Source organism: Streptomyces sp. NPDC048295, from assembly GCF_040652135.1.
Lineage (GTDB): Bacteria > Actinomycetota > Actinomycetes > Streptomycetales > Streptomycetaceae > Streptomyces.
Genome location: NZ_JBEZLL010000009.1, coordinates 227,412 through 317,492, shown reverse-complemented (window position 1 = coordinate 317,492; position 90,081 = coordinate 227,412). Strand labels below are relative to the sequence as shown.

General features: G+C 71.6%; 77 protein-coding genes, 1 pseudogene and 3 riboswitches (1 of these 81 cut by a window edge). Of the genes and pseudogenes, 30 read left to right on the top strand and 48 right to left on the bottom strand.

All coding sequences use genetic code 11. From position 1 onward, the window contains the following. Positions 1 to 232: 232 nt before the first annotated feature. A pseudogene (locus tag AB0D53_RS16795) lies at positions 233 to 469 on the top strand (ABC transporter ATP-binding protein); the annotation flags it as partial. Between the two features lie 99 nt (positions 470 to 568). On the opposite strand, the gene hsaA reads toward AB0D53_RS16795, so the two are convergent. The 4 genes from hsaA to AB0D53_RS16775 all read right to left on the bottom strand — a co-directional run bounded on the left by hsaA (position 569) and on the right by AB0D53_RS16775 (position 5,906). Continuing rightward, positions 569 to 1,735 (bottom strand): 3-hydroxy-9,10-secoandrosta-1,3,5(10)-triene-9,17-dione monooxygenase oxygenase subunit, encoded by a 1,167-nt coding sequence (hsaA, locus tag AB0D53_RS16790; protein ID WP_362446407.1) that lies wholly within the window; start codon positions 1,733 to 1,735, stop codon positions 569 to 571. A 45-nt stretch (positions 1,736 to 1,780) separates the two neighbouring features. Next, positions 1,781 to 3,376, bottom strand: a complete 1,596-nt coding sequence (locus AB0D53_RS16785; RefSeq protein WP_362446404.1) for a FadD3 family acyl-CoA ligase — start codon at positions 3,374 to 3,376, stop codon at positions 1,781 to 1,783. Positions 3,377 to 3,441: 65 nt separating this feature from the next. After that, the gene (locus AB0D53_RS16780; RefSeq protein WP_362446401.1) at positions 3,442 to 4,236 is read right to left on the bottom strand and encodes an SDR family NAD(P)-dependent oxidoreductase; all 795 of its coding nucleotides are present in this window, start codon (positions 4,234 to 4,236) and stop codon (positions 3,442 to 3,444) included. A gap of 107 nt (positions 4,237 to 4,343) precedes the next feature. Continuing rightward, complete coding sequence (locus AB0D53_RS16775; RefSeq protein WP_362446398.1) at positions 4,344 to 5,906, bottom strand: FAD-dependent oxidoreductase; 1,563 nt, start codon at positions 5,904 to 5,906, stop codon at positions 4,344 to 4,346. A gap of 176 nt (positions 5,907 to 6,082) precedes the next feature. On the opposite strand from AB0D53_RS16775, the gene AB0D53_RS16770 reads away from it, so the two are divergent. Beyond that, complete coding sequence (locus tag AB0D53_RS16770; RefSeq protein ID WP_362446395.1) at positions 6,083 to 6,694, top strand: TetR family transcriptional regulator; 612 nt, start codon at positions 6,083 to 6,085, stop codon at positions 6,692 to 6,694. A 40-nt stretch (positions 6,695 to 6,734) separates the two neighbouring features. Here the strand turns inward: AB0D53_RS16770 and AB0D53_RS16765 are convergent, their stop codons facing one another. From AB0D53_RS16765 to AB0D53_RS16695, 15 genes are all read right to left on the bottom strand, one after another. Next, a complete protein-coding gene (locus tag AB0D53_RS16765; RefSeq protein WP_362446392.1) occupies positions 6,735 to 7,676 on the bottom strand; it encodes a 3-oxoacyl-ACP reductase in 942 nt (313 codons plus the stop codon). A gap of 97 nt (positions 7,677 to 7,773) precedes the next feature. Beyond that, positions 7,774 to 8,589 (bottom strand): 2-keto-4-pentenoate hydratase, encoded by an 816-nt coding sequence (locus AB0D53_RS16760; protein WP_362446389.1) that lies wholly within the window; start codon positions 8,587 to 8,589, stop codon positions 7,774 to 7,776. Continuing rightward, entirely contained in the window at positions 8,582 to 9,436 is an 855-nt protein-coding gene (locus AB0D53_RS16755; protein ID WP_362446386.1) for a MaoC/PaaZ C-terminal domain-containing protein, read from the bottom strand. The genes AB0D53_RS16760 and AB0D53_RS16755 overlap by 8 nt, the downstream gene beginning before the upstream one ends. Then, the gene (locus tag AB0D53_RS16750; RefSeq protein ID WP_362446383.1) at positions 9,433 to 10,629 is read right to left on the bottom strand and encodes a lipid-transfer protein; all 1,197 of its coding nucleotides are present in this window, start codon (positions 10,627 to 10,629) and stop codon (positions 9,433 to 9,435) included. The genes AB0D53_RS16755 and AB0D53_RS16750 overlap by 4 nt, the downstream gene beginning before the upstream one ends. After that, on the bottom strand, positions 10,626 to 11,072 hold the full coding sequence (locus AB0D53_RS16745) for a MaoC family dehydratase (RefSeq protein WP_362446380.1): 447 nt from the start codon (positions 11,070 to 11,072) through the stop codon (positions 10,626 to 10,628). Before AB0D53_RS16745 ends, AB0D53_RS16750 begins: the two co-directional genes overlap by 4 nt. Then, the gene (locus AB0D53_RS16740) at positions 11,069 to 12,187 is read right to left on the bottom strand and encodes an acyl-CoA dehydrogenase (protein ID WP_362446377.1); all 1,119 of its coding nucleotides are present in this window, start codon (positions 12,185 to 12,187) and stop codon (positions 11,069 to 11,071) included. The genes AB0D53_RS16745 and AB0D53_RS16740 overlap by 4 nt, the downstream gene beginning before the upstream one ends. Continuing rightward, on the bottom strand, positions 12,187 to 13,185 hold the full coding sequence (locus AB0D53_RS16735) for a MaoC family dehydratase N-terminal domain-containing protein (RefSeq protein WP_362446374.1): 999 nt from the start codon (positions 13,183 to 13,185) through the stop codon (positions 12,187 to 12,189). The genes AB0D53_RS16740 and AB0D53_RS16735 overlap by 1 nt, the downstream gene beginning before the upstream one ends. Then, positions 13,182 to 14,348: an acyl-CoA dehydrogenase family protein gene (locus AB0D53_RS16730; RefSeq protein WP_362446371.1), complete on the bottom strand. Its 1,167-nt coding sequence runs from the start codon at positions 14,346 to 14,348 to the stop codon at positions 13,182 to 13,184. The genes AB0D53_RS16735 and AB0D53_RS16730 overlap by 4 nt, the downstream gene beginning before the upstream one ends. A gap of 60 nt (positions 14,349 to 14,408) precedes the next feature. Beyond that, complete coding sequence (locus tag AB0D53_RS16725; RefSeq protein ID WP_362446368.1) at positions 14,409 to 16,064, bottom strand: AMP-binding protein; 1,656 nt, start codon at positions 16,062 to 16,064, stop codon at positions 14,409 to 14,411. 278 nt (positions 16,065 to 16,342) lie between these two features. Next, the gene (locus AB0D53_RS16720; RefSeq protein WP_362446365.1) at positions 16,343 to 17,107 is read right to left on the bottom strand and encodes an SDR family oxidoreductase; all 765 of its coding nucleotides are present in this window, start codon (positions 17,105 to 17,107) and stop codon (positions 16,343 to 16,345) included. A gap of 14 nt (positions 17,108 to 17,121) precedes the next feature. Then, on the bottom strand, positions 17,122 to 17,769 hold the full coding sequence (locus tag AB0D53_RS16715; RefSeq protein ID WP_362446362.1) for a PaaI family thioesterase: 648 nt from the start codon (positions 17,767 to 17,769) through the stop codon (positions 17,122 to 17,124). Continuing rightward, complete coding sequence (locus AB0D53_RS16710; protein WP_362446359.1) at positions 17,766 to 18,656, bottom strand: MaoC/PaaZ C-terminal domain-containing protein; 891 nt, start codon at positions 18,654 to 18,656, stop codon at positions 17,766 to 17,768. The genes AB0D53_RS16715 and AB0D53_RS16710 overlap by 4 nt, the downstream gene beginning before the upstream one ends. Before the next feature lie 2 nt (positions 18,657 to 18,658). Beyond that, positions 18,659 to 20,845 carry an acyl-CoA dehydrogenase gene (locus tag AB0D53_RS16705; RefSeq protein WP_362446356.1) on the bottom strand — a complete coding sequence of 729 codons (2,187 nt, stop codon included), beginning with the start codon at positions 20,843 to 20,845 and terminating at the stop codon, positions 18,659 to 18,661. Between the two features lie 10 nt (positions 20,846 to 20,855). Then, on the bottom strand, positions 20,856 to 22,016 hold the full coding sequence (locus AB0D53_RS16700; RefSeq protein WP_362446353.1) for a steroid 3-ketoacyl-CoA thiolase: 1,161 nt from the start codon (positions 22,014 to 22,016) through the stop codon (positions 20,856 to 20,858). 131 nt (positions 22,017 to 22,147) lie between these two features. Then, the gene (locus AB0D53_RS16695) at positions 22,148 to 22,894 is read right to left on the bottom strand and encodes an SDR family NAD(P)-dependent oxidoreductase (protein ID WP_362446350.1); all 747 of its coding nucleotides are present in this window, start codon (positions 22,892 to 22,894) and stop codon (positions 22,148 to 22,150) included. Between the two features lie 216 nt (positions 22,895 to 23,110). On the opposite strand from AB0D53_RS16695, the gene AB0D53_RS16690 reads away from it, so the two are divergent. Beyond that, positions 23,111 to 24,271, top strand: coding sequence for a Rieske 2Fe-2S domain-containing protein (locus AB0D53_RS16690; protein ID WP_362446347.1), 1,161 nt, complete (start codon positions 23,111 to 23,113; stop codon positions 24,269 to 24,271). After that, the gene (locus AB0D53_RS16685; protein ID WP_362446344.1) at positions 24,271 to 24,522 is read left to right on the top strand and encodes a ferredoxin; all 252 of its coding nucleotides are present in this window, start codon (positions 24,271 to 24,273) and stop codon (positions 24,520 to 24,522) included. The genes AB0D53_RS16690 and AB0D53_RS16685 overlap by 1 nt, the downstream gene beginning before the upstream one ends. 72 nt (positions 24,523 to 24,594) lie before the next feature. On the opposite strand, the gene AB0D53_RS16680 is transcribed toward AB0D53_RS16685, so the two are convergent. The 8 genes from AB0D53_RS16680 to AB0D53_RS16645 are packed head-to-tail and all read right to left on the bottom strand — an operon-like array spanning position 24,595 to position 33,870. Next, a complete protein-coding gene (locus AB0D53_RS16680; protein WP_362446341.1) occupies positions 24,595 to 26,076 on the bottom strand; it encodes an FAD-dependent oxidoreductase in 1,482 nt (493 codons plus the stop codon). Then, positions 26,073 to 26,990 carry a VOC family protein gene (locus AB0D53_RS16675; RefSeq protein WP_362446338.1) on the bottom strand — a complete coding sequence of 306 codons (918 nt, stop codon included), beginning with the start codon at positions 26,988 to 26,990 and terminating at the stop codon, positions 26,073 to 26,075. Before AB0D53_RS16675 ends, AB0D53_RS16680 begins: the two co-directional genes overlap by 4 nt. A 40-nt stretch (positions 26,991 to 27,030) precedes the next feature. Next, positions 27,031 to 28,215 carry an acyl-CoA dehydrogenase family protein gene (locus AB0D53_RS16670; protein WP_362446335.1) on the bottom strand — a complete coding sequence of 395 codons (1,185 nt, stop codon included), beginning with the start codon at positions 28,213 to 28,215 and terminating at the stop codon, positions 27,031 to 27,033. 8 nt (positions 28,216 to 28,223) lie between these two features. Next, complete coding sequence (gene dmpG / locus AB0D53_RS16665; RefSeq protein WP_362446332.1) at positions 28,224 to 29,279, bottom strand: 4-hydroxy-2-oxovalerate aldolase; 1,056 nt, start codon at positions 29,277 to 29,279, stop codon at positions 28,224 to 28,226. 28 nt (positions 29,280 to 29,307) lie between these two features. Beyond that, positions 29,308 to 30,216, bottom strand: a complete 909-nt coding sequence (locus AB0D53_RS16660; RefSeq protein WP_362446329.1) for an acetaldehyde dehydrogenase (acetylating) — start codon at positions 30,214 to 30,216, stop codon at positions 29,308 to 29,310. 56 nt (positions 30,217 to 30,272) lie between these two features. Next, complete coding sequence (locus AB0D53_RS16655; RefSeq protein ID WP_362446326.1) at positions 30,273 to 31,310, bottom strand: ferredoxin--NADP reductase; 1,038 nt, start codon at positions 31,308 to 31,310, stop codon at positions 30,273 to 30,275. Further along, positions 31,307 to 33,004, bottom strand: coding sequence for an FAD-binding protein (locus AB0D53_RS16650; RefSeq protein WP_362446323.1), 1,698 nt, complete (start codon positions 33,002 to 33,004; stop codon positions 31,307 to 31,309). Before AB0D53_RS16650 ends, AB0D53_RS16655 begins: the two co-directional genes overlap by 4 nt. Beyond that, on the bottom strand, positions 33,001 to 33,870 hold the full coding sequence (locus tag AB0D53_RS16645) for an alpha/beta fold hydrolase (protein WP_362446320.1): 870 nt from the start codon (positions 33,868 to 33,870) through the stop codon (positions 33,001 to 33,003). Before AB0D53_RS16645 ends, AB0D53_RS16650 begins: the two co-directional genes overlap by 4 nt. A gap of 319 nt (positions 33,871 to 34,189) precedes the next feature. On the opposite strand from AB0D53_RS16645, the gene AB0D53_RS16640 reads away from it, so the two are divergent. Next, positions 34,190 to 34,753: a flavin reductase family protein gene (locus tag AB0D53_RS16640; protein ID WP_093894306.1), complete on the top strand. Its 564-nt coding sequence runs from the start codon at positions 34,190 to 34,192 to the stop codon at positions 34,751 to 34,753. A gap of 49 nt (positions 34,754 to 34,802) precedes the next feature. Here AB0D53_RS16640 and AB0D53_RS16635 read toward each other — a convergent pair whose 3' ends face one another. Further along, complete coding sequence (locus AB0D53_RS16635) at positions 34,803 to 35,633, bottom strand: IclR family transcriptional regulator (protein ID WP_218105514.1); 831 nt, start codon at positions 35,631 to 35,633, stop codon at positions 34,803 to 34,805. A gap of 364 nt (positions 35,634 to 35,997) precedes the next feature. Between AB0D53_RS16635 and AB0D53_RS16630 the strand changes: the two genes are divergently transcribed. Then, a complete protein-coding gene (locus AB0D53_RS16630; protein WP_362446316.1) occupies positions 35,998 to 36,156 on the top strand; it encodes a hypothetical protein in 159 nt (52 codons plus the stop codon). A 79-nt stretch (positions 36,157 to 36,235) separates the two neighbouring features. On the opposite strand, the gene AB0D53_RS16625 is transcribed toward AB0D53_RS16630, so the two are convergent. After that, positions 36,236 to 37,159 (bottom strand): EamA family transporter, encoded by a 924-nt coding sequence (locus AB0D53_RS16625; protein WP_362446313.1) that lies wholly within the window; start codon positions 37,157 to 37,159, stop codon positions 36,236 to 36,238. A 512-nt stretch (positions 37,160 to 37,671) separates the two neighbouring features. Here AB0D53_RS16625 and AB0D53_RS16620 point away from each other — a divergent pair. Both AB0D53_RS16620 and AB0D53_RS16615 read left to right on the top strand, forming a co-directional pair. Continuing rightward, entirely contained in the window at positions 37,672 to 38,148 is a 477-nt protein-coding gene (locus tag AB0D53_RS16620) for a hypothetical protein (protein ID WP_362446310.1), read from the top strand. A gap of 796 nt (positions 38,149 to 38,944) precedes the next feature. Beyond that, positions 38,945 to 40,525 carry a hypothetical protein gene (locus AB0D53_RS16615; RefSeq protein WP_362446307.1) on the top strand — a complete coding sequence of 527 codons (1,581 nt, stop codon included), beginning with the start codon at positions 38,945 to 38,947 and terminating at the stop codon, positions 40,523 to 40,525. A 150-nt stretch (positions 40,526 to 40,675) separates the two neighbouring features. On the opposite strand, the gene AB0D53_RS16610 is transcribed toward AB0D53_RS16615, so the two are convergent. After that, on the bottom strand, positions 40,676 to 42,244 hold the full coding sequence (locus tag AB0D53_RS16610; RefSeq protein ID WP_362446304.1) for a PucR family transcriptional regulator: 1,569 nt from the start codon (positions 42,242 to 42,244) through the stop codon (positions 40,676 to 40,678). Between the two features lie 221 nt (positions 42,245 to 42,465). On the opposite strand from AB0D53_RS16610, the gene AB0D53_RS16605 reads away from it, so the two are divergent. Both AB0D53_RS16605 and AB0D53_RS16600 read left to right on the top strand, forming a co-directional pair. Then, the gene (locus tag AB0D53_RS16605) at positions 42,466 to 43,287 is read left to right on the top strand and encodes an FAD binding domain-containing protein (RefSeq protein WP_362446301.1); all 822 of its coding nucleotides are present in this window, start codon (positions 42,466 to 42,468) and stop codon (positions 43,285 to 43,287) included. Next, positions 43,284 to 46,013, top strand: coding sequence for a molybdopterin-dependent oxidoreductase (locus AB0D53_RS16600; RefSeq protein WP_362446298.1), 2,730 nt, complete (start codon positions 43,284 to 43,286; stop codon positions 46,011 to 46,013). The genes AB0D53_RS16605 and AB0D53_RS16600 overlap by 4 nt, the downstream gene beginning before the upstream one ends. Before the next feature lie 320 nt (positions 46,014 to 46,333). Here the strand turns inward: AB0D53_RS16600 and AB0D53_RS16595 are convergent, their stop codons facing one another. From AB0D53_RS16595 to AB0D53_RS16570, 6 genes are all read right to left on the bottom strand, one after another. After that, the gene (locus AB0D53_RS16595) at positions 46,334 to 47,437 is read right to left on the bottom strand and encodes a peptidase C39 family protein (protein WP_362446295.1); all 1,104 of its coding nucleotides are present in this window, start codon (positions 47,435 to 47,437) and stop codon (positions 46,334 to 46,336) included. Positions 47,438 to 47,525: 88 nt separating this feature from the next. After that, positions 47,526 to 49,622, bottom strand: a complete 2,097-nt coding sequence (locus AB0D53_RS16590) for an iron ABC transporter permease (protein WP_362446445.1) — start codon at positions 49,620 to 49,622, stop codon at positions 47,526 to 47,528. 86 nt (positions 49,623 to 49,708) lie between these two features. Beyond that, complete coding sequence (locus tag AB0D53_RS16585; protein ID WP_362446292.1) at positions 49,709 to 50,773, bottom strand: iron-siderophore ABC transporter substrate-binding protein; 1,065 nt, start codon at positions 50,771 to 50,773, stop codon at positions 49,709 to 49,711. 101 nt (positions 50,774 to 50,874) lie between these two features. Further along, the gene (locus tag AB0D53_RS16580) at positions 50,875 to 51,771 is read right to left on the bottom strand and encodes an ABC transporter ATP-binding protein (RefSeq protein WP_362446289.1); all 897 of its coding nucleotides are present in this window, start codon (positions 51,769 to 51,771) and stop codon (positions 50,875 to 50,877) included. Positions 51,772 to 51,935: 164 nt separating this feature from the next. Continuing rightward, the gene (locus AB0D53_RS16575; protein ID WP_362446442.1) at positions 51,936 to 52,775 is read right to left on the bottom strand and encodes an AraC family transcriptional regulator; all 840 of its coding nucleotides are present in this window, start codon (positions 52,773 to 52,775) and stop codon (positions 51,936 to 51,938) included. A gap of 315 nt (positions 52,776 to 53,090) precedes the next feature. Next, the gene (locus AB0D53_RS16570; RefSeq protein WP_362446286.1) at positions 53,091 to 54,137 is read right to left on the bottom strand and encodes a chitinase; all 1,047 of its coding nucleotides are present in this window, start codon (positions 54,135 to 54,137) and stop codon (positions 53,091 to 53,093) included. A 305-nt stretch (positions 54,138 to 54,442) separates the two neighbouring features. Between AB0D53_RS16570 and AB0D53_RS16565 the strand changes: the two genes are divergently transcribed. The 3 genes from AB0D53_RS16565 to AB0D53_RS16555 are packed head-to-tail and all read left to right on the top strand — an operon-like array spanning position 54,443 to position 58,247. Next, complete coding sequence (locus AB0D53_RS16565) at positions 54,443 to 54,856, top strand: hypothetical protein (protein ID WP_362446283.1); 414 nt, start codon at positions 54,443 to 54,445, stop codon at positions 54,854 to 54,856. After that, on the top strand, positions 54,853 to 57,108 hold the full coding sequence (locus AB0D53_RS16560) for a bifunctional polysaccharide deacetylase/glycosyltransferase family 2 protein (RefSeq protein WP_362446280.1): 2,256 nt from the start codon (positions 54,853 to 54,855) through the stop codon (positions 57,106 to 57,108). Before AB0D53_RS16565 ends, AB0D53_RS16560 begins: the two co-directional genes overlap by 4 nt. Next, complete coding sequence (locus AB0D53_RS16555) at positions 57,108 to 58,247, top strand: acyltransferase (protein WP_362446277.1); 1,140 nt, start codon at positions 57,108 to 57,110, stop codon at positions 58,245 to 58,247. Before AB0D53_RS16560 ends, AB0D53_RS16555 begins: the two co-directional genes overlap by 1 nt. 128 nt (positions 58,248 to 58,375) lie before the next feature. Beyond that, a riboswitch (cobalamin riboswitch) is annotated at positions 58,376 to 58,467 on the bottom strand. 26 nt (positions 58,468 to 58,493) lie between these two features. Here AB0D53_RS16555 and AB0D53_RS16550 read toward each other — a convergent pair. Next, the gene (locus AB0D53_RS16550) at positions 58,494 to 59,906 is read right to left on the bottom strand and encodes a hypothetical protein (RefSeq protein WP_362446274.1); all 1,413 of its coding nucleotides are present in this window, start codon (positions 59,904 to 59,906) and stop codon (positions 58,494 to 58,496) included. 132 nt (positions 59,907 to 60,038) lie between these two features. Continuing rightward, positions 60,039 to 60,114: riboswitch (cobalamin riboswitch) on the bottom strand. A gap of 116 nt (positions 60,115 to 60,230) precedes the next feature. Further along, positions 60,231 to 60,370, top strand: a riboswitch (cobalamin riboswitch). 111 nt (positions 60,371 to 60,481) lie between these two features. On the opposite strand from AB0D53_RS16550, the gene AB0D53_RS16545 reads away from it, so the two are divergent. From AB0D53_RS16545 to AB0D53_RS16525, 5 genes are read left to right on the top strand one after another with little or no spacing between them, the layout of a single operon-like run. After that, positions 60,482 to 63,247, top strand: a complete 2,766-nt coding sequence (locus tag AB0D53_RS16545; RefSeq protein ID WP_362446271.1) for a prenyltransferase/squalene oxidase repeat-containing protein — start codon at positions 60,482 to 60,484, stop codon at positions 63,245 to 63,247. Beyond that, positions 63,244 to 64,170, top strand: a complete 927-nt coding sequence (locus AB0D53_RS16540; RefSeq protein WP_362446268.1) for a hypothetical protein — start codon at positions 63,244 to 63,246, stop codon at positions 64,168 to 64,170. Before AB0D53_RS16545 ends, AB0D53_RS16540 begins: the two co-directional genes overlap by 4 nt. 4 nt (positions 64,171 to 64,174) lie before the next feature. Then, positions 64,175 to 65,359 (top strand): energy-coupling factor transporter transmembrane component T, encoded by a 1,185-nt coding sequence (locus tag AB0D53_RS16535; protein WP_362446265.1) that lies wholly within the window; start codon positions 64,175 to 64,177, stop codon positions 65,357 to 65,359. Further along, complete coding sequence (locus tag AB0D53_RS16530; RefSeq protein ID WP_362446262.1) at positions 65,356 to 67,011, top strand: ATP-binding cassette domain-containing protein; 1,656 nt, start codon at positions 65,356 to 65,358, stop codon at positions 67,009 to 67,011. Before AB0D53_RS16535 ends, AB0D53_RS16530 begins: the two co-directional genes overlap by 4 nt. Beyond that, positions 67,008 to 67,832, top strand: a complete 825-nt coding sequence (locus AB0D53_RS16525; RefSeq protein WP_362446259.1) for an ECF transporter S component — start codon at positions 67,008 to 67,010, stop codon at positions 67,830 to 67,832. The genes AB0D53_RS16530 and AB0D53_RS16525 overlap by 4 nt, the downstream gene beginning before the upstream one ends. Before the next feature lie 50 nt (positions 67,833 to 67,882). On the opposite strand, the gene AB0D53_RS16520 is transcribed toward AB0D53_RS16525, so the two are convergent. The 3 genes from AB0D53_RS16520 to AB0D53_RS16510 all read right to left on the bottom strand — a co-directional run bounded on the left by AB0D53_RS16520 (position 67,883) and on the right by AB0D53_RS16510 (position 70,035). Beyond that, positions 67,883 to 68,506, bottom strand: a complete 624-nt coding sequence (locus AB0D53_RS16520; RefSeq protein ID WP_362446256.1) for a GNAT family N-acetyltransferase — start codon at positions 68,504 to 68,506, stop codon at positions 67,883 to 67,885. A 332-nt stretch (positions 68,507 to 68,838) separates the two neighbouring features. Continuing rightward, the gene (locus AB0D53_RS16515) at positions 68,839 to 69,432 is read right to left on the bottom strand and encodes a dienelactone hydrolase family protein (RefSeq protein ID WP_362446253.1); all 594 of its coding nucleotides are present in this window, start codon (positions 69,430 to 69,432) and stop codon (positions 68,839 to 68,841) included. 159 nt (positions 69,433 to 69,591) lie between these two features. Next, complete coding sequence (locus tag AB0D53_RS16510) at positions 69,592 to 70,035, bottom strand: hypothetical protein (protein WP_362446250.1); 444 nt, start codon at positions 70,033 to 70,035, stop codon at positions 69,592 to 69,594. Between the two features lie 303 nt (positions 70,036 to 70,338). Between AB0D53_RS16510 and AB0D53_RS16505 the strand changes: the two genes are divergently transcribed. The 3 genes from AB0D53_RS16505 to AB0D53_RS16495 all read left to right on the top strand — a co-directional run bounded on the left by AB0D53_RS16505 (position 70,339) and on the right by AB0D53_RS16495 (position 74,793). After that, positions 70,339 to 71,253 (top strand): diiron oxygenase, encoded by a 915-nt coding sequence (locus AB0D53_RS16505; RefSeq protein WP_362446247.1) that lies wholly within the window; start codon positions 70,339 to 70,341, stop codon positions 71,251 to 71,253. 28 nt (positions 71,254 to 71,281) lie between these two features. Next, complete coding sequence (locus tag AB0D53_RS16500) at positions 71,282 to 72,955, top strand: FAD-dependent oxidoreductase (protein ID WP_362446244.1); 1,674 nt, start codon at positions 71,282 to 71,284, stop codon at positions 72,953 to 72,955. Positions 72,956 to 73,173: 218 nt separating this feature from the next. Continuing rightward, a complete protein-coding gene (locus AB0D53_RS16495; RefSeq protein ID WP_362446241.1) occupies positions 73,174 to 74,793 on the top strand; it encodes a chitobiase/beta-hexosaminidase C-terminal domain-containing protein in 1,620 nt (539 codons plus the stop codon). 67 nt (positions 74,794 to 74,860) lie between these two features. On the opposite strand, the gene AB0D53_RS16490 is transcribed toward AB0D53_RS16495, so the two are convergent. After that, positions 74,861 to 75,388 (bottom strand): DoxX family membrane protein, encoded by a 528-nt coding sequence (locus AB0D53_RS16490; RefSeq protein WP_362446238.1) that lies wholly within the window; start codon positions 75,386 to 75,388, stop codon positions 74,861 to 74,863. 239 nt (positions 75,389 to 75,627) lie between these two features. Here AB0D53_RS16490 and AB0D53_RS16485 point away from each other — a divergent pair, with 239 nt between their 5' ends. After that, positions 75,628 to 77,643 carry an NADPH-dependent 2,4-dienoyl-CoA reductase gene (locus AB0D53_RS16485; RefSeq protein WP_362446235.1) on the top strand — a complete coding sequence of 672 codons (2,016 nt, stop codon included), beginning with the start codon at positions 75,628 to 75,630 and terminating at the stop codon, positions 77,641 to 77,643. 66 nt (positions 77,644 to 77,709) lie between these two features. After that, positions 77,710 to 78,249 (top strand): PadR family transcriptional regulator, encoded by a 540-nt coding sequence (locus AB0D53_RS16480; RefSeq protein ID WP_362446232.1) that lies wholly within the window; start codon positions 77,710 to 77,712, stop codon positions 78,247 to 78,249. 91 nt (positions 78,250 to 78,340) lie between these two features. Here the strand turns inward: AB0D53_RS16480 and AB0D53_RS16475 are convergent, their stop codons facing one another. Both AB0D53_RS16475 and AB0D53_RS16470 read right to left on the bottom strand, forming a co-directional pair. Further along, positions 78,341 to 79,324 (bottom strand): hypothetical protein, encoded by a 984-nt coding sequence (locus AB0D53_RS16475; protein ID WP_362446229.1) that lies wholly within the window; start codon positions 79,322 to 79,324, stop codon positions 78,341 to 78,343. Next, positions 79,321 to 80,169, bottom strand: coding sequence for a phosphatase PAP2 family protein (locus AB0D53_RS16470; protein WP_362446226.1), 849 nt, complete (start codon positions 80,167 to 80,169; stop codon positions 79,321 to 79,323). Before AB0D53_RS16470 ends, AB0D53_RS16475 begins: the two co-directional genes overlap by 4 nt. A gap of 161 nt (positions 80,170 to 80,330) precedes the next feature. Here AB0D53_RS16470 and AB0D53_RS16465 point away from each other — a divergent pair, with 161 nt between their 5' ends. The 5 genes from AB0D53_RS16465 (at position 80,331) to AB0D53_RS16445 (ending at position 84,335) form a co-directional block, all read left to right on the top strand. Next, positions 80,331 to 80,954, top strand: coding sequence for a TetR/AcrR family transcriptional regulator (locus AB0D53_RS16465; RefSeq protein ID WP_362446223.1), 624 nt, complete (start codon positions 80,331 to 80,333; stop codon positions 80,952 to 80,954). Positions 80,955 to 81,245: 291 nt separating this feature from the next. Further along, complete coding sequence (locus AB0D53_RS16460; RefSeq protein ID WP_329819038.1) at positions 81,246 to 82,259, top strand: SPFH domain-containing protein; 1,014 nt, start codon at positions 81,246 to 81,248, stop codon at positions 82,257 to 82,259. After that, positions 82,256 to 83,155, top strand: a complete 900-nt coding sequence (locus AB0D53_RS16455) for a hypothetical protein (protein WP_362446218.1) — start codon at positions 82,256 to 82,258, stop codon at positions 83,153 to 83,155. Before AB0D53_RS16460 ends, AB0D53_RS16455 begins: the two co-directional genes overlap by 4 nt. 120 nt (positions 83,156 to 83,275) lie before the next feature. Further along, entirely contained in the window at positions 83,276 to 83,785 is a 510-nt protein-coding gene (locus AB0D53_RS16450) for an NUDIX domain-containing protein (RefSeq protein WP_362446215.1), read from the top strand. 55 nt (positions 83,786 to 83,840) lie between these two features. Continuing rightward, positions 83,841 to 84,335, top strand: coding sequence for an FBP domain-containing protein (locus tag AB0D53_RS16445; protein WP_362446212.1), 495 nt, complete (start codon positions 83,841 to 83,843; stop codon positions 84,333 to 84,335). A gap of 25 nt (positions 84,336 to 84,360) precedes the next feature. Here the strand turns inward: AB0D53_RS16445 and AB0D53_RS16440 are convergent, their stop codons facing one another. From AB0D53_RS16440 to AB0D53_RS16425, 4 genes are all read right to left on the bottom strand, one after another. Then, positions 84,361 to 85,587, bottom strand: coding sequence for a cytochrome P450 (locus AB0D53_RS16440; protein WP_362446209.1), 1,227 nt, complete (start codon positions 85,585 to 85,587; stop codon positions 84,361 to 84,363). A gap of 635 nt (positions 85,588 to 86,222) precedes the next feature. Next, positions 86,223 to 86,690, bottom strand: coding sequence for a hypothetical protein (locus tag AB0D53_RS16435; protein WP_362446206.1), 468 nt, complete (start codon positions 86,688 to 86,690; stop codon positions 86,223 to 86,225). Between the two features lie 74 nt (positions 86,691 to 86,764). Next, the gene (locus AB0D53_RS16430; RefSeq protein ID WP_362446203.1) at positions 86,765 to 87,247 is read right to left on the bottom strand and encodes a transposase; all 483 of its coding nucleotides are present in this window, start codon (positions 87,245 to 87,247) and stop codon (positions 86,765 to 86,767) included. Positions 87,248 to 87,321: 74 nt separating this feature from the next. After that, positions 87,322 to 87,432, bottom strand: a complete 111-nt coding sequence (locus AB0D53_RS16425; protein WP_362446200.1) for a hypothetical protein — start codon at positions 87,430 to 87,432, stop codon at positions 87,322 to 87,324. Positions 87,433 to 87,599: 167 nt separating this feature from the next. Here AB0D53_RS16425 and AB0D53_RS16420 point away from each other — a divergent pair, with 167 nt between their 5' ends. Continuing rightward, positions 87,600 to 88,007 carry a hypothetical protein gene (locus AB0D53_RS16420; RefSeq protein ID WP_362446197.1) on the top strand — a complete coding sequence of 136 codons (408 nt, stop codon included), beginning with the start codon at positions 87,600 to 87,602 and terminating at the stop codon, positions 88,005 to 88,007. A gap of 22 nt (positions 88,008 to 88,029) precedes the next feature. On the opposite strand, the gene AB0D53_RS16415 is transcribed toward AB0D53_RS16420, so the two are convergent. Then, a protein-coding gene (locus AB0D53_RS16415) for an IS5 family transposase (protein ID WP_362446195.1) occupies positions 88,030 to 88,891 on the bottom strand; the annotation gives its coding sequence in 2 pieces (ribosomal slippage) (positions 88,030 to 88,659 and positions 88,661 to 88,891; 861 coding nt in all). 142 nt (positions 88,892 to 89,033) lie between these two features. Between AB0D53_RS16415 and AB0D53_RS16410 the strand changes: the two genes are divergently transcribed. Further along, positions 89,034 to 90,081 carry the 5' portion of a hypothetical protein gene (locus AB0D53_RS16410; RefSeq protein WP_362446192.1) on the top strand. Its footprint extends 143 nt past the window's final position, so only the first 1,048 of its 1,191 coding nucleotides appear in the window; it begins with the start codon at positions 89,034 to 89,036; its stop codon lies off the right edge, out of view.

The following is a 90,081-nucleotide window of genomic DNA, read 5'->3' as shown; positions in this document are numbered from 1 at the left end:
AGTACGGGAGGTGATCCAGGCTGTTGTGGTCGACGGTCAGCCCTGCCTCGTACCCGGCCCAGATGCCTACCGAGTCGGTGTACTCGACTCCGGAGTCCCCACCCCGGATCCGCCGGCAGCCGCCGTGGTCCGTCAGCACCGTGATCCGTACGACGCCATCGGCTCGAAGCACCACGTGGGGACGTACGAGGCTGCGCGGCGGTGAAGGAAAGCAGAAGGCGCCCGGCCTGGAGTGCCGGGCGCGTCCGGTCCCGCCGTCGGACTGCGCGGCGTGCGATGGCAGTACGGCCGCGGCGGCGGCGCCGTGCACGCCCGCGCGGGCATCGGCCCGACCCTGCCGCGCGGCACATCCACCGCCGTCATGGGCCGGTCCGGCTCCGGCAGGTCCGCATTCCCGCAGTGCGCCGCCGGCCTCGACCGGGCGCCGGCGGGCAACGTCCGCCTCGGCGGCACGGAGATCACCGGCGTGGGCGGGACCATGCCCCAGGGGCTGTGCCGCTCGCCGTCACCTTCCCGGCGTGGGCGGCGCTCCGCGCCCGTGAGGGCTGCCCCGTCCCGGACGGCGGGGTCAGACGAGGTTGTCCTCGACCGTCAGGCCGAAGGCTCCACGGCCGTACATGGCGAGGGCGCGTTCCACGTCGTTGGCGACGTGGACGCTGCCCGCGTGGGCGTCGCGCCAGGCACGTTCGACGGGGTTGCCGCGACGCAGTGCGTTGCCGCCGGCGGTCTTGAAGAGCAGGTCGATCGCGGCGACGGCCCGTTCGGTGCCCCGGACCTGGTCGCGCCGGGCGCGCAGCCGCAGTTCCATCGGTATCTCCCGCCCGGCGGCGGCGAGTGCGGACAGTTCGCGCAGGTTCCGGTCCATCTGGAGCACGGTCGCGTCGATGTCGGAGGCGGCGCGGGCGATGGCGACCTGGGCGAACGGGTCGTCGGTGAAGCTGCCGCCTCCCAGGCTGAGCCGCACCCTTTCCTTCATCCGCGACACGTACGACGCGTAGCCGCCGGAGACGGCCCCGACCACCGGTGCGGTGACGGCGCTGGTGAAGATCGCGCCGAACGGCAGCCGGTACAGGGGCCCTGGATTGACCTGCTGTCCCGGTACCTTCAGCTGCGCCTGCTCGTAGTTGCGGAGCACTCGGTGGGCGGGCACGAAGGCCGACTCGACGAGGACGTCGTTGCTGGCGGTGCCGCGGAGCCCGACGACGTCCCACATGTCCTCGATGCGGTAGTCGGGCCGGGGCACCAGGACGGTGAGGAAGTCGACCGGCCGCCCCTGCGCCCCGACGACGAGGGCGCCGAGCAGCGCCCACGAGGCGTGCTCGCAGCCCGAGGAGAAGCTCCACCGGCCGGTGAGCCGGTAGCCGCCGTCCACCGGGGTCAGCCGGCCCACCGGGGCGTACGCCGAGGAGATCCGGGTGTCCTGGTCCTCACCCCATACGTCCTCCTGCGCCTGCTTCGGGAACAGACCCAGCTGCCAGGCATGCACACCCAGGACGGATGCCACCCAGCCCGTGGAGCAGCACACCGCGGAGACCTCCCGCACCACCTGGTAGAAGTCGACCGGATCCGCCTCCAGGCCGCCGTACCGGGCGGGCTGCAGCATCCGGAACACTCCCGCCGCGGCCAGCTCTCCGACCGTGGCTTCCGGGATGCGCCGTCGCTCGTCCGTGGCGACGGCCCGCTCCTCGATGGCCGGCAGCAGGGCGCGCACCGACTCCAGAACCTCGTTGCCCATGGTCCGTCCTCCATACGTTCCGTTGTGCGGGGTGAAGCGTGCCGGTCAGGCCGTCCGCAGAACGGCCTTGTCCACCTTGCCGGTGGCGCTGCGCGGAAGGGCCTCCAGCACCACCACCTCGCGGGGGACCTTGAAGTTGGCGAGCCGCTCACGGCAGTGGCCGACGAGATCGTCCGGCCCCGTCCCGGCGCCCGGCCGTACCGTCACGTACGCGCGCCCGACTTCTCCGAGACGGGCGTCCGGGACGCCGACCACGGCGGCCTCGGCGACCGCGTCGTGCGCGGTGAGCACCTGCTCGACCTCGGCCGGATAGACGTTGAAGCCGCCGACCACGAACATGTCCTTGGAGCGTCCGGTGATCACCAGGTTGCCGCGCGGGTCGAAGTGGCCGACGTCTCCGGTGTCCAGCCGCCCTTCGGCGTCGACGGCGGCCGCACTGGCCTCCGGATCGTCCAGGTAGCCGAGCATCACGTGATAGCCGCGCACCAGGATCCTGCCGTCCTGCCCGGCGGGCAGCGGACGCCCGCTGTCGTCGGCCACACGGACCTCGGTTCCGTCGATGGGGCGGCCGGCGGTCAGGGCGACCGTCTCGGCGTCGTCGTCCGCCGAGCAGACGGTGACCGTGCCACAGGTCTCGGTCAGTCCGTAGGCGGTCAGCACCTCGGGGAAGAGCTCGGCCCGCATCCGCCGTACGAGCGCGACGGGCACGACGGCGGCCCCGGTCACCGCGAGTCTGAGCGACGACAGGTCGAACCCGTCCCTGTCCGGGGCGTCCAGCAGTTCGGAGTAGATCGTGGGCGGCCCCGGCAGCACGGTGATGCGCTCGGCCTCGACGGCGCGCATGGCACGGTCCACGTCGAACACCGGTTGCAGCACCATCGTGGCGCCGCGCAGCAGGCACGCCAGCACACCGGCCTTGTAGCCGAAGCAGTGGAACATCGGATTGATGACCAGGTAGCGGTCGTCACCGCTCACCCCGGTCCGCCCGCTCCACGCCCAGTACGTACGGAGGTTCTGCCGGTGCGTCGTCAGGGCGCCCTTGGGGCGGCCGGTCGTGCCCGAGGTGAAGAGCAGGTCGCAGGGTTCGTCCGGGTCCACGGCCCCGGTCCGGGAGGTCACCTCGGTGTCCGGCAGGTGCGCCCCGCGATGCAGGAAGCCGTCCCACGGCAGGATGCCGGGGCGCTCGACGCCGTCCAGAGTCACCACGCTTTCCAGGGCGGGAAGTCCGGGCACCGGCGGGCCGTCCCCGCCGGGCTCCCCGCCCGCGCCCAGCATGGCGAGATAGTCCTTGCCCAGGAAGCCGTTGTCGACGAACAGCAGCCGCACCCCGCCGCGTTCCAGGAGCCAGCGAGCCTCGGCGCCCTTGTAGCGGGTGTTGACGGGGACCAGCACGGCCCCCGCCGAGGTGGCGGCGAGCGCGGCGATCACCCAGCGGTGGCCGTTGGGCGCCCAGACGGCGATCCGGTCGCCGGGCCGGACACCGAGGGCGATCAGCGACTTCACGGCCGCGTGCACCCGCTCGCACAACTGCGCCCAGCTCAGCCTGACATCGCCGTCCACGACGGCCTCCCGGCCGGGGTACCGGCGTGCGGCGAGGTCGAGGGCGCCGGGAATGGTGAGAGGGTGCTCGTTCTCGCTCATCTGTGCTCCGGGAGGGGAGGGCCCGTCCCCGGGATCCCGGGGACGGGCCGGACATCGGCGGTCGGTCAGGACGACGGCGGCAGGAGCCGCCGGGATGCCTCGTGGGCCGCGAGGGCCAGTTCGGCGCGGGGGAAGCCGCTGCGCTTCTCCGCCGCTCCGGCGTTGCCGCCGGCCACGAACACGGGTCCGTCGGCGAGGCGCTCCAGCCCCTCCCGGGCGACGTCGTCCGGCTCGGCGACCCGCAGTCCCGGCAGGTCCAGTCGCAGCCCGGCCCGCTCCATGGCGGGGGTCCTCGTCACACCGAGGACCAGCTCCAGGACGTGCACGCCGTACGGACGCAGTTCCAGCCACAGCCCCTCGGCGAACACCCGGCTGAACGCCTTGGCCGCCGAGTAGACGCTGATCTGCGCCTGGCCCAGGTAGCCGGAGAGCGAGCCGACGAGCATGATGCCGCCCCGGCCCCGGTCCTTCATCAGGGCCCCGAAGTGGTGGGTGAGGGCCAGTTGCGCGGTGATGTTCAGGTCCAGGACGCCCTGGACCCGGGCCAGTTCGCCGGTCACGAACTCGTGGCCGTAGCTGTTGGCTCCCGCGTTGAAGATCAGCAGGCCGACCTCGAGACCGTCGGTGACGGCCCGGACCGAGCCGAGGGCGCCGGGGGCGAGCAGGTCGAGTTCGAGAGTGCGGACCTCGACGCCCTTGGCGCGCACCAGGTCGGCGGTCTCCTTCAGCGGGCCGGGGCTGCGGGCGATCAGGACCAGGTTGATCCCGGCGTCCGCGAGCTGGTGGGCGAACGAGGCGCCGACCCCCTCCGACCCTCCGGCGACGACCGCCCACGGCCCGTACAGATTCTTGTCCAGCATCGGATGCCTCTCCTCGTTCCGGCCGGCGGTGCCGTGACCGTAGAGCGCGCCCCCGGGGCGGCGCCCCGGGGGATCCCACTGGCCGGGATGTCCCGGCCGGGCCGTGGTCAGCCGGCTTCGCCGGACCCCTGTGCCATGTGCCGGACGGCCAGCGAGGCGAAGACCATCGCCGTGCCGAGGGGGACGCCCGGTCCCGGATAGACCCGGCCCGTGAAGGACGCGCTGGTGTTTCCCGCCGCGTACAGGCCGGGCAGCGGGCGCCCCTGTGTGTCGAGGACGCGGGCATGGACGTCGGTGCGGAGTCCGCCCTTGGTGCCGAGGTCCGAGAGGACCAGCCGGGCCGCGTAGTACGGGGGCCGGTCGAGTGGGATCAGGCAGGGGTTGGGCCCCGGGGCGTTCTGGGTGCCGGCGAAGAACAGGTCGTAGGGGTCCTCGCCCCGGTGGTGGTCGATGTCCTCGCCATCGGCGGCGAAGCCGTTGAACCGGGCGACGGTCTCGGTCAGGGTTTCGGCGGGTACCCCTATGAGCGCGGCGAGCTCCGGCAGTGTGTCCGCCCGCACCCACGTGCCGGCCGCCAGGTGGGCCGCCGGATCGGCGGGAGGCACGGTGATGGCCGGCAGGGCGCCGCCCTCGCGGGAGTCGAAGATCAAGTGGACGGACGCATCCGCTCCCCCGGCGGCGGCGATGGCCCGGCCCATGCGGTCGTAGGGCAGTGACTCGTTGGCGAAGCGCCGTCCCGAACCGTCCACGGCGAGGCCGCCGCGCAGACCGAGGGTGAACGCGGCCGAACCGTCGGCCAGTTCGGTGCCGGGGCACCACCACGCCTCGTCCATCAGACCGGTCGCGGCGCCCGCGGCGACGGCGGCCTCCAGGACCTCTCCGGTGTTGGTCCCCCGCGGTGCCATGCTCCAGGCCGCCCTGCCCGGCACCTGGTGTCCGGCACGCAGGGCCTCGTCGCCCTCGAAGCCGCCCGCGGCCAGCAGCACACCGCGTCTGGCCCGCATCCGGACCCTGCCGTGCGGGGTCAGGACCTCGACTCCGGTGATCCGGCCGTCCTCGCTGACCAGCCCGATGACCTGGTGCTCGATGCGGACCAGCGCGTTCCCGGTGCGGGTGAGGGCGAGCAGGAGGCGGCCGATCAAGGCGCGGCCCTGGCTCAGCGGAGCGTCGGGGTGCCCCTTGCCAAGACGGTCCCGGTCGATCGCGGGGCGTACCAGCGGCAGCAGATCGCCGAGGAGCGCCGGTGCCAGTTCCAGCGGAACGAAGGAGCGGCCGGCGTCCATGCGGCCGGGAGCGGCGACGTAGTCGGGGAAGGGGCGCCATTCGAACTCGATGGCCGGGTCCGCCTCCAGCCGGGCCACCAGCTCGGGGGCGTGGCGCAGGAACGCTTCCCGGCGTTCGGCCTCCTCGTCACCGGTCAGGGCCCGCAGGTAGTTCCCGGCCGTGTCGGCGGAGTCGTCGAGGCCGGCGCGTTCCTGAACCTGGGTGCCGGGCAGCCAGACGGCCGCCCCGGAGTAGGCGGAGGTACCGCCGAGCAGCTTCGTCCGTTCCAGCACGACGGTGTCGAGTCCGTCCCCGGCGGCCGCCAGGGCCCCGGTCATCGCTCCCGCTCCCGACCCCACGACGATCACGTCGTGGGTGGCGTCCCAGTCCTGCCGGCCGTCCCGCATGGGGTGCTCCTCCTGCCGCTCGGTGGTGTGTGGTCCCAGCAGACCCCGCGCGGGGCGGCCGCGGCGGGCCCGGTCCCGCTGACCGGTACAGGGGGTGGGTGACGCCTGACGTGCGGCCGGTCCCGGCGTATTGTCTGCAGCAGTTGTCGCCACCATCGAGTTCCGGGAGGGAGCGCGTGCCCAGAATCGCCGAGGCCAGGCCGGGGGCCGAGCCGAGTTCGCCCCGGCAGCGCGCGCGCCGTCAGAGCATCCTGAAGGTTGCCGCGGACGCGGCCGCCGTGGCCGGGCTGGAGCGGGTCCAGATGCAGGAGGTGGCCAAGTCCGCGGGGGTGGCGCTCGGGACGCTGTACCGGTATTTCCCGTCCAAGACCCATCTGTTCACCGCGCTGATGGCCGAACAGATCGAGGAGTTCGCGGCCCGGGTGCCCGAACGCGCGGCGGGCACCTCGCCCGAGGACGCCGTCTTCGAGACCCTGCGGAGCGCCACCCGTAATCTGCTGCGCCGGCCCGCGCTGGCCACCGCGATGATCCACTCGGCGAACACCGCGCGCGCCTCGACCGTGCCGGACCTGGCCCGGATCGATTCGGGTTTCCTGGACCTGCTGCTGCGGGCCTGGGAGGTGGAGCAGCCCACGGAACACCACATCGCCCGGCTGCGGCTGCTGATCCTTCTGTGGTACGGGGTCCTGCAGGCCCGGCTCAACGAGCGGCTCAGCCCGCAGAAGGCCGAGGGCGATCTGCACACGGCCTGCCACTTGCTGCTCGCGCCCGGGCCTGACGCCGGCTGACCCGGCCGGTGTCCGTGCACCGGCCGGGTCAGCAGCCGGTTCAGGGGGTCTGCTGCGTCCCCGTCGTGTCGAGCGCTGCGATGCCGTACGCGGCGTAGGTGCGGTGCGGGTCGCGGCCGCGGAAGTACCCCGTCAGCTGCTCGTCGAGCTCCGCCGGGGTGAAGGTGCCGTCCGCGGCCGTGAACTTCTTCTCCACGGTGGGCGGGGCGAGCAGGGCGACCATGTCGCCGTAGACGACGAAGACCTGCCCGTTGATCTCGTCGGCGGCCGGTGACGCCAGGTGCCCGACCAGGGTGGCGACGCGCTCGGGAGCCATGATGTCGAGGCCGCCCGGCGCGGTCGCGCCCTCGCCGAAGGCGTCGGCGGTCATGGCGGTGCGGGCCCGGGGGCAGATCGCGTTGGCGCGCACTCCGTAGCGGCCCAGGCCCTGCGCGGTGGCCAGGGTCAGCGCGGTGATTCCGGCCTTGGCGGCGGAGTAGTTCGGCTGGCCGGCCGAGCCGAACAGGAAGGCCTCGGAGGAGGTGTTGACGACGCGGCCGTAGACCGGGGCGCCGGTTGCCTTGCTCGTCGCGCGCCAGTGCACGGCCGCGGCGCGGGATACGGCGGCGTGGCCCTTGAGGTGGATCCGGATGACGTCGTCCCAGTCGGACTCCGTGAGGTTGAACAGCATCTTGTCGCGGAGGACGCCCGCGTTGTTGACGACGATGTCCAGGCCGCCGAAGCTCTCCACGGCGGCCCGCACCAGCCTGTCGCCCATGGACCAGTCGCCGACGTCACCGGTCACCGCCAGGGCCCCCGCGCCGAGGGCCTTGATCTCGGCGGCCACGTCGTCGGCCGCCGGGCCGATGTCGTTCACCACCACGTTGGCGCCGAGCGCCGCGAGTGCCAGTGCCTCGGCGCGGCCCAGACCCGCTCCGGCACCGGTGACGACGGCGGTGCGCCCCTCCAGGGTCTTCTCCGAGGGGGTGTGCGTCGCGCTCATGCTGCCTCATTCCGTGTTGCGTCGATCCGCTGGATACGCGGGCGCACCCCGGGAGTTGTCGCCGGGGTGCGCCACGCACACGAAACTAGTATTGATTTCAGTTTTTGGTCGGGTGCTGTCCCGTTGAGTGGACGAAGCCGACGGAGACGGATCCGAGACCCTCGAATTCGGCCCGGTAGGTCTCCCCGGGCCTCACGTCGACGGCCTTGGTGCACGAACCCGGCAGGATCACGTGTCCGGCCTCCAGCCGCACCCCGAAGGACGCGACCTTGCGGGCCAGCCACGCGACGGCCTCGGTGGGGTCGCCTAGCACCGCGCTGGTGTTGCCCCGGGCGATCTCCGCACCGTCCCGGTACAGGACGGCGTCGATGTCGGCCGGGTTCAGCCCACCGGGCCGCACCCGTGCCGAGCCGAGGATCACCCCGGCGGACGACGCGTTGTCGGCGATGGTGTCGGCGAGCCCGATGCGCCAGTCCTTGATCCGGCTGTCGATGAGTTCGAGGCTCGGGACGATGTACTCGGTCGCCGCGAGGACGTCCTCGGTGGTGCACCCCTCCCCCGGCAGGCTCCGGCCGAGTACGTATCCGATCTCGACCTCGATCCGGGGGCAGCAGTAGCGGTCGGCCGCGACGGGTGCCCCCTCGGGCAGCACCATGTCGGAGAGCAGATGGCCGTAGTCCGGCTCGTCGACGCCCATCATCTGCTGCATGACCTTCGAGGAGAGGCCGACCTTGTGTCCGTGGACGGTGCGGCCCTGTGCCAGCTGCCGGCGGATGTTGATCAGCTGGATCTCGTAGGCGTCGTCGGCGTCGACACCCGGCCAGGTCGCGGAGAGCGGCTCCAGCGGACTGCGGTCCTGCTGAGCGGTCCACAGCGCCGCGGCGGCCTCGGCGCGCTGCGCGGGTTCAAGCATCGGTGTTCTCCGTCCGGTCGGGGGTGGTGCGGAATCGGGCCCGGCCTCCGGTGAGCACCGCACGGCCGTCGTCGGCCGATGCCTCGAAGCGCACGGCCGGGTCACCGGGGTTGTCCGGGCCGGGGGCCTCGGTCCAGCCGGCCAGGCCGAGCCGGTCGCCGGGGAACGCCGGTGCGGCGAACCGGGCCTCCAGCTCCACCAGTTCGGCCGGGTGCACACCGAGGGCCCCGGCCAGGGGCAGCAGGCTCGCGGCGAGCGTGCACAGCCCGTGCAGGAAAGGCCGGTCCGTCCCCGCCGCCTTCGCCGCCTCCGGGTCGATGTGCATGGCGTGCCGGTCGCCGAGCAGCCGGTAGAAGGCCGCCTGCCGGGCGTGCGTGGCCACGGTCAGGGCGTGTTCGGCCGGCCGGTCCGGTCGGCGCGGGGCGGACGGGCCGCGTTCGCCGCCGAAGCCTCCGCAGCCCGGCGCGAAGACCGACCAGGTGGCCGTGAAACGGTCGCAGGACACCTCGACGTCGAAGACGGCGGCGGCTCCCTTGTCCCGGACCGCGGAGACCCGTGCCGTGGTGGTCAGCTCACCGCTCGGCTCCAACGGGCTTCGTACGAGCAGGCGTTGGCTTCCGTGAACGGCCGTGGTGATGTCGAAGGCGCCGAGTGCTCCGAGCGCGTCGGGCGCCCACTGGGCCAGGGTCAGTGCGAAGGTGGGCAGTACCCGCAGCCGCTCCTCGTACACGAGGTCGAGCCGGTCGGCCGGGGCGCCGACCGCGAGCGCGTACAGGATCGCGTCCCGCTCGGTCCAGGAGACGGTGCGGGTGCCGAGTTCGCGGCCCTGCCACGGGGACATGGTCATCGGCCGGCTCCCAGGATCAGTCCGCTGGTGGGCACTCCGGTGCCGGCGGTGACGATCACGTGGTCGGCCCTGTCCGGCTGGTTCACCGACGTGCCGCGGACCAGCCGGACCCCCTCGGCGATGCCGTTCATGCCGTGCAGATACGCCTCGCCGAGCTGTCCGCCGTGGGTGTTGAACGGGAGCCGGCCGCCGAGCTCCAGGTGGCCGTCGGCGATGAAGTCCTTCGCCTCGCCGGGCTCGCAGAAGCCCAGTTCCTCCAGTTGCGGAAGGACCAGCGGGGTGAAGTGGTCGTAGAGGACGGCCGCGTCGATGTCGTCGGGGCCGAGACCGCTCTGCTCGTACAACTGCCGTCCGACCAGACCCATTTCGGGGATCCCGGTGATCTTCGGCCGGTAGTAGCTGGTCATCATGTGCTGGTCGGCGCCGAGCCCCTGGGCCGCCGATCGGATCACCGCGGGCGGGTGCGGCAGATCGCGGGCGCGTTCGGCGGAGACGATCACCAGTGCCTGGCCGCCGTCGGTCTCCTGGCAGCAGTCCAGCAGCCGCAGCGGCTCGGCGATCCAGCGGGAGTCGCGGTGGTCCTGGAGCGTGATGGGACGGCCGTGGAACCAGGCGGCCGGATTGTTCGCGGCGTGCTTGCGGTCCACCACGGCGACCCTGCCGAAGTCGTCCGTGGTGGCGCCGTATTCGTGCAGATAGCGTCGGGCGAACATGGCCACCCACTGGGCGGGGGTGCTCAGCCCGAAGGGGGTCATCCAGGCGTACGCCGCCCGGTCGGCGGTGGTGTCCATGGGGCGGGCCGCCTGCCCGAGCCCGTACCGCTCGCCGGAGCGCTCGTTGAACGCCCGGTAGCAGACGACCACGTCGGCGATCCCGGTGGCCACGGCCATGGCCGCCTGCTGCACGGTGGCGCAGCCGGCTCCGCCGCCGTACCCGATACGGGAGAAGAACGTGAGCTCGCCCATTCCGGTGTTGCGGGCCACGTGGATCTCGGCGTTGGTCTCCGCGGTGAAGGTGACCAGCCCGTCGACGTCACAGGGCTTCAGTCCCGCGTCCGCGAGGGCGGCGAGCACGGCCTCGCAGGCGAGCTGGAGTTCGCTGCGCCCGGAGTTCTTGGAGAATTCGGTGGCGCCGATACCGACCACGGCCGCGGCCCCCGACAGCGGTCCGTTTCGCGTGGTCGCCGTACTCATCGGGCCTCCCCGGGCAGTTGTACCGACACGGTCCCGAGGACATGGGTGCCCAGGCCGTTGGTGCCCTTGACGGCGATGTCGACGCGGCGACCGGCGTCGGACTTCGCGGTGACCGTGCCGGTGAGGACCATGGTGTCGCCGGGGTGGTTGGGGGCGCCGAGCCGGATCCGGATGGCCTTGACGACGGATGCGGGTCCGGCCCAGCCGGTGATGTACCGGTCGACGAGGCCGTTGCTGGTCAGGATGTTCATGAAGATGTCCTCGGAGCCGCGTTCCCGGGCCAGTGCGGGGTCGTGGTGCACGTCCTGGTAGTCGCGGCTCGCGAGGGCGGTGGCGACGATCAGGGTGCGGGTGACGGGGATCGGCAACTCGGGAAGTACGTCGCCGACGGCGACCGAGTCGTAGGTGCGGGACGGCGGGAGGGTGCCCCGGTGCGGGGTCATGAGGCCTCCGCCGCACCGGTCAGAAGGGCTCCGAGGCGTTCGAGGTCGGCGCCCGCGCCGCCCAGAGTGGTGGAGATCTGCTTGCCCCACAGGAAGTGGCGGTGCACCGGGTAGTCGGTGTCGACGCCGATGCCGCCGTGCACGTGCTGGACCCGGTGCACGGTGTTCAGGCCTCCTTCGGTCGCCCACCACTTGGCGACCAGCGCGGCCCGGTCGGCGCCCCCCTCGTCGAAGGGCTCCGACAGTGCGTCCACCGCCTGCCACAGCGTGACCCGCATCGCCTCGATGTCGATGTAGCAGTCGGCGAGCTGGTGCTGCACGGCCTGGAAGGTGGCGAGCGGGCGGCCGAACTGCTCGCGCTCGCGCAGGTGCCCCGCCGCGTGGCCCAGCGCCCCGTCGGCCACGCCGGCCTGGACGGCGGCCAGAGCGACAAAGGCGCTCCGCACGAGGTGCGCGGCGGCCCCGTCGCCCGGAGTGCCGACGGGCTCGGCCGGAGCGTCGTGCAGGGTGAGGTGGGCACTCATGTCATGGCTGGTCGTCTCGGCGTACTCCCATGTGACGCCCGTGGCGTCCGAGGCGACCAGGAAGAGGCCGGGCCCGGCACCGGTCGAGGCCGTCACCAGCACGTGGCGCGCACCGGCGGGCGCGGGCACCACGGCCTTGACCCCACCGATGCGCCATCCCGGTCCCTCGGCGACCGCGGCCGCGCGGGGCGTCAGGGGGTCCGCGGGGCCGAACTCCTCCAGGGCGACGGTCAGCCGGCCCGTGCCGTCCATGAGGTCCGGCAGCAGGTGCGCCCGCTGCGCTCCGGTGCCGTACGCGGCGACGGTGAGCGCGCCGGTCAGCGCGGGCCACAGCGGCACCGGGGCCACACGCCGCCCCTGTTCCTCCAGGAGGACGCAGAGCCCGGCCATGCCGAGTCCCGCCCCGCCGTCCTGTTCGGGCAGGACGGCCGCGAGCAGCCCGGCCGCGGCGAGGTCGGCCCACAGCTGTTCGTCGACCCGGCTCTCCGAGGTCTCGACCTCACGCAGTCGCTCCGGCGTGACGCGGTCGGTGAGGATCTCGCGCGCCAGGTCACGGACTGCTTCGAGCTCTTCTCCCAGGGAGAAATCCATCAGGGCGCCTCCGTCGGGGCTGGCCGGAACACCGGCAGGGTCAGATCGGGGTCGGCGTCGAGCCAGTCGAGGACCACGGGCATGCCGATGGTGACCTCGTCGGGGGCGACGCCTGTCAGGTTGGTGATGAGCCGGGTGCCTTCGGCGAGTGCGACAACGGCGACGAGGTAGGGCGAGCCGAAGCCCGGGTGCCGCGGATGGTGGTTCACGGCGAAGCTGTAGACGTGGCCGTGGCCGGCCGCCTCGACGGTGTCCCACTCCAGCGAGCCGCACTCGGGGCAGCACGGGCCCGGGGGGTGACGCAGTACGGAGCAGGCGGCGCAGCGCTGGATGAGCAGCCGGTGCTGCCGCGCGCCCTCGAAGAAGAACGCGTTGTCACGGTTGACCGCGGGGCGCGGTCGCAGAGCGGGGGCGGGGGCCGGTGCCTCTGCGGGCGCGGGCCGGAACCTCAGAGTCCGCCACCGCTGGGTGGCCACGGTCTCGCCGTGCTGGTCGGTGTAGGTCTTGAGAGTGGTGACGAACCGTCCGGTGCCGAGGCCGGTCCTCTTCTCCGCCGAGACCGACTCGACGCTCTCGCGTACGGCGATGTGGTCGCCCGGTTCCAGTTCCCGCAGGAAGGTGAACTCGGAGTCGGTCGCCACCACGGAGGTGTAGCCACCCTCGTCGAGGAGGGCGACCAGTTCGTCGAAGCCGTCCGGGCCACCGGCCCGCGGGGCGACGGTGGCGGCGTAACCGCGCATCGTCCATGCCTGGACCATCGACGCGGGTGCCACCACGGTGCGCCGGCCGGTGGCCCGGGCAGCCTCGGCGTCGGTGTACACCGGGTTGGTGTCCCCCATCGCCTCGGCCCAGTGCCGGATCATCGGCTGGTTGACCGGGTCCTGTGCCGGTGTGGAGGCGCGCAGTTCGCGCCCGGTGAAGGCCCGCAGCCGCTCCTCGTACCCCTCCTGCGGCTGCTCCTCTGCCTCCCGCCGGGACGGCTCGCCCCGCCCGGTCATGCGCCACGCCCCTTGCGCGGCAGCCCGAGCCCCTGGGTGGCGACCATGTCGCGCAGGATCTCGTTGACGCCGCCGCCGAAGGTGTTCACGATGCCCTGGCGGGAGAGCTGTTCGATCTGCCCCGCGAGGGCGGCACCCGGCGACTCGGGCCGGATACGGCCTGCGGCACCGAGGATCTGGGTCAGCCCGCGCTGGACGTCGATGTGGGTCTCGGTGCCGTACGCCTTCGCGGCGCCCGCGTCGGCGCCGGTCAGCGCGTCGCGGGCGACGGCGGATGTCATCTTCCAGTTCATCAGCCGCATCGCCTCCAGCCGGGCGTACGTACGCGCGAACTCCTGCCGCACCCAGGGGATGTCGGCCGTGCCGTTCTCCCGGGCCCGGTCCAGGACTTGTTCCCACAGCTGGATCATCCGGCCGCCGAGGGCGGCGAGTCCGATGCGTTCATGGTTCAGCTGGGCGGTGATCAGCCGCCAGCCGCCGTCCACGTCGCCGACCACGTCGGCGGCCGGAACACGCACTCCGCTGTAGTACGTCGCGGTGACGACCATGCCGCCGACGGTGCGGATGGGGCTCCAGGAGAAGCCGTCGTCGGCGGTGGGCACGATCAGGATGGAGATGCCCTTGTGCTTGGGGGCATCCGGGTCTGTGCGGGCGGCGAGCCACACGTAGTCGGCGGTGTTGGCGCCGCTGGTGAAGATCTTGCTGCCGTCGACGACGTACGTGTCGCCGTCCCGGACCGCGCGGGTGGTCAGCGAGGCGAGGTCGGTGCCGGCTCCGGGCTCCGTGTAGCCGATCGCGAACACGATGTCGCCGGAGAGGATGCCGGGCAGGAACCGCTTCCTGTGTTCCTCGGAGCCGTACGCCATCAAGGTCGGGCCGACGGTGTTGACCGTGACGAACGGGAAGGGCAGGCCGGCCCGTTGGACCTCGTCGAAGAAGACGTACTGGTCCTCGACCGAGCGGCCCTGGCCGCCGTACTCGGTGGGCCAGCCGATGCCCAGCCAGCCGTCGGAGCCCAGCCGTTTGACGACCTCGCGGAAGCGGTCGCCGCCCACGCCCTCCTCGCCGACGCGACGGCGTTCGTCCTCGGGCATCAGGCCCGAGAAGTACGCCCGCAGTTCCCGCCGCAGCTCCTGGTGCGCGGCGCTCTCGCGCAGTTGCATGTGTGGTTCTCCTCGGTTGTCGCCGCGGTGGTCGTCGCAGGGAGTGGTGCTGATGGCCCCTCAGGGAAGAAAACGTCCGCGCCCGTTGGCCAGGAACTCGCCGCGCAGGGCGGCCTTGTCCTCGTCGGTCATCGGCGTGTACGCGGGCCGGCCCCGGCCGGCCCAGCGGTACACCGGGTCGCCGGTGCGCCAGCCGTCGAGTTGCATCTCCTTCTTGCGCAGCTTGTTGGAGCCGGTGGTCGGCAGCGCGTGCGAGACGCGGACGAAGCGGGGGGCTCCCTTGGTGCCCAGGTCCTCCTGGCGGTCCAGGAAGCCGGGCAGGTCCAGGTCCTCGAAGCGGGTCCCGGCGGCGATCTCGACGGCGGCCATGACCTGGTCTCCCGAGCGCGGGTCGGGTACACCGAAGACTCCGGCGGCGACGACCCCGGGGTGCCTGCGCAGGATGCGTTCGGTGAGCAGGGCGGATATGTTCTCGCCGTCGACGCGGATCCAGTCGCCGGAGCGGCCCGCGAAGTAGAAGTAGCCGGCCTCGTCGACGTATCCGAGGTCTCCGGTCCAGTACCAGCCGTGCCGGACGCGTTCGGCGTTCGCCGCCTCGTTGTTGTAGTAGCCCTCGAAGCGGGCGGCGCCCTCGGTGTCGACGATCTCCCCGATGGCCTCCTCCGGGTTGCGCACCCGGCCGTAGGAGTCGAGTACGGCGGGCGGGCAGGTGGTCCGGTCCGTGGGATGCACGATGCGGACGCCGTCGCGGGCCGGCCTGCCGAGCGCGCCCGTGGGTGCGTCGGGGACCCGCTTGAGCATGCCGGCTCCCTCGCTGGAGCCGTATCCCTCGATGAGACGGCAGCCGAAGCGCTCCCGGAACCGGGCCACGTCCTCGGGCGATGCCTCGGTGCCGAAGGCGTGGGTGAGCCGGTTGTCGGCGTCCTGAGCGGTCTCCGGGCGGGCCAGGACATAGCCGATCGCCTTGCCGACGTAGGTGAAGAAGGTGGCCCCGAAGTACCGCACGTCCGGGAGGAATCCGGAGGCGGAGAACGAGGGGGTGAGGGCGATGGTGGCGCCCGCGCTGAGGGCGGGGGCCCACAGCGCCATCAGGGCGTTGCCGTGGAACAGCGGCATCGGGCAGTAGCAGGTGTCCTTGCGGGTGATGTCGTACTTGGCGCTGTTGGAGAAGCCGAGCGCGGCGAGCCGGCCCTGCGAGCAGATCGCCGCCTTCGACGTGCCGGTGGTGCCGGAGGTCAGGAGCAGCAGCATCCGTGTGGCGGCGGTGACGTCGGGGGCGCGCGCGGGAAGACGGTCGTGTGCGGCCAAGCCGGACGCGTACTCCGGAGTGCCGACGACGAGGAAGCGGTCGCGGTCCACCCCCACGTCCAGACCTTCCAGCAGGGTGAGTCCCGCCTCGTCGGTGATGATCAACTGGCAGTCCGTGTGGCGTACTTCGCGCTCCAGTTCGGCGCCGCCGCGGGTCGGGTTGATACCGACGACGGCCGCGCCGGCGAGGGCGGCGGCCCCCAGCCAGAAGACGTATTCGGGTACGTTCTCCAGGAGTACGCCGATGTGGAACGGCCCGTCGGTACGCAGTTTCCCGGCCCAGGCGGCGCGGGCCGCGCTCTCCTCGACCACTTCTCCCCAGGTCCAGGACCTGTCACGGGTCAGCAGGCCCGGGTGGTCGTCCCCGGTCCGGGCGAGCAGCAGGTCGGCAATCGTCTCGTGTGGCAACGTCGGTCCCTCTCACCCGGTGGCCGGGTCTGCCGGTGTCGGTACGGGGGCGGACCGCGCGGCGCTCCCGTGGTGATCGCGGCGCGGTTCATGGTGGTTGCCGCCGCGGTGCGTTTCATGGCGGACGTGACGCCCGCGGGGTCGCGGAGGCGGAAACGGCGGCGCGGCCGGATCCGGTCCGGGCCGCGCCGGTGGCGAGGCTAGCCGCGGGCGGGACGGCCCGGTCCGGACGGTCCCGCTGACCGGGAGGGCTGCCGGGCGGGGGCGGTCCCGCCCGGTCATCCGAAGTTGGCCTGGCCGCCGTCGAGGGGCACCGTGGCGCCCGTCAGGTAACGAGCGTCCGGACCGCACAGCATCACCACTGCGCGGCCGATGTCCTGCTCGCAGTCGCCGACGTATCCGAGGGGGATGGACGCGCAGAATTCGGCGGCCTCCTCCGGATGGGCGGCCTGCCAGCCCGCGTAGGCGGGTGACGCCGCGTGCGGGGCGATCGCGTTGACCCGGATGCCGTCGCGGCCCCATTCGTTGGCCGCGGCCCTGGTCAGCGAGCGCAGGGCGGACTTCGCCGCCGCGTAGGCCCCGTACGTGCTCAGGTCCCAGCGGACCATGGCGGACGTGACGAGGTTGATGACGCACCCGCCGCCGTTGCGCTTCAGGTGCGGATGCGCGGCCTTCATGAAGGCGAACGCGGCGAACGGGCCGCTGTCGAAGCCCCTTCGGAACTGCTCGTCGCTCAGCGAGAGAAGCGGTCCGTAGCATCCGGTGTAGGCGTTGTTGACCAGGATGTCGATGCCACCGAAGCACTCGGCGACATCCTCCACGACGGAGGGGATCCGGTCCGTGTCGAGTACGTCGAGAACGAACGGCTCGGCCTTCACCACGCCCCGTTCGCGCAGCAGCTCGCAGGTCGCTTCCAGCTTCGCTGCGGTCCGCCCGAGTACGGCCACCGAGGCTCCTTCGGAGGCGAGGGCCAGAGCGATGCCCTGGCCGACGCCCTGGCCGGCACCGCTGATCACCGCGACCTTGCCTTCGAGGGTTCCCATCGTTTCGGTCTCCCTCAACTCGGCCTGGGCAGTTGCTTGTCGATGAACAGACCAGCTGCGGTGACGCAGACGTGGCCGCCGGCCCGGATCTCGCCGACCGTACGGATCCGCGAACCGTCCACGGAGATCTGGCGGCCGGTGACCGTCAGCGGCTCGAACAGCGGGGTGGGCCGCAGATAGCGCAGGGTCAGTTCCGCGGTCATGCCCGAGAGGCCGCCCCAGTGGTTGGCCACGCCCAGCGTGTGGTCGAGGAGCAGCGCCGAGATCCCGCCGTGCACATGACCGGGCGGACCCTGGTAGGGCAGGCCGAGCGTGACGACTCCTTCGACGGAGCCGTCCTCCTTGCCGTGCAGGTGCAGCGGCGGTGCGAGGGCGTTCTCCGGGCCGGTGACGGGGTCGTGCCGGGTGATGCCCTCGCCGCGCCACATCTCGGCGAGGCGTGTCTCCATGGAGGACGCCTTCTCGGTGAGTCCGTCGGCGACGGCGTCGAGCCGGGCGGCGATCCCGTTCATGTCGGCGCCGGTGCCGTCGCCGGCGCGCAGCAGGGCGGTGACCACCCGGCGGGCCGCGTCGACCGCCGCGTCGACACCGTCCTTGTGCGGTTCGGCGACCAGGCGGGGGCCGGTGACCGCAGTGGTGCTCTCGTCGCAGGGGATGCTCACGCCGTCACCGTCGCCGTCGCGTGGGTGAGCACGGGCGCGCCCTCGCGCTCGGGGCAGGCCGCGTGCAGCACGAGTTGCTCCGTGCCGTCGGCGGCCGGTCCCGCGCGCCATACGGAGGTGGCGAGGGACTCGCCGGGGAGGAGGAGTCCGGCGAAGCGCACGGTGAGGCCCGTGAGCCGGGTGACGTCGCCGTCGAGGACGCCGTCGACCAGGGCCTTGCAGACGAGGCCGTACGAGGCGAGCCCGTGCAGGATCGGCCGGTCGAAGCCGGCCGCCCGCGCGAAGGCCGGGTCGGCGTGGAGCGGGTTGAGGTCACCGTTGAGCCGGTACCACAGGGCCTGCTGGGGGGTGGTGACGGAGGTGAGCACGGTGTCGGCGGGGCGGTCCGGAGCGGTCCAGTCCTCCGACGGGCCCGGCTCGCCCCCGAAGCCGCCCTCGCCGCGCGCCCAGATGCGGGTGGTGGACGTCCACAGCTGCTCGCCGTCGGGCCCCGTGGCCGTGGACTCCAGGACGATGAGTGCGGCTCTGCCCTTGTCCCACAGCTCGGCGACACGCGAGCTGAGCGTGGCGGTGCCCGATGCCGGCAGGGGGCGGTGGACCTGCAGGCCCTGGCCTGCGTGGAGCACGGCCCGCAGGTCGATGTCGATGCCGGGAAGGTGGAAGCCCGGTGGGCCGGACTCGCCGGCGGAGATGCCGTCACCGGCGACCATGGCGAAGGTCGGCAGCACGCCGAGGCCGTTCTCGTAGGTCAGGTGCAGCTCGGGACCGGTGGTCGCGTCGGCGCCGGCGCCCAGGCTCAGGTGGTAGAGCAGCACGTCGCGGGTGGTCCAGTGGATCTCGCGGACGGACGGGTCCGCGGTCAGGGCCTTGTCGCGGTCGATGGGCATGGTCAGCCTTTCTCGGTGGGCTCGGGGTCGCGGGGCAGGCCGAGCATGCGCTCGCCGATGATGTTGAGCTGGACCTCCGTCGTGCCGCCCGCGATGGAGAGGCAGCGGGCGTTGAGGAACTGCCAGGTGGCGTCGAGGCGTTCGCCCTCGCCGGTGAGTGCGGCGGCGCCCTGCCATTCCATGCAGGTCTCCCAGACCCGCTGCTGGTGTTCGACGCCGAGCAGTTTGGAGACGGACGCCTCGGCGCCGGGCTGCTGTCCGGAGACGGTTCGCAGGGTGGTGCGCAGGGCGAGGACGGCGCCGGTCTGGGCGTCGCAGAGGTGGGCGCCGAGTGTGGTGAGCTGTTCGTCGTCGAGGCCGTCCGACACGGCGGCGATCTCCAGCAGGGCTTCGGCACCGGAGCCGACCGAGTCGTGGGAGAGGGCGACGCGTTCGTTGGCGAGGGTGGTCCGGGCGAGTTTCCAGCCGGAGCCCGGGGAGCCGACGAGCAGGTCGTCGGGGACGAACACCTCGTCGAGGAAGACCTCGTTGAACTCGGCGTCCCCGGTTATCTGCCGCAGCGGACGGATGTCGAGTCCGGGGCTCGTCATGTCGAGGAGGAAGTAGGAGATGCCCTTGTGCTTGGGCACGTCCGCGTCGGTCCGGGCGAGCAGGACGCCCCAGTGGGCGTCGCGGGCCATGGACGTCCACACCTTCTGCCCGGTGATCCGCCAGCCGCCGTCCACCTTCTCGGCGCGGGTGGTGAGCCCGGCGAGGTCGGATCCCGCGTCCGGTTCGCTGAACAGCTGGCACCAGATGATGTCGCCGCGCAGGCTCGGGGTCAGGAAGCGTTCCTGCTGGGCCGGGTCGCCGTGGGCGATGAGTGTGGGCACCACCCAGCCGCCGATGATCATGTCGACAGGGGTGAGGTCCGCGGCCCGCAGCTCCTCGGCGATGACGAGCTGGTCCACCGGGCCGGCGCCCTTGCCCCAGGGGGCCGGCAGGTGCGGTGCGGTGTAGCCGTGGTCGGCGAGGTGGGTGAGCCGTTCCCTGCCGTCCAGGGCGGCGGCCGCACGCAGTTCGGCGCGGATGTCCTCGCGTACGGTCTCGGCCTCCGGCGGCAGCTCCACGCCCAGGGTGCGGCGGGTGCCGTCCAGGGCGAGGCGGGCGACACGGCGGCGCCAGACGGCGGCCGGGCCGAGGGCGATCCGGAGCGTCTGGGCGCGGCGCAGCGCGAGGTGCGCGTCGTGCTCCCAGGTGAAGCCGATGCCGCCGAGTACCTGGATGCAGTCCTTGGCGACGGCGAACGCGGCGTCGACGCCGACCGCTGCGGCGACCGCGGCGGCCAGCGTCGCCTCCTCCGGGTTCCCGGCGCCGTGTGCGCGGGCGGCGTCCCAGGCGCAGGCGCGGGCCTGTTCGGCCTGGGCGAGCATGCGGGCGCAGCGGTGCTTGACGCCCTGGAACTGGCCGATGCGGCGGCCGAACTGCTCGCGCACCCGGGCGTATTGCGCGGCGGTGGTCACACAGCGGTCGGCGAGCCCGGCGGCTTCGGCGGCGAACAGCGTCGCGGCGAGATCCCCGGGCGTCCGCGGGTCGAGGTCCAGCAGATCGGCGGCGGGAACCGGCACCGACCGCACGGTCACCCGGGACGAGCGCCGGGTCAGGTCGTGGCTGCGGACGTCGGTGGTGTCCACGACGGCGCGGGGCAGCACCAGCCAGGTGGTCCGGCCGTTGTCGGACGCGGGCAGCACGAACACGTCGGCGAGGTGACCTCCGATCACGAGTTCCGAGGTGCCGGTGACCGTGACGCCGCCGTCGGCGGCGCGGGCCAGGGCGAGGGTGCCGGGGGCGAGCCCCACCGCACCGAGGGTGGTGCCGGCGGCGAGCGGGGCGAGGTAGGTCCGGTGTCCGGCGGCGTGCAGCACGGCCGAGGCGAGGGTCGTCGGCAGGAAGGGGCCCGGTGCTGTGGCCCGGCCCAGTTCCTCGGTGACGACGGCGAGTTCGACGAGTCCGTACCCGGCGCCGCCGTCCTCCTCCGGCAGGTGCAGTCCGAGGACGCCCTGCTCGGCGAGGCCGCTCCAGTGGGCGGGGAGGGTCTCCTTGTCGGCGTCGGCCGCCGCGCGGAGGGTGTCCTCGGTGATGTGCCGGTTGACGAAGGCGCGTACGGCGTCGCGCAGGTCCAGGTGTTCCTGGGTGAGTCCGATGGTCATGGCTCGCCCCTCAGATGCGTTCGATGACGGTGGCGGTCGCGTGCGCCCCGCCGGCGCACATGGTGATCAGCGCGGTGGACCTGCCCGTGCGTTCCAACTCGTACAGGGCCTGGGTGATGAGCCGGGCACCGGTGGAGCCGACGGCGTGACCGAGCGCGATGGCGCCGCCGTTGACGTTGACCTTGTCCATGTCGGCCTTGTGGACCTGCGCCCAGGACAGGACGACGGAGGCGAAGGCCTCGTTGATCTCGACGAGGTCGATGTCGGCGAGGGTCATCCCGGCGGTGCGCAGAACCCGTTCGGTCGCGGCGACCGGTCCGTCGAGGTGGTAGTACGGGTCGGAGCCGACCATGGCGGAGGCCACGATCCGGGCCCGGGGGCGCAGCCCTTCGCGGGCGGCGCGCTCCCGGCTCATGAGCAGGACGGCGGCGGCGCCGTCGCTGATCTGGGAGGAGTTGCCGGCGGTGTGGATGCCTTCGGGAAGTACGGGCCGCAGTGCGGCCAGTGCCTCGGGGGTGGTGTCGCGCAGTCCCTGGTCGCGGCTGACGAGGGCGGTCTCACCGGTGGGCCCCTCGGGGCCGAGAACGGGGGCCCGGACGTCGATGATCTGCCCGTCGAACCGGCCCTCGGCCCAGGCGCGGGCGGCCCTCTGCTGGGAGACGAGGCCGAGGGCGTCCGCGTCGGCCCTGGTGATGCCCCGGTTGCGGGCGATGCGTTCGGCGGCGGTGAACTGGTCGGGCATGTCCAGTTCCCAGCTGTCCGGCGCCGGGGAGCCGTTGTCGGGGGTGAGCGCGGCTCCGAGGAAGACGCGGCTCATGGACTCGACGCCGCAGCCGATGCCGGTCTCGATGGCACCGGCGGCGATCAGCCCCGCGACCAGGTGCACGGCCTGCTGGGACGATCCGCAGGCGCAGTCGATGGTGGTGCACGCGGTGGTGCAGGGCAGTCCCGCGTGCAACCAGGAGTTGCGGGTCACGTTGTTGGACTGCTCACCGGCCTGGGTGACACAGCCCCCGATGACCTGCTCCACGCTGTCGGGGGCCATGCCGGCCCGGGCCAGCAGGCCCTTCTGGGCGAGCCCGAGGAGTTCTGCCGGGTGGAGCCCCGACAGGACGCCACGGCGCCGGCCGACCGGTGTGCGCGCGGCTTCGACGATGACGGCCTCGGTCATGGCTCTCCATAAGGGTGTGAGGGGCCCGTTGGGCCGGGACACTGATGGATCGAAAATTAGAATTCATTCTCGAAACAAGCAAGAGCCAGTCCCGCTCAGTGGCCCGGCGCTTCCATGGGCCGGTCGCTGCGTCAGATGTGGGATCCGCCGTCGACCCGGAGCTCCGCCCCGGTGAGGTGGCCCGCGTCCCGGGACGCCGCGAAGGCGATCACCCCGGCGATCTGCTCGGGCTGCGCGGTGCCGAACGGTGCGCGGATCCGCGCGTAGTACGAGGCGTCGAGATCCGGCGGCAGCACGTGCGGTCCCACCAGCGGGGTGGCGACGGAGCCGGGCGACACGGGCACGACCCGGATGCCGCGGTGCGCGACCTCGGCGGCCAGGGACAGCGAGAAGCCGAGGACCGCCCCCTTGGAGGCGGCGTACGCGGTCATGTACGGGTTCCCGTGGGCCGCGGCCGACGACGCGACGTTGACGATGACGCCCGAACCGTCCGGCAGATGGGGCAGCGTCTCCCGGCAGAACAGGGCCGTGCCCACCGTGTTGACCGCGAAGAGCCGCTCCATGTCGGCCGCGGTCAGCCGGTCGATCGGAGTCGTCCGGTGGATTCCCGCCACATTGACCAGGACGTCGAGGCCGCCGAGGCTCTCGGCCGCGGCCCGGACGCTCGCCACCACGGCGTCCTCGTCGGCGACATCGGCGACCCGGGTCACGATCCGCCCCGGCCCGTCAGCCGCCGCGGCGGTGTCCGCCAGGCCCCCGTGCGCGAGATCCACGGCGAACACGGCCGCCCCCTCGGACACGAGGCGCAGCGCGGTCGCCCGCCCGATCCCCGATCCCGCCCCGGTGAGCAGGACCTTCACGCCGTCGAACCGGTTCATCACGGGCTCCTTCGCAGTGGCTGTCGGTGGACAGGGCGGGGCACGGTACTCGCGGCCGACGGCGCCGCGAAGCCCCGGTCCCACCGACCGGGACGGGCCCTCGACCGGCCCCTGAGGGCCGGTTCCGGTCAGTGGGACTCCCCCGGCCAGGCACCGGCGCGCGGGCCTACCGTCCGGGAACCTGGAAACCACGCGTCCTTAAGGGGATGAGAGAACGTGAGCGCAGTCGAGTCAGCACCCGACGAGGTCAGGGCCATCGAAGCCGCAGCGGCACCCACGCGTTTCGCGCGCGGCTGGCACTGCCTGGGGCTCGCGGAGAAGTACCGGGACGGGAAGCCGCACTCGGTCCGGGCGTTCGGCCAGAAGCTCGTGGTGTTCCAGGCGGGCGACGGCACCCTCAGCGTCCTGGACGCCTACTGCCGCCACATGGGCGGTGACCTCTCGCAAGGAACCGTCAAGGGCAATGAGGTCGCCTGCCCGTTCCACGACTGGCGCTGGGGCGGTGACGGCCGCTGCAAGCAGATCCCGTACTCCAAGCGGGTACCGCTGCGGGCCCGCACGGCGTCCTGGACGACGCTGGACCAGGACGGCCTGCTCTTCGTCTGGAACGACCCGGAGGGCAATCCTCCGCCCGCCGACGTGGCCATCCCCAGGATCGAGGGCGCGACGAGCGACGAGTGGACCGACTGGCTCTGGTACGAGACCACCATCGACGCCAACTGCCGCGAAGTCGTGGACAACGTCGTGGACATGGCCCACTTCTTCTATGTCCACTACTCCTTCCCGACGTTCTTCAAGAACGTCTTCGAGGGCCACACCGCCACCCAGCACATGCGCGCGACCGGCCGTCCCGACGCCCGCCCCCAGGAGCAGGGCGACAAGCCGAAGACCACCGGCAGCAACTCGCTGGCCTCCTACCACGGCCCGTCCTTCATGATCGACGACCTCACCTACCACTTCGACACCGGTGATCAGCATTCTGTCCTGATCAACTGTCACTACCCCGTCGATGCCGACAGGTTCGTGCTCCAGTACGGCATCATCGTCAAGCGGTCGCCGTCGATGTCGGGCGGCGAGGCCGACGAACTCGCGGCGGGAATGGCCCAGTTCATCAAGCTCGGCTTCGAGCAGGACGTCCAGATCTGGCAGAACAAGGCCCGCATCGACAACCCCCTGCTCTGCGAAGAGGACGGGCCCGTCTACCAACTGCGGCGCTGGTACGAGCAGTTCTACGTGGACGTGGCCGATGTGAAACCGGAGATGACGGACCGCTTCGAGTTCGAGCTGGACACCACACGCCCCGTCGAGGCATGGCAGAAGGAGGTCGAGGCGAACCTCGCCCGCAGGGCCGCCGTCGCCGAGGGCCGGCCGGCCTGATGCGGGTCGACAACCGGCTCACCGACGGAGCGCCGATGCGGCCGCTGGCGTGCGAACGCTGCACCGCTCAGGTGCTGGTACGCAAGAGCAGCTGGCAGCAGACGAGTGTGCAGTGGAACGGCAGTGCGGTGGCTCTCTGCGCCGAGCGCGAGGGAGCCGGTGCGGACTTCGAGGGCTGCGGATCCCTGCGTGACACGATCCGCGAGGCCGCGCTGCGGGGCACGATCGCACTCGTGGACGGCGGCGCCTGACCTCGGCACGCAGCGACGCACGGCGGAGGCCGGGTACGCCCCAGGGCGCGTACCCGGCCTCCGCCGTGCGGTTCAGGCGCCGCCTGCCGCGGCGACACCCGCGCGGCGGCCGAAGAACGTCCCGTCCCCGAGGGACGTGCCGCTGACATATCCCTCGCCGTGGATGCCGGACGAGGCCCGCCCCGCGGCGAACAGTCCGGGGACGGGACGGCCGGACACGTCGAGCACCGCACCGTCCACGGTGGTGTGCAGCCCGCCCAGAGTGAACCCGGCGGCCCCCGTTCCGGCTCCCGCACCGGGACGGCCGCCCCGGTGGAAGCCGGCCCGGGGATCGACCGCCGCGAACGGCCCCGTCAACGGCCTGAGCCAGCGCGGGTCCTTGTGGAAGTACGGATCCTGGCCCCTCGCCGCATGCGTGTTGTAGGTGCCGACCGTGGACTCCAGGGCGCCCTGCGGCATCCCGAGTCCGGTCTCCAGCTCCGCCAGGGTCTCCGTGACGAACCGGGGAACCACGCCCCAGCGTTCCCGCTCGGGGATCGACTCGTATCCCTCTTCGTCGATGATCACCCAGTAGGGGGCGGGCTGGGTCAGCACGGCGGCCACGCTGAACAGGCCGGGATAGACGTCCTCGTTGATGAAGCGCATGCCGTGGGCGTTGACCAGCATGCCCCGGGTGACCATCGCGGGCAGCGCGGTCAGCGCCAGCTCGACCACACCCATCCGCCGGGTGGCGGCACCGACTGCGGCCGCCATGCGAATGCCGCTGCCGTCGTCCAGTCCGTCGCTGACCTTGTCGTGGCCGATGAGGTGCGGGGCGTGATCGGCGAGCATCTCCTCGTTGTCGACGAACCCGCCGGTGGTCAGCACGACCCCCTTGCGGGCCCGGTAGAAGAGGTCCTGGCCATGACGGCGGGCGCCGACCCCGACGACCCGTCCGCCGTCGTCCACGACGAGCGCCGTGGCCCGGGTGTCGACGTGCACGGCGGCTCCGGCGCCCTCCGCGGCGGCGATCAGCTTCTCCATCACCAGCCAGCCTCCGAACGAGTCGGTCGCGCAGCGGTGGCCGCGCGGCGCGGGGCGGGCGATCTCGTTGTACGGCCAGGCGTTCTCGCCCAGCCACATCAGTCCGTCCTTGGTGGTCGGCATCCAGGTCGGCGCGTCCCACAGGGTCGGCTCGAAGGTCAGCCCGCGGTCCACGAACCACTGGAAGTGCTCGGTGCTGCCGTCGCAGTACAGGCGCAGCTTCTCCTGGTCGGCGTGCGGCCCGAGCGCGGCGTCGAGATAGGCGAACATGTCGTCCGCGCCGTCCTCGAAGCCGCAGGCGCGCTGCACCGGGGTCCCGCCGCCGAGATACAGTTCGCCGCCGGACAGGGCGGAGGACCCGCCGGGGCCGCCGGCCCGCTCCAGGACGAGGACGTCGGCGCCCGCCGCGGCGGCCTCGTACGCGGCGGCCGCTCCGGCGCATCCGAAGCCGACGACCAGCACATCGGCTTCCCCGTCGTAGTGGCCGACGGTCCCGGCGGGGACCGGTGTCACCGGCCGGGCCGCTCTCATGTGGCCGTCCCGGGCGGGGTGAAGGCGGCGAGGGGTTCGGAGCCGGACCAGTCGTGACCCCAGTAGCTGTCGGCGGTGATCTCCTCCGCGGTGTAGTGCGCCTCGTCGACGCGCATTCCGTCGTAGCCGTACTCGATGTCCCAGCCGCCGGGTGCGCGGACGTAGAACGACACCATCTTGTCGTTGGTGTGCCGCCCCAGGGTGGAGGAGAGCGAGAAGCCCTGCTCGGCCACGTTGTCGAGGGCGCGGCCGACCGCGTCCAGGCTGTCCACCTCGACCATCAGGTGCACGAGGCCGGGCGCTTCCCCGTGCGGGGCGGGGCACACGGCGAGGCTGTGGTGGCGTTCGTTGACGCCCATGAAGCGCACCCTGCGCGGCGACCCGCCGCCGAGCCGCATCGAGCCGCGCGGCAGGAAGCCGAGCACCTCGGTGTAGAAGGCGATCGTCTCGTCGGGGCTGGTGGTGGGCAGGACGATGTGTCCCATCCCCTGGCCGCCGGTGACAAACCGCTGGCCGAGCTTGGTCAGTACGGGACTGTGGTCGAGGATCGGGGCGAAGAACACCTCGACGGACACTCCGGCCGGATCCTCGAACGTGATGCCCTGCTCGACCCCCCGGTCGTCGGCCTCCTGCCGGCCGAGCGGTTTCACCGCCGTACCGGATGCCTCCACGGCGCGGCAGACGGCCGCGAGTGCGAACTGGTCCCGCACCTCCCAGCCGATCGACAGCACCCGGTCGCTGTCTCCGGGCAGGACGACGAGCCGGGCTCGGCGCTCGTCCATACGCAGGTACAGGCCGTCCGGGTCCGGCCCGGAGCCCTCGGCGAAACCGAGTGCGTCCACGGTGAGTTCGCGCCAGCGGGCGACGTCACGGGTCTGGACCCGGAGATATCCGAGTCCGCGGATCTGCGTCATGGGAATTCCTTTCTGTACCAACCTGCTCCGGACGAAAGCCTCAGATCATCGAGCGCATCGGGCCCTGCGGCGGCTCGACACCGATCTCGGTGAGGGCCGAGGCGTGGAAGACGGATCCCGGCACATGAATGGCGTGCGTGAGGCCCACGTGCGCGTCGCGCCAGAAGCGCTGGATCGGGTTGTCCAGCCGCATCGCGTTGCCGCCGGAGCGGGCGACGACCTCGTCGACCGCGCGGACGGCCCGCCAGGCGGCGGCGGCCTGGGTGCGCCGGCCGACGGCCCGCCGCTCGAAGCTGATCTCCTCGCCGGCGGCGACCGCGTCGTACATCCGGCAGATGTTGTCCAACAGCGCCGCGCGGGAGGCCGCGATCTCGGCCGCCGCGTCGCTGATGGCGTACAGCACGTACGGGTCGTCCTTCACGGCCTGGCCGGTGATCTGCACCCGGGTGCGCTGGTAGTCGAGGTGGTGAGCGAGTGCGCCCTCGCAGATGCCGATGACGGCGGCGGTGATGCCGAGCGGGAAGGCGGCCGAGAACGGCAGCCGGTAGGCGGGGCCGGCCGGCCCGGACTCCGCGGCCAGGGAACCGTCCACCACCTTGTTGTACTCGATGACGCGGTAGTCCGGCACGAAGGCGTCCTCGACGATGACGTCCTTGCTGCCGGTGCCGCGCAGCCCGACCACGTCCCACGAGTCGTCGACGATCTCGTAGTCGGCGCGCGGCAGGATGACGTGAACGGACTGCGGCGGGTTGAGCCGGTTGCCGTCGGCGTCGGCGAGGAAGCCGCCGAGGAAGATCCAGCGGCAGTGGTCGGTGCCGGAGGAGAACTGCCAGCGGCCGTTGAAGACGTAGCCGCCTTCGACGGGTCTCAGCAGGCCCATCGGAGCGTACGGGGAGGCGATCCAGGTGTCGGGGTCCTCGCCCCAGATCTCCTCCTGGACCCGGGGGTCGGCCATCGCCATCTCCCACGGGTGGACGCCGACGACGCCGGTGACCCAGCCGCTGGCCCCGTCCAGGGCCGCGATCCTCATGACGGTCTCGGCGAACTCGCGCGGATGCAGTTCGAGGCCGCCGTACGTCTTCGGCTGGAGCATGCGCATCGCCCCGACGTCCCGCAGGATCTGCGCAGCCCGGTCGTCGAGCCGGCCGAGCGCCTCGTTGGCGGGGCCGAGCGCACGGATCTCGTCGGCGCGTGCCTCGACGGTTTCGAGCACGGGATTGGACATGGCTGTTCTCACTTCCCCGAGGAGTGCTGGGCGTTCTCGGAACGGTTCTTCGCCGCGAGGGCGACCGCGATCTCGATGAGCTGGTCCTCCTGGCCGCCGACGAGCTTGCGGCGGCCGGCCTCCATGAGGATCTCGGCCCCGGAGACCTGGTAGGTGGCGGCCTGACGGGCGGCGTGCTTCAGGAAGCTGGAGTAGACACCGGCGTAGCCCATCGTCAGCGACAGCCGGTCGAGCAGGCACTCGCCGTCCATGACGGGCCGCACGACGTCCTCGGCCGCGTCGATGATCTTCAGTACGTCGATGCCGGTACGGATGCCCAGCTTCTCGGCGACGGCGGCGAACCCCTCGACGGGCGTGTTGCCGGCGCCCGCGCCGAAGCGGCGGGTGGATCCGTCGATCTGCGTGGCTCCGGCGCGTACCGCGAGGACCGAGTTGGCGACGCCGAGGCCGAGGTTCTCGTGGCCGTGGAAACCGACCTGGGCGTCTTCGCCGAGCTCGGCGACCAGGGCGGCGATCCGGTCGCCGGTCTGCTCCATCACGAGGGCGCCTGCGGAGTCGACGACGTACACGCACTGGCAGCCGGCGTCGGCCATGATGCGGGCCTGCCGGGCCAGTACCTCGGGCGGCTGACTGTGCGACATCATGAGGAACCCGACGGTCTCCAGGCCGAGTTCGCGGGCCAGTCCGAAGTGCTGGACGGAGATGTCCGCCTCCGTGCAGTGGGTGGCGATCCGGCAGATCGCGGCGCCGTTGCCGGCCGCCTCACGGATGTCGTCCTGGAGGCCGAGGCCGGGCAGCATCAGGAAGGCGATCTTCGCCCGGCGGGCGGTCTTCACCGCGGCCTTGATCAGCTCCTGCTCGGGGGTGTGGCTGAAGCCGTAGTTGAAGGACGATCCGCCGAGGCCGTCGCCGTGCGTGACCTCGATGACGGGCACGCCGGCGTCGTCGAGGGCGGCGACGACGGAGGTGACGTGGGCGACGGTGAACTGGTGCTGCTTGGCATGCGATCCGTCCCTGAGGGACGAATCGGTGACCCGGATGTCCAGGTCTGAGCTGTAGGGCATGGCTCGTGCACTCCTCGGTGAGCGGCGGTCAGGCGCCGGCGCGGCGGGCGGTGATCCGCTGGGCGAAGCCCTCGCCGACCCTGGTGGCGGCGGCGGTCATGATGTCGAGGTTTCCGGAATACGGCGGCAGGAAGTCGCCGGCGCCCTCCACCTCGATGAAGACCGCGACGCGGGCGAGCCCGCCGCTGACCGCGGTCGGCCGGTCGAACTGCGGCTCGGTGCGTAGCCGGTAGCCGGGTACGTACGTGGCGACCCGGTCGACGGTCTCGTGGATGGACGCGGTGACGGCGTCCCGGTCGGCGTCGGCGGGGATCGCGCAGAAGACGGTGTCCTGCATCAGCATCGGCGGCTCGGCCGGGTTGAGGATGATGATGGCCTTGCCCCTGGCGGCGCCTCCGATCGTCTCGATGCCCCGGCTGGTGGTGAGCGTGAACTCGTCGATGTTGGCCCGGGTGCCGGGCCCTGCGGACGGCGAGGCGACGCTGGCGACGATCTCCGCGTACGCCACCTCGGTGACCCGGGAGACGGCGTGCACGACGGGGATGGTGGCCTGGCCGCCGCAGGTGATCAGGGAGACGTTCGGTGCGTCGAGGTGGTCGCCCAGGTTGACGGCGGGCACGACCGCGGGGCCGATCGCGGCGGGGGTCAGGTCGATGGCCTGGATGCCGAGTTCGGCGTACTTGGGGGCGTTGGCCCGATGGACGTACGCGGACGTGGCCTCGAAGACCAGGTCCGGCCGCTCCTGGCCGGCCAGCAGGGCGTCGACACCGTCGGCGCTCGTGTGCAGGCCGTGGTCCGCGGCGCGCTTGAGGCCGGGGCTCTGCTCGTCGACACCGATCATCCAGCGCGGCTCGATGTCCGGTGAGCGCAGAAGTTTGTACATCAGGTCGGTGCCGATATTGCCGGATCCGACGATCGCGGCGGTCGCCTTGGTCACGGTTCGAACCTCATCCGGGTCGAGTGGGAACGGAGAACAGGTGCGGGAGGGGCGGGTCAGCCGTCGTAGGTGGCCTTCAGCCGGTCGCTGAGCGGGCGTGCCTGGCAGGCGAGGATCAGACCGTCGGCGAGGTCGGCCGCGTCGAGGACCTCGTTGTGTTCCATGGCCACCTCGCCCTCGGTGAGGACGCAGGCGCAGGCGCTGCAGCTGCCCTCCCGGCAGGAGTACGGCGCGTCCAGTCCGGCGGCGAGCAGCACGTCGAGCAGGGGCGTGTTCCGCGGCCAGTCGATGGTGTGGCGCACCCCGTCCAGCTCCACCTCGGCCGTGCTGACGGGCGCTGCTCGGTCCGGCTCCGGGGCGGGCTCGCGTTCCGCGAACGGGTCGCCGGTCAGTGAGGTGAAGCGCTCCACCGTGATCCGGTCCGGCGGTACGCCGAGCCCGGCGAGCGCTCCGGTCATCAGGTCCATGAAGGGACCGGGGCCGCAGACGAACGCCGGGCGACCCGCATAGGCCGCGGTGAGGGTGCGCAGGCCGGATGCGGTGGGCCGGCCCTGGACGGACTCCAGCCAGTGCAGGACGGTGAGCCGTTCTCCGTATTCCTGTGCCAGGGCGATCAGTTCGTCGCGGAAGATGACGGACTGTTCGTCACGATTGGCGTAGAGGAGGGTCACCGCGCCGGTCCCCGCGTGCAGGGCGGAGACAAGGATCGACATCACCGGCGTGATGCCGCTGCCCGCGGCGCACAGCAGGAAGTCGCCGTCGAGCGAGTCCGGGGTGAAGGTGCCCGCGGGCCGCAGCACCTCCAGGGTGTCGCCCTCGGTGATGTGGTCGCAGATCCAGTGGGAGGCGTACCCCCCGGCCGTGCGCTTGACGGTCACCTTCAGGTGCTCGTCGCGCGCCGGGGAGCTGCACAGCGAATAGCAGCGGGCCGCCCCGCCGGGGCGCTCGGAGGGCACCCGGACGGTGAGGAACTGGCCGGGCCGGTAGGTGAACCGGGCCCGGTCCCCGTCCGCCGGCGCCAGGACGAGCGAGTGCGCGTCGGCGGTCTCCCGGATCACCTCGACGACGCGTACGGTCAGCGGCGCCGGGCTCATGGTGCGCCTCCGGCGGCCCCGGTCCCGGCGCGGGTGGCAGCGGCCGCGTGCCGGGCCGCGACATAGCCGAACACGATGGACGGGCCGATGGTGGCCCCCGGTCCCGCGTACTCGTTGCCCATCACGGCCGCGGAGGTGTTGCCGGTGGCGTACAGTCCCGCGATGACCGAGCCGTCCTCGCGCAGCACCTGGCTGTGCTCGTCGCAGACGAGGCCGCCCTTGGTCCCGAGGTCGCCGACCTCGATGCGGATCGCGTAGTAGGGGGCCTTGACGAGCTCGTCGAGGTTGGGGTTCTTCATCGTGGGGTCGCCGTAGTACCGGTCGTAGGCGCTGTCGCCGCGCCCGAAGTCGGTGTCCCGGCCGGTCCGGGCGAAGCCGTTGAACCGTTCGACGGTCTCGGTGAGCGTGTCCGCCGGGACGCCGATGCTCCGGGCGAGTTCCGCGATGCTGTTCGCGCGGTGCACCGTGCCGTTCTCGTAGAACGCCTTGGGAAACGGCATGCCGGGCAGGATCTGGGCGAACGGGTAGCGGGCGCGGGCCTTGGCGTCCATGACGAACCAGGCGGTGGTGTGCCCGCCCTCGATCTGGTCGTGTACGAAGTTCACGTACGGCGACGACTCGTTGGTGAAGCGCCTGCCGTCGCCGGAGACAATCACCGATGGTGGGATACACCGTTCGGAGACCAGCGGAATGGTGGCGCCGGACGGATGGTGCACGGACGGCATCCACCAGGCGTCGTCCATGAAGTCGAGGGCAGCGCCGAGTGCCTGACCGGCGACGATGCCGTCACCGACATTCTCGACGACTCCGGCGCTGTGGTCGTCGCGACTGCCCTCGGGCAGGTACTTCTCGCGCATCTCCCGGTTGTGGTCGAACCCGCCGGTGGCGAGGAGCACACCGCGCCGGGCGCCGATCCGCACGGCCCTGCCCTCCCGTTCCACGACGATGCCGGTGACCTTGCCGCTCGCGTCGGTGACGAGTTCGGTCATCGGGCTCCGCAGCCGGACGGGGATGCCCGCGTCCTTCAGCGCCATGCGCATCCGCGCGACCAGCGCCCGGCCGCCGGTCGCCATGTGGCGTCGGCGGATCATGTTGGACGAGACCCGCCAGGCGGCGGTCAGGGAGGCCCGGCGTCCGCGCCAGGTCCGCTTGACCATGGCGAGGTCCCGGTAGTCCTTCGAGGTGATCCACAGCCCGAGCGGACCCTTGAGGCTGTTGGGCCGCTGGTACTTCTCGTCCTCGCCGAGCTTGCGGGTATCGAAGGGCAGCGCCTCGATGGACCGGCCGAGCGGGCGTCCCCCGTCGTACTCGGGGTGGTAGTCGGCGTAACCCTTGACCCAGTAGAACCGCATCCACCGGCTCTTCCCGAGCAGTTCCATCGCGGCCGGCCCCTGGTCGACGTACGCGTCGAGGCGGGCCGCGGGTACCCGGTTCCCGGTGAGCAGGTCGAGGTAACGGCGTACGGACTCGCGGCTGTCGTTGTGTCCCTTGGCGCGCAGCGTCGGGTTGTTCGGGATCCAGATGCCGCCGCCGGAGATGCCGGTCGAACCGCCGTACTTCCGGCCCTTCTCGACCACGACGGTGCTCAGGCCGCTGTCGGCCGCGGTCAGTGCGGCGGCCATGCCGCCTCCGCCACTGCCGACCACGACGAAGTCGAACTCCTCGTCCCAGCTCTCCTGGGCCGCGGGGCTCATGCCGCCTCCTCACGGGTGAGGAAGGCGAGAACCGCGCTCTCCCAGGCGGCCTTCTGTTCGATCATCACCCAGTGCCCGCAGTCCGGGAAGACGTGCAGTTCGGCGTCGGGGATGGTGCGCATCGGCACGATCGACATGTCGACCGGGCTGACCCGGTCGTCGCGGCCCCAGGTGAGCAGCGTCTTCGCGCGGAGCCGGTGGAGCATGGCCCAGTACGGCGCCTCGTCGGACGCGGCAGCTGCGGCGGCACCGGCCGCGAACGCCTTGCTCCCGTACATCCGGCGGGCACTGGCGAGCGTCTCCGGGTCGGTGGCGTGGTTCCACCGCTCCTCGATGAGCTCCTCGGTCACCAACGACCGGTCGTACACCATGGAGTTAAGCCAGCGGACCAGGCCCTCGCGGGTCGGCTCGTCGGTGAACTCGTTGAGCAGTCGGATGCCTTCGCCGGGGCTCGGGCTGTACAGGCTGCGTCCGATGCCGCCGATCGTCACGAGGCGGCGCACCCGGTCGGGGTGGCCGAGCGCGAAGCGCGTGCCGACGATGCCGCCCATCGAGTTGCCGATGATGTCGACCCGGTCCAGCCCGAGCCCGTCCAGGAAGCGGGTCACGGACGAGGCCGCCGTCATCATCGGATGACCCCCGGCCGGGTCGCTGACCCCGAATCCGGGGAACTCCAGGACGAGACAGCGGAAGTGCTCGGCGAACACGCCCAGGTTGTGCCGGAAGTTCCGCCATCCGGTGACCCCGGGCCCGGATCCGTGCAACAGCAGCAGGGGCGGGCCGTCTCCGGCCTCGTGGTAGCGCAGCACGCCCTGTTCGGTGGCGAGTTCACGCAGTGTGGAGTCGTGGCTCAGCGCCGTCATCATCCCTGCCTCGGTTGGCCTCGGTGTCCGGTGGACCTGGTGACCCGGTGGGCCGGCCGGGGTGGTGGTCCCTCCGGGCGGCCGTGGGTGCCGTGTGATCGGTTCCTGGACCGTAGCCACGGCCCGCCGTGCCTCGCGGCGGACGTCTCGGTCAGCGGGATGCGTACGGTCACGTGGGTACGGGTCGCCTGCGGCGGTCCACGGCCCGGAGCCGTTCCACTCATCGGGAACAGGACCCCGGCGCTTCGGGCCGCTGTCCTACTTTCGGCGCCTGCCCGGCCCCGGGCACACCACCGCACCCGTCCTCGTCGAGGTGAACCCGATGACCGCAGAGTCCCTGTCCGCGCCCGAGGTATGCGAGGAGACCGAGCCGACCCCTGCGCGGATGCGGCGCACCATGGGCACCTTCGCGTCCGGGGTCACGGTGGTGACGGGGATCGGCCGGGACGGCGTCCCTTCCGGTTTCGCGTGCCAGTCGTTCGCTTCGGTCTCGCTCGAACCGGCCCTGGTGCTGTTCTGCGCCGACCACCGGGGGCGCGCGTGGCCGAGGATCCGGGAGTCGGGACGGTTCTCCGTGAACATCCTGACGGACGAACAGGCCGATATCTGCGGCCGGTTCGGATCGAGCAAGGGCCGCAAGTTCGAGGGGCTGGACTGGGAGGTGTCCCGCTGGGGAACACCCTCGCTGCCCGGTGTGCTGACCCGGGTGCACGCCGATGTCCACGACGTGCACGGCGCGGGCGACCACGATGTGGTGGTGGGCCGGGTCATCGCCCTGGAAACCGTGACCGACCGGCAGCCGATGCTCTTCTTCCGCGGCGGCTTCGGCCTCGGCAGCCCGGCGGCACCCGTCGATCCGTGGAGCTGGGGAGCCCACTGGGGGTGAGGAGCGGCGGGCCCCGGTCGTATACAGGAGCCCCTCGCCTCCGCGGGATCTACTGCCAGTCGCCGTACTGCCCCACGGCGAGCAGCCGGTCCATGGCCTGCGGGGACCACGTCTCCCCGGGCACGGCCGCCGGCCGGCGCGCCGCTCTGACCGGCGTCTCCGGCTCGGGGAACAACTCGCGGGACACCTGCCGCGCCGCGTCCACGACCAGCGGAGCCACCTTCTCCAGCGGGGACCAGGCATCCCCCACCAGCGAGATCGCGGCGACCGGCCCCTCGGGCCCGCGGACGGCGGCGGCGACGCAGGCGATGTCCGGGAAGCACTCGCCCCGCTCGAAGGCGAGGCCGTGGCGGCGCCTGATGCGGTTGAGTTCCTGGTGCAGGGTGCCTACGTCGGCGATGGTGCGCTGCGTCAGGCGGCCGATGGACTCGGCGGCCCTGGCCTCGACGTCCTCCGGTTCGAGCCAGGCCAGCATGGCCTTGCCGAGCGCGGTCGAATGGGCGGGGGCCCGGCCGCCGACCCGGGAGGGCACGGCCGCGGCGAAGCGGCCGCCGACCTTGTCCAGATAGTTCACCTCCGCCCCGTCCAGGACGGCCAGATGAACGACCAGGCCGGTCTGGATCTGCAGGTGGTGCAGCCTGGCCGCCGCGGCCTCGCGGATCCTGCCGTGCGCGCCGTCCCCTCCGCCGAAGCCGAGGGCGCGGCGCCCGAGTCCGTACCCGAGGCCGGTGTGTTCGAGCCAGCGCAGCCGTACCAACTGGTCGAGAATCCGGTGCGCAGTCGACCTGGGCAGCTGCGTGGACCGGGCCACTTCCTCCAGCGAGAGCCTGGCCGTACGGCCCTCGAAGACGTCCATGATCAGCGTCACCCGCTCGACCATCGACGGTGGCAACTCGCGACGAACCGGCGCATGCACGTGAGGAGCATCTTGGACAGCCGTCATGGGTGCCTCCAGTCACAGACTGAAATGAATTCTTGTTTTCCGGAATGTAACAGCGCCCCCAGAGCTCAGTGAAGACGTACGCACGGCCTCTTTTCCGGAGGCGGAGGACGCATCTCGCGGAGATCGCGGAGCTCGCACGGTGCGACCCGTGGTTCCAGCCGGTGGGCATCCCGCTCGGCCACGGCCGGTCCGGGCGCCCGCCGGCACCGGTCATCGTGTCCGGTCACTCGCAGGTGATCACCGCCCGAATGTTGCATCGTCCGGCCTGGTCCGGCCACAGCTGCGCGTATGCGACACCGATGTGCCCGACCGCATCGCCCCTCACACCGTCCGCGACCACATCAGCAACATCGCCACCGAAGTCGACGTCACCAGCCGCGGTGGACTCGACGCCGAACTGTTCACCGAGCGCCCGGCCCCCGCCGTGGGACCGCAGACCGTCAGCGTGACGGTGCCCTGACAGGCCGGCCCACAACTGCCCCTGCCCGCCCCGGTCCACAAGCCCGTGAGAAGCCGGCCCCGGCCCGGGCCGACCGCGGTCACCCTCCCGAGGACACGTACCGGCCGTGGCGCAGGGCCGGTACGGAGACCAGGACGAGCCCGCCGAGAAGAAGCACCGCTCCGGCCACCGCCGACGGGCCCGGCCGCTCTCCCAGCAGCACGACCCCCAGCACCGTGGAGACCAGCGGTTCCGCCAGGCTGAGCGTGCCGGCTGTCGCCCCACTGATTCGTGCCACGCCCCAGGTGAACAGCAGATAGCCCAGAGCCGTCGTGGCCAGGGCCAACCAGCCGATCAGTACCAGGGAACGTGGCTCGGCGAGCCCGTCCGGGTGGGCGAAGGCCCAGGGTGAGACCAGGATTCCCGCGCAGAACACACTTGTCGGGGCTGCGGCAGCGGTGTCCGCGCCCCGGTCCCCGAGCTGTTTGGTCGCCGCGACGTACACGCCGAAGGCAGCTCCGGCGATCATCCCGAGCAGCACGCCCACGCCGTCGGCCGGTGCCCCGTCGGCCGGAACGAGAAGCAGTACGATCCCGCCGAGCGCGCACACGCTGCCGCAGAACCACGCTCCGCCGAACCGTTCACCGGCCAGGGCTCGTCCGCACACCCCCGTCACAGCCGGGACGGTCCCGAAAGCGACGGCGGTGGCCAGGGCGGCACCAGTACGGGCCACCGCCTCCAGGAAGCACACTTGGAAGACCGCCGTGACCAGGATGCTCACCCACGTCCACCAGCGGGTGTTGCACTGCCACAAGGTCCGCACGCCTGCTTGCCTCGCGGTGAACAGTCCCAGGACGAGACCGCCGAGAAGCATCCGGCACGCACCGATCGCCACCGGCGACGCACTGCTTGCTGCGAGGACCTGGGCGGGGCCGACCGTACCCCAGAGCACGGCCGCCGCCAGCACAGGCACCACTCCGCCGCCCCGCACGGCGTGACCAAGTCTGCCCGCTGCGCCTGTCACACGCTCTCTCATTCCGCAGGCCGGGCAGGATCCGTGGCACAGCACGCCTCGGCGGAACACCCAGCAGGTCCTGGTCCCGACGCTAGCCAGTGGCCGGTGGCCCTTCCTACCGGACGAAGACACCAACTCCGTTACCGGCAGTCGCGCCGACTTCGGCGCTTCCTCCAGCCCGGTCCGCCCGAGACGGGCGCGAAGCGCGGGCCGGGCCGCCCCCCAGGCAGCGCTGACGGCCGGTCGGACGTCAGACGGTGCCCAGCGCACTCCTCCGGCTCTCTGGCCGACAAGGGTGAAAGGGCGAACTGTGCCGGGGCGTCGCCCCACTCACCAAGGGCAGCGTGAGTCCGAAGTGACCGATCGGGGGCCGGATGCCGCAATTTCTCTCCGGCCTTACCGGACCGGGCAGTTCGGTGCTTCTGCCAGAATGGGGCCATGGCGCGAGAGACATCGGCGTACGACGGACGGCCCGGGGCCACGCCGTGACGAGCGGTGGGGTCCCCGAGGCCGAAGGCCCGGTGAATCGCCCGACGGGCTTCTTCGAGCAACCGTTCTGGACCGTGCTCGGGCTCCTGGTCGTGTGTGCCGGACCCCTGATCCTGCTGGCCGGCATCAGCGGGCACGTCCCCGACGACGACAGGCTGGGCGTCGTCGTGACCGGCCTCGTCTGGACCCCTCTCACCGTGGCCGTCCTGGTCCTGGCCGTCGTCGGCACCGTGCGGGACCAGCGCGTGTGGCGCGACCTGGACACGGCCGGCGTGCGCGTCATGGGCAAGGTCACGTCCGCACAGCACGTGTGGTGCGGTGAGGACGACCGCTGCACCAGGGTCCGGATGCTGGTCGCCGTGCCGGGCCGGCCGCCGTTCACCACGAGCCACCTCGTCGCCGGGGAGGAGGTCATCGAAGTCGGGACGAGCATCCCGGTCGACGTGCACCCGGTGCGCGACCTCTTCCGCCTGGTCGCCGATCCGTCCACGGACGGGGCGTCCCGGTAGTTCTCCCGCAGCAGGCAACGTTCCGGTCGAGCCGCTCGGCCGGCCGCCGCGTGCCGGGCGGTGCTTTGCGGCGGGAGGGGGCCGAAGCCGCAGAGGCCGGTCACAGGGGCGTCGACCGAAGGCCCACCCCATGCGGCGGCACACCGGGGAGATGCTGGTCGATTGGTCACAAGTGGTCCTTTACACAAGGGAGTTGCAGGTCCGGAAGGCCTGCCGATGCGAGCTGGGTGAGCCCTTCGTTCATGGCTTCGTGGCGCAGGACGTGGTCGATGGTGATGCGGCTGGGCGTGGCGGTGTGGAGCGGCCGGTTGAGTGCGTCGGCGAACTCGCGGTCCCGATGCAGGAGTCTGCCGGTGGCAGCGCTGTCGGGTCGCGGTACCGGTGAAAGCAGAGGCTGGTCGCCTTGCCGTACGGGCTGCGCTCGACGGTGAAGGTGGTATTTCGGCCCCACAGGTCGCCCGGCTCGGCGCGGATGCGGCGGGCCGGGCGACGCCGAAGCACGACAAGGAGTTCCGTCTGGCCGAGCCGGACGTCCGGGGCGAGCCGAACGCGGCCACGAGTCGGCCCGCACGGCGGGCCGTGGCAGTGGTTCTTCCGGGTTGTCGTTCTGCCGGGGCGCAGATCGCACCTGTCCGAATGGATCTGGATTTGGGTCCATGCCACAGGCCCCCGGACCCTACTCGTGGGCCCCGTTGTCATCGGTACAGTCCGGGCACCGGCAGGCAGACGGCCGCGGTAACACAAGAGAACCGTGACGAGGTGACACGTGAAACGAAGCGACCGAATACGTGTGGGCATGAGCGCGTGCACAGGGCAGACAGCGGTCGAGTACTTGGCGCTGTTGGGGATCGTTGCGGTCGTGGTTGGCGCGATCACCGCCGCGGCCATCGGGGGCGATGTCTCCGAGCTCGCTCACCGTCAGATCTGCCGCATCGGTGTGGTGACGGGGAGCGGTGGCGACTGCCCCGATGACAACGATGTCGTCGGGGATCGGCCGGCCGGTCCGAACGACCCCGTCAAGCCTGGCACTCTCCGCCGCAGCGGAGCCGGTGAGCACGGAGCCGGTGAGCCCGTCAGCAAGTCGGCCCGCACATCCCCCGACAAGTCGGTGAACGCCCTTCCCGACATGTGCTTCGAGGCGCGGGAATCGCAGTCGTCGATATCCGTTCCGGGCAGCGGCGTTCTCGGCAAGACGGCGGCCTGGGGGTATTCCTGGCTGGTCAACTTCGTCATCGAAAAGATCAGCAATGAGAAGAACAAGGAGAAACGGGTCAAGCAGGCGCTTGCCGACCTCGCCTGGTGCCTCCCCAGCTACAACATCGTCATCGCGCAGCCGCACGAGGGCAATCTGCAGGAGATGGACGGTACGGCGATGGTCGAAACCGTCCGGATCAGCGGCACGACGTACCGCGTCTACGCGTTCAAGACCGGCAGGTTCACATGGGCGAAGGACGCCGAACTCGGATGGAAGAACCGGGGGTTCCGTGGCGTGTACGACGTCAGCGAGGACCGCCGCACGGTCACGTTCAAGGAGCCGTCGAAGCCCAGGCGGAAGGAGGGCTGGAAGCCCGGCGACGAGGGCTGCCAGGTCGAGGGACAGGAACCCCCCGACCGGAGCCGGTACTACAACACGTACAGTCCGCTGGACGACGAGGGGTCGACCCAGGCGGTGCGGATGCTCGTGAACGACATGCGCCGCTGCTATCCGGACTACAACGTGGTCGCGATGCACTCGGAACAGAAATCGCACTGGATCGAGAAACCGGATTCGTTCGTCCACGAGGGCAGGTACCGGCTCAACTCGAACGAGTACCACGACGGCGAGCAGGGGGACGCCATCGAATCGGGCCGAGCCGTCTTCGACATCTATGTCTTCGACAAAGGCGAGTTCAGCAACGACGGTGACGGCGGCTACACCAACTGGGCTTGGTACGGCAACTTCGACCGCGACGGCTCGAAGGTCGGCTTCGACACCCCGGACCCGGCCGACCTGGACGCCGACCCCTACCCGGTCGGATCGGGCACGGTGCACTTCAACGACGAGACGCCCACATACACGGGCGGAGGCCCCTACCCCGGCACCGACTACACCGGCAAGGTGCCGGGCGACGACGCCGAGCTGACTCACTCGCTGATCGACGAGTACAGCCGCAGCTTCCCCGGCAAGAACATCATCGCGACGAAGTCGTTCAACAACCTTTCCTTCACCAAGGTCTCCGGCCTCGAACACCTCGCAGTGGTGGACGGTGTCGACGTGTTCGCCATCGACGGGGGAACCATCACCAACAAGGGCGACGGCGGCTGGAAGAACTGGGGCTTCACCGGCAACTACGACTACGACGAGAAAGGGAAGGAGGTGACCTTCAGCAACCGGTGAGGGCGGCACCGTCAGTGCTCGGTGTCCCCCGGACCGGGCATGGGGTGCCCTTCCACAGCACTTCCTCGAAGGACGTGCTGTTGCGTTCGGCAACGCGGTACGTCGGGGCCGGGCCGGCTCGGGCCGCGGTCGGGGAACTCCGTCCCGCGGTCAGCGCGCGCGTGAACGTGCAGTCGACGAGGGTGCGTGCCGCGTGCCCGCAGGGGCTCGACCGCCCGGGTCCGTGTTGCAGAGCAGGGCGGCCCACAGGTCGAGCCGGTCGGCGAGTCGGGACAGATCGCGGCCGGTGAAGTGTTCGATGCGCTGGATGCGGTAGTGGACGGTGTTGACATGCAGGTGCAGGGCTTCCGCTGTACGCGCCCATGATCCGTCGCAGGCGAGGAAGGTCCTCAGCGTTTCCAGGAGGGGCGCCGCAGAGGGGCTCGCGGCGTCGAGCAGGGGTCCCAGAACGGTGCGGCTGTAGACGGTGCGGACCTCGGACGGCACGCCGGTGAGGAGTGCGTCGAGGCTGGAGAGGGACGTGGTGTCGCTGAGGATCGAGGCGTCCGGGGCCGTGTTCCTGGCCGAGCTCAGGGCGTAGCGGGCCTCGGCCAGCGCTCCGGCCAGGTCCTGCGGTTCGGCGGCAGGTCGTCCGTTTCCACCGTGCAGTGGTACGGACGGTTCGCAGGCAGCGACGAGCGGCCACACCCCGCTCACGTCGACGGCACCGTGGACGACCGCGAACACGGTGCCGTCGGGAAGGCGTCCGATCGCCGAGGGCCCGGCCCCCGCATGAGCCAGCGCCTCCGCCAACGCCCCTTCCGCCAGCCCCGTCCGACGTGTGCCGGTGCCGGCGGTGATCACACCGTACGGTCCTTCGGCCGGAAGCCGGCAGCCCTGAAGCGCCGCCGCCAATGAGGTCGGCTCCGTCCCCGGGGCGGCAAGGAGCGCGCCCAGTTCGTCCGCCACCTGATGATCGGCGGCCCTGCGGTGGGACCATTTCTCCTGGGAGCGCCCCAGGATCGCGGCAACCTCGTGGAGCATGCGCGGTGGCACGGCGCCGGGATCGGGCAGATACAGGTACCAGCGCTCGTACGGAGAGGCGGCGTCCGCGTCGACGGGGACCGTGGCACCGGTGCCGTTGGCGAGCAGCCCGACGGCCTGTGTCGCGGAGAGCTCGCCCCCGCCCCCGGTGGCTGCGACGGTGCGGCCGCTCGGGGTGAGGACGTAGGCAACGACCTCCCGGTCCACATGAGCGAAGGCCGCGGCGACGATCGCGTCCGGTCCGGCGTCCTGGGCAACCAGGCGGCTCAGCCGTGCCCGTGCGTTCTGCGGCAGTGCGTGGTGGTGGCTCAGCTCGCCCCACTGCTGGAGGTAGACGGTGTCGGTGACGGCCCGGAACATCACGTCGGCCGGCACGGCGGCCAGCGGAATGCCGAACCGGGCGCATGCCTCGATCAGGTCGTCGGGGACTGCGCCGTGCGTCTCCTCGCCTGCCAGCAGCACGGCCGCGTCCGCGTCCCTGAGCCCGGCCACGAACCGGTCCGCCTTGTCCCGGCCGCCCTCCGGCGTCCACCACACCAGCCCGCTGAGCACGACTTCGCCGGGCCGTACGAAGCGGGTGGGGTCTTCCAGATCGGTGACGGTCACCCCGCTGATCTGTCGTCCCAGCAGTACGTGCTCGGACCACAACAGGCGCAGGCCGAGGGTCTCGTCCCTCAGGAGATGTTCGACGTGCATGTGCTCCGGCTCCTCGTACGGCTGCCGGATCCAGCAGCGGAGGACCCGGCACCCAGCATCTCTTATTCACCAGGTGGATGCGATTCACAGCATCGTAGATGCCAGATCAAATGAGCGATATGCCTCTTGGTTGATCCACCAATGCAGGCGCCGGAAACGTCGGTGTTTCCGTGTCGTGAACCAGTCGTCCGCGGCCGGTCCACGCTGCTTCACTGACGGCCATGGACCTGAACACGGTGTTGGAGATACGGGACGCACGGATCCCGTCGCCCTGGCGGCCGGGTGACGCCTGGCTCGGAGGCGGTACGTATCTCTTCTCCGAACCGCAGCCGCACCTGCGACGCCTGGTGGACCTGAGCCGGACCGGCTGGCCCCCGGTGCGGCTGCGTCCGGACGGCTCGGTGGAGATCGCCGCCACCTGCACCATCGCCCAGCTGTCCCGGTTCGCGAAGAATCTGGAGGCCGAGGCGGCGCCACTGTTCGAGCAGTGCTGCCGAGCCTTCCTGGCCTCCTTCAAGATCTGGAACATGGCCACGGTGGGCGGCAATCTGTGCAATGCGCTGCCGGCGGGTCCGATGATCTCGCTGACGGCGGCCCTGGACGGAGAGTGCCTGCTGCTGGCCCGGAACGGCGTCCGGCGCCGGGTAAAGGTCACGGACTTCGTCACGGGAGCCGGCCGCAAGGATCTCGCCGAGGGGGAGCTGCTGCGCTCCGTCACACTCCCGGCCCGCGCGCCGGCCTGCCGTACGGCGTTCCGGCAGGCGTCGCTGTACGGGCTCGGGCGGTCCGGGGCATTGGCCGTCGGCACGCTCGATCCCCTGGACGGCTCCTTGGCGATCACGGTGACGGCCGCGACGGTCCGCCCGGTGCGGCTGTGGTTCCCGCTGCCTCCGAGCAGGGACGGGCTGCGTGCGGCCATCGACTCCGCCGTCGCCGACGACGAGTGGTTCGACGACATGCACGGACTGCCTGAGTGGCGGCGGCACATGACGTTCCGTTTCGCGGAGGAGATCCGGCGGGAACTCGGAGGGGCGACACGATGAAGGTCGAAGTCAACGGAAGGCCCTTCGAGGAGGAGCCCCGCCCGGGGCAGTGTCTGCGCACGTATCTGCGCGAGCGCGGCTGGTTCGGCGTGAAGAAGGGCTGCGACGCCGGGGACTGCGGAGCCTGCACGGTCCACGTGGACGGCGAGCCGGTCCACAGCTGTCTGTACCCGGCCTTCCGCGCCGACGGCCGCACGGTCACCACTGTCGAGGGACTGGCCTCGCCCGGAGGTGAACTCCACCCTGTGCAGCAGAGGTTCCTCGACGCCCAGGGCTTCCAGTGCGGGTTCTGCACGGCCGGGTTCCTGATGACGACGGCGGCACTGGACGAGGGCCAGCTCGCCGATCTTCCACGGGCGTTCAAGGGAAATCTGTGCCGCTGCACCGGCTACCGGGCCATCGAGGACTCGGTGCGCGGGGTGTGTCACGTCGAGTCCCCCGACGCCGGCGAGTCCGTCGGCCGCAGTCTGCCCGCCCCGGCCGGGCCGCAGGTCGTCACCGGCACCGCCCGCTACACCTTCGACATCGATGTGCCCGGACTGCTGCACATGAAGCTGCTGCGCTCCCCGCACGCCCACGCCCGCATCACCGCCATCGACACGGCGGCGGCCCTTCGCGTGCCGGGCGTCCATGCCGTGTTCACCCATCAGGACGCCCCCGAACGGCACTTCTCCACCGCCCGCCACGAGCACCCCGAGGAGGACCCGGACGACACCCGCGTCCTCGACGACACCGTCCGCCACATCGGCCAGCGAGTAGCGGCGGTGGTCGCCGACAGCGAGGCCGCCGCGGAGGAGGGCTGCCGGCGCATGGAGGTGGCGTACGAAGTCCTGCCCGCCGTGCTCGATCCGGAGGAGGCCATGCGGCCCGGCGCTCCGGTCGTGCACGACAAGGACCCTTCGACGGCCCGGATCTCACGTCCCGCCGACAACGTCGTGGGCGAGACGCACGGCGAGATCGGCGACGTCGAGGCGGGCTTCGCCGAGGCGGACGCGGTACTCGAGAGGACATTTCGCACCCAGCGCGTCCAGCACGCCAGTCTGGAGACGCACGGCGCCGTAGCCTGGCTCGACGAGGACGACCGTCTCGTCGTCCGCTCCAGCACCCAGACCCCGTTCCTGACCCGCCGTGCACTGTGCGCCCTGTACGACCTCCCGCACGACAGGGTCCGTGTCATGGCCGGCCGGGTGGGCGGTGGTTTCGGCGGCAAGCAGGAGATGCTCGTCGAGGACGTCGTCGCCCTCGCCGTACTGCGGCTGCGCCGCCCCGTGAAGCTGGAGTACACACGTGCGGAGCAGTTCTACGGCGCGACCACCCGGCACCCCTTCGTCATCGGTGTGAAGGCCGGCGCCCGCCGGGACGGCACACTGACCGCGCTGCAACTGCGGGTCGTGTCGAACACGGGCGCGTACGGCAACCACGGCCCGGCGGTGATGTTCCACAGCGTCGGCGAGTCGACCGCCGTCTACCGCGCCCCGCACAAGAAGGTCGACGCCTATTCCGTCTACACCCATACCGTTCCTGCGGGCGCCTTCCGGGGCTACGGCCTGGGGCAGGTGACGTTCGCCGTCGAGTCCGCGCTCGACGAACTCGCCCGTGACCTCGGCATGGATCCGCTGGAGTTCAAGGCGAAGAACATCATCGGACCGGGCGAGGCGATGATCACCCCGGGCGGCGAGGAAGAGGATCTGTACATCGCCAGCTACGGCCTCGACCAATGCCTGGCCATCGTCCGCCGCACCCAGGCGGAGCCCGCCACCGTCCCCGTCCCGGAGGGCTGGCTGGTGGGCGAGGGCACCGCCCTGTCGATGATCGCCACCGGTCCGCCCGGCGGCCACATCGCCGACGCACGGGCCACCCTCCTGCCCGACGGAAGCTTCGAACTCGGCGTCGGTACGGCGGAGTTCGGAAACGGCACCACCACCGTGCACCGCCAGATCGCGGCGGGCGAACTCGCCACCACCGTCGACCGCATCACCGTCCGCCAGTCCGACACGGACGTCGTACGGCACGACACGGGCGCCTTCGCCTCGACGGGCGTCGTGGTCGCGGGCAAGGCCACCCTCCGCGCCTCGCGCGCCCTGTCCGACATGCTCCTCGACTTCTCCGCCGCCCACCTGGGCGTCCCGCGCGCGGAGTGCCGGCTCACCGAGGAAGCGGTGCTCCACCCCGGCGGGCGCCTGACGCTCAAGGAACTGCACGCAGCAGGGCAGGCGGTCGGGGTCGGCTTCGCCGCCGACGGGCACTTCGGCGGCACCCCGCGCTCGGTCGCCTTCAACGCCCAGTGGTTCCGGATCGCCGTGGACCCGGACACCGGGGAGATCCGCATCCTGCGCAGCGTGCACGCCGCCGACGCGGGCAAGGTCATGAACCCGATGCAGTGCCGCGGCCAGGTCGAGGGCGGCGTCGCCCAGGCACTGGGCGCCACGCTCTTCGAGAACGTCCGTATCGACGGGCGGGGCGAGGTCGAGACGGCCGCCTTCCGCCGCTACCGGCTCCCCCAGTACGCCGACATCCCGCGCACCGAGGTCCACTTCATGGAGACGGCCGACGCCATCGGGCCGCTCGGCGCCAAGTCGATGAGCGAGAGCCCCTTCAACCCGGTCGCTCCCGCCTTCGCCAACGCACTGCGGGATGCGACCGGCGTCCGGTTCACCCGGCTCCCCCTCACCCGCGACCGGGTATGGCTGGCGCTGTCGGGTCGCGGCGTGAGCGGTTCCCCGTAGAAGCCGCCGAACCCCCGCACGCGGTCGGTGGGACGGATCTCCGGGATCCAGTACCGACGATGCCGATGCCCGGCCTTGTCAGCGCTCGGCATCCGGGGGTCGTTGCCGGGCGCGATGTACGGCTCCGTGTCCGCGCCGTCGTACGACCGTCGTGGGTCCGGGCGGCCGAGCAACCGTCCATGGCGGCGATACCGAGGCCGGAGGTGCCCCCGCGGAGCACCCCTCCGCTGGGCGGATTGCGCAGGACCGTCGAGTGCGCGGCGGTGAACGTCCTCGTCACCGGCCGTGCCGCACACGCCCGTCACCGGCCGGTGACGGTCTCATGCGCCCGGCTCCGGCGGCGGTGCGGTGCCCCGCTCCGGGCAGCCGATGATCACGGCACCCCGGAAGCGGTCCGGCGAGATCGTCGACATCGCGTCGAGCGCCCGGTCCGGTACGGGCAGCAGGTGGGCGTCGACCCAGGTGTCCCCCGCGGCGGTGTGGGTCCATGGGTCCTCGATCACCAGGGCGCCCGGTACGGCGCCGTGGCAGAGCACCCAGTGCGGTACGTCGAACCCCTGCATATCGGCGAGCGAGACCAGGAGCAGCACGTGCTCCCCTCGGCCGAGCGCGCTCCGGATCGCGGTCATGGACAGGTGGCGCGAGTCGACCGGGACACCGGCCCGGCCGGCTTCCACCCGCGACGTCCGCTGGAGCACCGCGCGCCACTCCTGCTCGTCCTGCGGGTACTGGTCGAGCAGGACGGGCCGTTCCGTATCGAGGAAGACGGTGACCGGAGACGACGGCCAGGCCCGACGCACGGCGACGCCCAGTCCGACGGGTTCGCACGCGGGGAAGTTCGTCGCGTCGCGCCACAGCGACAGCTCCGCCCGGCGGTCGAACGATTCCTGCGGCAGCTCCCCCGCGTGCGCCTGTGCGACCAGGGCCGTGACGGCGCCGCACGTGAAGTGCGTCGTCTGCCCGTAGTACGGGGGCTCTGCCACCTCACCGTCGTGGAGCCCGCGCAGATAGCCGGCACCGGGCCCGCCCGACTCCGCAGGGGTGAGCGGGAGGCTCAGCGGGACGAAGCCGAGGGCTGCGGCGGCCTCGGGGTCCACCGTCCACCCTTCCCACTTGACCTGTGCGAGCCCCCGGTCGCGTGCGTGGGAGACCACGGCTTCGACTGCTGTCGGCACGTCACCGACGGCATCGACGATCTTCAGATAGGCCGTGTGCGGGCGTGCCGTCACGAGCGCGGCAGCGGCCCAGTCGTCGCCGTCGTCACCCGGAACGGCCACGATGTGCGGGGCGTGGGCGGAGCGGTCGACCGATCGCCAGCGTTCCGGCACACCGTGGTGGACGAGCCTCCTCAGCGGGGCCGGCGGGCCGGCGGGATCGAACGGTACGACGGTGCTCTTCACGAACGTGTCCTGGTGAGGCGGCATTCCGGCACTCCTCGGTGCGGCGGGAGGGGCGAGGGACGGGGCGTCGGCCACGGGTCCCCGCGGCGGTGGGGGAACGCTGCGCCCGGCGTCATGCACGGGACCTTCGCAGTACCCAGATGAAGTACGGGGCCCCGACCAGGGAGACCATGAGGCCCGCCGGCATCTGGGCAGGTGCGACGAGGGTGCGGCCGAGGGCGTCTGCCACGCAGACCAGCAGCCCGCCGAGCAGCATCGCGACCGGGATCACGCGGCCGTGCCGGGCACCCACCAGTGACCTGGCGAGGTGCGGGGCGACGAGCCCCACGAAACCGACGACGCCGACGGCGATCACGCTGAGCGCCGCGAGCACCGCGGCGATCGACAGTGCGGCGAAGCGGGTGCGTTCCGGCCTGACGCCGACCACGCGCGGGGTGTCCTCGTCGACGGCGAGCAGGTCGAGCCGGCGGCCCATGCCGAGCAGTACGGGGAGCGCGAGCGCCAGCGCCACCGCGACCGGTACGACATCGGGCAGCGTGCGCCCGTAGGTCGTCCCGGAGAGCCAGGTGAAGATCCGGGGTGTGTTCCACGGGTCGGCGCGCAACAGGAGGAAGGTGGTGACGGAGCTGAGGCCGTATCCGCAGCCGATGCCGATCAGTACGAACCGGTCGGGCAGGAAGCCGCCACGCCAGGCCAGCAGGGCGATCACCGCGAACGTGGCGAGCCCCGTCGCCACCGCAGCGGCGATGAGCAACGGCCGTCCGCCGGACAGGCCCGATGTCGCGACGCTCGCTGCTCCCAGCCCGGCACCCGCCGTGATGCCGAGAACTCCCGGCTCCGCCAACGGGTTGCGGACCGCGCTCTGCACGACGCATCCGGACAGTCCGAGCGCCGCGCCGGCGAGCACCGCTGCCACCACGCGCGGGACCCGGTCGTCGAGCGCCTGGCCGATCAGATCCGGGGCGGCGCCCCGCACCCAGAGCGCGATGTCCCCCGTCCGCAGCCAGAGGCTCCCCGCGAGGGCCGCCACGAGGACGGCCGCGGCCAGGAGCACCACCGCGCCGAGCACGACGAGGAGGAACGACCGGCGCGACCGTGCGGCGACCCGCGCGTGCGGCGGTTGCCGGAGCCCGCCCGTGTCACGGAGGCGGAGCGCGAGGACCACGATCACGACGGCGCCGAGCAGCGCGGTCGGCACGCCGGTGGGAATCGAGGCGGCCTCCCCGGCGCCCTGCACCGCGCGCAGCGACGCGTCCGCGAGCAGGATGAGCAATGCGCCGAGCAGCCCGGACGCGGGCACCATGAGGAGATGCCTGCGCAGCGCCCCGACCCGTCCCGCGATCAGGCGGGCCAGGACGGGGGCGCCGAGTCCGACGAAGGCGATCGGGCCCGCGAGCGTCACCGAGGTGCTGGTCAGGAGCACCGCGCAGAGCACTGCGGTCACCCGGGTGGTGCGGATCGGCACCCCGAGGGAGGACGCGGCGTCGTCGCCGAGGCTCATCACGTCCAGCTTCCGGGACAGTGCCAGGGCGACGCACAGCACCACGGCCAGGAGGGGGAAGGCACGTACCGACGCGTCGATGTTCAGTTGCGCGAGCGAGCCGCTGCCCCAGGCGAAGAGGCCGGTCGTGTTCTGTTCGAACAGGATGAGCAGCATCGCGGTCGCCGAGTCCAGGGCCATCGCCATCGCCGATCCGGCAAGGATGAGGCGTGTGCCCGTGGTGCCCGCGGCCCGGCCCGCGAGGGCCAGCACGAGCGCCGCCGCGAGCAGGCCGCCCGCGAAGGCGACGGCGCCCGACGCCCACAGCGGGACGGTGAGGCCGAAGGCCGCGACGAGCGAGAGCGTGAAGTAGGCGCCGGCCGTGACCGCGAGGGTGTCGGGGGAGGCGAGCGCGTTGCGCGTGACGGACTGCAACAGCGCACCGGCGGTGCCGAGGGCGAAGCCCACCGCCACGCCCGCGAGCAGGCGCGGCAGGCGCGAGCCGGTGAAGATCTCGCCGACCGGTGCCCCGCCGGTGTTCTCCCGGTGCCCAGCGAGGTACCGCACCAGGTCCCGGACGCCCACGCCGGACGTCCCCTGCGTCAGGTGCCACACACCCACCGCTGCGACCCCGACGAGGAGGAGCGCCAGGACGGCCGCCCCGGCGGAGCCGCGGTCGCTGCGCGACCACGGCCTCCGTCCGGGGGCCGGCGTCTGCGGGGTGCTCACCTCTTGCCGGGTGCTCACTTCTTGCCGGGTGCTCACTTCTTGCGGGGTGCTCACTTCTTGCGGGGTACTCATCTCCTGCTGGGTGCTCACTTCTTGTCGAGCACGTCGACGTACGCGTCGATCGCCTGCTCGCAGGAACGCGGACCGCCCGCGCCCCACACCCGCGCCGGGAACGCGTGCGCGCGGCCTTCCTTCACTGCCGGGAGCGACTTCCAGATCGGGTTCTTCTCCAGCGCCGCGACGTATCCACCCGCCCCTTCGTCATTGGCGTAGAAGAGGTTGGCCTTCCCCACGGCGGTGAGTCCCTCGACATCGGTCTGAGCAAGGCCGTACGAGGGATCGACACCCCCGTTCCCGTGGGCCTTGTTGACGTCGTCGGTCCACGCGGGGGTCATGCCGAGCTCTTCGCCTATCGCGGTGAACAGGGCACCCTTGCCGTAGGGGCGGACGGTGAGGTTGCCCCCCTGGAGCCATCCGTCGAAGAACAGGAAGTCCTTCGTCGGCAGACCGGCGGCGGTCACCTGCTTCTTGGCCGTGGCGAGGTGCTCGTCGAACTCCTGGAGCACCTGGTCGGCCCGCTCGGTGCGCCCCGTCGCCTTGCCGATCATGCTGAACACGTTCTGCATGTTCTTGATCGGGTCGGCCGGATCGGCGCCCAGCGTGGCCAGCACCGGCACGCCCCGCTTCTCCAGCTTCTTGATGATCTCGTCGTCGGCCTTGAACGCCTCCACGACGACGAGATCGGGCTTCGTCGCGAAGAGGGTGTCGAGGTCGGGCTCCTCACGGGTACCGATGTCCTTCACCCCGTCGGGGAGCTTCTCCGCACTCACCCAGGTGCTGTATCCCTTCGCGTCGGAGACCGCGACGGGGGTCACGCACAGGGTGAGCGCGTCCTCGATCTGCTGCCATTCCAGGACCGCGATTCGCTCGGCGGGCTTGTCGAGCTTCACCTGTCGCCCGACGCCGTCCTTGAAGGAAACCGGCTTCGTGGATGTCGTCGTGGTGTCCCCGGCGCAGCTCTTCGACGAGGGCGACGCCTCGCCCCCGGCTGCCGTCGTCTTCTCGACGCCGGTCGTGCCGCAGGCCGTTGCGGTGAGGACGACGGCGAGGCCTGTGGCGGCTGCTGCCACCAGGCGACGGGCACGGTTCATTGAGGAGCCTCTTTCCGATGATTCGGTGGAGCGGTTGATTCGGTGGAGCGGTTGATCGGGGAGCGCTTGATCGGGGAGCGCTTGATTCGGTGGAGCGGCTTCTAGCGATGCGCCGGAGCAGCCGATGCGCTGCTCCGGGCGGAGTGCCGCCCGAGTGGGTCGATACGGAGACGTCCCGTGCGGGGGTCGACTGCGACCTCGACGGCGATGTCGTAGACCTCGCCGATGTTCTCCGCGGTGAGGACGTCGACGGGGGCGCCCGCCGCGTGCACACGGCCGGAGCGCATGAGGACCAGCGTGTCCGCGACGCGGGACGCGTGGTCGAGGTCGTGCAGCACGATGCCCACCGCGACGCCGTGCTCCTCCACGAGGTCGCGCACCAGGTCGAGCGTCTCGATCTGATAGCGCAGGTCCAGATGGTTCGTCGGCTCGTCCAGCAGCACGACGCCGGTGTCCTGGGCCAGGCAGGCCGATAGCCAGACACGCTGCATCTCCCCGCCGGAGAGTTCTCCCGCCGGCCGGTCGGCCATGTCCCGCACACCGGTGACATCCATGGCGTGCTCGACGGCACTCCGGTCATCGGCGGACAGGCCGGCGAAACCGCGCCGGTACGGGTGGCGGCCGAATGCCACCACCTCCGAAACCGTCAGCCCCTGTGGCGCGGGCCTCGACTGGGAGAACAGGGTGACCTCGCGGGCGAACCGGCGTGCGCTCAACAGGGCTGCCGCACGCTCGGGATGTCCGTCGCGGGCGCCGAGCGTCACCCGGCCGTCGTCCACCGGGTGGAGTCGGGCGAGGGCACGCAGCAGTGTGGACTTTCCGCTGCCGTTCGGTCCCACCAGAGCGGTCGCGCGCCCCGGCTCCAGGGTCAGCGAGACGCCGTGGACGACTGGCGTTCCGCCGTATCGCAGCACCAGGTCATGGCCGTTGAGGGCGGCTGCCGGCGCGTCGGGGCCGACGGCACGCCGAACGGCGCGCCGGGAAGAGCTTGTGAACATCGGTGGGTCCGGGTGACTGGAGGGGCAACGACTGCGGCACCCTCCGTCCGGCCGTTGCCGGCCGGGCCGCGGACTCCCCGGATCCGGAACGACCGTACGCGGCGAGCAACAACAAAGGGTTACCTAACTAAGGGAAGGCTATCCTCCGTTTACCGTGTCGGCAATCAGGAGTTCCGGACACCCGATACGGAGTTCCGGACACCGTCCGGGGCGCCGTCGGCCCCGGCGAAGAACGCGCCCGGCGTGGTTCCCATGACCCGCCGGAAGGCGACGATGAAAGTACTGGGCTGCGCGTAGCCCAGTACGTCGGAGACGGTCTGCACATCGAGCCCCTCGGACAGCAGCGTCAGTGCCCGATGGGCGCGCAGCATCTGCCGCCACTGCGCGAAGGAGAGTCCGGTCGCATGGCGGAACGCGCGGGCGATCGTGCGGTCGCTGATCCCCAGTGCGCGCGCCCACTCGTCCAGCGAGCGGCAGTCGGCGGGATCGTCCAGCAGGGCTTCGGCGATCGCGTCGATCCGGGCGTCGCCGGGCAACTGCAACGCGAACTGGCGCTCCGACGGCTGGAGCACGTCGAACACCACCGCCTCCGCCCGTGCCCTGGCACCGGCGTCGAGATCCGTGCGGGCCAGATGGGCAAGCAAGGACTCCAGCACCGGCGTCATCGTGATCGCCGTCGGCCCCTCGAACGTGAACGGTGTGCGGTCGGGAGCGAAGAAGGCGTCATGGAACTCCACACCCGCCGTCGTCCGCCCCCCGTGCACCACTCCGGCCGGCATCCACAACCCGTGCCCCTCGGAGACGGTGAAGACACGGTCCTCCACACGGGACGTCAGCGTCCCCCCGCGCACCCAGACGAGCTCGTGCAGATGATGCGAGTGCGGGGCCCACTCCGTGGGAACGGGAGGGACCTGCGATTCGGCGAGGATGACGAAGGGTGCCGCCGCCCGTCCCGGAACGGCTGCGGCCCGACGCACCACGGTGCTCGATTCGCGCCGCCACATCCCCGGGCTCGCGCCATTACGGGATGATTCGGCCATACGGGCGAGTGTATCCAGGGCCTGTACCGACGTCGTACGCCCCCATGGGCCGGACGGACACATGCACGCTTCCGTGACGCAAGCTCCGGTGCCCACCCGGCCGACGGCGGTTGCGATCCGGCCGTCCCGCGGCACCCGCGCGAGCGCCGCCCGGGCGCGGGAAGTCCCGCGAGGGAATGCCCGCACGGCGAAGCCACCGTGTCGGGCACACGGGAACCGATGCCCCTGCTCCGGAGCGCGCGGGCTGTGCGAGCAGCGGGGCGCGGACGCCGGGAGCGGTCAACCGCCCAGCGCCCTCGCGAACGCTCCTGCCTCCTGCGCGACTCCGCTGCAGGTGTCGACGGCCTTCGACGTGTCCTCGCCGGTGCATTCCCGGTCGCGGAAAGTGGCCCACTCGGAGAGCGCGCCGATTCCCTTCCGCCCGGCGAAGGCGCGCAGCGACGCCGCGTCGGCGAGGGTGAACCTCTCCCCGCCCACGTCGTTGACGCCGATCATCACGGTGATGTGCAGCGCCCGCCAGGCCGCGGTGTCCGACAGCCCCAGCACGTCGGTGAGCTGGCCGTGGGCCGCCTCGGCGGCCTGCTGCGCGTATTCGCTCATGTCTCCGTCGTAGGAGGAGCCGTAGTTCATCGCCATGATGTTCACCGCGGACACATCGACGCCCTGCTGCGCGGCGTCGCCGAGCAGATCGGTCCCGGTCTCCTCCAGACCGTCCGGCATCACGGGCAGCGTGTACGTCACATCGAGGTCCCGCTCCTTCTGGAGCAGACGCAGCGCCCGGTCGCGGCGAACGATCGACGCCCGGTCGGTGAGTGCGTCGCCCTCGACATCGAAGTCGGCCTTGTCCGCACCGACCGCGTCGAGCACCCGCGCATAGGCGTCGGCCAGTTCCCGGGCACTGTCGCAGGCGAGCGCGAGCTCGTTCCCCGCGGCACCGCCGAAGGAGACCCGGATGTCCGCGCCGGTCCCGGTGAGCGCGGCGATACGCGAGACCACCGCCTTGTCGTCGGCCTCGGCGGAGCCGCCCCACAACGGTGTGCAGCGGTCGCCGTCGGCGACGACGAAGGCGAGGTTGTACGTGTCGGGGGAACCGGCCGAGTCCGTGCCGGCGGCGGTCGTGGCACTGACGTACGGGTTGTACGCCGTCGAGGCCGTGGCGGGCCCGGAGCGGGCCGCCGGGCCCGCGCCCCGGTCCTGGTTCGCCGCCGCGCCGGTCGCGCAGGCGGAGCAGGCGAGCCCGAGTGCGAGCAGTCCGGCAACGACAGGAGTGATTCGCTTCGCGTGGCCGGCCGTGCCGCCGGGGGAACGCTTCTGGGGAATTCGCATTGCTTACACCTGCTCTCGTGAACGTTGCCCCGGAACGGTGGGGAGAAGGGCCGGGGCACATGGAGAACCTCTCATATGCCGGCCCCTCCCCCACCCACAGGAAATTCATGGCCGGAAGCCCCAGGAAGGCTCGCCCGAATTCCAAGATGCAGCAGTGCAAGGCGATTTGGTGCCTTCCGGACCACGGTCGAGCAGGACGCGAAAGGACTCGTTCTCTCAGCCGGCCAACAGGTTGACCGCGCATCCACAGCTTCTGGCCAGCAAAGCCCCAGACTTCGCACATTGCCATTCGTCAGCATGCGCAAATGCAATCCGACATCGCCATCGAGAATGACTCGACCCCAGCCAAGCGCCGCAGGCACGCCGGCGCGCCCAGGTCCCGTGCCGGGGCAGGGCCCGGGCACCAGGAGGGGCCCGTATTCGTGGACGGCTCCGGGCGCCGGGCGAGACTGCTCCGCCGCGCAGGGATCGCGCTGGGCGTCGCCTGTGTCGGTTACGCGGGCGTGCTCGTGCTCGCCTTCGTGGGAGGCATCTCCATGTCGCCCTCGCAGTTGCTGCCCTTCGGCGGCGCACCCGCGGCGCGGAGCGGGCCGGCCGGGAACACCCCTCCGGGCGCCGAAGGGGCACCGCCGGACGGCCGGCCGGGAGCCGGGGCGGGCGGGCAGTTGTCACCCGCTGCCTCCCCCTCCGTCTCCGCCACCACGGGCGCGGCCCGATGAGCCGGACCCACGGCCGTGCCCCGGCCGGGCGACGGCATGCCACGCCCGGCAGGATCGTGCGTGCCGGCCGGCACGCCGTCCCCGGACCGCGGGTGGTCATCGCTCTTCTGCTGCTGCTCGGCCTCGTCTCCGTGATGCTGCTCGACGGCTATCTGCGGGCCGAAGTCGGCAACGACCAGCGGGTCCGCTCCGACGCGAGCTCCAGCGAGGTCCCGGAGAGCGTCCTCGACGGCGGCCCCTTCCTCAGCTTCGAGGGGGGTACCGCGCACACCCGGTCGGTGCCGGACAAGACGATCGTGCTCACCTTCGACGACGGCCCCGACCCCGAGTGGACCCAGCAGGTGCTCGACATCCTGGACGACAACGATGTGCCGGGCACATTCTTCCTGGTCGGCTCGATGGTCTCGCGGTACCCGGATGTCGTGCGCCGGATGGTCGACGACGGCAACGAGGTGGGCGTCCACACCTTCACCCACGTCGATCTCTCGTACCGGAGTTCCTCCCGCATCACCCGCGAGATCGCCCAGACTCAGCTCGCCCTTGCGGGGGCCGCGGGCATCACGACCACTCTGTTCCGCGCCCCGTACTCCTCGACCAACGACGCCATCGACAACTACAGCTGGCCCGTCTACAAGAAGCTCGGCGCCATGGGGTACACCAGCGTCTTCATCGACACCGACAGCGAGGACTGGCAGAAGCCCGGCGTCAGCAAGATCGTCGAATGGGCCACTCCGAAGAGCGGGAAGGGCGCTTCGGTGCTCTTCCACGACGCGGGTGGCAACCGGGCCCAGACACTTGAGGCGCTGCCGAAGTACATCAAGAAGATGAAGGCCGAGGGCTACACCTTCACCACGGTCAGCGGTGCACAGGCGACGGCGGCCGATCGGAGCGCACAGGGCGTTCCCGGAGCGGGGACCGCCACCGGCGATGCCACGAGAGGCGACCCCGACCAGGCCGCTCACCGGCCCGCCGACACCGTCACCCGCTGGGAGGGCCGTGCTCTCCTCGCCGCGGTGGCTGTCGCGGAATGGACCGTACCCGGCCTGGCCGCCGCACTGGTGGTGGTCGGAGTCGCCGTGATGGGCAGGTTCGGCATGATGCTCCTCCTCGCCCGGCGTCACCACCGGCAACGCAACAGGGGCGAGTTCGCCTGGGGGCCGGCGGTCACCGCACCGGTGAGCGTGATCGTCCCCGCGTACAACGAGCGGGAGTGCATCGCCAATACACTCAACTCGCTGGCGGCGAGCACTCATCCGATCGAGATCATCGTCGTCGACGACGGTTCGACCGACGGGACCGCCGAGATCGCCGAGTCACTGGGGCTGCCCCATGTCCGGGTCGTGCGCCAGGAGAACGCGGGCAAGTCGGCGGCGCTCAACAACGGTGTGCGGCAGGCACGTTACGAGATCGTCGTCATGATGGACGGCGACACCGTGTTCGAACCCGACACCGTGCACCGTCTCGTGCAGCCGTTCGGCGACCCGGAAGTCGGCGCGGTGGCCGGAAACGCCAAGGTCGGCAACCGCAACACCGTGATCGGCGCCTGGCAGCACATCGAATACGTGATGGGCTTCAACCTCGACCGCCGCATGTACGACCTGCTGCGCTGCATGCCCACCATCCCGGGTGCGATCGGCGCGTTCCGCCGCGGGGCCGTACTGGCCGTCGGCGGGATGAGCGAGGACACGCTCGCCGAGGACACCGACATCACGATCGCTCTGCAACGGGCCGGATGGCGGGTCGTGTACGCCGAGCACGCGCGTGCCTGGACCGAGGCTCCCGCGTCGCCGGGGCAGCTGTGGCAGCAGCGCTACCGCTGGAGCTACGGCACGATGCAGGCGCTCTGGAAGCACCGCGGATCGGTTCTGGACCGGGGCCCCTCGGGACGCTTCGGCCGGATCGGCATGCCGCTGGTCGTCCTCTTCCAGATCGTCACACCCGCCTTCGCACCGCTGATCGATGTGTTCACCCTCTACGCGATGATCTTTGTGGACCCGACGGCGTCCCTGCTCGCCTGGCTGGCCGTACTGGTGGTCCAACTGGTCTGCGCCGCCTACGCGTTCCGTCTGGACGGCGAGAAGTACCGCTATCTGCTGATGCTCCCGCTGCAGCAACTGGCCTACCGGCAGCTGATGTATCTGGTGCTGATCCACTCGTGTGTCACCGCCGCGGCCGGTGGCCGGCTGCGCTGGCAGAAGCTGAAGCGCACCGGCACGGTCGGCGCTCCCACGCCCGGTACGGAGGTGCGCTGATGGCGGGCGCGCACCGCAGGGGGGCGCCGCGGCCGTCGCCGCCCGCGGAGGAGCGGTCGGCGCCCGTCGTCACCGGGACGCCGGTCCCCGCGCCGTGCGGGCCTCCGGTCCCCACCGGCCGAGGCGGCCGTGACCGCTATTTCGACGCGCTGCGGGCCGTCGCCCTGGTGCGTGTGGTCACCTATCACACCTTCGAATGGCCCTGGCTGGGGCTGGTGTTCCCCTCGATGGGGGTGATGTTCGCGCTCGCCGGATCGCTCATGGCACGCTCCCTGGAACGTCCCGCCGCACAGGTGATCCGCGGCCGGCTGCGCAGGCTGCTGATCCCGCTGTGGGCGTTCGCCCTGGTGCTTGGCGTGGCGATGCTGCTGCACGGATGGCGGCCCGGCGCCGACGTCCTCTACTGGGTGCTGCCGGTGGGCGACCCGCCCGGCGACGCCTGGGGCGAACAGGCGTGGGCGGTGCTCTGGTACCTGCGCACCTACCTGTGGTTCGTCCTGCTGTCGCCCCTCCTGCTGCGTGGGTTCCGGATCGCCCCGCTCCCCGTCCTCGCTCTGTCGCTCTGCCCTGTCCTGCTTCTGACAACGGTGTGGAACGTACCGGACGGGCGCCTGGGCAGTGCGCTCAGCGATCTGTCGGTCTTCCTGTTCTGCTGGCTGCTGGGCTTCGCGCATCGGGAGGGCGTGCTCGACCGGCTGCGCCCTGCCGCCGTCGTGACCTCGGCGCCGGTGGTGATGGCGGCGGGCGTCTGGTGGGCCTTTCACCACCGGATCGACGGTTCCTACGACCTCGACGACATCCCGCTCGCCCAGGCGTTGTGGTCCGCGGGATTCGTTCTGCTGCTCCTGCGTTTCCGGCCACACTTCGGGTGGCCCGCTCGTCATGCCGTGGCCGACCGGGTCGTGAAGCTCTTCAACGCCCGCGCCGTGACCGTCTATCTGTGGCACGAGGTCGCCCTGATGGCGAGCGTGCCCGTGCTGGACCTGATGTGGAATGTGCCGGTCCTCGAACGGGATCTCCCGCTGGACAGTGTGTGGTTCCAGTTCGCCGTCGCCTGGGTGCTGATCCTTGCGGCCGTCGCGCTGTTCGGCTGGATCGAGGATCTCGCGGCGAAGCGGTCGCCGCGACTGCTGCCGTGACCTCGCCGTCCGCCGGGTCCTGGGCCGTCGACCGACGGCGCAGGACCCGGCCGGCACGTAGCGGCGTGTGCTTTCGGGCATCCATTGCCGCTGCCCGGCAGTCGCTCCCGGCGGGACTCCCCGTCAGTGGCCTGTTCTGCCGAGGCACACACACTCCCCCGTCGCAGTGGCGGGGCCGTGCCGGATTCACACCGGCTTCCCCTCAACCGTGGGTGGGACCCCGCGGCGGGGCCCCACCCGTGAGGATCAGGCTCCCCACCGCAGGGCGACGGTGTCTCCCACCTTGATCACCTTCTCGCGGGCGGCGCCGGCGAAGGCGGAGCCGTCGACACTGACCTTCCAGGTGCTGGAGCCGCTGTTGGCCTTGCCGTTGACCACGGTGACGGTGTCGCTGCCCGACGAGGGGGTCACGCCCGTGACGCAGCCCGCCGGGGTGGCGGCGCTCGTCGCGGCGGCCAGGACGTCACCTAGGGTCGTGGTCGTGCCGGTCGGGGTGAAGGAGACCGAGCACACCTTGAGGCCGCCGGTGCCGTCGTCGACGCTCAGCGCGAGTTCGGTGGCGGTGCCCGCGGTGAAGGTGGGCTGGGCGACCCACTGCGGGGCGCCCGGGGTGACCGGAACCGGCGGGGCGGCCGTGAAGCCTCCGCCGGCGACCGCACGAAGCGCGTCGATCGAGGAGTAGGAGGAGGGCGCGGTGTCGGACGGCTGGTACTTGAAACCGCCTCCCGGGTTGTACTGGTTGGCTATCAGGAAATCGATCGGCGTCTTGCCGTTGACCGTGAGGAAGTCGCCGGTCTGCGGGTTGATTCCGCAGGCGTTCAGCCCCGCCACGCCCCAGCCGTTGGAGCTGGTGTTGACCCCGTAGAGGGAGTTGAACGCGCCGGTGGTGGCGACCAGTTTTCCCTTGAGGAAGTTCTTGGCCTTGACGACGCCCGCATCGGTGCCGGGAACGCCCGAGACGCAGAGGGCGGCCATGGCCGCTCCGGTCATGTCGACGTCGCTCGCCGAGTTGAGCGCGGTGGGGTCGCCTTCGGCCTTGCTGTAGGTCCAGCCGCCGTCGACGTGCTGGTTGGCCCGGATACGCGTGACCATCGAGTCGGTCAGCGACTGCGGGATGCGGGTGCCGCCGGCCTGGGTCCTGGCGCCGCCGAGCGCGAGGGCCGCGAACACGGTGCCGTTGAAGTTTGCGGACGGACCGAAGTAGCCGGGCTCGGCGGTCTGCCAGTAGGAGTAGATGTCGGCGACGAGGTTGCGGGAGGCCGAGACCCGGGCCGGGTCGATGCCGGCGGCGTACGCGTTCAGTGTGCCCCGCTCGTAGTCGGTGACCACGGGGGAGGCGGAGGGCCAGCCGGACGTGGAGAGCAGATCACGGTAGACGGTGCGGGCGTTCTTCGTGGTGTCGCCACCCGGAGCGACATCGACGACGGCCGTGCCGGACGCCGCGAAGGCGCTGAACGCCCACTCGTTGGACAGGCCGGAACCGGCATACGAACCGTCCGCCGCCTGGAGCGACTTGAGGTAGGTGACGCCGTTCGTCCTGGACGTGGCCAGCTGGGCGGGGCTGGACGTGGCGAAGGCGGGCAGTGTGGTGAGGGCGAGGGCGCCGAACGCTGCGGGCAGCGCGAGTGCGAGGCGTCGGGGCGTACGAAGACGGGGCATGGCCTGCTCCTGGGATCGGCGGACGCCGGCCTCCAGTGCATGGCCGGACTTCTCCGTGCAGGGACACGGCCGGGCATGGTCGGGAGCCGCCGTCCGGAACGCGTGGTACGGCTTCTCGTAGCTGCGCCGCATGGGCATTCGGGCTCGGAGACGGCCCCCGCCGTTCCATACCGCTGCGCGTCAGCTCCGGCTTCGCACCGGATTCCCCCATGTGGCAGCCCAGGACGCTACCCGAGGGGCCGGGCGGTCCGCCAGACGTCCGGACAGGTGCCGTTCCCGGATGTCCGGGAACCGTCCGGTGAGGCACACACCACCTTGACGGCCCGACCGCATCCGTGTTGCACTCCGGCTGACACGCACTCAGCAGCAGGGGAAGCCGGTCGAATTCCGGCGCTGACCCGCAACCGTGGACCCGGGCTCGTTCCGGGTGAGCCGGAATGCCTGGCGCTGGGACAGAGCACGAGGAACGCCGTCGCGGACTACGGCGTGGTCGTCCAACCTCCCCATGGCGCAGCAGCCCGGTGGGGGGTCAATCGCCACGTACGCAGCCGCCCGGCATTGACGAGGGGGCCGCGGTGAGGACCGAACAGCAGCCGGAACGGCGGACAGGCAGGAGACAGCGTCTGCTGTCCCTGCTGACCGCCTCGTTCTTGACTCTCGGTGCCGGAGTGGCGTTCTTCACAGCGTCACCGGCGAACGCCGACCCCGTCGAGGAGTGCACCGCCACGACCGGGGCCATTGTCGCCGTGGATTTCGGCCCCTTCGGCGGGCCGGTGGTGCGCGGCTGCGACACCACGCCCACCACCGGCTACGAGCTGCTGCACGAGGGAGGGTTCAGAACCACCGGTACCGTCCACGACGGCGACGGATTCATCTGCCGCATAGGCAACGGCTCCTTCGACTCCGGTACGGAGTACCCGACCCCGGCCAAGGAGGACTGCGTCCTCACCCCGCAGGCCACCGCGTACTGGTCGTACTGGATCGCCTCCCCCGGGCAGAAGAGCTGGACCTACAGCCCCCTCGGCGCCATGTCCCGTACCCCCGGGGCCGGTGACGTGGACGCCTGGGTGTTCGGCGGCACCGATGTCGGCGGCACCACGGGCAAGCCCACCTTCTCCCCCGACGACGTACGGGCCAGGAGCGGTGTCCCCACCACGGAACCCACCGATCCCACGGGCCCGACCAGGCCTCCGGCCCCGGTCGACGTGGCTGCCGCCACCCGCTGGCTCACCGGGATGCTGACGGACGAGGAACGGGTCGTCGACGAGGGCGCCACCGCGCCGGACCACATGCTCACCACCGAGGTCGTCTACGCCCTGGCCGCCGCCGACCCGAAGAGCCCGGTGGCGCAGAAGGCCGCTTCGTTCCTCGCTTCACCCGCGCAGACGGACACGTACGCCTACCCGGCCGGCAAGGACGGGATTCCCGATGCCTCGGCCGCCGCGCGTCTGGCACTCGTGGCCGAGGCCACCGGCAAGGACCCGCGCGACTTCGGCGGCCACGACCTTCTCGGTGACCTCGTCGAGTACGTCTGCCCGAGGGACATCGGCGACGGCGAAACGATCCCCGGCTGCCTCACGAAGGGCGACTTCCGCTCCACGGGACAGGCCGACGCCCAGGCCATGGCCGTCATCGCCCTGCTGAACGGTGAGGTGACACCCCCGGCCGACGCCGTGACCCGGCTGACCGGACTCCAGTGCGAGGACGGTGGCTTCACGGGCATCCTCATCAGGGCCGGCGAGTGGTGCGACAGCGACGCGAGCTCCACCGGACTGATCGCCCTGGCCCTCAAGCGGGCCGGCGGCCACGGCGCGGCGGTCGAGAAGGCGCGGGCCTACCTCAAGAAGTCCCAGCTCCCGACCGGAGCCTGGCCCTCCGCCTCGTACCTGACGACCGGCAGCGCGGGCCCCACCGGCTGGGCCGCACAGGCCCTGCGCGCCCTGGGCGACACGGACCGGGCCGACGCGGGTGTCTCCTGGCTCTCCGAGCAGCAACTACCCAAGGGCGGCTTCGGTTTCGAGGAGGGCGAGACCGACCCCCGGGTGTTCGCCACCACCCCGGTGGTCATCGCGGGTGCCAAGAGCGACCTGGTCGCGCTCACCGCCAGGAAGGCGACCCCACCGACCACACCCACCCCGGACCCGACGAGCACGCCCCCGGCAGGTGACGGGCCCGACCTGAAGAAGGGCAGCGCGTACCTCACCGATCACAGGCGACTGGTACAGGGTCACTACTACGAGAACGCGAAGGGTTCCGGGTTCGCCGACTTCGGCCTGACCATCGACGGTGCCTACGCGCTCGCCGCGACCGGCCACGACAACGCCGCCCTGCGCAACATCGTCGACTTTCTCGACAAGGGCGGCAAGGACGGCAAGGGACGCGGAATCCACGACTGGACCCTGATCGGCACCACGTACGCAGGCGGCGGCTTCATCGGCAAGGCGGCCGTCCTGGCCGAGGTCGTGGGCCGGGACCCCCGTGACTTCGGCGGACAGGACCTGATCGGCGCACTGGCCAAGGCCATCTGCCCGGCGAAGACACCGACGCCGAGGCCCTGCGCGGCCAAGGGCAACTACACCTACGCCACGTCCGTCTTCTCCCAGTCGCTCGGGGTCATGGCCCAGGTCCGCGCGGGCGAGACGGCCGCCGCGGCCGAACCGATCGCCTACCTCAAGAGCCTCCAGGATCCCTCGGGCGCCTGGCCGAGCCTGATCGGCGAGAAGAGCGACATCGAGGTCGACTCCACCGCGATGGCCGCGATGACCCTGGATCTGCTGCCCGACGCCGACTCGCAGGCGGCCGTGGACAAGGCCCTCGCCTGGCTGGCCGGCCGGCAGCTGGCGGACGGCGGGTTCCCGGGCGCCTCCGGCAACTCCGTGAACTCCGCCGCCCTGGCGGTACAGGGGCTGTCGCTGGACGCCACGAAGTACGCGGACCGCATCGCCAAGGCCCGCACGTTCCTCGCCTCGCAGCAGAACACCGACGGCGGGTTCAACGTCGTCAAGGGCGGCCAGCCCGGATCCGACGTCCGCGCCTCGGCCCAGGCCGTCGGGGGCGCCACCGGAATCTCCTTCGGCACCCTCACACGCAGCCTGGACGGCACTGATCCGGAGCCCGCGCCCAGCGGCTCGGGCCGGCCGTCCACCCCCGCCATCGTGACCCCGGGCGAGGAGACGGGCGGTACCGGTACGAGCGAGGACTCGGGCTCGGGCGGCGTCCTCGCCTCCACCGGCGCGCAGACCCTCGCCCTCGCCATCGCCGCCGTGCTGCTGATGCTCGGCGGCTGGGGCACGGCCCGCGCCGCCCGGCGCCGCCGCGGAACCACGGGGAGCGAGGCATGAGAAGCGGTCGTGTGCTGCGCGCCCTGGCCCGCACGGCAGCCGCGCTGGGGCTGACGACGGCGGCGTTCGCCGCCACCTCGGCTCCGGCGGGGGCCGCCCCGCAGCCGATGGGCCGGTGCACCACATCCTCCGGTGCGGTGCTCGCCGTGGATTTCAGCCATTGGGGCGGGCCCGTCTACCGATCCTGCGGAACCACTCCCACCACCGGGTACGAGCTCCTCAACCAGGGCGGCTGGCGGACCACCGGCACCGGCCACGACGGCGCCGCCTTCATCTGCCGCATCGGATACAGCGGCCACCAGGGCGGCAAGCAGTACCCGACGCCGAAGCAGGACGACTGCGTACTGACACCGCCCGCCTCCGCCTACTGGTCGTACTGGCACGCCGGCCCGGGGCAGAGCACCTGGGAGTACAGCCAGCTGGGCGCCATGCTCTACAAGCCGAAGCCCGGCAGCGTCGATCTGTGGATCTTCGGTGGGACGAACATCGAGGGCACCCAGGGCCGGCCCACGGTCACTCCCGACCAGCTGCGCGCCAAGAACACCAGGCCCACCGGTGGCGGGCCCGTCCCCGAGGACACCCGCACCGCGCCGCCGCTGCCGCCGGACGCCAACACCGGTCCCGAGCCGGAGAACCCGCCCCCGGCGGACCCGACGCCTCCCGCGTCGACACCACCACCGAGCCCCTCGGCCCCACCGAGTGCGTCGGCGTCGGCGAGCCCCTCTCCGAGCGTCTCGCCGACCCCCTCCGCATCACCGTCGTCCGGTGCGCGCGCTTCCGGCCCGAGAGTCGTCGACGCGGCGCCCGCGGCCGACGCCGAGCACGATGTGGGCTCGTACCTGCCCGCCGTGGCGACCGGTGCGCTCGTCCTGCTGATCGGCGGTGCCGCCTGGTACGCGGCGAAGCGCCGCCGTGCGGAGTAGCCGCGTGCGCCGTACCACCACGGACACGGCCCAGCCGCCGGCGTCCGGCCTCGCGCCGGACACCGGCGGCCGCCGGCTGCCCCGCACACTGCACCCCGTCGCCTGGTGGATCTGGGCCCTGGCCCTCGCCACCGCCGTCAGCCGCACGAACAATCCGCTGCTGCTGTTCCTGGTCCTCACGGTCCTCGGATACGTCATCACCATGCGCCGGACCGAGGCCCCCTGGGCAAAGGGCTTCAAGTACTACCTCTACCTGGCCCTGACCGTCGTGGCGATCCGTGTGGTCTTCCGTGCCGTCTTCGCCACCGGCATCACCCCCCACGACCACTTCCTCTTCTCGCTCCCGCACATCCCGACCCCCGACTGGTACGCGGGCATCCGGCTCGGCGGCCCCGTCTCGCTGGAGGCGTTGCTGTCGGCCGCCACCGACGGGCTCCGCCTCGCCTGTCTGCTCTGCTGCATCGGCGCCGCCAACACCCTCGCCAACCCCAAGCGGGCACTGCGCGTACTGCCGGGCGCCCTGTACGAGCTGGGTGTCGCCGTCACCGTCTCCATCAGCGTGGCGCCCCAACTGGTGCAGAGCGTCCAGCGCGTGCACCGGGCCCGGCGGCTGCGGGCCGGACGCACCAAGGGTCTGCGGGCCCTGCGCGGCATCGTCGTCCCCGTCCTCGAAGACGCCCTGGAGCGCTCCCTCCGGCTGGCCGCCGCCATGGACTCCCGCGGCTACGGCCGTGCCGGCTCAGCCACTCGGCGCTCCCGCCGCGCGACCGGTGCCCTCATGCTGCTCGGCATGTGCGGCCTGTGTGCCGGTGCCTACGGGCTCCTCGACGCCACCGCACCCGCCCTGCTCGGATTCCCCGCGCTCATGGCCGGCGGGCTGCTGTGTGTCGCCGGCCTGCGCCTCGGCGGGCGCAGGGTCACCCGCACGACCTACCGGCCGGACCCCTGGCGGGCCGCCGAGTGGGCCGTCGCGGGCTGCGGGGTCCTGTCCGCCCTGCTCCTGTTCGCCGGCATCGGCTTCGACGCGGCGGAGTTGAATCCCTCCATCTACCCGCTCAGTTGGCCGCCGCTGCCGCCCGTCCCCGCCGCCGCGGTCCTCCTCGCGGGCGCCGCCGGGTTCCTGGCCCCGCCGCCGAACACACCCGTCCGACCGGCCGTCCCCACGCAGCGCACCGAGGAAAACAAGTGATCACCTTCGACCAGGTCACCGTCCAGTACGAGGACACGGCCGAGCCCGTCCTGCGGGACGTGGACCTCACGGTCGAGGAAGGCGAACTCTGCCTCGTCGTGGGCCACACCGGCATCGGCAAGTCCACCCTGCTGGGCACGGTCAACGGCCTCGTCCCCCACTTCACCGGCGGCACCCTCCACGGACGCGTCACCGTGGACGGCCGGGACACCGCGGACCATCCGCCCCGTGAACTCGCCGATGTCGTGGGCGTCGTCGGCCAGGACCCCCTCGACGGCTTCGTCACCGACACCGTGGAGGAGGAACTCGCCTACGCCATGGAGCAGTTGGCCGTACCTCCGGCAACCATGCGCAAACGAGTGGAGGAGACCCTCGACCTGCTCGGCCTCGCCGATCTGCGCCATCGCGCCCTGCACGAACTCTCCGGGGGCCAGCAGCAGCGCGTCGCCATCGGCTCCGTCCTCACCGCCCATCCGCGGGTCCTGGTCCTGGACGAACCCACCTCCGCCCTCGATCCGACCGCGGCGGAAGAGGTCCTGGCCGCCGTCACCCGGCTCGTCCACGACCTCGGCGTCACCGTTCTCCTCGCCGAACACCGCCTGGAGCGCGTCGTCCAGTACGCCGACCGCGTGATCCACCTCCCCGGCGACGGCCGCGTGGTCCCGGGGCCGCCCGCCGAGATCTTCCGCACCTCGTCCATCGCACCGCCCATCGTCGAACTCGGCCGTACCGCCGGCTGGTCCCCGCTCCCCCTCTCCATCCGCGACGCCCGCCGTGCCGCAGCACCGCTGCGCACCCGGCTGGCCCATGTCGCGCCCCCGGCAGTGCGGGCCGTTCCCGACGCGGACCGCGCGACGCTGCTCACCGCACGCGGGATCACCGTGTCGTACCAGGGCGTCCCCGCCGTGCGTGAGGTCGACGTCGACCTGCGCGGCGGGGAGATCACCGCCCTCATGGGCCGCAACGGCTCCGGCAAGTCCTCCCTGCTCTGGGCCCTCCAGGGCTCCGGTCCCCGCAGAGCCGGCTCGGTCGCCGTGGGCGGGCCCGGCGGCCCGAAGGCACAGGACCCGCAGAAGGTCTCGGCGGCAGCGGCCCGGCGGCTCGTCGGTCTGGTCCCGCAGACCCCCACCGACCTGCTCTACCTGGAAAGCGTCAAGCAGGAGCTCGACCAGGCCGATTCCGAGTCCGGGGTCGCGGCGGACGGGACACGGGCCCGCACCGTCCTGGACCGGCTGGCCCCCGGCATCCCCGACACCACCCACCCCCGTGACCTGTCCGAGGGCCAGAAACTGGCCCTCGTCCTGGCCATCCAGCTCGCCGCCGCCCCACGGGTGCTGCTGCTGGACGAGCCCACGCGCGGTCTCGACTACCGGGCCAAGGGCGAGCTGATCGGCATCGTGAACGCCCTTGCCGCCGAGGGGCGGGCCGTGGTGATCTCCACGCACGACGTGGAGTTCGTCGCGCGGGCGGCCGACCGAGTCGTGGTCATGGCCGAGGGCGACGTCGTGGCCGACGGCCCCACCGGCGAAGTCATCGTCGCCTCCCCCGTCTTCGCCCCGCAGACAGCGAAGATCCTCGCACCGCTGCCCTTCCTCACCGTGGACCAACTGGCCACCGCGGTCGCCGCCGACGGAACGGACCCCGACTCATGAGCACGTACGCCGCGGCCATCCGCATCCGTGCCCGGGCCGGGGTCGTCATCGCCATGGCCGCCTTCCTGGGCGTCGTCGCGTTCTTCTGGCCGTTCCTCGTGGCGCCCGGGAAGTTCGGCTCGAACTACACCCCGCTGCTGATCTTCGGCGTGCTGCTGGTGATCGTGCTCTGTGTGGTGATCTCCGAGATCGCCGAGGGCGGCATCAACTCCAAGGCGCTGGCCATGCTGGGCGTGTTGTCCGCCGTCAACGCGGCCGTCCGTCCCCTCGGCGCGGGCACGGCCGGTATCGAGACGGTGTTCTTCATTCTCGTCCTCGCCGGCCGGGTGTACGGCCCCGGCTTCGGCTTCACCCTCGGGTGCACCTCCCTGTTCGCCTCGGCGCTGATCACCGGAGGCGTGGGGCCGTGGATGCCCTACCAGATGTTCGGCTGCGCCTTCGTCGGCATGCTCGCCGGATTCCTTCCCAGGGCGACCGGCCGCGGGGAAGTCCTCATGCTCGCCGTCTACGGCTCGCTCTCCGGCTACTTGTTCGGCTTCCTCCTGAACCTCTCCTTCTGGCCCTTCTCCCTCGATCCGAACAGCTCGATCGCCTACCTGCCGGGGCTTGCCTTCACCGAGCAGTTCCAGCGATACATCGCCTTCGACCTGGCCACCTCCCTCGGCTGGGACACCGGCCGCGCCGTCACCAACCTCGTCTGCATCACGCTGGCCGGTCCCGCAGTTCTCACCGTCTTCCGCCGCGCCGCCCGCAAGGCCCGCTTCCAGGCACCGATCCGCTTCGCACCCCGCGACGCGGGCCCGGACGCCGCGACCGGCTGAACCCCGGCCGACGGCCCCGGCGACTTCGGCACCGCACGACCGCCCTGTCTTCAGGGCCGGTAGACGCACTCCGCGAGCGTCGCGTGCTTCTTCCAGCCCAGCGTCTCGTACAGCGCGCGCCCGGCGTCGGTCGCGCCGAGAACGCCGAGGACCGCTCCCTCTCCCAGCGCACGGTCGGCGAGCGTACGCATCACGAAGCCGCCCAGCCCGCGCCGCCGATGGGCCTCCTCGGTCACCACCCGGTCCACGACCGCCTCGCCCCCGAGGACCGCCATCTGCCCCTTGGCCGCCTGCCGGCCCGCCTCGTCCAGGACCCGGACGCGGATGACGCCTCCACCGGACTCCAGGGTCACGGTGCAACCCTCGGGCGCGACCGGGTTCGTGGCCACCAGGTCCACGGCCATCAGATGCCCGGTCTCCTCCCGGGCCACGACCCACCCCTGAGGCAGCCAGGGCTCGATCGTCTCCGGCTCCGCGGGCATCTTCATCCACGTCCGCGGGGTGGTCACCGAGGCAGCGGCACTACGGACCAGGGACTCACGGGTCTCGGGCAGGACATGGCGCCCCGCTTCCACGGGACTGTCGCTCACCTCGATGTAGAACCCCCACGGTTTCTCGACCGGAGGAGGCGTCCGCCGGGACGCGGCCCAGCCCGCCACCCAGGTCCTCACCATGTCGGCAACCATCAAGCCCTCCCGGAGCATTGACCACTTCACGGAACAAGTAATGGTCGATCAGCTGGGTGGCATGTTACGACGTCGCTCGGCGCGTGACATCCGCTTTCGCTGTCATGGGGCGCGGCAGAGGGCCGGATCCGGGCACGGTCGATGCCCCGACCACCCCGACCGGGCCCGCCGGCCGGGTGCGGACGGCGGCAACGGCGTTGGAGGACTGCGGCGTTGTGGTCAACGGCAGCGACGACAGGGCGGAGACGGCGCGGGGGTGGGATCCGGCCGGTGGAGAGCTCCAGGTGTGGTCCCGGCGCCGGTCCGCCGTACGGGCCGTGTCACACGTCCCGGGGGCCGGTGTCCAGGGAGCCGAGGAAGGTCAGCGTGCGGTCGAGCAGCAGGGCGGCGGCCTCGGCGTCGTAGGACAACAGTGAGTCATCGGCGAACAGGTGCTGATCGCCGGGATAGAGGTGCAGCTCGGCGTCGGGGACCTCGTCGGTCAGGGCGCGGGCGGCATCCGCGTCGCCCTCTTCGGTGAAGAGGCGGTCCGCCTCCATGGCGTGGACACGGACCGGGAGCCCCGACGGCCACGCCCCGAAGGCCGAAGCCGGCACGCACGAGTGGACGAACACGGCGCCGCGGGCGCCGGCCCGGGTCTGCGCCAGCTTCTGGGCGGGCAGCACGCCGAGCGAGAACCCGACGTAGACCAGCGCCTCCGGCGAGTCCGCCACCGCCCGGACACCGCGGTCGAGCAACTCGTCGAAGCCGGTCTTCTCCGCGTACGCCAGTCCCGCGTCCAGGGTGTCGAAGATGTGGCCGTCGTACAGATCGGGGGTGTGCACGGTGTGTCCCTCGCCGCGCAGGGCGTCAGCGAAGGCGGTCACACCGGGGGTCAGGCCCTGGGCGTGATGAAACAGGAATACTTCGGCCACCGTGAGCCTCCAACAGCTGTCGAACAAGGATCGGTTCATGAACCTAGAAGGTCCGGGACCGTGGATCAATCCGGCGGCCGTGGATCAATCCGGCGGCCGTGGATCAATTCGGCACCCCTGGACCAGCGGCGGCTTCCCGGACCGCGTCCGGCAGCCTCCTCATTCCCCGGGCGGGGGCGCCAGCAGCATCGGCCGGTCGGAGTCGGCGTCGAGTGCCCGGTCCGGGGCCCCGGTGAACACCGCGGTCGCGGGCGCCGCCCGCGCGTAGAGCTCCGGGTCCGCCTCGGTCTCCGCCCGCAGGACCAGCACCGCCTCCGGGTCGACGGACGAGCGGCCGGGGAACACGGCGAGGTCAGCGCCCGCCCGCGCCAGCGGGGCGGGGTACACGGCGATGTCGACCGTCAGGCGGCGGCCGTCGAGGGTGTGTTCGGCCCAGCCGTCGGTCCGCGACAGGAACAGCACACCGTCGCCCTCGTAGCAGTGGTCACCGAGCCGGGCGACGGCGCGCTCACCGGGTGAGCCGTCCGGGTCGACGCGGAGCGTCACGACGGGCGCGTCGGGCTCGTCGGGGTTGATGCCGGTACGAACGTGGAGCCGTGCCACGGGTGGCCTCCGGTGACGGACGGGGCGGATGAGGGACCAGTACAGCACGGTGACCCCGGCGCGCGGGCCGGGGGCCGCCGCGGAGCTCCGGCGTCCCCTCGCTCCGAAGTTCGACCGAGCGGATTCGCCACGGGGGGTAGGCCCGCACAGCACTCTTGTTATACGTTCCGTCCAACAGCTTGCTAGACATGACGTCTAACAAGCGAGGGAGGCGCTCGGCAGCCCTGGATCCCATCGAGCGGCACGAGATGGGGTCGCGGCCGGCCGGCATGGAGTCGATCTGTCGATTCGAGGAGCCGCACCATGGCAAGCAGCACCGTTCGGCCGGAGGACCAGGACCGGCTCGGCGAGCAGGACGTCGCCCGGCGCCTGCTCGACTCGTCGGCGAAGCTCTCGTACGACCCCGTCACCGAGGTGGACTGGGACACCCCGCTGGACAAGGACTTCCACGGCGCGAGCCCGGAGTGGAGCACGCTCTACGGCACGGCGTACTGGGACGAGTTGACCGATGCGCAGCGCAAGGAGCTGACGCGGCAGGAGGCCGCTTCGGTGGCCAGCACCGGCATCTGGTTCGAGATGATCCTGCAGCAGATGGTGCTGCGCGACATCTACACGACGGACGCGACCGACCCGCGGTTCCAGTGGGCCCTCACGGAGATAGCCGACGAATGCCGGCACTCCATCATGTTCGCCCGTGGGGCGGCGAAGCTGGGCGCCCCGGCCTATCGGCCGCGCCGCGCGGTGGTCGAGCTCGGCCGGGCGTTCAAGACTCTCGCCTTCGGCGAGGCGGCGTACGCGGCGATCCTGGTCGCCGAGGAAGTGCTCGACGTCATGCAGCGTGACTGGATGCGGGACGAACGGGTCGCGCCGTTCGTACGTACCATCAACAACATTCATGTCGTCGAGGAGTCACGGCACATGAAGTTCGCCCGCGACGAGACCCGCAAGCGGCTGCGGCACGCGGGCCCCCTGCGCCGGCAGCTCAACGCTTTCGTGATCGCCGTCGCGTCCTATTTCATCGTCACCAGCATGGTGAACCGGCAGGTCTACGCGAACGCCGGGCTCGACACCCGGCGCGCGCTCGCCGAGGCGGGTGCGAACGAGCACCACAAGTCCCTCATGCGGTCCAGCTGTTCGGGGCTGATGGAGTTCCTGGCCTCGGCCCGACTCCTCACCAAGCCCGCGCTGGCTCTTTACAAGCGCGCCGACCTGATCTGATCCGAGCCGAGCGACCCGAGCTGACGAGATGACCTACGCCATCACCCAGACCTGCTGCAACGACGCCACCTGCGTCGCCGTCTGCCCTGTCAACTGCATCCATCCGACGCCGCAGGAGCGGGAGTTCGGCAGTACGGAGATGCTGTACGTCGACCCGAAGTCCTGTATCGACTGCGGTGCCTGTGCCGACGCGTGCCCGGTGGACGCCGTCTTCCCGGTGGACGCCCTGCCCCCCGCACAGCAGGAATACGCCGCGATCAACGCGGCGTACTTCGCCGGACGGAAGCCCGCGCAGGAACCCGGGCAGGAACCCGGACAGGATGTCAGGAGCCCCAACTTCCACCACTGGGACGCGCCGTCGTTCGAGCGCGGTCTGCCGTCCGACTTCGCACCGATCCGCGTCGCGGTCGTCGGTACGGGCCCGGCGGGCATGTACGCCGCCGAGGACCTGCTGCTGCACACCAACGCCGAGGTGACACTGGTCGACCGGCTGCCGGTGGCCGGCGGGCTCGTACGGTACGGGGTGGCTCCCGACCACCCCGCGACCAAGAAGGTGGGCGACACCTTCGCACGCTTCCACACCCACCCCCGGGTACGGATGCACCTCGGAGTGGAGATCGGCAAGGACATCACCGCGGCGGAACTCGCCGCCCACCACGATGCGGTGATCTACGCGGTGGGCGCCTCCACCGACCGCCGCATCGGCATCCCGGGCGAGGAACTGCCGGGCAGCATCTCGGCGACCGCGTTCGTGGCCTGGTACAACTCCCACCCGGAGGTCGCGCCGGACGCCGTCGACCTGTCCTCGGAACGGGTGGTCGTGGCCGGTAACGGCAATGTCGCCCTCGACGTCGCCCGCATCCTCGTCACGGATCCGTCGGTCCTGGCCGGCACGGACATCGCGGACCACGCGCTCCCGGCCCTGCGCGCCTCGAAGGTGCGCGAGGTGGTCCTGCTCGGCCGCCGCGGCCCGGAGCATGCGGCGTACAGCGCCTCCGAGTTGCTCGCCCTCAAGCATCTGCCGGACGTGGAACTCGTCATCGACGGCCACGACCCGCGGACCGGCGGGGCGATCGACGGCGCCGCCCCGGACGAGAAGGCGGGCCTGCTGCGGGGCGTGCCCCGCGAGACGGTGGACTGGTCCCGCCCACCCGCCCCGGGCCGGCGCATCGTCCTCCGCTTCCACTCCGCACCCGTCCAGGCGCTCGGCGACGACACCGTGCGGGCCGTGCGCGTGACAGGAGGCGAGGGCGAGCTGGACATTCCGGCCGGCACACTGCTGCGCGCGGTCGGCTACCGCGGCGTTCCCGTCGCGGGGCTCCCCTTCGACGAGGCGACCGGCACCGTCCCGCACGAGGGCGGCCGGGTGGCGGGGATGCCGGGGACGTACGTCGTCGGCTGGATCAAGCGCGGACCCTCGGGCGGCATCGGAGCCAACCGCGCCTGCGCCGCCGAGACCGTCGGCACACTCCTGGGCGATGCCGTAGCCGGTGTCCTGTCCTCACCGGCGCCCGCGCCCAAGGCCTTCCTGCGGCTCGCCCGGAGCCGCACCCGCCATGTCGTCGATGCCAAGGGGCTGGCGGCCATCGACCGGGCCGAGCTGGCGCGTGGCCGTGACGGCGGACGACCGAGGGTCAAGTTCGGCACGGTGCCGGAGCTGGTCGCGGCGGCGAAGGGCGGCCGCTGGAAGCTGCCGGGCTGAGCATCACCGGACGGGGCCCGCCCGGCCCCGTCCGCACGTCCTCCCCTCCGGCGATCCCGGCAAGACGTTCATGATCGCTTCACCGGAAAGTCGGCCGGACCGCACCGCCGGCAGGCACACGGCACCTAACGTCCTTGGTTCAGACCGGTTATTCACCCGTTATACAACCAGGCCGGGAAGCCAGCATGGACTTCCCGGGCCGGAGAACAGGGACCCCCGTGAGACTCACCCCTCTCGTGATCGCCGCGACGTCCGTCGCGCTCGTCGCCCCGACCGCTGTCGCGCAGGCCGACTCCCCCGGCACGCACACCCCGGCCGCACCCGGTGTCAGCGTGCCGGGCGGGCGGTACGAGCACGCGGTCGAACTGAAGTTCCGGGCCGAGCACGGCACCACCGTCCGCTACACGCTGGACGGCACGACCCCGACCCGCGACAGCCACGTCTACTCCCCCGGCCGTCCGCTGCGGATCAAGAAGGACACCAATGTCACCGCGGTCGCCTTCCAGGGCGGGCGGAGCAGCGTCCCGGTGTCCTACGGCTATCTGATCAAGTCGCGGGAGAAGCCGCTCGCCCGGCTCGTCGTCATGTCCGATGTGCATGTCGGCAGCCACGCGAGCGCCGACAAGAAGTACGAGAGCTTCTTCGACACCATCGGGTCGATCTTCCCCGAGCCCGACGCGATCCTGTCCAACGGCGACATGATCAACGACAACGGTGACGGCAAGGGCCCCGACCACAGGATCGTCTCGGAGATCTTCCAGACCCAACTCGCCCGCAAGGGCATGACCGGCACCAAACTGCTGATCTCCAACGGCAACCACGACGCGAGCCTCGCCGCGATACGGGCCGGGTACCCCGGGGCCTGGTTCCCCGACTCGGGCGGCGGCTACTACGAGTCCGAGGTGAAGGGCCTGCACGTCCTCACGGTCAACACCGAGACGTACAACTCCGACACGGCCCAGCGCGCCTGGCTCAAGCAGCGGCTCGCCGCGATCACCGCCGACAGGTCCTACGCGGGCAAGCCGGTCCTGGTGCAGGGTCACCGGCCCACCACCGGGACGACGATGGACGGCCAGCAGGCCTCCAACCCGCGGCTCGCCGAGGATCTGAGCGCCTTCCCGCAGGCCATCCTGTTCTCCGGCCACTCGCACCTGAACATCAATGACGACCGTTCGATCCACCAGCGCGACTTCACCTCGGTCAACGACGGTTCGATGTCGTACATCGAGGTCGACCACGGCTATCAGATGGTCACCGAGGACGGTCTCGCCGACCGGTTCGAGTCGCCCACCGCGCAGGCTCTGTTCGTCGAGGTCTACAAGAACCGCACGGAGATAGCACGGGTCAACATGGCCGCGGACAAGCACGACATCTACACCGGCGGCCAGTGGTCGGCGAACTGGCAGCCGCCGTACGCCAGCGCGGGCACGCTCGCCGGCTCCACCTGGACGGTGCGGCTGAAGGGTTCGACGGGCGAGCAGATCAAGGACGGCTTCCGCTACACGGACGCCGCACGCAACACGGTCCCGCCGAGGTTCACCACGAGCCGGCCGCTGTCCCGGGTCCGTGACGCCGAGGGCGGCACGGCACTGCGGATCGCGCAGGCCGAGGACGACCAGATGGTCCACCACTACGACGTCGACATCACCGACGCCGCGACCGGCGCCTCCGTCGTCACGTCCAAGGTCCTCTCGGACTACTACTTCATGCCCCGCCCGAACACGCTCGACATCCCGGTACCGGGCGCCGTGAACGGCGGCCGGTACGTGGCACGGGTCGTCGCCGTCGACGCGTACGGGAACGCCTCCCCGGCCGCGTCGCTGGCCTTCCGCGGGTAGCGGGCCGGATCCGGGACCGGGCGGCTCCCTCCCTGGGGTGCCGTCCGGTCCCGGTCCTGCCGGGTGGTCAGGTCGCGTCGGGGTCGACCGCGACCTGCCCCCTGGCGCGTCTGCCGACCACGGCCGCCGCCGCGACGGCACTGCCCGCGAAGGCCAGGGCGACCATCCACGGCTGGTTGAAGACATGCCGGGTGGCATGGTCGACGGAGTAGCGGCCGGGCCCGGTCAGGCCGATCGCCGCGGCGGTGAAGCCGAGGAACGCCGGGTACTCGTACCCGCCGCCCTGAGCGAAGAATCCGGCGGGCGCGTGGACGGCCACGGCGCCCGCCATGGCCCCGGCCGCGGCCGCGCCGGCCGCCGGGGTGGCGAGGCCGAGAGCCAGCAGCGCCCCGCCGCCCGCCTCGCCGAGCCCGGCGGCGACCGCGCTGTGCTTCGGCGGATGGAAGCCCATGGCCTCCATCGCGGCGGTGGTCCCCTGGATGCCTCCGCCGCCGAACCATCCGGCCAGCTTCTGGGTGCCGTGCGCGGCCAGTACCGCGCCGGTGCCGACGCGCAGGACGAGCAGGCCGAGGTCACGCCGGTCGAGGCAGGCCATGGGTGTCTCCGCAGGGGTTCGGGGTGGGCGGGGCAGGTACGCGTGCGGTCGCCCCGGATCGGTCGGATGCCGTGGTTCCACTTTCCGTGGCCCGGGGCGCCGACGGGTCCTGGTGCTACGCCGTTCGGGGGACGGTCCGGTGCGCGGCACTGAGACCCACGCCATTGTGCAACTTGTTGCACAATGGCGTTCCGGTGGTCTACAACTGGCGCAACCGACACTGCGCGAGGAGCCGCCGCATGAGCCCGTACCCGAATCTGCTGAGCCCGCTCGACCTGGGGTTCACCACGCTCCCCAACCGGGTGCTGATGGGTTCGATGCACATCGGTCTCGAAGAGGCCGAGCACGGCTTCGAGCGGATGGCGGCCTTCTACGCGGAGCGCGCCCGGGGCGGCGTCGGCCTCATGGTCACCGGTGGCATCGCCCCCGACGCCCGGGGCTGCTCCTTCCCCGGCGGGGCCAGGATGACCACCGAGGCGGAGGCCGAGCAGCACGCGCGGGTCACCGCCGCCGTCCACGCGGCGGGCGGCCGGATCGCCATGCAGATCCTGCACTTCGGCCGGTACGCGCACCACCCCGGTCTGGTGGCACCGAGCGCGATCAAGGCCCCGATCAGCGCCTTCACCCCGCACGCCCTCACCGACGACGAGGTCGAGGAGACCATCGAAGCCTTCGCGAGGGCGGCCGGACTGGCACGCCGCGCCGGGTACGACGGGGTCGAGATCATGGGCTCCGAGGGCTACCTGATCAACGAGTTCATCGCCGCCGCCACCAATCACCGCACCGATCGCTGGGGCGGCTCGTACGAGAACCGCATCCGGTTCCCCGTCGAGATCGTGCGCCGGGTCCGTGAGCGGGTCGGCAGCGACTTCATCCTGATCTACCGGCTGTCGATGCTGGACCTGGTGCCGGGCGGTTCCTCCCTGGAGGAGGTGGTGCGGCTCGCCCGTGAGATCGAGTCGGCCGGGGCCACCATCATCAACACCGGGATCGGCTGGCACGAGGCCCGCATCCCCACCATCGCCACCTCGGTGCCGCGCGGCGCCTACACCTGGGTCACGGAGAAGGTGCGCGGGGCCGTCTCCGTGCCGCTGGTGACGAGCAACCGCATCAACACGCCCGAGGTCGCCGAGGAGATCCTCGCCTCCGGCCGGGCGGACATGGTCTCGATGGCGCGGCCGTTCCTCGCCGACCCCGACTTCGTCGCCAAGGCGGCCCAGGGCCGCGCCGACGCGATCAACACCTGCATCGGCTGCAACCAGGCCTGCCTGGACCACATCTTCAGCGGCAAGGTCACCTCCTGCCTGGTCAATCCGCGCGCCTGCCACGAGACCGAGCTCACCCTGTCGCCGACCCGCACCACGAAGCGGGTGGCGGTCGTGGGTGCCGGGCCCGCCGGTCTCGCCTGCGCCGTCTCGGCGTCCGAGCGCGGGCACGAGGTGACGCTGTTCGACGCGGCCGAACAGATCGGCGGCCAGCTGAACGTGGCGCGCCGGGTCCCCGGCAAGGAGGAGTTCGACGAGACGCTGCGCTACTTCCGTACCCGGCTGCGGGAGGAGAAGGTCGGGCTCCGGCTCGGTACGCGCGTCACGGCCGGAGCGCTCGACGGCTTCGACGAGGTCGTCCTCGCCACCGGCGTCACCCCGCGCTCCCCCGGGATACCGGGCCAGGACCACCCCAGCGTGGTCGGCTACCTGGACGTCCTGCGCGACGGGGCTCCGGTCGGCGAGCGGGTCGCGGTCATCGGGGCGGGCGGCATCGGCTTCGACGTCGCCGCGTTCCTCACCGACCCGGGCGACGGGGCGAGCCGCGACCCGGAGGTGTTCTTCCGGCAGTGGGGCGTCGACACCGGCTACCGCGACCGAGGCGGGCTCCGCACCCCGGAGCGTGCGAGGACCCCCCGGACCGTCCACCTGATCCAGCGCAGGTCCGGCAAGGTCGGCGCGGGGCTGGGGAAGACGACCGGCTGGATCCACCGCACCGAACTGCGCCACCGCGGCGTCACCACGATCGCGGGCGCCGCCTACGACCGGATCGACGACGAGGGCCTGCACCTCACGGTCGACGGCGAGCGGCACGTCCTGCCGGTCGACACGATCGTGGTCTGCGCGGGTCAGGAGCCGTCCCGCGACCTGTACGAGGAGCTGCTCGCCGCGGGCCGTACGGCACATCTCATCGGCGGCGCCGACGTGGCGGCCGAACTGGATGCCAAGCGGGCGATCCGCCAGGGCACGGAGCTCGCGGCCTCGCTGTGACGCACCGGTCCGGTGGCGCGGGGACCGGCCCCTGCGCCACGGCCGGCCGTCCATAGGATGCACCCCATGTCACTCCCGCATGCGATTCTCACCGCCCTGCTCGAGAAGCCGTCGTCGGGGCTGGAGCTGACCCGCAGGTTCGACCGGTCGATCGGCTACTTCTGGTCCGCCACGCACCAGCAGATCTACCGGGAGCTGGGGAAGCTGGAGCAGGCCGGACAGATCCGGGCACTGCCGTCGGAGCAGCCCGCCCGGGGGCGGAAGAAGGAGTACGAGGTGCTGCCGGCGGGCCGTGAGGCGCTCTCCGCCTGGGTGGCCCGCTCCGAGGACCCCAAGCAGGTCCGGGATCCGCTGCTGCTGCGGATGCGGGCCGCGGCGGTCGTCGGGGCACCCGGCCTGGATGCGGAACTCCGCCGCCACCTGGGGCTGCACCGCCGGCAGCTGGCGGAGTACCTGGAGATCGAGGAGCGGGACTTCCCGCCCGGGCGGGACGCCGAGGAGGACCGGCTGCGTCACCTGGTGCTGCGCGGCGGCATCGATCTGGAGAACTTCTGGATCGGCTGGCTGACGCGGGCACTGGACCAGGAAGAGAAGCCGGGTCCGTAGACGGGTAGTTCCGGTACGTGACAGTCGGGCGGGCGCATGTCACCTACCCGCGCCACACCACCGGCAGGCGGACAGACATCGCTTCGGCGCGTCACGAACCGCCCACCGGTGCCCGGACCGGTTCCGGCCGCAGCACCGCCCGGTCCGTCGGCGCCCGGCCGGCGATGACGACCCGTGGCGGCGATCCGGTCCCGTCGGGCTTCGGCTCGCCCCCGGCCGGACCGGCGGTGACCGGACCGGCGGCGGCCGGGTTCTCCGCCTGGGCACGGCTGAGCAGGAACACGCCCCGTACGGCCGCCACCGTTCCGAGCAGGGCCAGGAACAGGCTGGTCGTCCCGCCCTGGAGTCGTTCGCCGAGCAGGGCCAGGCCGATGGCCGCCGCGGCCACCGGATTGGCGAGCGTGACGACCGCCAGCGGTGCGCCCAGTCCGCCCCGGTAGGCGGTCTGGGAGAGCAGCAGCCCGCTCATCGCGAACGCGGAGACCAGCAGCGCGACGACGACCAGACGCCAGCTGATCAGCGGTCCGGTGTGGTCGGTGACGGAGACGGTCAGGGTCTGGGTGAGCGCGGACGCGACCCCGGAGGTGATGCCGGACGCGGCGGCGTGCCGCAGGCCGGGGCGTGCTCCCGGCCTGCTGAGTCCGGCGACGACGGCCATGGTCCCGGCCCCGACGGCCAGGGCCTCGGGCAGGCTGAGCGTTTCGTGCGGGGCGGCACCGCCCGCGGTCATCAGCAGGGCGCCGAGACCGAGCAGGGTGAGGATCGTGCCGCGCCATTCGATCCTGGTGACCCGGCGGCCGGCGGCCCTGGCGCCCAGCGGGACGGCGGCGACCAGGGTGAGGGCGCCGAGCGGCTGGACGAGGGTGAGCGGGCCGTACTTGAGCGCCGCGACATGCAGCAGCGCGCCACCGGCGTTCAGCCCGACCGCCGACCACCAGGCACCCCGGCCGAGCAGCCGCAGCACCCCGGCGTCCGGTTCGGTCCGCCCGGCGAGCCGGGCCTGCGCCACCGCGGCCGAGGCGTAGGCGGCGGCGGAGACCAGGGACAGCGCGACGGCGATCACGGTGGCGTTCATCGCCGCGCCCCGGTCGAGGCGTATGCGGCCGGGACGGCGGGATCGACGGCGTACGGCAGGGCCGCCGGCGCGGGTTCGCCCGTGGTGGCCGGCCACGGGAGACGGGCCCGCGCCGGATCCGTGCGCGGCAGCCGCAGTGCCGCGAAGGCCACCGCGAGCAGCGCCGAGACCACGATCGAGTCGAGCCAGTAGTGGTTGGCCGTGCCGACTATCACCAGCAGGGTGACGAGCGGGTGCAGCAGCCACAGCCAGCGCCACCGCGTCCGGGTCGCGACGATCAGCCCGACGGCCACCATCACCGCCCAGCCGAAGTGCAGCGAGGGCATCGCGGCGAACTGGTTCGCCATCGAGTCGGTCGCCGGAGTCGCCCCGTACACCGTCGGCCCGTACACCTGGCCGGTGTCGACCAGTCCGGCGGCGTCCAGCAGCCGCGGCGGGGCGAGCGGGAAGAGCAGGTGGAGGGCGAGCGCCGCGCCGGTGAGCGCGGCGAGGATACGGCGCGACCAGACGTAGTGGCGTGGGCGGCGCCAGTAGAGCCACACGAGGAAGAGCAGCGTGGCCGGGAAGTGCACGGTCGCGTAATAGGTGTTCGCGAGATGGATCAGCGTCTCGTTGTGCAGCAGTAGGTTCTGGACGGCACCCTCGCCGGGCAGGTGCACGGAGCGTTCGAAGTCCCAGACGTGTCCGGCATTGCGGTACGCCTCGTCCACGTGACCGTTCGCGACCTGCCGGCCGAGTTTGTAGATCACGAAGAGACCCACGACCAGAAGAAGTTCGCGGACGAGGGGCGGTCGGGCAGAACTGTCCGGCTCCCGATCTGCTGGCTCGCTACCGGCGTACATCACCCGGTGCCCCTTTGCTGACGAAGCGGTGTTACGGCGGCATGGTCCAGTCCATGCCGTATCGATACGCCAGTGTACCGATACGCGAACGTATCGGTACACGCGCGTATCGGTACACTGTCGTATCGGAGGACCTCGTCGCAGCTAGCCGGGAGGGAAGACACATGTCGCCGCAGGAAGTCGCGCAGGAACCGGCGCACACGCCGCGCCGCTCCAAGATCACGCCGGAGCGGGCCCAGGAGTTCTACGCGGCCGTGCTCGACATGCTGCGGGAGTCCGGGTACGAGGCGCTCACCATGGAGGGCGTCGCCGCGCGGACCCGCTGCGGCAAGTCCACGCTCTACCGGCAGTGGGGATCCAAGCCCGAACTGGTGGTGGCCGCACTGCACGGCACCCAGCAGGCGCTGCTCCCGCACATCGACACCGGGAGCCTCGCGGGCGACCTGCGCGAGGCCGCGCGGTCGATCGGCGCGGGATCGGGGCGCGACACCCCGCTGATGCACGCACTCAGCCATGCCGCGCTGCAGAGCCCCGAGCTGCTGTGCGCGATGCGCGAGGCGCTGATCGTGCCCGGACTGGCGTCGATCGACGCCATGGTCCGGCGCGGTGCGGAGCGCGGCGAGATCCGGCGGGACAACCCGGCCGCGGAGTTCGTCTCCGCACAGCTCCTGGGCATCATGCGCGCCCGTCCGCTGCTGGAGGGGAAGAACGTCGACGAGGCCTATCTCACCCGGTTCGTGGAGAACGCGATCCTTCCCTCGCTCGGACTGGGCGCACCCGCGCACTAGTCCCGACAGACGTGGGCCGTCGTCCGAGCGGATGACGACGACCCGCCGGCGCCGCACCGTGGGGACGGGGGCGGCGCACCATCCGGGCGGCCGGTGACTTCTTGGAAGTCACCGGCCGCCCGCGGTTTTCACACCTGTTCCACCGAACGAACAGTCGGCGGATCCACCTGACCGGTCCCGCGACAGCGCGGGAGGCGACGGCCGAGGCCGGCAAGCACTCTTTCTCGTCCTCTTGACGATAATCATCAACCCCATTATCGTCCCCATGACGACAATAAAGGGGGGCCCGACATGGCCGACATCACCAGGCGCTTCGGCTGGCGCCATCTGCGCTCCGCGCCCACCGCTCACATCCGCCACCACAAGCGCGGCCGGCTGGCCCACGACGGGCCGGGGCTGAGCTTCTGGTACCGCTCACTGAGTGCCGCACTCTCGGAAGTCCCGGTGAACGACCGGGAGCTGGCGATGGCGTTCCACGCCCGTACGTCCGACTTCCAGGACGTCACCGTGCAGGCCACCGTGACGTACCGGATCAGCGACCCGGCCGAGGCCGCCACCCGGCTGGACTTCTCGGTCGACCCGGACACCGGGGTCTGGCGCGGCGCCCCGCTGGAGCAGATCGCCACCCTGCTGACCGAGACCGCCCAGCAGCACACCCTCGACGTACTGGCCAGGACAGCACTGGCCGAGGCACTGGTCGACGGTGTCGCCTCGGTCCGCGACCGGGTCGCCGCGGGACTCGCCGCCGAACCGCGACTGCCCGCCACCGGTATCGACGTGGTCGCGGTACGGGTGGTGGCCATCCGCCCCGAGGCCGAGGTGGAGCGCGCGCTGCGCACCCCTGCCCGCGAGCAGATCCAGCAGGAGGCCGACCGGGCCACCTATGAGCGCCGCGCCGTGGCGGTGGAGCGGGAACGGGCCATCGCCGAGAACGAGCTCGCCAGCCAGATCGAACTGGCCCGCAGGGAGGAGCAGTTGGTCGAGCAGCGTGGTACCAACACCCGCCGCGAGGCCGAGGAACACGCGGCGGCCGACGGGGTACGCGCCGAGGCCGAGGCGGCACGCAAGGTGCGGCTGGCCCGGGCCGAGGCAGAGGCCGCCCGCGAGGTCGGCGCCGCGCGGGCCGAGTCCCAGGCGGCCTGGCTGCGGGTGCACGGGGAAGTGGACGCCGCGACCCTGCACGCCCTCGCGGCGACCAGGCTCGCCGAGAACCTGCCGCGCATCGACAGCCTCACCCTCTCCCCCGACGTGCTCACCGGCCTGCTCAGCAAGCTCGGCAACACCGGCCCGGAGACCCGGGCATGAGCCTCGCCCCGCGCGCGGTCCTGGTCCACCGCACCACCGAGTACGAGGAGTTGCTGGCACGGCACGGCACACACGGACAGGCCGCCTTCTTCCTCTCCAGCCGCGGCCGGGCCATCGACGAGGTGGCCCGGCGCCACCGGCGGACCCAGCAGGCCCTCGCCGATGTCGCGGCCGCCGTTCCGCTCCAGTGGCGGCAGTCACGGGTGGAGCGCGCGGATCTCGACCGTTTCCTGTTCGGGCCGGAGGACGTGGTGGTCGTCGTCGGACAGGACGGACTGGTCGCCAACGCCGCCAAGTACCTCTCCGGCCAGCCCGTCGTGGGCATCGACACCGAGCCCGGACGCAATCCGGGTGTGCTCGTCCGCCACCGGCCCCGCGACGCGGCCGCCCTGCTGAGGGCGGCCGCGTCCCCCGGTGGCGCGGCGGACGAGCTCACCATGGTCGAGGCGGTGGCCGACGACACCCAGCACCTCCTCGCCCTGAACGAGATCTACCTCGGCCCGCCCGGCCATCAGACCGCCCGCTACCGGCTCGGCCCGGACGCACCCGACGCCGCCACCGAGCCGCAGGCCTCCTCCGGCGTCCTCGTCGGAACCGGCACCGGCGCCACCGGCTGGCTCCGCTCGCTGTGGCAGGAGCGCCGCAGCGAACTGCGCCTCCCGGCACCCACCGACCCGCGCCTCCTCTGGTTCGTCCGCGAGGCCTGGCCCTCCCCGGCCACCGGCACCTCGCTGGTCGCCGGCGAGCTGGGGCGCGGGCAGGGGCTGAGGCTCACCGTCGAGTCCGACCGGGTGGTGGTCTTCGGCGACGGGATGGAGACGGACGCACTGGAACTGACCTGGGGCCAGACGGTACGGCTGGGCATCTCGGCCACGTCGCTGCGGCTGGCCCTCTGACGTCCGGCCGGTCCGCGCGCAGGACGGCGGCGCGGCGGTCCGTAGGCTGCCCCGTACCACCGGAGTGCCGGGCCCCGCGCCCGCGGCACGCCCCCACCTGCGAGCAGCACAGGGAGCACCATGAAGACCACGCCCGCGGACACCTCTTCCCGCAACACCCGCCCGCCGCAGGCGCAGGCGGCGCTCGGCGTGGGTGTGGTCGTGCAGGACGGACAGGGACGGGTCCTCCTCGGCAGGCACCACGGCGGGACCTGGGAGCTGCCGGGCGGCAAGGTCGACCCGAACCACGAGTCCATCGCCGACGCGGCCGTCCGTGAACTCCGGGAGGAGACGGGGCTGGAGGCCGACGCGAAGGACGTACGCGTCTTCGCCATGCTCCACGACGTGATCGGGGGGATCAACCGGGTGTCGATGGGCGCCGCGGTGACCCTGCGATCGGGGAGCCCACGGGTGACCGAACCTCACCTGATCAGCACCTGGCAGTGGACCGGGCTCGATGCGCTCCCGGAGCCGTTGTTCGGCCCCTCCGCGCAGGTGCTCGCGGCCTGGCGTCCCGATCTCCCGATCGAGCACCCGCCCGCGCACCGGCTGACCATCACGGACCCCGCGGGCCCTGTGGACGGCGCATAACCTTGCCCTATTAATCATTTGCCTAGTGCTCATAGGCAGAGCTAGCGTCCCGCGCATGAAGGCCGTGACCGAGCAGGACATCCGCGCATCGTTCATCAACTGCTCCAAAGGAGAGGCGAAACGCCTGCCGCTGCCCCGTGACCTCGACGAGCAGCCCTGGGACGATCTGGACTTCCTGGGGTGGCGGGACCTCTCCGCCCCTGGACGCAGCTACATCGTCACCGAACGCGGCGACGGACTGATCGGCGTGACGCTCCGCTTCCCCTCCCGGCAGCGCGGCTTCCTCCACCGCAGCATGTGCTCGCTGTGTCTCACCACGCACCCGGGGAACGGCGTCTCGCTGATGACCGCCCGGAAGACCGGTGCCGCGGGGCGCGAGGGCAATTCGGTCGGTCTGTACATCTGTACCGACCTCGCCTGCTCGCTGTACGTCCGCGGCAAGAGGACCGCGGCGCCCGGCAGCCGTTTCAAGGAGAGCCTGACACTGGAGGAGCAGGTGGAGCGGACCAGGGTCAATCTCGACGCGTTCCTGGCCAAGCTCCTCGGCTGAGCGGGCAGCCGACGCGGAACCGGTCTCAGGCCGGGGCTTCGGCGGTGAAGGTGACGGGCAGCCGCTCGGGGCCGCGCAGCGCCCCCGGGCGCCACCGCAGCTCCCCGGGCGGCACGGCCAGGGCGAGGTGGTGGAGGCGGCGCAGCGCGGTACCGATCGCGATCTGCCCCTCCAGCCGGGCCAGCGGCGCCCCGAGGCAGTAGTGCATGCCGTGCCCGAACGCGAGGTGGGCATTGTCCCGCCGGGAGATGTCCAGCCGGTCGGGGTCGGGGAAGTGGTCCGGGTCGCGGTCGGCGATGGCGGACGCGACCAGCACGGTCGCGCCGCGCGGGATGTCCACGCCCGCGATGGTGACGTCCTCGCGCGCGAACCGGGCGATGCCGGGGTTGACCGGTCCGTCGTAGCGCAGGAACTCCTCGATCGCGCCCGGCAGCAGCGCCGGGTCGTCCCGCAGCGTCCGGAGCTGGTCGGGGTGGGCGAGCAGCGCCGCGATGCCGCTGCCGATCAGGTTGACCGTGGTGACGTACCCGGCCACCAGCAGGAGGAAGGCCATGGCGATCAGCTCGTCCTCGTCCAGGCTCCGCTCCTCGTCCCGGGCGGTCACCAGCGCGCTGAGCAGATCGTCTCCGGGGCGGTCCCGCTTGGCCGCGACGAGCCCGGTCAGGTACCCGCGCATGTTCCGCCACGCCTCGTCCGTCCGGGCCCGGTCCGGTGGCGCGGCCCCCTGCAGGACCAGGTCGTCGGTCCAGCGCTGGAAATCGTGCCGGTCGGTGACGGGCACGCCGAGCAGTTCGCCGATCACGGTGACCGGGAGCGGCAGCGCGTAGCTTTCGACGAGGTCGGCGCGGCCGTCCGGCCCGATCGCGTCGAGCAGCCGGTCGGCGATCTCCTGGACGCGGGGCCGCAGCCCGGCCACCCTGTGCGCGGTGAACGCCTTGGACACCAGCCGGCGCAGCCGGGTGTGATCGGGGGGATCGGTGCGGAGCATGTTGCGCAGTGCGGACTGGCGGTCCGTGGCGGGCAGCCGCTCGATGAGCCGGGGGTCCGACGCATCGCGGACGTCGCTGCTCAGCCGAGGGTCGGAGAGAGCGGCGAGGCCGTCCTCGTACCGTGTGACCAGCCATGCGTCCAGGCCGCCGGCGATGACGGCGCGCCGCACCGGGCCGTCCTCGCGCAGTTGCCGGTAGACCGGGAAGGGGTCCGCCACGAAGGCCGGATCGGCATAGGGAAGAAGGACCGGCTGCTGGCTCATCATGCCTCCCGGAGGCCACCGCGCCTCTCCGCGCGGTTCTGTGCGCCCTGAACCATTCGTGCACTGCTGCGTTCCAGCGTAATGGCCCCGGGGCGGCCCGCGCCCTCAGGATGCAGGTCCGCCGTTCCCGTGGCACCCGGTCCCCAGCGGCACCCATCGCCCCTTCGCCTCCCGTGCGACGGGCTCGTCCGTGGCACGCCGGAACCCGGTCGACCGCGCCACGGCGGCACTCGGGGCGTCGTCGGCCCCGATCCGGAGCACCACCCGCCGCGCGCCGAAATACTGAACGGCGCACTCGGCGTCCACCGTGACCGCGCCGGACGCCAGTCCCCGGCGCCGGTACCGGGCCCGATGCCGCAGGCGAGCTCGATGTCCTTGTCGTCCAGTTCGTCCTGGCAGATCAGCACCCCGCCCTGCGGCCGGCCGCCGTCGGTCGTGACGGCCAGTCGCACCGAAGGCCGGCGGTGACCCGGGGCCGACGTCCTGGTAGGCGCCGTCGGCCAGGACGAGTACGCCCCGCCGCTCACAGATCCGGATGTTGCGGTTGTGCGCGGATCACGGTCGGTCCGGGGATCCGGACCGGCACCGCGGCGAGATCCGCAGCGCTGCGCCGGCAACGTCCGACAGCCGCTCAACTACCCACAGCACGAAATCTTTGCGGACTCGCCACAGCAGGTCCGCCCCGGTTGCCGCGACTTGCACAACAGGCCCACACAGCAGAAGCCGCGGTCGGCCGGCAGCAGCGTCCCTGGCCGCAGAGACACCAGGACTGCCCGGGCCGGAGTCCGCTCTCCGGTGCGCAGGGCTCCGGTTGCGGCGCCGAAGACGGCATGGGTGCCGCATTCCACCAGGCCGACCGTGCGCAACTGCGGTCGGCCGAAGTTCTGTTCACCCCGACCGAAGCGATGCGGACGGCCGAACGCCTCCACATCCGCCTTCGTGTCAGGCAGGTAGAACGTGGCGCCGCCGATCGCGGCCAGCCTCCGGTCGCGGCAGAAGGCACCCCGAGTGTCCGGTGCGGCGGCTGGACGGCACATCCGCGCAAACAACTGCCGCACAGGCGCCGCACCGCTCCGCTCCACCCGGCTCATCTCCTCCAGCACCCCGTCCACGAGCGGCCGGGAAGACGCCTGTGCCAACACCTCGGCCCGGTCCGGCAGTCGCTCACCAGATGGCTTCAGCCGATCCGCTCTTGGCACACCGACAACAACGACCGGATTGCCCTCGACTTGCGGGTATTGGCCCAAGCCCGCGTGGGTGTATCCGGTGACCGGCAGGGCGACCTGTGCGCAGTCGTCGGTCTGAGGATTCGCCGCAAGGCGACCCGGCAGTCGTTCGAGTGGGCCCAGTGGCGCGATTCATTCCCCTGAATTAAAGCCGGCCATGCCTTCACGTCCGGGGTTGTGTGCGTGGAGAGGTTGTCCAGGACGACATGGATCTCCTTCCCCGCATACGGTTTCACCGCCTTCTTCGAGAACGCCAGGAAATCCGCGCCGTTCCGGCTCGGCTTGCACTCGCCGAGGACTTCACCGGTCGTGACGTTCAACGCGGCGAGCAGGTTCGTGGTGCCGTGCCGCACGTAGTCGTGAGTCAGGTTCTCCTCACGCCAGACGCGGGCAACGTAGTGCCAGGACACCGAAACGCCCTCGCGCCGCTTCAAGTAGCCTGCCAGCGTTCGCGTCGACCAGTGCGAGAGCCCGGAATCCGCTGGCGGGGACATCCTCGTCAAGGCGATCACCCGGGCCCGCGTCCGGGCGGGACCTGGGTTCGCGGCCCGCCCCGGCGTTTGTCCTCCAGCGCGGCAATACCTTGCTCGGCATAACGGGACTTGCAGCGGTCCACCATCAGCGGCGCCACATCGGCGCGCGCGGCGATGCCCTTTCGGCGTCGCCCTTCGGCCGAAGGGAATACACCTGGGTCCTGTCTCCTTGATGAGGAAGGAGCCCAGCTGAGACGAAAAGCATGGCGGCCCAAGGGGCGTGATCGCCTACTGTCGCCATGGAGGTAAACACATGTCCTGGCCGTCTGTGATCATCCTTGTCCCCGCAGAACAGCGTCCGACGCTTGAAGGTCGGATCCGTGCCTTTGAGCAGCTCGCGCCGGATCCTGCGACAGGTGACGAAAGGCTGTACCGGTACGGGTACTCGTACTCCCTCGATCTCTCCGGCGGGATCCTGGCGGACTACGAGCCGGACGAGCTCGACCAAGTGACAACCTTCATCGGCGAACCGTACGCGGTTTACGTGTCGTGCCAGTCCATGGACGCGGCCCGGACATTCCTCCGCGACGTTCTCCCTGGTGTCGATGGTCTCGTAGACACCAACCATTTCGAGATCTTGCCGGCGAGCGGGTTCCTCGCACTGATGGAGCGGCACCCCGAGTGGGACTGGCGCCGTCAACCGAGCACAGACCTCCCGTAGACCGGCTCACGTCGGCCTCCTATCACCTGCGGGACCAGATCAGGATGGCAGCAAGGTGCAACGCCGCCTCATACGCGATGGCGAGCTTGTCCGTCCGTATGGCGAGGCCACGCCACTGCTTGAGCCGGGCGATGCACCGCTCGACCGTATTGCGCTCCTTGTATTTCTCGGCGTCGAAGCCTGGTGGGCGGACTCCAGCACGACCTCGCCGCAGGCGGTGGCCAATCTGGTCGGCGGGCTGAGGGATGACTGCCTGAATGCCGCGACGACGGAGGTGCCTGTGGATCGCGCGGGACGAGGAGGCCCGACCCGCAAGGACGATCGTGGGGCGGGTTCTCGGTCTGCCGAGTCCGCACCGTGGAATGCGGATTCTGGCCATGACCTCTTCGAAGGCTGGCGCGTCACCGGCCTGCCCTGCGGTGACGCGGATGGCTAGAGGTCGTGCCCGGCTGTCGCTGGCCAAGTGGACCTTCGTGTTCAACCGCCTCCGGGAGCGCCCGAGTGCGTGATCCTCGGGCTCGGACGGGCCAGGCGCCCCCTTTTCCCTGGCGCCGGCCGAATGTTGGTGTGCCCGGCGGACGGTGGAATCGACCGAGACGATCCAGCCGACCTCGTCCTCGATATCCGCCGCTGCAAGGAGAACCGCGAGGATGCCGTCCCCATGTACCGTCCACCGCCAATCCGATCAGGCGTTTGCGCGCGGTCTGAAAGGGCCCGAGCTCTTCAGGCAGGTCGCGCCATGGCGAGCAGGTGCGGTACTTCCACGCGATGGCCTCCAGGGTCCGCCGATGGTCGGCCCACCGTCGTCCACGGACCGGATCGTCCGGCATCAGCGGCTCGATCCGGTCCCACATCGCATCAGTGATCACTAACCGGACAGACACAACTGATCGACTGACCTGCGGATCAAGGAGACACGCTCCAGATCAAATGCCCTCTAAGCAGCAACCTCCCACCGCGAGGACGCTGCCCGGGACAGGAACTTCCAGAGCCCCGGCCGACCACAGGCCGTGAGAACCTGGCGCCATGAAAGCGAATCGCGGCCCCCTGGGCGATGAGCGGCGCGACCGCGGCCCCGAGCTGCCGCCTACCCGCGGCGTCCTGATCACCGGCAGCCTGGTGCGCATGTCGGGCGCGGCCGCCGCGGGCTGCGGGGCGCTGTTCGGTCTGCTCCCCGTCCTCGCACTCATCGGCAGATTCGGCTTCCCCGACGACCCACCGGACTTCGTGCCGGTGTTCGGCGGCCCCCTCATCGCTGCGAGCCTCGGTATCGCCGTCTTCCTGATCGTGCTCGGCTACTCCCTGCCCTTCCAGCAACTGGCGCTCGCGGACATGTACGCAGCGGCCGAGGACTCCCCCTCCCTGGGGAACGCGGTCGAGGTTCGTGGCCCCGTCAGCCGCACGCCGCTCTTCCCGGCGGTCGTAACCAGCATCGTCATCGGTTCCCTTCTCCTTGCAACGGCCGGCGTCTTGCTCGCCGCGTCCGCCTGGCCGACGATCGCGATGACTCTGCTCGTCCTGGGCGTGCTCTGTGTCCCGGCCGTACTCGCTCTGATCGCCGCCGACCGACGGTGGCGCCGCACGGCGGGCGAGCGCCTTCCCGCACAGGCCCTGGGCGAACAGGGCCACGCGCGGCTCCTCCTCGGCGACGCGGACACGAAACTGCGGCAGCAGGTCAAGGCCCGAGACCGCGCCGAGGCCACCGACCTCGACCGCGCGAGCATCCCTGTGCTCGCGACCCTCGTCATCGCCATGCTCGCCATGATGAGCCCCTCGCTCTCGCCCACGACTCCCATCTGGAAACAGGTGCAGCTGGCCGGCGCCGGACTCGGCGTCCTGTGCCTGCTCCTCGTCCCCTGCATCGCGGTGCTCCGGGTCCGGCGACTGCGACGCACCCTCGTGCGGGTACGCCGTGGCGGAGCGGATGTGACCGCCATCGACCGCGCGCACGCGATCACCGTGACGGCGACTCAGGCGTCCGAGGTGCACGCGGCGACGACGGTCTGGGCGCTGCTGGGCGCAGGAGCGCTCGGCGCCCTGATCCCCCGGACCACTGATATCGCGCCTGTACTGA

What these genes read in the sequence shown, in the direction of transcription:
- hsaA (WP_362446407.1), bottom strand. Translation starts at nt 1,735, where the DNA reads ATGGGCAACGAGGTTCTGGAGTCGGTGCGCGCCCTGCTGCCGGCCATC.
- AB0D53_RS16785 (WP_362446404.1), bottom strand. Translation starts at nt 3,376, where the DNA reads ATGAGCGAGAACGAGCACCCTCTCACCATTCCCGGCGCCCTCGACCTC.
- AB0D53_RS16780 (WP_362446401.1), bottom strand. Translation starts at nt 4,236, where the DNA reads ATGCTGGACAAGAATCTGTACGGGCCGTGGGCGGTCGTCGCCGGAGGG.
- AB0D53_RS16775 (WP_362446398.1), bottom strand. Translation starts at nt 5,906, where the DNA reads ATGCGGGACGGCCGGCAGGACTGGGACGCCACCCACGACGTGATCGTC.
- AB0D53_RS16765 (WP_362446392.1), bottom strand. Translation starts at nt 7,676, where the DNA reads ATGAGCGCGACGCACACCCCCTCGGAGAAGACCCTGGAGGGGCGCACC.
- AB0D53_RS16760 (WP_362446389.1), bottom strand. Translation starts at nt 8,589, where the DNA reads ATGCTTGAACCCGCGCAGCGCGCCGAGGCCGCCGCGGCGCTGTGGACC.
- AB0D53_RS16755 (WP_362446386.1), bottom strand. Translation starts at nt 9,436, where the DNA reads ATGACCATGTCCCCGTGGCAGGGCCGCGAACTCGGCACCCGCACCGTC.
- AB0D53_RS16750 (WP_362446383.1), bottom strand. Translation starts at nt 10,629, where the DNA reads ATGAGTACGGCGACCACGCGAAACGGACCGCTGTCGGGGGCCGCGGCC.
- AB0D53_RS16745 (WP_362446380.1), bottom strand. Translation starts at nt 11,072, where the DNA reads ATGACCCCGCACCGGGGCACCCTCCCGCCGTCCCGCACCTACGACTCG.
- AB0D53_RS16740 (WP_362446377.1), bottom strand. Translation starts at nt 12,187, where the DNA reads ATGGATTTCTCCCTGGGAGAAGAGCTCGAAGCAGTCCGTGACCTGGCG.
- AB0D53_RS16735 (WP_362446374.1), bottom strand. Translation starts at nt 13,185, where the DNA reads ATGACCGGGCGGGGCGAGCCGTCCCGGCGGGAGGCAGAGGAGCAGCCG.
- AB0D53_RS16730 (WP_362446371.1), bottom strand. Translation starts at nt 14,348, where the DNA reads ATGCAACTGCGCGAGAGCGCCGCGCACCAGGAGCTGCGGCGGGAACTG.
- AB0D53_RS16720 (WP_362446365.1), bottom strand. Translation starts at nt 17,107, where the DNA reads ATGGGAACCCTCGAAGGCAAGGTCGCGGTGATCAGCGGTGCCGGCCAG.
- AB0D53_RS16710 (WP_362446359.1), bottom strand. Translation starts at nt 18,656, where the DNA reads ATGCCCATCGACCGCGACAAGGCCCTGACCGCGGACCCGTCCGTCCGC.
- AB0D53_RS16705 (WP_362446356.1), bottom strand. Translation starts at nt 20,845, where the DNA reads ATGACCATCGGACTCACCCAGGAACACCTGGACCTGCGCGACGCCGTA.
- AB0D53_RS16700 (WP_362446353.1), bottom strand. Translation starts at nt 22,016, where the DNA reads ATGACCGAGGCCGTCATCGTCGAAGCCGCGCGCACACCGGTCGGCCGG.
- AB0D53_RS16695 (WP_362446350.1), bottom strand. Translation starts at nt 22,894, where the DNA reads ATGAACCGGTTCGACGGCGTGAAGGTCCTGCTCACCGGGGCGGGATCG.
- AB0D53_RS16685 (WP_362446344.1), top strand. Translation starts at nt 24,271, where the DNA reads ATGCGGGTCGACAACCGGCTCACCGACGGAGCGCCGATGCGGCCGCTG.
- AB0D53_RS16680 (WP_362446341.1), bottom strand. Translation starts at nt 26,076, where the DNA reads ATGAGAGCGGCCCGGCCGGTGACACCGGTCCCCGCCGGGACCGTCGGC.
- AB0D53_RS16675 (WP_362446338.1), bottom strand. Translation starts at nt 26,990, where the DNA reads ATGACGCAGATCCGCGGACTCGGATATCTCCGGGTCCAGACCCGTGAC.
- AB0D53_RS16670 (WP_362446335.1), bottom strand. Translation starts at nt 28,215, where the DNA reads ATGTCCAATCCCGTGCTCGAAACCGTCGAGGCACGCGCCGACGAGATC.
- dmpG (WP_362446332.1), bottom strand. Translation starts at nt 29,279, where the DNA reads ATGCCCTACAGCTCAGACCTGGACATCCGGGTCACCGATTCGTCCCTC.
- AB0D53_RS16655 (WP_362446326.1), bottom strand. Translation starts at nt 31,310, where the DNA reads ATGAGCCCGGCGCCGCTGACCGTACGCGTCGTCGAGGTGATCCGGGAG.
- AB0D53_RS16650 (WP_362446323.1), bottom strand. Translation starts at nt 33,004, where the DNA reads ATGAGCCCCGCGGCCCAGGAGAGCTGGGACGAGGAGTTCGACTTCGTC.
- AB0D53_RS16645 (WP_362446320.1), bottom strand. Translation starts at nt 33,870, where the DNA reads ATGATGACGGCGCTGAGCCACGACTCCACACTGCGTGAACTCGCCACC.
- AB0D53_RS16640 (WP_093894306.1), top strand. Translation starts at nt 34,190, where the DNA reads ATGACCGCAGAGTCCCTGTCCGCGCCCGAGGTATGCGAGGAGACCGAG.
- AB0D53_RS16635 (WP_218105514.1), bottom strand. Translation starts at nt 35,633, where the DNA reads ATGGTCGAGCGGGTGACGCTGATCATGGACGTCTTCGAGGGCCGTACG.
- AB0D53_RS16615 (WP_362446307.1), top strand. Translation starts at nt 38,945, where the DNA reads ATGAGCGCGTGCACAGGGCAGACAGCGGTCGAGTACTTGGCGCTGTTG.
- AB0D53_RS16610 (WP_362446304.1), bottom strand. Translation starts at nt 42,244, where the DNA reads ATGCACGTCGAACATCTCCTGAGGGACGAGACCCTCGGCCTGCGCCTG.
- AB0D53_RS16605 (WP_362446301.1), top strand. Translation starts at nt 42,466, where the DNA reads ATGGACCTGAACACGGTGTTGGAGATACGGGACGCACGGATCCCGTCG.
- AB0D53_RS16600 (WP_362446298.1), top strand. Translation starts at nt 43,284, where the DNA reads ATGAAGGTCGAAGTCAACGGAAGGCCCTTCGAGGAGGAGCCCCGCCCG.
- AB0D53_RS16595 (WP_362446295.1), bottom strand. Translation starts at nt 47,437, where the DNA reads ATGCCGCCTCACCAGGACACGTTCGTGAAGAGCACCGTCGTACCGTTC.
- AB0D53_RS16585 (WP_362446292.1), bottom strand. Translation starts at nt 50,773, where the DNA reads ATGAACCGTGCCCGTCGCCTGGTGGCAGCAGCCGCCACAGGCCTCGCC.
- AB0D53_RS16580 (WP_362446289.1), bottom strand. Translation starts at nt 51,771, where the DNA reads ATGTTCACAAGCTCTTCCCGGCGCGCCGTTCGGCGTGCCGTCGGCCCC.
- AB0D53_RS16575 (WP_362446442.1), bottom strand. Translation starts at nt 52,775, where the DNA reads ATGTGGCGGCGCGAATCGAGCACCGTGGTGCGTCGGGCCGCAGCCGTT.
- AB0D53_RS16570 (WP_362446286.1), bottom strand. Translation starts at nt 54,137, where the DNA reads ATGCGAATTCCCCAGAAGCGTTCCCCCGGCGGCACGGCCGGCCACGCG.
- AB0D53_RS16565 (WP_362446283.1), top strand. Translation starts at nt 54,443, where the DNA reads ATGCAATCCGACATCGCCATCGAGAATGACTCGACCCCAGCCAAGCGC.
- AB0D53_RS16560 (WP_362446280.1), top strand. Translation starts at nt 54,853, where the DNA reads ATGAGCCGGACCCACGGCCGTGCCCCGGCCGGGCGACGGCATGCCACG.
- AB0D53_RS16555 (WP_362446277.1), top strand. Translation starts at nt 57,108, where the DNA reads ATGGCGGGCGCGCACCGCAGGGGGGCGCCGCGGCCGTCGCCGCCCGCG.
- AB0D53_RS16550 (WP_362446274.1), bottom strand. Translation starts at nt 59,906, where the DNA reads ATGCCCCGTCTTCGTACGCCCCGACGCCTCGCACTCGCGCTGCCCGCA.
- AB0D53_RS16540 (WP_362446268.1), top strand. Translation starts at nt 63,244, where the DNA reads ATGAGAAGCGGTCGTGTGCTGCGCGCCCTGGCCCGCACGGCAGCCGCG.
- AB0D53_RS16525 (WP_362446259.1), top strand. Translation starts at nt 67,008, where the DNA reads ATGAGCACGTACGCCGCGGCCATCCGCATCCGTGCCCGGGCCGGGGTC.
- AB0D53_RS16520 (WP_362446256.1), bottom strand. Translation starts at nt 68,506, where the DNA reads ATGGTGAGGACCTGGGTGGCGGGCTGGGCCGCGTCCCGGCGGACGCCT.
- AB0D53_RS16505 (WP_362446247.1), top strand. Translation starts at nt 70,339, where the DNA reads ATGGCAAGCAGCACCGTTCGGCCGGAGGACCAGGACCGGCTCGGCGAG.
- AB0D53_RS16500 (WP_362446244.1), top strand. Translation starts at nt 71,282, where the DNA reads ATGACCTACGCCATCACCCAGACCTGCTGCAACGACGCCACCTGCGTC.
- AB0D53_RS16490 (WP_362446238.1), bottom strand. Translation starts at nt 75,388, where the DNA reads ATGGCCTGCCTCGACCGGCGTGACCTCGGCCTGCTCGTCCTGCGCGTC.
- AB0D53_RS16485 (WP_362446235.1), top strand. Translation starts at nt 75,628, where the DNA reads ATGAGCCCGTACCCGAATCTGCTGAGCCCGCTCGACCTGGGGTTCACC.
- AB0D53_RS16480 (WP_362446232.1), top strand. Translation starts at nt 77,710, where the DNA reads ATGTCACTCCCGCATGCGATTCTCACCGCCCTGCTCGAGAAGCCGTCG.
- AB0D53_RS16475 (WP_362446229.1), bottom strand. Translation starts at nt 79,324, where the DNA reads ATGAACGCCACCGTGATCGCCGTCGCGCTGTCCCTGGTCTCCGCCGCC.
- AB0D53_RS16465 (WP_362446223.1), top strand. Translation starts at nt 80,331, where the DNA reads ATGTCGCCGCAGGAAGTCGCGCAGGAACCGGCGCACACGCCGCGCCGC.
- AB0D53_RS16460 (WP_329819038.1), top strand. Translation starts at nt 81,246, where the DNA reads ATGGCCGACATCACCAGGCGCTTCGGCTGGCGCCATCTGCGCTCCGCG.
- AB0D53_RS16455 (WP_362446218.1), top strand. Translation starts at nt 82,256, where the DNA reads ATGAGCCTCGCCCCGCGCGCGGTCCTGGTCCACCGCACCACCGAGTAC.
- AB0D53_RS16450 (WP_362446215.1), top strand. Translation starts at nt 83,276, where the DNA reads ATGAAGACCACGCCCGCGGACACCTCTTCCCGCAACACCCGCCCGCCG.
- AB0D53_RS16445 (WP_362446212.1), top strand. Translation starts at nt 83,841, where the DNA reads ATGAAGGCCGTGACCGAGCAGGACATCCGCGCATCGTTCATCAACTGC.
- AB0D53_RS16440 (WP_362446209.1), bottom strand. Translation starts at nt 85,587, where the DNA reads ATGAGCCAGCAGCCGGTCCTTCTTCCCTATGCCGATCCGGCCTTCGTG.
- AB0D53_RS16425 (WP_362446200.1), bottom strand. Translation starts at nt 87,432, where the DNA reads ATGGTGGACCGCTGCAAGTCCCGTTATGCCGAGCAAGGTATTGCCGCG.
- AB0D53_RS16420 (WP_362446197.1), top strand. Translation starts at nt 87,600, where the DNA reads ATGTCCTGGCCGTCTGTGATCATCCTTGTCCCCGCAGAACAGCGTCCG.